Source organism: Acinetobacter sp. GXMZU3951, from assembly GCF_054457875.1.
The window spans coordinates 57,672-141,643 of record NZ_JBTLFO010000010.1 but is presented as its reverse complement, the minus strand read 5'-3'; the positions used below and the strand labels follow the sequence as shown (position 1 = coordinate 141,643).

Here is an 83,972-nt window from a genome sequence, read left to right as displayed (position 1 = left end):
TGAAACCTCTTAGCGCTGATGGTAGTGTGGGGTTACCCATGTGAGAGTAAGTCATCGCCAGCTCATTAATTCTAAACACCCCCTGTCAAAACAGGGGGTGTTTTTTTATATCTGGAAAATATGGAAATTAAGCAATATAAGAAGAATTAAAATAAGATAAGCAATACAATGGCTGTAAAGGTATCAATTAATCTTAGTAATGGTTTTATTTCTTGTTGTGTTTGGTCTGATTTTGGTCTTGACGCAAATATTGTGGTTTCATATGATGGTTGAAATATAATCAAAATAAGGTGCGAAATCAAAGTGGTCATAATGCATTATTATTTTGTTTATATGGCAGTGATGCCCTAGAACTGCTGTTGTGCCTATCACCACATTGAACTCCCCTAAAATGACAATAATAAGGAGCAATATGATGGGAAAACAATTCCTTTGGTTTATCGTATTTGTATGTCTGCAAGCCGGACATGCCTATGCCAGAGATTTCGATAATGAACGTCTAGAACGTCGTGCCTATGAATCAGCACTTTGGGGACAGGCGATAGTGGCGGGTAATGAGATGATCGAGGGAGGGTTGGCTGCAGGTCAGAAGCTCAATCAAGTTGCCTTTTTCTCACGTCCACCCAACTGGAAATTTCAGCAGCCAACACCGAACAATTCTACCTTATACGTGCAATTAATTTATGATGTTAAGGCAGGGCCTGTGGTGGTTGAGATTCCAGCAACCAAAGGATCTTACAGTGTTTTCGGAACATTTCTTGATGTTTGGCAACGTCCTGTCGTGGATGTTGGGGCAGGTGGTGATGATAAGGGGCAGGGCGGTAAGTATTTTCTCTACAATAGCCGCGACCCTAAGATTATGGTGCCTGACGGTTTTTTTCCGGTGCCACTTCAAACCTATCGAGGCTATGGAACATTCCGGGTTATTACGCCTGATCTTAAAGACAAGACCTTGGATGGTGCTGTTGATTACATTAAGAAAGGCTTTCAGCAGTATGCTTACGGCAGCAAGCAGCGACTTCCGCACAAGGACATCTACAACAAGGAATATTCATCCTTATTTCCATGGGATCACACGTATTTTAAACGGCTTCAAAAAGTTATTAATTACGAAGAAGTACGTGAAGAAGATAAGTATGCGATGGGTATGCTGAGTTCCATTGGAATTGAGCGTGGTGGTCGCTTCGAGCCAGACAAGAAGACTCAGGTCGAACTTGACGGTGTTATGAAGCAGGTTCACGAGGAATTGCAGCATCTTCTTCGGACGATTCCACCTCGTCGTTGGGGAGATAAGACTCAGTGGACACAGCCAGTCGCGGATTCGATGATCTCGACGATGATGACCTATAAGGATGAGAATAAGGTCTACATAGACGATCGAGCTTTCACTTACTATACCTATATTTCTCCTCCGGTTAAGCTCGGATCATCTACAGCCTATCTCATGCTGACCAAAGATGAGGATGGAGCGCCGCTTAAGGGCGGAATGAATTATACGCTGACTGTCCCAGCAAATGTCCCAGCCAAGCAGTTCTGGTCAGTATTGGTTTATGATGTGGCGACTGCTTCCTATATTCGGAAAGCTGATCCGATTGGACTCGCCTCAACAGAGGAACCAAAGATGAATAAGGATGGCACCTACACGATTTATTTTGGTCCACAGTCATTAAATAATGGGGTGAACTATTTGCCGACGGGCAATGCGGACAACTACTTTCTACTGTTCCGATTCTATGGTCCAGAAGAAGCTTATAACAATGGTAGTTGGATGTTGAATGATATGGTCAAGAAGAAGCCTTGACCACAAGGGTAGAACAAGCGATTACAGCCGACCATTGATGCGTCGGCTGTATTTTTATCAAATATAATATATAGGCACAGAGTTTAGATCTTAATGCAGATAAGGTTTTTACAAGGTGTTGATTGTTTTTAATAAAACTTAATATTTTTCTATCAGGTAGTTGAAAGATAAAGCATTTATAAATTGGCTAAACATGAAAGAAAGATAACTTATGATTTTGCAAAGCTTTTAATGTTATAAGCAGAGGGCTGGCATTAATATTTAGCTTGTCACTGATGTAATTCATTTTTAAAGCTTATGACTGATGAAACCCTTTAGCATGCAAGGTGCTTTAAAAAATATGAAGAATTTTAAAGTTATCTCAGAATATCCTTTAGAGCATTTAAAAAATGCTCTAGGGTGTTTATCAGAAATTAGAGATTCTGCTACTGGCGATTTTGAGTGAATAAAGCAATTGACCGAGCAAAACATCCTTTTCTGTTAGAGTTACAATAATGAGGGGATGTTTACTCGAAGGAATAGAGGTGAGGATAGCTTTACCATTATCGGCATCTAGAGTAATGGACTGACAACCCTCTAAATGGATTTCATTCATAAATGCGGCAACCATGGCTAAAATGGAGCTGCTGACTGCTGCGAGTTTTGTGCTGTTATAACCATCTTTTTTATGCACGTGCCCCAATTCAAAGCCATCTGTACTACAAAGCATAACGTAATTGACGCCACGAACATTCATGAGTAGATCTTGCATTTCCGCTTTGGCAAATTGAATTAACTCTTTGGGTGCAGTACGGCTTTGCTCTAAAGTAAACATATAAAACCTCTATGATGGTTAATTGGCAATATTGGAGTTAACTTCAATTGAAGTGATAAGGGCTTCTAGCAACAGTAAAACATCATCTTTTTTTCGAGCATCAATAAAAAACAATGGAGAAAACAGTTCGTTCTGTAATAACCAATCTTTATAAATACCCGTTGATGGAGATGTTTCGGAAACAAGGTCGGTATGTGTAATCCCAATGGCTATATTATCGGTGAAATTCTGAAAAGTATCCAAATAACTTTCTAATTCTTGGATTGGATTATCTGAATGGTGATCAATCAGAATGATTGCACCAATTGCCCCTTTGGTAATCGCTGACCAAATAAAATCAAAACGGCTTTGACCTGGTGTGCCATATAGCCCAATTTTTAGATTTTCATCTAGTGTGATCTCACCATAATCAATGCCTACCGTGGTTTCCATTTTAGTGTGGCGCTGTGAATCGGTATTAAATGCTTCCGTATGCAGGACTGGGATTTCTGATAGTGATTTAATTGCTTCAGTTTTACCTGCCCCCATGCCACCCGCAAATACAATCTTAAACCGTTGTAAAATCATAAAATATTCCTATATCCCTAATTTTTTTCTTAGCTTTCCAAAAAAGCTTTTAATCAAGCCCGTTTCTTCTGTTGTTTGAGCGGGTTCTGGTGGATTGTAATGTTTATCCCAGATATTGATTTTGGATAGATTATTCGTTGCAATATTGGCAGCGATAAATCGCTGCACGGTTTCTTGAGGTATATTCAGTTGAGTTGCGATTTTTGAAATTTTACCACCTTGAATAAAACAACTGGAAAGCTGAAAAATTACTTTGCGATCTTCCAGATGGTTGGGTTTGGGCCAACTATGGATCTTAAAGTGTCCATCTTCAGGGCAAAACTCATTTAAGAATAATGGTGAGTCCCAAAAAAATTGCCATAACCAGTCACTCATGATGTAGGCTTGTTTTCGTGAGACTTTCATAAAATTACTGGTAGTTGCCATGTCATAATCAAAGCCAGAATCCGTAAAGGCTTGTTCTCTTTCTGGATTCAACCAGACGATATTCTTCTGTACATCAATAATTGCGATGGTTCCTAAGCTATCAAAGAGATGTAGCTTAGAATTGCGCTCTTTATCGAGCATTTTACTGAAAAATTCTAATTTATAAGCCGTTTTTTTTGCGGGAGTTTCTGGTACTGGCTCACAATCTGAATCTTCAGTTGGTGTGTTCAGCAGATGATTGAGAATCCATTCAGACAGGCTTTCGTGATTTACTATGGGTAGAGATAAGGTGTTTTCTTGAATTAAATGATGATCAGGAACATGCTTAGATATTTTCAACCACGGAAATTTTCGGCTTTGCAGGATTTTTTGAATGCCGTCCGTTTCATAAAAATTTTCATGAATAAATAAGCAGTCAATTGTTGGGTCTGCTGCAGTACTCCATTTAATTTTATACTCTTGTGGAATGAGATTACGTAGCTGGGTTTTAAGTTCTTCAGAATGATGAAGACTTAAGCCAGTTATCGCAATATTAAGATATTGCTCAGTCATGCTATCTCTATCTATCTAACAAGTTAATAATCACAATGGTTCAAAATGCCCCCTTTCCAGCATTAATCAGAAAAGGGGGCGGAGATATTAAGCAAAGTCGAGTTCTTTTTCATAGCTCTTGAGTTCATGGCGTGCCATTGCAAGATTTGCTTTAGAGCGTTCGAGAACAAGATAGAGGAATAGTTTGTCATTGCCTTCTAGAGGTCGGATGAGGTGATATTGTTTCCCTAGGGTAATTAAAATATCTTCAATGGTGTCGTTTAATTTAAGCGCTTGGGCAACACGACGCTTTGAACGAACCACTTCGGTATTGCCTGCCGCTGCAAGTTCGAGGTCTAGATCCCCACCGCCTTGGGTTGCCAATGCTAAACCGCTTTCTCCATCCACTAATGCCGCTGCATGGAAACCATCAATATTTGATAATGCCTCTAATGATACTCTAGCCATATTGATTCTCTTATGTTTTTTTGGTTATTGGATTAGTTTGACTTGCTTTTAAAGTCAATTTGATTATATGGATAGCCTAAAAAAAATCGCAACTTAAATTATTTTTGGTGCTAGAGCAGTGTGATAATTTTGGAATATATCTGATTGTTACACTCAACTTTAGTGTGATCAGTATCTCAATATATACATGGAAATATGAATAAGCATATAGATGTGAGTGTCATATTATGACGTTGTTAAAAATGTAACATTATGTAAAATTTAACGATGGTTCAAAATTAATAGAGGGTGAAAAATAGAGTTTTGAGGACAGGAGTATAGTTTTAACTTATTGTTTTTATTTTATAAAAGTGAAGATGATCGTGATTTAATCATCTTCACCGATTAATCTTAGCTAAACATTTGAGTGGCTGCAGAATAGAGCACCCAAAGAATAGCTAAAGCAACGACTGGTTCTACAATTTTAGCCCAAGTCGGGGTCGTGGCCTGCTCTGATTGTGTTTCTACATGTTCATGATGATCGGCTGTATTTTGATGAACCATTTGATTAAACTCCTTCATAGTCTCTTCTAATGATATCTCTTCTTCAGGCATCGGTTTAGAGCCTTTAAGCTCTGTTAGTTCGTTTATTGACCAGACCCAATCTGCGGCCTGACCTGATAAATGTTCGACTTGACCGGTAATCAGTTCACTTAATCCTTTTACCCCATAGTTGCCTGTATCATCAAGCTGTTTTAATTCTGCAAGTTGTAATGAGATTACTTCAGTAATGGCCTGTTCAAATTCAGATCTGCTAAGGGTTGAATGGTTTTGTTCGGAAGTGGTCAGGTGTCGGGCAATATCGATCACATATAGTTGATCTTGAGATTGGATCTCTTGATAGAGTTTGTTTTCATCTTTGCGCCATAAGGTAATGAGTTTACCTAAACTGAGCGTATTAATTTCTAATAGATGTGATTTACGTTCAATGGGATCATATTGTTTCAGAAGCTCAGGCTTTTGAATGTAAATTTGCTCTGCAAAATATTGGACTAAGTCAAAAGCCATTATTACTTCCTCTTGTTTTAATCTAATAACCTCAAGCTTGGCTTTTTCTTGGGTTGTTCATTGTTTTGTTCAGGTTCTGATTTTAAATCATCTTGCTGGATTTGAACATTTTCATATTCATTTGGATCAAAAAATAAACCTTGACCATTCTCACGCGCATAAATGCCTAAGACTGCATATAGTGGCACATAAATATCGCGAGATACACCACCAAAACGTGCAGAAAAGGTAATTGCATCATTGCTCATATGCAGTTGGTGTACGGCATGCGGCACAATATTAAGTACGATTTGCCCATCCTGAATAAACTGTTCAGGCACCCGAGTATTGGGTTGTGTGGCATCAACTAACAGATAAGGGGTAAGATTGTTGTCGCAAATCCATTCATAGATGGCACGAGCTAAATACGGGCGAGTGGGAGAAAGGGTGATTTCCTGTTCAGACATTATCCATTACTCAGTTAAATAGAAAGAAGCTTGCTATAGCGGTTTTTCTCCTGCATGGTCAATGATTTGACGAAGGCAGGTCGCTGAAAAATACGTTGACGATACAGGAGTATCGGACGACATAATTTGTGGGGTAACTCAATCCCCATGACATCTAACCGTAAAAAAATTGGGGCTAACATGCAATCTAAAATTGTAAAGTTATCCGACATAAAATAGGGGTAGTGCTGAAATAGTGGGGTGAGCGAAATCAGGGTATCGCGTAGTTTTTTTTGGGCTTTATGCTGTTCAGCCTTATTTAAGGTGTCGGGATGCCGCAACATAACATCAGCCAATTTTAGCCAGTCTTGTTCAAAACGCCAAATATATTGGCGTTGCTCTGCACGTGGGGCTGGTGCATCGGCATAGAGTTTATTCTGCCGATAGCGGTCATCAAGATATTCGGAAATAATATTGGTATTGAATAGCTTGAGATCATTTTCAATCAGCATTGGCAGTTGATGATAAGGGTTGAGACTGGCCAAATCTTCATCATCATAATCCAGCAGAATTAAGTTAAATTTAATTTGCTTCTCGGCAAGGACGTAACGAATCCAATGGGAGCGAAAATCATCTGCATGACTATAAAGTGTAATTCCTTGGAGTGGCGTATTTTCGACAGACATAAATCCCACAAAACCGAGTGAATAATTGGAAAAGGTTTGGCATAAGCACAAGTCTTATGGCTTGGCTAAGATGATACCATTTTTGTGCTACTGCGGGGATTGAAAGTGTGTTGCAGTAATGCGATTGAATTTTTTGCAATAAAAAAGCCTTGGATAAACCAAGGCTTTTTGTCCGATTCGGTAAACGAATTAACGTTTAGAGAATTGAGGACGTTTACGAGCTTTACGTAAACCAAGTTTCTTACGTTCAACTTCACGAGCATCACGAGTAACGAAACCAGCTTGACGAAGAGCAGGTTTTAAAGTTTCGTCAGCAGCGATCAATGCACGAGTAATACCGTGACGGATAGCGCCAGCTTGACCACCGATACCACCACCAGCAACAGTGATGTAAAGGTCATATTTTTCAGTAGCTTCAAGAAGCTCTAAAGGTTGACGAACAACCATACGAGCAGTTTCACGACCGAAATATTGCTCAAGAGTACGGTTGTTGATTACGAGTTTGCCAGTACCAGCAGATAGGAAAACACGTGCAGTTGCGGTCTTACGGCGACCTGTACCATAATTAGTAGCCATGTGCTGTATCCCTTAGATGTCCAAAACTTGTGGCTGTTGAGCAGCGTGTGGATGCTCAGTACCTGCATACACTTTCATTTTCTTGATCATTGCATAACCAAGAGGACCTTTTGGTAACATACCTTTAACAGCTTTTTCTAAAACTGCTTCAGGTTTGTGAGCGATTAACTTTTCAAAGTTAGTCTCACGGATACCACCAGGGAAGCCAGTGTGGCGATAGTATTTTTTATCAAGCGCTTTTTTACCAGTCACTTGAATTTCTTCAGCATTGATAACAACGATGTAATCGCCAGTGTCAACGTGAGGAGTATAAGAAGTCTTGTGCTTACCGCGTAGACGACGAGCGATTTCAGTCGCAAGGCGACCTAAAGTTTTGCCAGAAGCATCAACAACGTACCAGTCGTGTTGAACTTCAGCAGGCTTAGCGCTGAGAGTTTTCATTTAAACCACTACCTATTATAGTTGGTTTGGACTATGGAATCTGTCCAAACAAAAGGATACGCGATTCTAAACGAATCTGTTCAGAATCACAAATGAAAATATAAATTTCAAGCGCTGTATTATAAGGAAGGCCTTTATCTTTGACCAGTGTTTTTTTAAGCAATTTGCGGGTTTCCTGATTTTGACCAAAATATTTAGCCTCGGGAAATCAACTTTATTTAAAATTAAATAAAAACAATAATATAGGTTGATTACTATTTTAAAATTGAATTTGATCATTTCAGTTGTAGGCTGTGCTGGGGCTCATTTGAGATGCCTCCCAACTTGTCTCCATGCATTTATTCTATCTGATTTAAAGATTTAGACGGCGCTCAGCATCATTTTTTGCATTTAAAAAAATTTATAACGGCTATCTCACCGACTTGAAACGGTACTTTTCCGAATAAATAGAATCAGCAATTCCGAATAAATAGAATCAGCAACGGTATTTGCTGCATAAATTCAGTAAAATGATGTTATTCAAAAAGTGGTGCTATAGGTGAATCATGCTTCCGTTATATGTCACAAGTGGTGAACCCGCTGGGATTGGTCCAGATATTTGTTTAAGTCTGGCACACCGCGTGGATGAACGTCCCATTGTCGTCTTGGCGGATCTGAATTTACTCCAGCAACGTGCGGCTATGCTCAATCTCGACGTGGAATTGATGGCTTATACGGGGCAACAGCAATCCTCAGAGTCTGGGCAGCTTTATGTAGAACATGTTCCTGTGCATGAGCCTGTGCGGCAGGGGGAGTTGAATCCAAAAAATTCTGCCTATGTGCTGGAACAACTCAGACGTTCAGCTGACTATGCGATGTCTGGTCGTAGCGTGGGTGTAGCCACTGCGCCAGTACAAAAATCAGTGATTAATGATGCAGGCATTCATTTTAGTGGTCATACCGAGTATTACCAAGAGTTTGCGGGCGTAGAGCGTGTGGTGATGATGCTGGCGACCAAAACCTTACGTGTGGCACTGGTCACTACGCATTTACCGCTTAGACAAGTTGCCGATGCAATTACTGCACAGCGTCTTCATCAGGTGATTGATATTTTGCTGCATGATTTGCAAAGCAAATTTAAGATTGCCGATCCCAATATCTTGGTGTGCGGCTTAAATCCGCATGCTGGGGAAGGGGGCTATTTGGGTATGGAAGAAATTGAGACGATTAATCCCGTTCTGGAGAGTTATCGTGCTCAGGGTATTCGCATGAGTTTAAGTCTTCCTGCCGACACGCTATTTACCCCTGAAAACCTGCAAGATGCCGATGCGGTTTTAGCAATGTATCACGATCAAGGTTTACCTGTGTTAAAATCGCAGGGCTTTGGTGAAGCTATCAACATTACTTTGGGCTTACCTTTTATTCGTACTTCAGTCGATCATGGCACCGCACTCTCCCTCGCAGGCACAGGACAAGCGAAAAGTTCAAGCTTGCATGTGGCTGTGGATTTGGCCTTAGATTTGGCTCGCCACTGATTTACTTCATTCAATCTCACGTTGGAAATGTTTTATGTATCAAATTAATGCGCTTAACCCGAAAGAAGAAGGGCATCAGGCTCGTAAACGGTTTGGTCAAAACTTTTTGCATGATCAACGTGTCATTGCGAAAATTGTACGTTCGGTGAATCCTCGTACCGGTGATAATATTGTTGAAATTGGTCCGGGTTTGGCCGCACTGACTTCGCCTTTAATTGGTGAGTGTGATGCCCTGACCGTCGTCGAATTAGACCGAGATTTAGCCGCGGGATTGCCTGGGCGTGTACCTCATCCAGAGCGTTTGACTATTGTAGAAACCGATGCGCTGAAATACGACTTTACCGAGCTGTTTGAAGAAGATCGTCCGCTGCGAGTGGTGGGGAACTTACCTTATAATATTTCGACGCCTTTATTGTTCCATCTCTTGGAATTTGGCGGAAAAATTAAAGACATGCACTTTATGTTGCAAAAGGAAGTCGTCGATCGTATTACGGCTTCGCCAAATAGCAAAGAATATGGCCGTTTATCTGTCATGATTCAATATTACTGTAAGCCAACCTTCTTATTTGAAGTCCCACCTGGATCGTTTAATCCACCCCCTAAAGTAACTTCTGCAGTGTTCCGTTTGGAACCTTATGCAACGAAGCCGATTATTGCCAAAGATGAAAAAGCTTTAGCTCGCTTGGTGGCGCACGTATTTACCCAGCGTCGTAAAACCTTGCGTAATAGCCTTAAAGGCATGTTGCGTGAAGATGGCTTTGAGCTGGCGGGGGTTGACCCGATGGCACGTCCGGAAACCTTGAGTTTGGAAAAGTTTGTCGCATTGGCAGATCAAATGGTGTAATCAATGGCACGCTACAATTATGTGATTGGTGATCTTCAAGGTTGTTTTGAGGCCTTGAAAGCTTTACTTAAAGCCATTCAATTTGATCCGGATCAGGATTTTATCTGGTTTGCGGGTGATCTGGTGGCTCGTGGTGAAAACTCGATTGGCGCATTACGTTTTGTCAAAAAACTGGTGGAACGCGGTTCAGCGGCAACAGTATTGGGCAATCATGATTTAACTCTTTTGGCTGGCGCACGGGGGTTAAAGCAAATTAAAGATAAAGATCGTACTCGGGATGTGATTGATGCGATTGATAGCGATGATTTGATTGAGTGGTTACGTAAACAGCCATTGTGCTTATTTCCGAATGAGCACACCATTTTGACGCATGCGGGCATTCCATGTATTTGGTCTGCTGAACAAACAGCGCGCTTAGCCAAAGAAGTTGAAGCCGTGATTGGGCATGAAGATTATGCCGTGATGGATGCTTTTTTAGCGGAGATGTATGGTACGCAACCTGATTTGTGGGCGGATGATTTAACGGGTCATGCACGCTTACGCTGTATTACCAATTATTTAACCCGAATGCGCTTAACCGATGCTGAAGGGCGCTTAGAGTTTAGTTTTAAAGATGCTTTGGAAGACCCAATGCCAGCAGGTTTTCAACCTTGGTTTGAATTTGACTCTCTGGCAGCCCAAACACATCAGATTATTTTTGGTCACTGGGCTGCATTACAAGGTAAAACCGTACAGCCGAATATGCAGAATGTTGATGGTGGATGTGTCTGGGGCAATCAATTGATGGCTTACCGCTTAGAAGATCAGCAACTTTTTGCTGTCGATAATCCAGTAATGAACTGATCAAAAAGCCACGTTTTCGTGGCTTTTTTTATGCTTAAAACTCGCTAGGTTGGGTTGCCTCCAAAAGTAGAGGCTCCATTTAAGCATGCTGTTAATCCGTAGACTCTAGAGCATTCAGCAGCCCAGAGCTTCGAGCTTAGGGTCAGTATCTATAGGCGGTTTTGCCTGATATCTTGGATAAAAAACTCAATGGGGCACAATTATTGAAGCTATGGCGTATTGCCCAGATGCGATATTTTTGATGGATCAGAAATCATGGAGATGCTTCGGTTGCTATAGGAATACGTGAATAAGCTCTTTTCAATGCGGTAATGGAAAAGATGGTTGAGATCTAATTTTTTGATTTGATTGTTTTAGATATTTGGGGTGTTTCGACTTACTTGATCTTGGTTGTTGTGGATTGAGCTCGGTTCGCTCAATCCAGATACGCACGCAATTATTCGATTCTTAACCATGTCTGGTTACGCCCTAGAGCAGAAACGCCCATATAGGCACGCAAAGACAGGCGTTTTCCAGTCGCATTGAGCTTCATTTTGGCATCATAGAATTTACCCGATAGCGGATCAATCACGCGGCCTTTTTCATAGCTGCTGGTTCCTTCCACTTGTTTTAAACCTTTCAGGATTTCCATGCCGAGAATGGGCTGATTGGTATACGGAGCTGGGCAATTGTTACAGCGTTCACGCGGGGTATAACCTGGACGCGGAGTGATTTTGACAATCTTGCCAGTATAGGTACTGTTGGATTCTTTACGAATTTCAATAACGGCCTTGGGTGAACCTGTTTTGTCGTCAATTTGCTGCCAAGTGCCTGAAATATCTTGGGCTAAAGCTGCTGAACTGGCGAAGACTAAACCTGTGAAAAAGCTAAAAGAGATGATTGTTTTCATGTATTCCCTGTAAATGTGAAACCTTATACATTTTTATATCGCTGGGATATGCGTGGAAACTTTAGCGTGTATAACTACGAAAATGTTCAAATTTGGTAAACTACAGAGTCAGCTTGCTTGAATCTTGCAGATGAAAAATTGAATCATAAAAAAACCGCCTGAGAGAGGCGGTTTGATCTTTTTGGATGGTTTATTCTTGACGAATCCAAGTTTGGCTACGGCCAAGAGCCGATACGCCCACATAACCGCGAAGGGTTAAACGTTTGCCATTGGCACTCATTTTGGCTTTGGTGCTATAAATTTTGCCTGAAAGTGGGTCAATGATTTTACCACCAGTATAGTTTTGACCTTCTTCATGTTTTAAACCTTTAAGCACATCCATGCCCAAAATAGGTTTGTTGGTATAAGGTGCAGGACAGTTCATACAAGTATCTTTGGGTGTATAACCAGGTCGTGGCGTAATTTTCACGACTTTAGCGGTGTACGTTCCATTTGTTTCTTGACGGATTTCTAAAACCGCTTTTGATGAGCCTGTTTTATCATCAATATTTTTCCAGACTCCAGAAATATCATCCGCAAAAGTCATACTACTCAAGGCAGAGATAACAAGTGCACTGATAAATTTAGCTTTCCCCATCATAAATTCCCTTTTTTGCTGATTCATAGTCTAAACCAAAACTATCTTAGGACCGTTTTCTATGCAACACAATCCTTTAAAGTGATTTGTTAGTCACATTTTTTGCAAGTAAAGTATGAAGGTTGGCAGCCAAATTGCGGTGAAAACTGCATTAACGGCCATGCCAAAAGCAGCATAACGCCCCGCGACACTGCCACGTTGCCAAGCCTGAGCAGTACCAATCGCATGTGCTGCCAAGCCTAGCGCCAGTCCTGAAGCGCGTTCATCGTTAATATGTCTTAAAATAATAGGGGAGAAGGCCGCGCCAATGACTCCAGACAGAATCACAATCAGAATGACTAAGGTGACTGGTGCGTGCAATAAAGTGGCAATATTAATGGCGATAGGGGTGGTGACTGCCCGAGTGGCAAAAGCCATAATGGTTGAATCTGCCATATGCAGCAAATAGGCTAAGCCCATAGGCAATGCAACCGCACTGATGCTGGCAAAAACGAGAATGCTGACAATGGCTTTGGGGGGTAGGTCGTCATAACGCATGGCGGCCAGAGGAATTGCCAGTGCGACGGTGACATAACCAAGTAAATGACTGAACAGGGCATTGGTTTGGCTCATATAGGCTTCATACGGAATCCCCAATACCAACAATAAGCCAATAATAAAGAACATCCCGATGACAATCACAGGGACTTGAGGAATGCGTTTATTAATCGGCTTGGCACATAAATACGCCACAAGGGTAATCAGAAATCCCGATAAAATTGCGATCATGTGCTTTTCCTATAACCAGTGCTTTGCCATTTTGGCGTAGATCCATAATGGAATTAGAGTGCTGACAACAAGCACCACCAGAAAGAGCGGAATTTCACTTCCCATATGTACCAGCATCAGTAATGAGCCTGCACTAATCGGTAAAAAAGCGAAGGCACTTTCTTTCATGATTTTATTGTTGGTATCTACCAGACGGGGTGGAACTTTACGAAATTTCCGCCAGATGAGGAGCAGGACGAGTAAGCTAATCAGCCCCACCAAATTACCCAGCTCAGGATGGTTGAATTGTGCCATGAGCCATACTGCACATTCACGGAATCCTACAATTAGAGTAAGCGTTCCCAACCATGCTGGCCAGTCGAAGGTTTTTATCCAATCCATGATTTATCATTACAGTTAAAATTTTACTTATCACGTTTTAACCGATTTAGGGTTTGATTTCAAACTCCTCCAGAGTTCTCTGAAATATAGCGGCTTGCTCCCCAAGCACTTCGTTTAGCGGTAAATGCGCTTGTCGAATCAGTTGTTCTAATTTGGACGGAGCAATTTTAACGGTTAAATGAAGATTGCCCGCATCATCATAATGCTCCGTTTGAATCACATTGAGGGTATAAAGTTGGGTGCGGAATTTGCCGTAGTGTGGCTTCAGCACTAAGTTAAAAGTCTGAATTTGTCCCATGAGACATTCATGCACCGCTTGTTGCAGCAACTCAATCCCTTGTCCCGTATGTGCTGAAACATAAACGCGTTCAGGTAGGTTGGGTTGGGAGTACATGATTTTGGCGTCTTCACCACTTTGATCGATTTTGTTATAGACCCTGAGTACTGGAACATCGGCGCCAATTTCTTTCAGGACTTTTTCAACGGCTTCAATCTGTTCTAGCATTTCGGGGCTACTGGAGTCAATCACATGTAACAGCAAGGTTGCTTCCAGCGTTTCTTCTAGCGTGGCTTTGAAAGATTCGACTAAAGAGTGAGAAAGATTGCGGACAAAGCCAACCGTATCGGCTAACACAACCGTACCAATTCCTTCCCATGACAAGCGACGTAGGGTAGGGTCGAGTGTGGCAAAGAGCTGATCCGCAGCATAGACATCACTTTTGGCCAGTACGTTGAAGAGGGTGGACTTACCTGCGTTGGTATACCCAACCAGTGAAACGGTAGGTACTGCGGCTTTTTGACGGGCAACACGACCTTGTAATCGTGTTTGACGGACTTTGTCCAGTTTGGCTTTTAACTGTCCCATGCGAATTTTTAACAGTCGGCGGTCAGTTTCAAGGAGGGTTTCACCTGGACCTCGTAAACCGATGCCACCTTTTTGACTGTCTAAGGTACCGCGACTACGGATTAAACGAGAGGATAAATGTTGGAGCTGGGCTAACTCGACCTGTAACTTACCTTCAAAGGTTCGCGCACGCTGGGCAAAAATATCCAGAATCAGTTCATTTCGATCCACTACACGGCATTTTAAAATTTGTTCCAGATTACGAGCTTGGGCAGGGGTCAGGGCATGATCGAAGATGACCAAATCCGCTTCATGTTCGCTGACCAGTTCGGCAATTTCTTCCGCTTTGCCTGAACCAATAAACAGCTTGGCATCCGGTTTAATTCGTTGTGCATGGACATGAGCCAATATCTCTGCACCTGCAGATTGTGCCAACAAATTGAATTCTTCGGCATCAAGATCTTCCAGCATTTGCACAGAAACACTGACCAAGATAATTCTTTCACCACCTTGATGTCGTTTTAAATTTGCCACTCAGCCGCTTCTCCGCTTTAAAACTTTATTCTAGTGGAAAAAGGGCTGAGATGCTTGAGATTAGTCGATTTATAATGTTGCTGCGAATAATTTAGCAAACAGAATGATGACGGCGAAATATAAAATACTGAAGCCAATGATCATTTGCAGTACATGTATCCAGTGATGATGATGTGACTTAGATTTACGAGGTGGGGGATGAGTATGCATATGGCTCACCTATGGATCCTACTGTTCATAAATTCATCATAATCAAGTTGTCATACGAATGAAAATTGGATTTTGTAATGCTTAGATTCGGTTTTTATAATCAGTGCAAGCATGGATTGAACAGTATAGAATGGTCAAAGTGAACTCAAAATATTGACACTGTTTTGCTGGTTAGTAATAAATTTATGAAAGAAAATTCACCTGCTCCAACCTCTTCATTAAATCCAATTTCTAAGTTTTTTTTGTACGGGCGTAAGCTTGGTGCTGGCTTGGGCGTTGTTTCTGAAGGTTTTTATTTGGTTGCTCGTCATGGTTTATATAAAGACCCGAACAATGCCAATAATACGCGTTATGTACAATATTTTTGTCGCCAACTCTGCAAGGTTTTTAATATCGAGGTTGAGGTACATGGTCAGATTCCGCATGAACCAGCCTTATGGGTCAGCAATCATATTTCGTGGTTAGATATTGCAGTGTTGGGTTCAGGAGCGCGGGTCTTTTTTTTAGCCAAAGCCGAAATTGAAAAATGGCCGGTGTTTGGTAAATTAGCGAAAGCCGGTGGAACTTTATTTATTAAACGTGGCTCGGGTGACTCAATCAAAATTCGTGAACAGATTGCGACCTTTCTGAAGCAAGACATTCCCGTGCTATTTTTTCCTGAAGCCACAACTTCGGATGGCACCCGCATTAAAAAAATTCATGGACGAATTTTAGGTGCTGCGATTGAAGCACAACGCCCCGTGCAAATCTGTGTGATTTGCTATGTGAATCAGCAGGGTGAATTAGATCTGGTGGCGCCGTTTGTTGGTGAGGTGACTTTCATTGATCATGTGAAAAATGTGCTGGAAATGCCGAAAGTCACAGCACATTTATTGATCTTACCTTCGATTGCGACGCAAGGTCATAGCCTTGAAAGTTTAACTGCGATGGTGCAACGGGACATGATCAAGGGTTTAGCCCAATTACATCAACGGGTTTTGCATTCCACTGAAGCTTTATCTAACAGCGCTTTAGTTTAAGCGCTGCCGAATATTGGTATTACATAAAGCCTTCTACAGGCAGCCATGAAATAAATTTTACCCCGGCTTTGTGCCACCATTTCATTTTGGGTTCTTGGGTGTAAATTTTGACTTCGCCGTTGCGATGCGTGAGCTGCCAATTGATGTTATTATTGGCATCTAACACCAGTTTATAGGCATATTTGGACAGGTTTTGATCCATTGTTTCGTGCACAGCTTTGGCTAAAGGCGGACTATTGAGAATCACACCGATTTCAGTATTGAGATAAGCCGAACGCGGGTCAAAATTAAAAGAACCGATAAAGACTTGGCTTTCATCAATGGCCAGCATTTTGGCATGTAGACTGGAACGACTTAAACCTCTTAAGCTGATTTTGGCTTTTTTCGACAGCTCTTCTGTATTGTGATACAGGTTTTCCTGTTCCGGAGCCGCTAGAAATTCATAGACTTGTACACCATTTTCCAGCAGGCCTTGTCGATATTTACCATAAAAGGCATGGACTAAAGCAACGTCATTGGCGATAAATGAATTGGTCAGGATACGAACCTGAACCCCTTTTTGCGAAATTTTCTCTAGAACATCGGCCCCTTTGGTTTCTGGTACAAAGTAGGCCGAAACAATATCCAGACTTTCATTTGGGGCTTCTAGGTGTGAAATGAGTTGGTGATTTAAATAGTCTTCGGGTGCAGCTTTATCGCGTGTTTTGTTCGGAGAGTCTTTTACCACTTCTGCTTTGACCCAGTCGAACTGAATACTGTGATTGAGCCATTCTTCAAAAGCATGCGAGCGATTGGCCAAATCGAGATAATTTTGTACAGTGACATCTGCATAGTGATCATTCACTTGCTGCTTAAGTCCCTCATAACGCAGGGTGTATTTTTTCGGATCGACAATTTGATTGACTGGGTAAGCATAGGCATCATTCCAGTATTCATTAAATGAAGATGCAATGTCATCCGCAGCAGTTCCCACTAACATGACATCAACATCAGAGAACTGGTAATGATCACTGACATTGTAGTATTGATTGCTCATGTTGCGTCCGCCAATCAGTGCAATCTGATTGTCGGCAATAAAGCTCTTGTTGTGCATGCGGCGATTCACACGCTTGAGGTCGAGCAGAATGTCCATGGCACGGAAGTCACGGAAGCCATAGGGATTGTATAGTTTGACATCAATATTACGATGCTGCGCCAGTGCCAGATAGACGCCTTCCATTTTGCCGGCGTTATTGTCATCAATCAGCATGCGCACTTTAACACCGCGGTCTGCCGCTTGAATAATGGCATGTAGGGCAATTGCACCAATCTTGTCGTTGTCCCAAATATAATATTGTAAATCGAGGGTTTTTTCGGCACGTTCAATTAAATGAATACGCGCAGCCATCGCTTCCAAAGGATCGTTCAGGACATGAAAACCCGTAAGGTTGGGGTTTTGTTCACGTAAGGGGGTGATAATTTTGGCTAAAGATGTATGAGATGTGTCAATATCAAATGAATTGACCACGGGTTGTGGCGTATATTGAGGAAGAGTCGAGCAGGCCGGTAAGCCCAATAATAGGCTGCTACAAAGCAATAGTCCTGCTTTCGAGTAGGTTTTCTTCTTGATGACAGACTGACGTTGCACAACGTGATTGCTCGGACCCATTATACTCTTGCACTATAATAGCTAGATTAAGTTTGAGTATAATAGTCAGCTATGAAAAGATAAATATAAATAGATAATTAGTAACTGGTACAGTGAGTAATGATATTGACAACTGACTCCATGATTTTCATTTTTTATGGAAGTTTCGTGCTCATCACCCTCTGGGCGATTGCACAGGCATGGCATAGCCAGTCGCATACTGAAACTATCCATCCGTTTAAAGCTTTTGTGCATTTACTCGCCTTTTATTTGTCTTATTTATTGTGGCCGTTGGTTATATTTAGCCTCTATGCAGGTTGGAGTGGTTATTACTCGTTGCATGAAGCTGGTTTTGTATTCTTGCTCAGTCTGGTGTTGATTTATGCCAGATTTATCGAGCCGCATTGTGTGCAAGTTAAAACCACTCAATATCAACTGGATGCAGGGACTCGCATTCAGAAACCCGTGAAAATCGCCCTAATTGCAGATTTACATATTGGTCTATTTTCTGGACATGAGCGACAACTTAAAATTATTGTGGAAAAAGTGAACCAGCAACAACCTGATTTGGTGGTGGTGGCAGGCGATTGGACTTATGAACCTGAAGATACGCTGGCGGATGAACTGGCGCCGTTGAAAAATATTCAGGCGCCTGTGTATTCTGTCTATGGCAACCACGATGAACAGTATCCAGGCCCACCGATTCAAGCCTTGCTCAGTCATGCCTTAAGTGTGAATGAAGTTATTGATATTGAAGGGCAGATTGTCGAGTTTGAAGAATTTCGTTTAATTGGGGTGGGTGACTTATGGGCCGGCAAGGCAGACATGCGTTATATGCCCGACTTACCTCAAGATAAGCCATGGGTGATTCTTTCACATAACCCTGATACCGTTGATATGGTACCTAAACTTCCGAATCGTCCATTAATGCTTTCGGGACATACCCATGGTGGGCAAGTAGAATTACCTTGGTTAACTGATTATGTCATGAAGAAAGTGTCCATCTTAGGGCATAAGAAAGGACTCTATAACCATGAACATGCCGATGTCTTTGTGACAGTAGGTACAGGCATGGTCGGTGTCCCTTTTCGGTTTCGTGTCCCGCCGACCATTGATATTATTGAATTGGTTTAAGCTTCAATAACGTAAAGTCTTTGCTTTACCGGCATCAAAAAGCCCCTCAAACAGCGTGAAGCTTGAGGGACTTTTTGTCGTTGCAGTTTTTTCTTATCGGGTGTGACAGGAATTACACTTGATTGTTTACATCGTCATTTTTAGTTTCACGAATGGCGAGGAAAGCCAAAAGGGACAAGATTGAGGCTGCTGTTAAGTAATAACCTACCGCATATAAGCCGTAAGTGGTGGCTAATTTGGTGGCAATCAGTGGTGCAAAAGAAGCGCCAAAAATACCAGCCAAGTTAAAGGTTAAGGCCGAACCCGTATAGCGAACTGAGGTTGGGAAAATTTCAGATAATACCGTTCCAATTGGGCCATAGGTCAGTCCCATAATGGCCAGACCGGTACACAGGAATAAGAACACCACGAAGGTGTTACCTGATTCCAACATACTAGAGAAGACCAAGCCAAATAATGCAGAAAGTACGCAGACCGCAATTGAGGTGGCTTTACGTCCGAACTTTTCAGCCAATACTGCAGAAAGTGGAATAAAGGCCGCAAAACACAGGGTGGCGACCAGTTGTAATTCTAAAAATTCTGCACGGGAATAACCGAGTTTGGTGGTTCCCCAGTTGAGTGCAAACACGGTAGTCAGATAGAACACTACAAAGGTACAAATCGCGGCAATGGTGCCTAAAACCAGCATAGGCAGATGCTTGGTCATGACCTCTTTGAATGGCACATTGACTTCTTTTTGTTTATCCAGCACCTTTTGGAATGCTGGTGTTTCGTGCAGTTTAAGACGAATCCAAAGACCCACAATCACGAGAATGGCACTGGCAATAAACGGAATGCGCCAACCCCATTGCATAAAGTCTTGTTCAGACATGAACGCACCGAGCGTTAGGAACGAGCCCGTCGCTAGAATAAACCCGATTGGCGCGCCAAGTTGTGGAAACATGCCATACCAAGCGCGTTTGCCTTCAGGTGCATTTTCGGTGGCCAATAATACGGCACCAGACCATTCACCACCTAAACCCAGTCCTTGCCCTAAACGGCACAACGCTAATAATAACGGTGCGACAATCCCGATTTGGGCATAGGTAGGTAATAAACCGATACAGACGGTCGAAATCCCCATCGTCAATAAAGCCGCGACTAAAGTGGCTTTGCGTCCAATACGGTCGCCCAGATGTCCAAACAATGCCGCACCAATTGGGCGGGCAATGAAGGCAATCGCAAAAGTAGCGAGGGATTGAATCGTTGCCGTCATCGGATCTGTGCTTGCAGGGAAGAACAGATGTGGAAAAATAATGACAGCAGCAGTGGCATAAATATAAAAATCGAAGAATTCGATCGTCGTACCAACCAGACTTGCGGTAAGTACACGGAATTTTGAATTCGTTGCTACTTCTAATGTAGCTGTAGTTGATGACGCCATAGAGAACCTTACACTTACTAAAATTAAAAAAAACTTAGTTTTAAAAGCGTAATCTTTTTAAAAAAGGCGTAATTTCTTAAAAAAACGACGGAAAATCTGACTTACATCTACTCGTTTAGGGTCACTAAAACTCGAGAGAAGCAGATTAAATCACGTACAGATAGATCGCAAGGAAGTGTGATCCAGCGCCTATCAGTACAAATACATGCCAGATCGCATGGGTATATCTTACCCGTTTTAACGCATAAAACAATGCACCAACGGTATAAGCTAGCCCGCCCAAGACTAACCAAAATTGAGCTTCAGCAGATAAATAACGTTGCATATCATCAATTAACAGTACTGCCAGCCAGCCCATGACTAAGTAGGCGATGAGGGAAATTTTCTGAAAGCGATGTATGAAAATTAATTTGAATAGTGTTCCAATTAGTGCGATCACCCACAGTGCGATTAAGAGCTTATGGGCTTTATCGGTCGGGATGGCAATGGAAAGAAAAGGGGTATAGGTGCCGGCAATCAGATAATAAATGGCGGTATGGTCCAGTTTTTTAAGCCAAAACCGTTTTTCATAGCTTTGAGCCATATGATATAAACTGGAACCCGTAAAGAGCAGAATCATACTCAAACCATACACCCAAAGACCAATCCATTGACCTGTGCTTAAGTAATGGCCTTTAATGACCAGCAGGATGGTTGCGATACAGGCGAGCACAGCCCCTAGCGCATGGCTCCAGACATTAAACTGCTCTTCAGTCGGATGATAATCTTGCACAGGTGGCGTGTTCATAATGGCTGTTTTTATTAAAAATACAAATGTATAGTAATTCAATTTTGCTTTTCGTGTAAGACGCTTTAAAATTTAGTCGCAAATTTGATTAGGTTTATACTATGTCTGACTCGACTTCTCCTTCTGCTCAGGAACAACAGTTTCTCGATGCTGTGCAGCAAGCACTTGAAACACAAAGTTTTGATCGCTTAATTCTGAGCCAATATAAGGGAGAAATGCAGCAGTTAGAAAAAATGACTTTTCGGGTCATCGAGTTGCAACAGCAGCCCGTTTTAAATGTGCTTTATCGTTACAAAACCCAAGATGTCACTAAAAACTATCCTTTAACGGATGCTGTCCGGATCATTGCTCGTTATTTGAGTTGTTGTAAACAAGCAAATTTATTTACTGCGACTCAAGATGCGCAACTTAAACGCAATAAGAAAAAAGATTTATTGATACTGAGTCCCAAAACGGGAGCCAGCACAGATACACAACGTCCAGTGCAGTCGCATGACCGTAGCAAGCACCGTTTTGTGGAGCAAGACAGTGTGTTCTTACAGCATTTAGGCATTACCGATGCGCAAGCGCAGATCATTCCGAGCATGGCGCGTAAATGGAAGCAGATTAATAAGTTTGTGGAAATTTTTTCAGGGGCACTGACGCAATTGTCAACGCAGGATCAAGCCTTGCGTGTGGTTGACTTTGGTTCGGGTAAAGGCTATTTGACCTTTGCTTTATATGACTATTTAGCCAAAAATCAGCAAGTGCCCTTTGTCACGGGCGTGGAGTTGAACGAAAAGATGGTGCAGTTTTGCCAGCAGGTGGCACAGGCATCGGATTTTCAACAACTCGACTTTTTCCAAGGCGATGTTCGTACCTATCAACCCGAACGCCTCGATGTCATGATTGCCTTACATGCCTGTGATGTCGCCACGGATTTTGCCATTCATACTGGCATTCGCTTAAATGCCCAGATGATCATGTGCGCACCGTGCTGTCATAAGGAACTGCGTCCACAACTGAAAAGTCCCGAAGTGATTCAGCCGATGTTACAGTTTGGTATTCATGCCGGACAGCAGGCAGAAATGTTGACCGATACCATTCGCGCCTTGCTGCTCAAAGCTTATGGCTATGAAACCAAGGTTTTTGAATTTGTATCGTTGGAACATACCAGTAAAAATAAAATGATTTTAGCCACCAAACGTGCAGACTTTGTTGCCCCTGATGCTGCGGTACTGGCTCAAATTGCAGCTTTAAAAAATATGTATGGCATTCAAAAGCACTCCTTAGAATTACTGTTAAATAATCAATGGGATCAGCGTGATATTGGTGCTAAGTGTTAAGTGGATTCAATCAAATGCCTGAGGATAGAAAGATGACCTTACAGATTCGCATGGGCACTTGGGCTGAAATGCAGCGTGATGCCAAACCGATTCGAACGCAAGTATTTATTCAGGAACAGCAGATTGCTGAGGCGGATGAATGGGATGCACAGGATGCGGTTTCCCAGCATTTTGTGGTGTATGACAATGAACAGGCGATTGCAACCGCCCGCTTATTGCCGAATCACAGTGTTGGCCGTGTGGCTGTAGTTGCACCGCAACGTGGGCAGGGCATTGGTCAGTTGTTAATGTTGGAAATTATCCAGCAAGCACTGAAACAACAGCGTCCTTTGCTGCAATTATCTTCCCAAGTGCATGCCATCGCATTTTACCAAAATTTGGGTTTCTACGTCTGTGGGCAAGAATATTTGGATTGCGGGATTCCGCATATTGACATGCAGCTGTCCTTGGCTGAAAAAAAGGTCGATCTTTAGCGGCTAAGCATAAAAAAGCCATCTTCTTGGAGATGGCTTTTTTATTAATTAATGACCATGATGTGCGGTCGAGGCTGCGGATTCATTCATCGCAGCATGTTCTTCAGCACTCATTTGATGCTGTTCTGCACTCATGTCCATATTGTGCTCTACAGGAGCACTGCTGGCTTGAGCTTCACGTGCAAGCTTTTGTTTACCTGGCATATAGTCAGGTTCGTTCTGCATCGCTAAATAAAAAATAACCAGAAAAAGAATACTTAAAATCGTAGCAATAATGAGGGCTTTCCAACCCCATGGAGATTTTTCAGGAGAAGTATCTTCTGACATAACAATTAACCCAATGGATAAAAAAGAAACTGTTAAAAATTATGTAACTTTATAACATAAAATGTGATGAATGCAGACCAAATTTTATAAAAAGCTTAATTGTTCTGGTTTTAATGCTGCGAAACTGGCTAGATTTGGAGGCGTCGTTCCCCTCCAAATCAAATCTAATTTTTTAGCACTTATTGAATAATTTCGTTTCGTTGGGCTTTATCTTTCAATATTTGAGGTGGATTAAAGCGTTCGCCGTATTGCGCTGCCAGTTGCTCAGCACGCTGTAAGGATTGCTGCACACCATTTTGATTTAAGAATTGAATTGCACCACCTGTCCAAGGAGCATAACCAATCCCGAAAATAGAACCGACATTGGCATCAATCACAGACTCTAAAACCCCTTCTTCGTAGCAGCGTAAAGTATCAAGCGCTTGTACAAACAAGAAACGGTCAATCATCTCTTTTTCTGAAATGGTATGCTCTTTGGACCAGCGACTGAGTCCATCCCATAAATATTTTTTGCCATTTTCAGGATATTCATAGAAGCCTGCACCAGCGGCTTTACCTTTACGATTCAGTTCATGAATCATGGTCTGTACCACGTCATCGGCAGGAGTCTTAGGTAAGTCTTTACCTTCGGCTTGCAGTGCTTTGCGTGATTCATTGGCAACGTGCTCAGAAAGCGTTAGCGAAACCTCATCTTGAATGGCCAATGGACCAATAGGCATACCCGCTTTGAGTGCCGCCATTTCAATTTTTGCTGGATGCACACCTTCTGCCAGTAAGCGCATGCCTTCTTGAATAAAGGTTCCGAAGACACGGCTGGTAAAGAAACCACGGCTATCATTCACCACAATTGGTGTTTTGGAAATTTGTTGAACAAAGTCATAAGCTTTTGCCAACGTTTCAGCAGAGGTCTTTTGACCTTTGATGATTTCCACCAACTGCATTTTATCGACGGGACTAAAGAAATGTAGACCAATAAAGTTTTTGGCGTCTTTACTTGCTGTTGCTAAACCTGTAATGGGTAAGGTTGAGGTGTTGGAGGCAAAAATACCACCTTCTGCTAAATAGGGTTCTGCTTCTTGTGTCACTTTGGCTTTCAGTTCTTGGTTCTCAAACACCGCTTCGATGATCAAGTCACAGCCTTGCAGGTCTGTAGCATCCGCCGTTGCAGTAATGAGTGATAGAATCTGATCGCGTTTTTCTGTAGACAAACGTCCTTGAGCAACACGTTTATCTAGCAATTTTTGAGAGTAGGCTTTCCCTTTTTCTGCATTTTCGATAGAGACATCCTTAAGCACCACAGGAATACCTTTAATGGCAGTTGAGTAGGCAATGCCTGCCCCCATCATTCCTGCACCTAATATCCCCACTTTCTTGGCTTGCCATTTTGCCACATCCGCTGGGCGGCTAGCACCCGACTTAATGGCGTTTAGACCATGCCAGAATGTGCCGATCATATTCTTGGAAATCTGACCGATGGTCAGCTCAGTAAAATAGCGGGATTCAATGCGTAACGCGGTATCCACATCGACCTGAGCTCCTTCTACCGCTGCCGCCATAATGGCTTCAGGGGCAGGGTAGCAGCCTTTGGTTTTGTCACGCAGTATCGCTGGGGCGATGGCGAGCATTTGCGCCACCGCAGGGGTTTTCGGATCACCCCCCGGAATTTTGTAACCTTTCACATCAAAAGGTTGTGCTGATTGAGGATGCGCTTTGATCCATGCAATCGCTTTGTCCATGAGCTCTTGTTCATTCGCAGCTGTTTCATGCACCAAACCTAAAGATTTAGCTTTTTCGACACCAAACGGTTTGCCTTCCATTAGAAATGGAAAAGCATTTTGTAAACCAAGTAGGCGCACCATCCGCACAATTCCGCCACCACCCGGCAACAAACCTAAGGTCACTTCAGGCAAACCGAATTGAGTTTTTGGATCATTGATCGCAATACGGTAATGGCAGCCTAAGGCAAGCTCCCAACCGCCACCCAGTGCCGTGCCATTAAGAGCCGCAACGACAGGGACCCCTAAAGTTTCAATGCGACGCAGGTTAGCTTTTAATTTTTCCACCATGTTGAAAAAATCGGTGGCATGTTCAGGTTGCACTTGAATTAATTCATCCAAGTCACCGCCTGCAAAAAAAGTTTTTTTGGCTGAACGGAAAATAACGCCAGTTAATTCAGTTTCAGCTGTAAGTTTTTGGCTGACTTCATCCAGTGAATCGCGAAACTCAGCATTCATGGTATTGGCAGATTGCCCTGACGAATTTAGCGTAAGAATGACAATATTGTCGGCATTTTTTTCGTATTGAATTGCGCTCATGTGCTTCTCCTTACACTAACTCAATGATTGTGGCGATACCCATACCACCACCGACACACAAGGTTGCGAGCCCGCGTTTTTTCCCTTGACGCTCTAGCTCATCCAGTAAAGTTCCTAAAATCATGGCCCCTGTTGCACCTAAGGGATGTCCCATGGCAATGGCACCACCATTGACATTGACTTTTTCGGCAGGCACCTTGAGTTCATTGATGAAGCGCATGACTACAGCAGCGAAGGCTTCATTGACTTCAAATAGATCGATATCCTCGATACTTAAGCCTGCTTTAGCTAAGGCTTTACGTGCTGCTGGGGCTGGACCCGTCAACATGATGGTTGGGTCAGTACCCACCAATGCGGTTGCCAGCACTTTGGCACGTGGCTTTAAGCCTTGTTCTTTGACGGCTTTTTCAGAGGCGAGTAATACCACGGCTGCACCATCCACAATGCCTGAGGAATTCCCTGCATGATGCACATGGTTAATTTTCTGTGCTTCTGGGTATTTCTGTAAAGCGACTGAATTGAAGCCCATTTGTCCCATTGTCTCAAAGCTCGCATTCAACTTAGCTAAGCTTTCTACCGAGGTATTGGCTTTAATGAATTCGTCTTTGTCTAAAATGGTAACGCCAGCAAAATCTTTGATAGGTACGATGGATTTATTAAAATAACCTTTGGCTTGTGCAGCAGCAGCTTTTTGCTGTGAATGTACCGCAAATTGATCAACATCTTCACGGCTATATCCATCGAGGGTTGCAATCAGGTCAGCACCAACGCCTTGAGGAACAAACGCAGATTTGATATTGGTTTCAGGATCAAGTGCCCAAGGACCGCCATCTGAACCCATTGGGACACGGGACATCGACTCAACGCCACCAGCTACAACAATATCCTCCCAACCTGAGCGCACTTTTTGTGCGGCGATGTTTACGGCTTCTAAACCTGATGCACAGAAACGGTTGATTTGTACGCCAGCAACATCATCGTTCCAACCTGCTGCAATCGCGGCTGTTTTGGCAATATCACCACCTTGGTCGGCAATTGGTGTTACACAGCCAAGTACGATATCATCGACTTTTGCGGTGTCGAATTGATGACGCTGTTGTAATTCGTTCAGTAGTGTAGTAAGTAAAGTAATGGGTTTGACTTCATGTAATGAACCGTCTTTTTTCCCTTTTCCACGCGGTGTGCGAATGGCATCGATGATGTAGGCCTCGCTCATATTATTATCCCTTGGATGTTGTTCATTGATTTCGTTGTTTTGAGTGTAATGATAATTTGCTGAAGCGCAATGACAAGAGTGGCATGGCGCTGATGATAGTTTTGGTCAATTGCGTGGCGATGCTCAGTCTAAAATAAGGTGTGGCATTTGGAAGTAGCAATCTCAGATCAATCTAAAATGAGTAGGTATAAAAAAGCCCAGATGCTAGCATCTGGGCTTGAACTGAAAGTTTAGAAGGGCTTATAAGTAACCATGTAGTTGGCGATATAAACCAGGGGTCACTCCCGTCCATTTCTTAAAGGCACGGTGGAACGTACTGGTTTCACTAAAGCCAACCTGTTGAGCAACGTCTTCTAAGGTCAGATTTGGATTGAGTAATAAATGAATGGCAGCATCACGACGCAAAGCATCTTTTACACCTTGGTAGCTTTTACCTTCAGCTGCTAAACGACGACGTAGCGTTTGTGGAGATAAATACAACATCGAAGCCACGTCATTCAAGGTTGGCATTTCTTCACCAATTTGACTCTTCAGTACTTCACGAATACGTGAAGTTAAAGAATTGGTGTTTTTAAATTTAACCAATAACTGTGCTGGTGCTGCTTTCAGGAACTCTTCGAGCGTTTCTTCATTTTGGCGAATAGGTAAATCGAGATAATCTGCCGCAAAGGTAATTTCGGTACGTGGCATGTCAAACTGCATCACGGGTGCGAAAAACAGCGCATCATATTCATCAGCATGTGCAGGACGTGGGTAACCAAAATGCACACGCTCTAATGGCAAGCGACGTTCAATCAGCCACGATGCCAAGCCATGCCAAATCATCAGCATACTTTCGGTAATGAAATGATTCGGATCCATTTCTGTTGGAATTAAAGGCACTAAACGCGCTTCATGTTTATCGCGTTCGAGCGCAACACACCATTCATCTCCAAAGAGTTTGTAGAATTGTGTCGATAATTCCAGAGCATCACCCAAGGTTTTGGCATGAATGATCAGTTGGCACATAATCGCAAAGGTACCCAAGCGACGAGGCTGGGTATCAAAGCCGATGTGTTCATCCTGAGTCACCATCCACAACATTTTCACGAAACGTGTATATTGTTCTGGTGAAATTCGAGCTTTAGGTTGGCGCAGCAGTTCTGCTTCGATGCCGACATGCGATAGCAATGTTTCGACATCCATGCCGAGGCGTTTTACGCCAGTCAAAGCCGCATTGACAAAATGGATACTGATCGTATCGCGGCTCATATTAAATCCTTCCGTCTCTTTTATATTCACTTGCGTATGACCTAAATGACGCTAAAAAAAGTTTTATAGGCAATTTACAATAGGTAAATTAGCCTTTTTACATGTTAATTTGCCGAAATGATCAAGGTAAATGGCTGAACATGACATTGTTTTGTTGATTTTATATTTCTAAGATAGATAAAAATACAACAGTTCAAGAGTAAAAAGAATATGCAACATGCTTTAAAAGGATTGAAAGTACTCGATTTTTCAACGTTATTACCTGGTCCATTTGCGACCTTATATTTGGCAGATCTAGGTGCAGAAGTGATTCATGTAGAATCACCGACTCGACCCGACCTGATCCGAATCTTTCCGCCCTATGCACATGGGCAGGCAACTGCACATTTATATCTCAATCGCAACAAGCAGTCCGTAGCCTTAGATTTAAAGGATGCACAAAACATTGCTCAGATTCATGAGCGGATTCAGGACTACGACATTGTGGTTGAGCAATTTCGTCCAGGGGTCATGCAGCGTCTAGGTTTAGACTATGCCACCTTATCAAAAATTAATCCGCGTTTGATTTATTGTTCGATTACTGGTTATGGTCAAACGGGTGACTATAAAGATAAAGCAGGGCACGATATTAACTATTTAGCGCTGTCTGGCATTGCGGGGCAAAGTGGGCGTGTACAAGGCGGACCACCACCACTGGGAATTCAAGTTGCTGATATTGCAGGTGGGTCTTTGCATGCGGTTATTGCGATTTTAAGCGCAGTGATTGAGCGTGCGCAAAGTGGGCAAGGGCAATATATTGACATTTCCATGACGGATTGTGTGGTGGCACTGAACAGTATGGCCGCCGCCGCCGCATTGGCAGGAAATACCACGCAAGCTCCAGAGTCGGGCATTTTAAATGGAGCGAGCTTTTACGATTACTATGAAACGCAAGATGGTCGCTATCTGTCTATCGGTAGTTTAGAGCCACAATTCATGTCAGGCTTAGCGCAATTGTTACAGCTTCCAATTTTGCAGGACAAAGGGGCTTCTGTCTCGAGTGAAGATCGCAAGATGGTGAAGCAGGCTTTGCAGGAAAAAATCAAAACCCAGACTTTAGCGCAATGGCAGCAGTTATTTGCAGCACAAGATGTCTGTGTAGAACCTGTTTTACAGCTGGATGAAGCCTTGCATTCTGATTTGGCACAGCAGCGTCATTGGGTGGTTCAAGTGCCATTATCTGCAGATTCAAGCGAAACCCAAGCGCAGCTTGCTTGCCCCATCAAGTTCTCTCGCTCCAGTATGCGCTATGATTTTATTGGGCAAGCTTTGGGTGTAGGCCAATGGTAGTCTGCACAAGCTAGTAATCGTTCATAAGATCAAACGCTTAACAAAAAACGACAAAAAGATAATATTTGATCATGAAAAAACTGGCGTAACCTGAATAGCAATCACAGAATTATAAATGGTTGCAGCTATGCACAAATTCCGTCGGACATGGAAATGGCTGGCGCTGTGTGTCATGGGGTGGAGCACCACTTCATCAGTACAGGCGCAATCTGCTTTTACAGCGGAAAGTCCGTGGATGTTCGGGGACTGGAATGGTTCCCGAACTGAATTGCAAGCTAAGGGTTATCGCTTTGATTTCGGCTATACAGGCGAGTTGGCGAGCCTTTTAGATGCAAAAAATCACCCTGCTGATGGGACGGAATATGCTGATCAGTTTGTCATTGGAAGTCATTTTGATTTAGAAAAAATATGGGGCTGGCAAGACACCGAAGCGCAAATTATTGTGACGGAGCGAAATGGTCATTCGCTTTCGCAAACCGCTGAGGCTCTGGCAGGGCATTTAAGTTCAACTCAAGAAGTCTGGGGACGTGGGCAAACTTGGCGACTGACGAATTTCTGGATCAAAAAGCAATTTTTAAATCAGCAACTTGATATCAAAATCGGGCGTTTTGGTGAAGGGGAGGATTTTAATAGTTTCGACTGTCGCTTTCAGAATTTGGCTTTATGTGGTTCCCAAGTGGGCAACTGGGTGGGCGACCAATGGTTTAACTGGCCAGTGAGTCAATGGGCGGCACGGCTGAAATATCAATTTTCGCCTGAGTTGTTTAGCCAGATTGGAGCCTATGAATATAATCCCGACAATTTAAAACGCAGCCAAGGCTTTAATTTGAGTATGTCGGGTGCGGATGGCGTGATTTTCCCCGTGGAATTGGTTTGGCAACCGCAGATCGGTACGCAGGCAAAAGCAGGTGAATACCGATGGGGTTATTATTACAGTACCGCAGACGCTACCGAAATTCAGAATCCGACTGAAACATCGCATAAACAAGGGCTTTGGTTGGTCGCCAAACAGCAATTACTGCAACATGATCAAGAGCCGCATCGTGGCTTGACGGGCTTTTTGAACCTCACTTTGCATGATGATAAGACCAATCGCGTAGACAATATGCAAAATATTGGTTTGATTTATACTGGGCTATTTCAACAACGTCCGCAAGATGAAATGGCATTGGGCTTTGCCCGCATTCATATGAATAATGACTTCAACACTGGACAAGACGAAGAATACAACACGGAATTTTACTATGGCTTACAAGCGACTCATTGGCTCATGATCCGTCCAAATCTTCAATATATAAGGCATGTAGGTGCCTATAAGAATGGCGAAAATGTCTGGGTTGGAGGCGTTAAGTTTCAAACAGCATTCTAGATGTCTGATCCATGTCGAATATCTAGATCGGACGAACATGGATTTGAACCGTATAAGAAACCAAAACACTAGGCACGCTATGATGTAACACATTATAGAAGAAGCCATGAATAATAAAAACATGAGGTGAAGAGAATGAGTAACCCATCCAGTACTATGCGAACGTTGACCGTAATTGTGATGTTCTTGATTGCGCTCTATCTCTTGATTGGCGGAATTTGGCTCATTTTATTAGGGGGTTCTATTTATTATGTGATTGCTGCCTGCTTGTTGTTGGCATCGGCACTTCTACTCAAGCGAAATCAAGCATCATCATTATGGCTCTACAGTTTTCTGATGCTGGCGACCATCTTGTGGAGTCTGTGGGAGGCTGGAACCGATTTTTGGGCACTGGCACCGCGTCTGGATATTTTGGGGATACTTGGCTTATGGCTGCTTATTCCTGCAGTGACTCGAAACATGAATTCGGTACAGGGCAGTAAAGTTGCCCTTTCAGGAACATTACTGATTGCAATAGTGGTTATGGTCTATGCGATTTTTAATGACCCGCAAGAAGTGAATGGGGTGATTCAGCAGCCACAGCCAAAAACGGCACAAGCTGTGGATGGGATCGCAGAGCAAGATTGGCCTGCCTATGGGCGGACTCAAGCAGGGGTACGTTATTCTCCGTTGACTCAGATTAATGATCAAAATGTCAAAGATCTTAAAGTGGCTTGGACATTTCGTACCGGAGATGTCAAAACAGATCAAGATTCAGGAGAAACCACCAATCAGGTAACCCCGATTAAAGTCGGGAATAATCTCTTTTTGTGTACCACGCACCAATGGTTAATTGCCTTAGATCCTGTCACTGGGACAGAAAAATGGCGCTTTGATCCCAAGTTAAAAGCGGATCATACTTTTCAGCATCTAACCTGTCGTGGAGTCATGTATTACGATGCCAGTAACACGGCTGAGTTTGCGACCAGCTTACAGCAACGCAGCAGCGTATCGGCTGAATGTCCTCGAAAAGTGATTGTCCCTGTCAATGATGGACGCTTAGTGGCAGTGAATGCGGATACAGGTAAAGCCTGTTCAGATTTCGGGGTCAAGGGTGAGGTCGATCTACAAAAATTTATGCCTTATGCCTATCCAGGTGGCTATAACCCAACATCTCCAGGCATTATTTCAGGAACTACTGTAGTGATTGCGGGTTCCGTGACCGATAACTATTCCTCTAAAGAGCCTTCTGGGGTGATTCGTGGCTATGATGTGAATACGGGGGAATTGCTCTGGGTCTTTGATACCGGCGCTCAAAATCCGAATGCCATGCCCAATGAAAATACTACGTTTGTGCATAACTCGCCCAATGCATGGGCCCCTTTAGCGTATGATGCCAAACTCGATATTGTCTATGTACCAACAGGAGTGGGAACACCTGATATCTGGGGTGGAGACCGCACTGAGCTCAAAGAGCGTTATGCCAATTCCATGTTGGCGATAAATGCGAGTACAGGCAAATTGGTTTGGCATTTCCAGACCACGCATCATGATCTGTGGGATATGGATGTTCCAGCGCAACCTTCCTTGGCCGATATTCAGGATGCGACAGGTCAAACCGTTCCAGCGATTTATGTATTAACCAAAACCGGTAATGTATTTGTGCTGGATCGACGCACCGGCAAAGCGATCGTGCCAATCAACGAGCGGGCAGTGCCACAAAGGGTGAAACGTGGACCGCAAACGCAAGGTGAGCATTATTCAGCAACGCAGCCTTTTTCCGATCTAAATCTGGCACCGCAAGAAAAATTAAAAGATAAAGACATGTGGGGCGCGACCATGTTTGATCAACTGATCTGCCGTGTTGCATTTCACCGTCTGAATTATGATGGCATTTATACCCCGCCGTCTGAAAATGGCACTTTAGTCTTTCCTGGCAATTTAGGCGTTTTTGAATGGGGCGGCATGTCGGTCAATACCGATCGTCAGGTGGCAGTCATGAATCCGATTGGCTTGCCATTTGTGAGTCGCTTAATTCCAGCCGACCCGAACCGTCAGGAAACCGCCAAAGGTGCAGGCACTGAACAGGGCATTCAACCGATGTATGGTGTGCCATATGGTGTTGAAATCAGCGCGTTCTTATCGCCACTGGGTTTACCGTGTAAGCAGCCTGCATGGGGCTATGTGGCAGGGGTAGATTTAAAAACCCATCAAGTGGTCTGGAAAAAACGCATTGGCACCATCCGCGACAGTCTGCCGCAATTGTTTCAGTTACCACCGTTAAAAATTGGTGTACCCGGACTCGGCGGTCCTATTTCTACTGCGGGCAATGTCATGTTTGTTGCGGCTACACAAGACAATTATCTGCGTGCTTTTAATGTCAGCAATGGTGAGCAGTTGTGGGAAGGACGGTTACCTGCAGGTGGACAAGCTACCCCCATGACCTATGAGGCGAATGGTAAACAGTATGTCGTCATTATGGCGGGTGGTCATGGCTCTTTTGGTACCAAAATGGGCGATTCTGTCGTGGCTTATGCATTACCGTAAAAGATCTCTGTTTAAACACAAAAGCCTGATGCGTCAGGCTTTTGCTGTTAAAAAGCAATTGAAAAGGATTGCCTCATGCCGTCGAGTACCTTTTAACGATTGTAGTCGTATGACGATAAAATCAATACATGCATTTTGAATGTGATAAATCATTGATCCTGCAGTTCGGTTTGAGATTGTCTTGTCGCCTGTACATAGGTTGAGCCTTGATCACCAGCAAAAATAGGATTTCTATTTCACCTTAAGGATGTTTTTGAGGTAAAACTCCGTAAACAGTCAGGCCAGCACTGAGGGGAATTTGATTGATTGGACTATGGGCATAAATTTTAAAAGTGATCAACGAAGATGGGTGTGATTCCGTGATTGCCAAATCTCATTTTAGCGGAAAGAGGAGCTGCAACAGCAATAAAATATGAGCTTGGAGAGAGTGGCGGTGAGTTAGATTAATATTGCATAAGCATCTAATCAAAAAGAATAAAAGCTAAAAAAAGTTCAAGGATTTGGCGAAAATGTCACGAATATTTATCTTTATCAATAAAACCGCTATGAAATATGTAAAAAACGCATTTTGTTGATAGTTTAAATGTCGTTATGCTGTCAGTCGTTATAATTAAACTACTAGCTGTACGCCATGTATTTATATACTGATTTTGATCAGCAACTGATCAATGAACGTGTTGCACAGTTCCGTGATCAAACGGAACGTTATTTAGCAGGTAAACTCACTGAAGATGAATACCGCCCGCTACGTCTTCAAAATGGTTTATACGTACAACGCTATGCGCCAATGTTACGTATTGCCGTTCCTTATGGTTTGATGAGTTCAACCCAGTTACGCAAGGTTGCGGAATTGGCGAAAGAATATGACCGTGGCTATGCCCATGTGTCAACACGTCAAAACATTCAGTTTAACTGGCCAGCGCTTGAAAACGTGCCTGATATGCTTGCCGAATTGGCAACAGTACAGATGCACGCGATTCAAACATCAGGTAACTGTATCCGTAACACCACCACCGACCAATATGCAGGCGTAGTTGCGGGTGAAATTGCTGACCCGCGTCCAACGTGTGAATTGATCCGTCAGTGGTCAACCTTCCATCCTGAATTCGCTTTCTTGCCACGTAAATTCAAAATTGCCGTGTCAGCTTTAGAAGAAGTAGATCGTGCTGCAACCTCTTTCCACGATATCGGTGTGTATATCGTGAAAAATGCAGCAGGTGAAATCGGCTATAAAATCAAAGTGGGTGGTGGTTTAGGTCGTACCCCAATTATTGGTTCAATCATCAAAGAATGGTTACCCCGTGAAGATTTGATTGCTTATCTTGAAGCGGTACTTCGTGTCTATAACCTACATGGTCGCCGTGACAATAAATATAAAGCACGTATCAAAATTTTAGTGAAAGCACTCACACCAGCCGTGTTTGCAGAAAAAGTGGAAGCAGAATTTGCTCACACGATTAAAACACTGAAAGTGGATGCTGAAACTTTAGCGAAACTCGATGAAGAATTTACGCCATTTGCTTACCAACAATTGGCAGATGAGGACTTCTCGGCATTATTTGCAGAATATCCTAAGTTCAAACAATGGTTTAACATCAATACCAATGCACATAAAGTGGCGGGTTACCGTGTTGTAACCATTTCATTGAAACGCGCAGGTATTGCACCGGGTGATGTGACCACTGCGGAAATGAATTTGATTGCAGATCTTGCAGACAAATATACTTTCGGTGAATTACGCACCACCCATGAACAAAACATTTCTTTGGTGGATGTCCCACAGAAAGACCTGTTCGAATTATGGCAAACCCTTGAACAGCATGACTTGGCGCGTGCGCACATTGGCTTTATTACCGATATTATCTGCTGCCCAGGCGGTGATTTCTGTTCATTGGCCAATGCGAAATCAATTCCAATTTCGGAAGCGATTTCACGTCGTTTTGATGATCTAGATACGGTTTACAATCTTGGTCATATTGATTTGAACATTTCAGGCTGTATGAATGCTTGTGGTCATCACCATGTCGGCAATATCGGTATTTTAGGTGTGGATAAAAAAGGTGCAGAATTCTACCAAATTACTTTGGGCGGGAATGCAGACCATGATGCTTCCATTGGTGACATCTTAGGGCCATCATTTGCGGCTGAAGCTGTGCCGGACATCATTGAAGAAATTCTGAATACTTATCTTGATTTGCGTCAAGAGGGTGAAGAGTTCATTGAAACTTATCGCCGTGTTGGCATTCAACCATTTAAGGAGCGTGCTTATGCTTAATACCGCACTACAAGTGCTCTCTAAAGATGGCACAATTGCAGACAATAGCTACCAGTTGATTGGTGAAGATGCTGTATTACCACAAGGTGATGTGGTGCTGACTGTTGATCAATTGGATCAACTGGCTAACATTACAGGTAAAAAAGCCTTACTCATTACGGTAGATGCTTCTCCTGAAGTCAATGAATTTCCGCTAGATCAGTTAGATGCGATCTTTATCGATTTCGCAGGTTTTAACGATGGTCGTGGCTATTCATTTGCAGCATTGTTACGTCGTCAGGGTTTCCAAGGTGAATTGCGAGCGACAGGTGATGTGTTTAAGGATGTCTTAAACTATATGAAGCGTTCTGGTTTCGATACTTTTGTAATTAAAGAAGGTAAAGATGTTCAGGAAGCGGCAGCTGGTTTAGCTGACTTTACCAATCCTTATCAAGCCTCGACTGCAGTTGCTCAAGCAAGTTATCAAACTGGAGCTTAATCAGCTTTTCAGTGGGAAAAGCCAGATTTAATCTGGCTTTTTTTATTAGTAAATTCATCAACTTATGAGGGTGTATAGCGCTATATCTCTACAAGTTGACAGTTCACCATCCATTTCACGCCAAATTGATCGGTAAAAGCACCATACAAGGCGCCCCAAAAGGTTTTCTCTAAAGGCATTTCAATCTGACCATTGACTGAGAGTGCGTCAAATAAGCGTTGAGCTTCTTCTTGTTCATTTTGTTCAAGATTAATCGAAATATAGTGATTAGTTCCTTGAATAAATACCGCATTCGGCGCACAAAGCCGCTCTGACGTATCGGATGCCATGAGCACGGTAAAATCATTGATCGGTAATGAAACATGCAGGATCAAGTTTTTATCTGCTTCTGATAAGGTCACGCCTTCACTGGGTGGCATATCTCCATAACGACTCAGCATGGAAAACTCACCACCAAAGACAGATTTGTAAAAATTAAAAGCGGCTTCGGCTTGACCTTGGAAATTGAGATAATGATTTAGATGCATTTTATTGTTCCATTTTTATTTTTGAGTATTTTAATTTAGCAGGCTATTCAACCAATAATGAAAAAAAATGTAAGCATAAAAAAATCTCCCGTTTGGGAGATTTTTTTAACACCATCTTTTATAACTTAGAGCAGTTCGATTGCAACAGCAGTTGCTTCACCGCCACCGATACAGAGTGCGGCAATACCTTTTTTGCCACCAGTACGTTTTAAGGCATGAATCAGGGTCAGGATAATACGAGAACCTGTTGAACCTACAGGGTGTCCAAGTGCACATGCGCCACCATTGATGTTCACTTTAGCCGGATCAAGTTTAAAGTCATCCATTGGGCACATGGTGACCATAGCAAAGGCTTCATTGATTTCCCAAAGGTCAACTTCTTGTGCATCCCAACCGGTCTTTTTCAAAACTTTCTCAATCGCACCAACTGGCGCAATGGTGAACTCAGAAGGGTGTTGCGAGTTAGATGCATATGCCATGATTTTAGCCAATGGCTGTAAACCTTTAGCGGCTGCATTATCGGCAGAAGTTAATACTAAAGCTGAGGCACCATCAGAAATGGAGCTGGCATTGGCTGCGGTAATCGTGCCATCTTTGGCAAATGCAGGGCGTAAAGTCGGAATTTTATCGATATTGGCATTGAACGGCTGTTCGTCTTTATCAATAACGACATCGCCCTTACGTGTAGAGACCGTCACAGGAACGATTTCATCAGCAAAATAGCCTTCTTGAACTGCCGTTTGTGCACGTTGTAAAGAACGAATTGCGAATTCATCCATTTGATCACGAGTATAGCCGCGCGTGTTGGCCATATCTTGCGCAAAAGAACCCATTAAGCGGCCTGTTTCAGCATCTTCTAAACCATCAAGGAACATATGATCTTTTACATCGCCATGCCCCATACGGTAACCCGCACGTGCTTTGGTGAGAATGTATGGTGCATTGGTCATAGATTCCATACCGCCTGCAACTACAATTTCAGCCGAACCTGCTTTAATCATGTCGGCAGCTTGCATCACGGCTTTCATGCCTGAACCACATAATTTGTTGATGGTAACTGCACCTGTTGAATCAGGTAGTCCTGCTTTACGCATGGCTTGACGTGCTGGACCTTGTTTTAAACCCGCAGGTAAAACACAGCCCATAATGACTTCTTCTACATCGCTTGGTTGTAGACCTGCACGTGCGATGGCCTCTTTAATTGAAGCTGCACCGAGTTCAGGGGCGGTTAATCCTGAAAGACTGCCTTGAAATCCGCCCATAGCGGTGCGTGCACCATTTACAATCACGATATCCGTCATTGATATAACTCCGAATGAATATAATCAGTTTTTGTTCAATCTATAGCAGTATATTGAAAACAATAAATCAGATGTTGTATTTGCTGTAGACTGGGCGGTTCTCAACAATTTGCAAGATTTTCACTGCGGACATGTCCCATTTTATTAAGAATAATTTTCATATGATCATGGGTTTGAGATGAACAATAATAAAAACTACCATTCGATCCGATAGGAAGTCCGTGCTCGGAGAGAAAATTCAAGCTAGAAAAATTTAAGGTGCCACGCCAATTTAAACTGCCGTAATGTAAATGGGTATTTTCACTGTTAATCAGCATCTCTTGGCTGTCTATTTGTCGGTTTTTATTGGAATCTAGAAATACGATAAAACCATGTTGCCACATTGAGTTTTTACAGGTTCTATTGTCTTCTGTGGAACATATCACGACATTTGTGTGATGGATGAGCGCATGCTGTTTAGCAATTTGGACATTGTTGATAATTTGTCGATAGATTGCACGACGTTCTTGTTGTGCTCTTATCTCATGGTAATAAGGCACAGCTAACGTAAAGAGTATTGACAATACTAATAATGTAATGGCAAGTTCTACTAACGTAAAAGCCAAATTTTTATAGAGGTGCATATAAAACAACCTAAGTATCTGTATTTTTTAGTTTAATAATGAATATTAATGCATTGTTTTTTATTCATTTTATAATGAAAAAAGTGTTTCTCTAACAACATGAAAATGCTATAGTGAAGCGCAAGTGACAATAAGCTATTCTTAAAAAGAAAGAGATTATAAATTTACTGAACTACAACTGAAATTGTAAGTAATTTTGTCAATAATTTACTTGATTAAAATTATCAAACACTTGGACAAACGAACTCAGTGTTTGTATTATTCAAGGTGAGTAGCTTAAAAATAAAACTGGGGTATTTAAAAAAGCCTATCTCAGGATAGCAAAAATTTTAGGCTTAGCTTGAACAACAATTGTTTATCTCTGGAGGATAAATCCATGAAAATGAGTCGTATTGCTTTAGCGATGCTCGTTGCTGCACCATTAGCTGCTGCTAATGCAGGTGTAACCATTACTCCTTTAATGCTTGGTTATACTTGGCAGGATTCTGAGCATAATAATGACAAACTAACTAGCCATGCTGAATTACAAGACGATATGTTCGTTGGTGCAGCACTTGGTGTTGAATTGACTCCATGGTTAGGTTTTGAAGCTGAATATAACCAAGTAAAAGGTGACCTTGATGGTACTCCTGTAGCTGGTGCTGAATACAAGCAACGTACAGTTGCTGGTAATTTCTATGCAACTTCTGATTTGTTCACTAAAAACTACGACAGCAAAATCAAGCCGTACGTACTTTTAGGTGCTGGTCAAACTAAAACTGATTTCGATGGTATCTACGAAGATAAAGAAGATACGATTGGTAATGCTGGTTTAGGTGCTTTCTGGCGCTTAAATGATGCTTTATCTCTTCGTACTGAAGCTCGTGGTACTTATGATTTTGATGAAAAGTTCTGGAACTACACAGCTTTAGCTGGTCTTAACGTTGTTCTTGGTGGTCACTTAAAACCTGCTGCGCCTGTAGTAGAAGTTGAGCCAGTTGCTCCAGTTGAGCCAGTTCCTGAGCAATTGACTGAAGATCTTAACATGGAACTTCGTGTGTTCTTTGATACGAACAAGTCAAACATCAAAGATCAATACAAGCCAGAAATTGCTAAAGTTGCTGAGAAGTTAGTTGAATATCCAAACGCTACTGCTCGCATCGAAGGTCACACAGATAACACTGGTCCACGTGCATTGAACGAACGTTTATCTTTAGCTCGTGCTAACTCTGTTAAGACTGCACTTGTAAATGAATACAACGTTGACGCATCTCGTTTGTCAACTCAAGGTTTCGCTTGGGATCAACCGATTGCTGACAACAAAACTAAAGAAGGTCGTGCTATGAACCGTCGTGTATTCGCGACAATCACTGGTAGCCGTACTGTTACAGTACAACCTGGTCAAGCTCAATAATTCATTATTGAATTTGATTTAAAAAAGCAGCCTTAAGGCTGCTTTTTTTATGAGGTATTTTCTTTAGTATCAATTGTTTTTATGTAGATTGATAAAAAAAAGCGAGCTAAATGCTCGCTTTTTTTATCTTGATTTGCTCAGCATGCTTATTGACCATCAAAAGTGATATGCGAGCTGGCATTCATTAAACGATCTGCACCTTCTTCAGAAAGTTTGATTTGTAGACGCAAGTCGTTTGGTGAATCGGCATGTTTTAATGCATCTTTATAGGTAATTTGCTTAGCTTTGTATAAATCATATAGCGCTTGGTCAAAGGTTTGCATGCCAAGCTCACGGGAACGTTTCATTAGATCCTTAATTTCATGGATATCACCCTTACGAATGAGATCAGAAATTAAAGGGGAGTTAATGAGAATTTCAATTGCGGCACGACGTGAATTTCCATCAATGGTTGGAATCAGTTGCTGCGCCACCATGGCTTTTAGGTTTAAAGATAGGTCCATAAATAACTGGCCGTGACGATCAGCTTCGAAGAAGTGAATAATCCGGTCAATCGCTTGGTTTGCGTTGTTGGCATGGAGCGTTGCAAAAACTAAATGACCTGTTTCTGCAAAGGCTATCGCGTAATCCATGGTTTCACGCGAACGAATCTCACCAATTAAAATGACATCGGGGGCTTGACGTAAAGTATTCTTTAAAGCAACTTCAAAAGAATCGGTATCGATACCCACTTCGCGTTGGGTAATAATACAACCAGCATGTTCATGAATAAATTCAATTGGGTCTTCAATGGTAATGATATGACCTTGAGAGTTCTGGTTGCGATAGCCAATAATAGATGCCAGAGAAGTCGATTTACCAGTACCTGTTGCACCAACGAAGATAATAATTCCACGCTTGGTCATGGCTAAATCTTTTAGTACAGCAGGAAGTTTGAGCTCATCCATGGTTGGGATTTTGGTTTCAATACGACGTAGCACCATGCCAGGCTGATCACGTTGTTGAAATGCACTGACACGGAATCGTGCTGTTTTTTCTCGGTTCATGATTGCAAAGTTGCATTCGCGGGTGTCTGCGAACTCTTTTCTTTGCTTTTCGCTCATGATCGAGTTGAGAAGTTGCCCAACAATTTCACCTGTTAACTTGGTTTTTGCTACAGGCACAATTTGTCCATTGATCTTCATCGATGGTTCAACTTCAGCCGTGACAAAAAGATCTGAGGCTTTCTGTTGAATCATTAAATTTAATAAGTCATTAAAATCCATAACCGTTTTCCTAATTCCGTTTCAGTATTCTTATAAGAATGATTCTGGTTGTTTTGCGACAGTACGAGCTGTTTGCGGACTAATTACACCTTTCGAAACAAGGGTCTTTAAGCTTTGATCAAGTGTGGTCATACCATAGTTTGCACCTGTTTGGATGGCAGAGTACATTTGAGCAACTTTGTTTTCACGAATTAAGTTACGAATAGCAGGAATACCAATCATGATTTCATGTGCGGCAACACGACCGCCACCGTTTTTCTTTAATAAAGTTTGTGAAATCACCGCTTGTAGCGATTCGGATAACATGGCACGAACCATGTCTTTTTCTTCGGCAGGAAAGACGTCAATTACACGGTCAATGGTTTTTGCAGCAGATGTGGTATGTAATGTACCGAAAACCAAGTGACCTGTTTCTGCAGCAGTTAAAGCCAAGCGGATGGTTTCAAGGTCACGCATCTCACCGACCAAGATAATATCAGGGTCTTCACGTAAGGCCGAGCGTAATGCTTCATTAAAGCCATGCGTATCACGATGTACTTCTCGCTGGTTGATGAGGCATTTTTTGGATTGGTGTACAAATTCGATTGGGTCTTCGACTGTTAAAATATGATCGTAGCGACGATCGTTAATATAGTCGAGCATGGCTGCGAGTGTGGTTGATTTACCTGAACCTGTAGGACCTGTTACCAAAACAATGCCACGAGGGTAGTCACAAATTTCTTTAAAGATATTGCCAAGACCCAAGTCATCCATGGTTAATACTTTGGATGGAATGGTACGGAATACGGCACCTGCACCGCGGTTCTGGTTAAAGGCATTGACACGGAAACGCGCCACACCTGGGACTTCAAAGGAAAAGTCAGTTTCAAGCTGTTCTTCATAATCACGACGTTGTTTGTCATTCATGATGTCGTACACCAATTTGTGTACTTCTTTGTGTTCCAGTGCTGGTAAATTAATACGACGAACTTCACCGTCGACGCGAATCATTGGTGGCATGCCCGCAGATAAGTGTAAGTCTGAAGCCCCGTTTTTTGCAGAAAATGCCAATAATTCTGTAATGTCCATAAGTTCCCCGAGATCATATAAATCTTAATTATTTTGATAGAATAATAAGGCTTTCCTGCCGCGTAACCAACAGTTAGAGTGGCTTGAACGTAAAAAAAGATGAATGAAATGAGAATATCGTCAATGAATAGTTTGAAAGAGTCGCGAAATCAAGTTTTAGAGAACATTAAGGCAGCCTGTGAAAGTGCGAAACGAGATGCTGCAACAGTAGAGTTACTTGCGGTTTCTAAAACTCATCCAAGCGAAGCATTGCGCGAAATGTATGCCGCGGGGCAGCATGCATTTGGTGAAAACTATTTGCAAGAAGCCTTGGATAAGATGGAGGCTTTAAAAGATTTAGAGATTGAGTGGCATTTTATCGGGCATGTGCAACGGAATAAGACCAAACATTTGGCAGAAAAATTTGCTTGGGTGCATGGGGTTGATCGCTTGATTATTGCTGAGCGTTTATCCAGTCAACGTTCAGCGACACAGCGGGCTTTAAATATTTGCCTACAGGTAAATATTGATGCTCAAGATACAAAAGATGGGTGTCAGCCAGATCAGGTTGCTGAGTTGGTTCGTGAAATCAGCCAACTTCCACATTTAAAACTTCGTGGAATTATGGTGATTCCTGCACTGAATAATAACGACGCGTTCATGGCGGCAAGAAAGCTGTTTAATCAAGTCAAAGAATGCCATGCTCATCCAGAAGATTGGGATACCTTAAGCATGGGTATGTCAGGGGATCTTAATGCTGCAATTGCCGCAGGCTCAACCATAGTACGGATAGGTACAGCACTCTTTGGAGCACGAGATTATGCTCAAACTAAATCCTAGATGTAATTTGTAGCTTTTGGCTGACACGATTTAGGTCTTTTTACCTCTAGGTTGGAGAGGTGAATATGCATATGATGAACTCATCAGGAACAGGATGTTTCATTAGAATAACAATAACAGTGAAGAATGGATGCAAACGGTACGACAGGAGTTATACCTTCGCAAGATCTAAAAAAGCCTCGACAGGATGTCGGGGCTTTTTAGTGATTTGATCGGCCATTTTAATACGCTTGGCTAAATACAGGAGTACTAAACGAGCCATAACAGGTTGTCGGTTGGGAATTTATTTTTTAGCTTAACTTTAAATTCACCCATAAAAAACAGCCCGAAGGCTGTTTTTTAATAGGGAAATTATTCGCGGTCTAGATTCATTGGGTTAACATCCATGTCTTGGTAGGAAATCAACTTGGTTTTGTATTTCCATTTATAACCAAGCCAAATCACCAAGAATAAGAAAATACCGATATACGTTGATAGAACGGATAACCACTCACCCGCAAGTACCGCTTGGTAATTCTGACCGAGGACAACAATTGAGCACAGGATAAAGGCGAACCATGGTGCAAAGGGGAAGAATTTTGCACGATAAGCTAAATCTTCAATTTTATGTCCTTGAGCAATATATCCTTTACGGAAGCGATAGTGTGAAACAGCAATTCCCAGCCAAACGATAAAACCACACATCCCTGACATGTTGAGTAACCAGTTGAATACTTGTTCTTCACCAATAAAAGTGGTTAAGAAGCACAGTGCAGCAATTACTGTTGTTGCATAAAGTGCATTCATTGGTACGCCACGCGGATCAAGTTTACCAAACAGCTTAGGCGCGCTACCGTTCTGTGCCATGTTAAACAGCATACGGGTTGAGGTATACATACCTGAGTTGCCTGCTGAAAGAATTGCAGTCAAAATCACGGCATTCATTGCACTCGCAGCGAAGGCAAAACCCGCTTTTTCGTAGAGTAAGGTGAAAGGGGATAAAGCAATATTTTCAGACGAAGCCGCTTGTAAAAGCATTGGGTCATCGTATGAAATTAGAGTGCCGATGATGAAAATACACACGATATAAAATAACAAGATACGCCAGAAAATTTGTTTAATGGCAATCGGAATGGTTTTTTGAGGATCTTTAGATTCTCCTGCGGCAACCCCGACCATTTCTGTGCCTTGAAATGAGAAGCCCGCAATCATGGCTACACCAATGAGTGCGGATAGGCCACCAACAAAAGGCGCTTCACCCTTGGTCCAGTTTGCAAATGTTGAGGCACCTGAAGTCATCATGATTTTGGCAATTGTGAAGATACCAATAATGATGAACACAATAATCGCAAGGACTTTGACCAATGAGAAGAAGAACTCGCTTTCACCAAAGCCTTTCACTGTCAGCGCATTGATCCCAAAGACAACAGCTAGGAACAGTGCACTCCAGTAAAAGCCGGGGATATCTGGAAACCAGAATTTCATGATGAATTGGACGGCAACCAATTCAAATGCAACCGTAATTGCCCAGTTGTACCAATAGTTCCAACCAAGGGCAAAACCAAAACCGCCTTCAACATATTTAGTGCCATAAGTAAAAAAAGCACCTGAAGTTGGGTTATGGGTTGCAAGTTCGCCTAGGCTGGTCATAAGAAAGTAGATCATCACGCCAATTAAGCAATAGGCGAGCAATGCACCGCCAGGACCTGCATTTGCAATGGTCGCACCTGAGGCAAGGAATAAACCTGTACCAATAGAACCACCAATGGCGATCATATTCAGATGACGAGCTCCAAGCTTACGCTTGAGTTGAGCTGGTTGAGTCGTTTCGCTCATCGTTATTCCTTAAGATTTCTTTTGCGTGCTTGCAAACAGCACTTTAAAGCCTTGTTGATCGGCTTTGGTTGTACATTGACCAAAACTTTGCTCAATAAGTAATGGATAATTTAAAAAGCGATTGGCAACAATCCACAATTCGCCATCTGATTTCAGATGACGGCGAGAGGTTTTGCATAAATTTTCGCTGGCATTGTAATCTGTATGAATGCCTTGATGGAATGGGGGATTGCTGACGATTGCGTGTAAAAACAGTGGTGCATCTTCAATGCCGCGTACTGCTTTAATCTCAAGTTGTTCTGGTAAAAGATTATTTTTTTCAAAAGTCATTTTTGTAGACGCAAGTGCAAAGGCATCAACATCTAAAGCAAAAATGCGATTTTTCGGATTTAACTTGGCTAAATAGGCACTGATAACGCCTGCACCACAACCAAAGTCTGCAATTTTTCCCGACGTGACTTCCGATAGATATGGGAGTAAAACGGCTGTACCGACATCTAAGCGGTTCTGGCTAAACACACCTGGTAACGCGCTAATTTGTAACTCACCTTTCGGAGTTTGCACGGTGTAGTGTTGTGCCCAGTCAGCTAAAGGTTTTGCGGTTACGGTCTTTTCGGTGACCAGTTGCCACATTTGACAATGTCGGGCGCTATCTAATTTGAGGCTTTTACCAAAAGGTTGTAGCTGCTTGGCAGCACGTTCCACGCCCCCTTTTTTTTCACCAACTAAAAAGATAGAAGAACCCACCGCCATACGACTGACCAGTTGGTGTAGCACATAGTTAAGTAGTTCTTTTGATTTTGGAACAAAAACAATGGCTTGTTCAAAGCTGACCTCTGGCAAATCTGTGCCAAAATGTACAGAGCTTTGTTGAGCCTCAAAATATTGTAATTCGTTAAAATTCCATGTCCAAAAATGGGGATTAACCGTCCCTACGAGTTCTGAACTTAATGCATCACAAGGCGCATTGACCAACAGAATTGAGCCGGAAAGAAACGCGTGCTGACGAAGAACAACTTCACTTCGTGGATCCATCTTATTTACTCCATAGTAAAAACGATGCCCAGACAATGCTGGGCAAGGTGCATACAGAAATGAAAATTTATTTCTTCGTTTCAGGAAGCACAATATTTAAAATCAGTGCGGCAATACCACCGGTCGCAACACCCGAACTAAAAATGTTACGGAACAATTCTGGTAGATGTTCCAAAATTTGCGGTACTTGTGCAACACCCAGTCCGAGTGCCAGTGAAATGGCAATAATGAGTAGGGCACGACGGTCAAGGTGAACCCCAGACAGAATATTAATGCCAGATGCCGCAACCGCACCGAACATCACCATTACAGCACCACCTAATACCGCTTGCGGAACCGCTTGAATTACACCTGCAACAGCGGGTAATAAACCTAAAATCACTAACATTGCAGCAATCCAGATTCCGACATAACGGCTTGCAACACCAGTCAGCTGAATTACCCCATTGTTTTGTGCAAACACCGAGCTAGGGAAGGTATTGAAAATACCAGCAAGAAATGAGTTTGCCCCATTCACCAAGACCCCGCCTTTAATACGTTCCATCCAAGTGGCACCATCCACAGGCTGGTTGGAAAGTTTTGAAGTCGCGGTAATATCACCAATAGCTTCCAAAGACGTCACTAAATAGATGAAGGCCATTGGAATAAACAGGCTCCAAGAGAAGCTCAGGCCAAAGTGCATCGGTGTTGGAACTTGCACTAATGGCGCATCTTTTAAACCGGAAAAATCCAGATGTCCCATAAAGCCAGCAAGAATATAGCCCACGACCAAGGCAATTAAGATCGCTGAGCTTTTTACCCAAGTAATACGAATACGGTTGAGCAAGATAATTAAACCCAATACCGTACATGACATAATTAAGTTGTCTGTGTTGGCAAAGGTATTGTTTGACATGGCTTGATAGCCACCACCCATGCTAATTAAGCCTTCTTTAATCAAAGTTAGACCAATCAACAGCACCACAATGCCTGTTACCAATGGGGTAATTAACATTTTGATCCAAGGTAAAATCCTTGAAACGCCCATTTCAATAAATGAACCTGCAATCACCACGCCAAAAATGGCCGCCATAACAGACTCTACAGGAGTACCCGCAGCCACCATGGCAGAGCCAATCCCGATGATAGGTCCAATAAAGTTAAAACTGGTGCCTTGCACAATGAGTAAGCCTGCACCAAAAGGTCCAACTTTTTTACATTGTAAGAAGGTCGCAATCCCTGAAATCACCAAAGACATGGATAAAATCATGTTGGTGTCTTGTTTGGACACCCCTAAAGCTAAACAGATCAGTAAGCCGGGTGTAACAATTGGGACAATGATTGCGAGTAGGTGTTGAAAGGCAGCAAGGAAAGCAATAAAGGGTTGCGGGCGGTCATTCAAACCATAAACCAAATCAAGCTGATCTGGTTGATTGGGAGAGAGATTTTGATCAGACATATGTCAAAAGGCGTTAGCAAGATGGCGCTATTCTAATCGAGATACACAGCTTTACAAAACAAAATGCCGACTGCTTGTGAAAAAAAATGAGCTTGTCAATAAACTGTCACTACTAAAATCTATAATTTTTCTGTATAATTTGCCCTCAAGTTTTAGGCTTATCGAATTCTATGTCAGATATCAAAAATCTCCGCAATATTGCAATTATTGCCCACGTCGACCACGGTAAAACCACACTTGTCGATAAATTACTTCAACAATCAGGTGCTCTTGGTGATCGCGCAGGTGAGATTGAGCGTGTCATGGATTCGGGAGCTATTGAAAGTGAACGTGGTATTACCATTCTTGCAAAAAACACTGCAATCAAATGGTTAGATGAACGTACCAATACAGAATACCGTATTAACATCGTCGACACCCCGGGACACGCCGACTTCGGTGGTGAAGTTGAACGTGTAATGTCGATGGTTGACTGTGTATTGCTTCTTGTAGACTCTCAAGAAGGTCCAATGCCACAAACTCGTTTCGTAACGCAAAAAGCGTTCGCGCGTGGTTTGAAACCAATCGTGATTATCAACAAAGTAGACAAGCCAAGCGCGCGTCCAGACTGGGTTATTGACCAAGTATTTGACTTGTTTGACAACTTAGGTGGTACTGACGAACAGCTAGACTTCCCAGTTGTTTATGCATCTGGTCTACGTGGTGTTGCTGGTCCTTCTCCAGAAGAATTGGCTGAAGACATGACGCCATTGTTCCAAACAATCGTTGATATTGTTGAACCACCAGCAGTTGATGTTGATGGTCCATTCCAAATGCAGATCTCTTCACTTGACTATAACAGCTTCGTTGGTGTTATCGGTGTTGGTCGTATTCAACGTGGTTCAGTAAAATTAAATACACCTGTAACTGTGATTGATAAAGACGGTAAGACACGTAACGGCCGTATCTTAAAAATCATGGGTTACCATGGTCTAGAGCGTATTGATGTTGAATCTGCTCAAGCAGGCGATATCGTATGTATTACAGGTATTGATGAACTTCATATTTCTGACACGATTTGTGATCCGAAAAATGTTGAAGCTTTACCGCCATTGTCTGTAGATGAACCTACCGTGACAATGACTTTCCAAGTAAACAACTCACCGTTTGCAGGTAAAGAAGGTAAATTCGTTACTTCACGTAACATCCGTGAGCGTTTAGACCGTGAATTAATTCACAACGTAGCATTACGTGTAGAAGACACTGACAGTCCAGACCGTTTTAAAGTATCTGGTCGTGGTGAACTTCACCTTTCAGTTTTAATTGAAAACATGCGTCGTGAAGGTTTCGAAATGGGCGTATCTCGTCCACAAGTAATCTTGAAAGAAGTTGACGGTGAAAAGCAAGAACCATACGAAAACGTAACATTTGACGTTGAAGAACAGCACCAAGGCGCTGTAATGGAACAAATGGGTAGCCGTAAAGGTGAAATGACCAATATGGAAGTTGACGGTAAAGGCCGTATCCGTATTGAAGCAACTGTACCTTCACGTGGCTTAATTGGTTTCCGTTCTGAATTCTTGACCATGACTTCTGGTACAGGGATCATGACTTCAAGCTTCTCTCACTACGGTCCAATGAAACAAGGTACTGTTGCGAAGCGTCAAAACGGTGTATTGATTTCTATGGTTCAAGGTACTTGCCTTGGCTATGCACTGTTCAGCTTACAAGACCGTGGTCGTCTATTCGCTAAACCACAGTTAGAAGTTTACGAAGGTATGATCGTAGGGATTAACTCTCGTTCAGACGATATGGTGGTTAACCCAACTAAAGCGAAACAGTTAACAAACGTACGTGCTTCTGGTACTGATGATGCGTTGACTCTTGTTCCTGCGGTTGAATACACGCTTGAACAAGCGCTTGAATTCATTGAAGATGATGAATTAGTTGAAGTAACACCTAAATCAATCCGTATCCGTAAGCGCTGGTTGACTGAAAACGAACGTAAGCGTAACAAGTAAGTTATTCTTATCTTTGGATGATAAAAGTCGCTAAATTTATTTAGCGGCTTTTTTTTGTATAAGTTATTCTAAAAAACATTCGAAAAAGCAAAAAAACCAAGTAAATTAGAAGGAAATACATATACATAATGTATACTTCGTCACATAAATGCAAGTCAAAGAAGAACTGGAGATTTAAATGAGTATTGTACAAGAGTTTCGCGAATTTGCAGTTAAAGGCAACATGATTGACCTCGCTGTGGGGGTCATTATTGGTGGGGCATTCGGTAAAATTGTCGATTCATTGGTCAAAGATATTATTATGCCTTTAATCACGGTCATTACAGGTGGCGGGGTCGATTTCACGCAGAAATTCATTGTCTTAGGGGATAATCCGAACAATTTACAATCTTTGGATGAATTGACCAAAGCTGGTGTGAATGTACTGACTTATGGTAATTTTTTAACGGTTGCGATTAATTTCATTATTCTGGCGTGGGTGGTGTTTTTAATGGTGAAAATGTTGAATCGTATGCGCCGTAAACAAGAAGCGGCTGCGGCTGAACCAGCCCCAACGCCTGAAGATATTCAATTGTTACGTGAAATTCGTGATCAGTTGAAAAATAAATCTTAATTTAAAAAAAAGATAAAACGGCATGTCAGTTGCCGTTTTTTTATGCCCGAGAATTGATTGAAAGGGCTTTTTTTTGTGCAATTTTCCCATTAAGATGCGCGCAGTTTCAGTTGAGCGATGAATGTTAGATGAATCGATTATTTGTCTATGGGACTTTACGCCCGAATCATGAAAATGCCCATATCCTAGAGCGAATTGGTGAAGGAACATGGCAAAAAGGCTATGTGAATGGCGTGGTACATATTTTGGATTGGGGACCCGATCAAGGTTTGCCTGCGATTGTTCTTGATCAAAATGCACCTAAAGTGGAAGGTTATTTCTTTAGTACTGAGAAGCTGACTGAACACTGGGCAGATTTGGATGATTTTGAAGGCATGCAATACCAGCGTGTCCCTGTACAGGTTGAACTTGAGTCGGGTGAGCAGACTGCGGCCTGGATTTACCAGATGAAAGCGGCATAATCGATGCTTTGAGAAGTGCCTAATCATCAATCAGGCACTTCTGGTTAGCATCTTAAAATGCCATACGGAATTTAATCTCTACCAAATGAAAACCGAACTGACTTTTAATTGGGCCATGCAATACATGTTCAGCAGCACTAAATACCAATTTATCAATCACAGGCACTAACTGTCCTTTTTTGACTTCGCCCAATTCTCCACCGCGTTTAGCCGAGTTACAGGTTGAATATTGTTTTGCAATTTTGGCAAAATCTGCACCATCTAAAATTTTCTTTTTTAACTGGTCGGCTAAGTCTTTATCTTTGACCAGAATATGTCGAACAATGGCTGTTTTCATTTGATCTTACCTCGCTTGATCGCTGTAGTTATCGGTTTCAAGGGTTGGCATTGAGGGCAGAAGACACTGGCACGTTGTCCCAGTTTCAAATTTTCCAATGTGGTTTCACAGTTCACACACATTTCGCCTGCGCGTCCATAGGCCAGCAAGGTCTGCTGGAAATAACCATTTTCCCCCATGGCATTACTATAATCCCGTAGGGTTGAACCCCCCAGTTGAATGGCTTGTTGTAAAATCCGCTTAATTTCAACCACCAATTGCTGAATTTGCCTTGTGGTTAAGCTAGAGGCCTGTTGTGCAGGATGGATCCCTAAATTGAACAGGCTCTCGGTCGCATAAATATTGCCCACACCAACCACAACATGATTATCCATTACTGCAACTTTTATGCCGACCTGTTTGTTTTTCAGTTTTTGCATTAAATATTCAGCATTAAACGCATCACTTAAGGGTTCAGGTCCTAAAGGGGCAAGCAGTTTTGCTTCAGTTTCAGTATCCCACCACAAGATGCAGCCGAAGCGACGCGGGTCATGATAGCGTAATTGCATATCATCAAATTGAATAATCAAATGATCATGCTTGCGTTGATCTTCTGTTGCTTCACAGAGCCGGAAACTTCCCGACATGCCTAAATGCCACAACATTCGATCTTGTTCAAATTCTGCCAGAATATATTTTGAGCGTCGGGTTAATTTCAGCAGCTTTTGCCCTTGCAGGCGTTGAATGTCGGCAGGAATAGGCCAACGTAAGCGAGACTCATGCACGGTAACGGCTTGGACAGTTTGCCCAATTAAAGGCTGTAGGCTGGTTTTGGTGGTTTCGACTTCAGGTAATTCGGGCATGGGCTTTAAAACAACAGATCAAAGACAACTAGGCTAATATCGGGCTGATTAGCAAGGATTGCAAGTGTTTTAAAGCCAACTGTGCTGTCGAATGACAGCAGTTCGCCAAGAATATATAAAAAGAATATTTGCAGCTGGGCTTTAATCTGTATAACGTGAGAAGTCACGGAAATTTTATGGATGAAGCAGCAGATGTCCCGTTTATTTCAGCCGATTGAGTTTGGTTCTTTAGCCCTAAAAAATCGCATTGTGATTGCCCCGATGTGCCAATATTCGGCTAACGAGCAGGGTGAATTAAGTTATTGGCACGAACAGCAATGGGCAAACTATGCCTTGTCGGGTGCTGGGCTGTGTATTGTCGAGGCCACTGCGGTGCAGGCAGAAGGGCGCATTAGCTTTGCGGATTTGGGTCTCTGGAACGATCAGCAACGCGATCACATGCAGCAACTGTTGCAGAAAGTGCGTAGTCTGTCGCCTATGCCTTTTGCTATTCAGTTGGCTCATGCGGGGCGTAAAGCATCGACGGACAAGCCTTGGTTAGGTCGTGGTCAAATTCCGCCAGCACACGTGCATGGCTGGCAAACTGTTTCGGCCAGTGACGTTGCATTTAATCCGCAAGATATTGCTCCACATGCCTTATCCATTTCAGAGTTAAAACAGGTTCAACAGGACTTTGCGAATGCCGCCAAACGAGCGGTTGCAGCAGGATTTGATTTAATTGAGTTGCATGCAGCACATGGATATTTGTTGCATCAATTCCTGTCGCCATTGGCGAATCAGCGTCAGGACGAATATGGCGGAGAATTTGAAAATCGTATCCGTATGACGCTAGAAACCTTACAAGCCATGCTGGATAGCGTTCCACAGGGTTATCCAATTGGTGTGCGACTTTCTGCTCAAGACTGGTTTGATGGCGGTTGGACGCTGGCAGAAACGGTTGAACTGTCTAAACGCCTAGAACAATTAGGAGCCGTGTATATTCACGTTTCCAGTGGTGGACTGCACGTCGAGCAAGCCATACAAATTGGTGCAAATTATCAAGTTCCTTTTGCCCAAGCCGTTAAGCAGGCGGTAGATATTCCCGTGATTGCAGTCGGTTTGATTACCGAGGCACAGCAGGCTGAGCAGGTCTTGCAACATGAACAGGCCGATGCGATTGGATTGGCACGAGCCATGCTGTATGACCCGCGTTGGCCTTGGCATGCTGCGGCAGAACTGGGTGAAACATTGGAAATTGCACCGCAATATTTGCGTTGTCAGCCTCATCAACTGAAGCAATTGTTTAAACCTTTTGCGAATTAAGCGGGCTTAGCATAAAACCGACCAATCGCATGTAGATCCATATAGAAAGGAATGAGGACGTGATTTTTAGGCAGCAACCATGCGGAGCAAATGTATGGTTTTGAGTATTATTTTACCTATTCTCTTGCTGGTGTTGTTCGGGTTTGCCTGTGTTAAGGGGGGATTGATTCTGCCCGACCAGATCAAAGCCCTAAGTGCCTTTGTGATTAAAGTGTCCTTACCTGCATTTTTATTACATGCGTTGGCGAGTCGCAATCTGCAGGAAATTTGGCATCCCAGTTATTTTATTGCTTATGGTGGTGGTTCTTTACTGCTATTCATTGTTGCTTTTGCCGTGTATCGCCATTATTTTCAGCATCGCTTAACGGCTTCTGCAGTCATGGCGATGGGGGCGTCCATGTCGAATACTGGCTTTATTGGGACTGCAATTTTAACCATGTTGATTGGGCAACACGCGGCCATTTATATTTCTCTGACTTTGATTATCGAAAATCTGGTGATTGTTGCCTTGGTGCTGCTGATTGCAGAGGCTGGCTTGCAGCAGGGAAGTGTAAAGCAGGTGGCTGGCTCTACACTGATCAATTTACTGAAAAATCCTGTTATTTTAGCGATCATTTTGGGCATGGGCTGCGTGCTGCTTGAACTCCGCTTGCCGAATGCCCTCAATCAGATTTTAGAGATGTTGGGGAAAACGGCCTCTCCGATTGCCCTGTTTGTGATTGGTGGTAGTCTGGTCGGAATAGGCTTAAAAGCCGTCGATCTTCAAAGCCTTCTTTTAGTGTTGTTCAAAATTGTTTTGATGCCGCTGACCATATTTGGATTGTTGTCGGTGTTGCCGAATGTAAGTCGGGAAATGCTATATGCGGGCACGTTACTGGCAGCATTACCAATGCCGATCGCCTTTGGGATTTTTGGACAAACCTATGGGTTGAATGAAAAAGCACTGACACCGTTAATGCTGAGCACCCTGTGTGGCTTTGCGGTGATTAGTGCGCTGATTGCATTTTGGTGGTATTAAAATAGCATCCTTAAATGCTAAAAAATCACACTCAGCAAGTTTAGGCTGAATGTGATGTATAGGGGGAATGCGACTGGCACAGCTTTAGCTTTTTTTTGCTGTTTTACTCGGGGCTTTTGCCTGTTCAGCCATCATTTTTTCCACAACAGCCAGTGATTCTTGGGCTTGAGGTACATTTTCTTGCGCTAAAGCAGAAAAGATTTTTTTCGCTTCAGGCAAGTTTTGCGGCACGATGTTGCCATTGGTAAACATATTGCCCACAGCCATTAACGCAGGAATATAGCCTTTTTTTGCTAAATCTTGGATGCTGGCAAGTCCTTGCTTAATCGGGGCTTCATCTTTGTTTTTAAAACCGGTACTGATGTCATACAGGGCTTTGGCATGCATGGCTTGGAAGTTGCCTTTTTTAATTAAAGGATCCAGCTTTTGTAGGGCTAATTTATCTGAGGCTGCCGTGTTTTCAGAAAACAGTAAAACAGCTAAATCTACGGTTGCATCGCTAAAGCCTTGTGCTGAGGCTTTTTCAAGATATTGTTTGGCTTTGGCGATGTCTTGTTTTAAGCCGAGGGAACCCGCCAAATAATTTTTACCCAAGACATAGTTGGCTACGGGATAGCCTTTATTGGCAGATTGCTGATACAACTGAAGCGCTTTCTTTTCATCTTTGGTGCTGCCTTGACCTGTTTGAGTTAAATAGGCCAAATTGTAGAGCGCTTGTGCATTGCCTGCTTTCCCCAGTTTTTCTAAGGCTTGATAGGCGCCAGTCATATTGTTGGCTTTCACCATCTCTTCAACTTGAACAAAGGCAGGATCAATTTTGGATTGAGTTTCGGCTAGTGCAAATTGTGAAGATAGCGCGATTAGACCAGCAAGAATTATTTTTTTCATGATTAAAACCTTATACAAACATGCACACAATTCCGTCTGTGTGTCGGGACAGAAACATTTCCATAATAGGTTGAATTGTTCGAATGTAAATATGGGATTTGTGTATTGTGAATAAATAAATCACTCTCGTAATCGATTTACATAGATAGATTCGATCAAGCGCATTGGAGGGGAGTTGGGTGAGCAAAGCATCTCCATATACGGGATATGGAGAGGGAGCAGCAGAAAAATATCGTCTTTCAGAGCATATGCATGAGGCTTTAAAGTTTACGCCAAGTCACATCTTCATCATTTAGGTCAACAGTAAAACTGAATTTATGATCATCCCGAACCAGTAATGAGGTCGGTGTTTTCATCAGCACTTTCAGGACTGTGCCTTCATCAAAAACCTTCGGCACATGATCATCTTTTTCTAAAGTCACAGGTTGAATCAATTCGATGACAAAAGACTCCATATTTTTCTCCTTATATATTGAGTTTATATTGTGGCAATAGTGTAGCATTCATTGTGCTGTGCATTTATCGCTCTTTATCTGAATTGTGAATTGAATCATAAAATCTTTCGGTCAGAGAGCGAATCTGGATTTATCGTATAAAAAACAAAAATTTTATGCCAAACGTTCAAATCTTTTCAGAAAAAGCGTATTAAAGTCGAAATATAGAGCGAGATAAAAAGCAGGAATATAATAATTGTGTAACTTTAGCGGGCTGTTTTTCGCATTTTAGACCGACCGTCAGGGTTAAGCTGAAAATGGCTAAAATTAGCGGATTGATCCACTAAATTATACAAGTAAATGAGAATTGTTTGCGTAAGCAGGTGATTCAAATAAAGAAAAGTACAAATATATGCAAAAGTTCGTACCCGAAATTACACATTTAAGATTAGTATTCCAAAGATATTCATTCCAATAATTCAAGGATTTTCGGGTTCGATGTTTAAATCATTTTTTCCAAATCCCAAATGGTTTTTCCTTTCTGTACTGATCTGGTCAGTGGTTAATGTAATCCTGTGGTATACGGGAGGGAGTACTTGGGGAAGTGCCATTGGATGGCCACAGGGATATGCAACTGCGGAATTACCGATTGGTGTGAGTCGGTTCTGGTCACCCTCATTCTTATGGTTTTACCTCTGGTTTTTTGTGTCCACCACGCTTTTTGCCATGTTCTGGAAGTTTTTCTCCGACAACAAATGGCAACGCTGGTCGATTTGGGGCTCAGCCTTTATTCTGTTTAATATCTGGTTCGGCGTTCAAGTCAGTGTTGCCATTAATGCCTGGTATGGTCCGTTTTGGGACTTAATTCAAAAAATGCTGGGCAGTGGTGGGGATATTAAAGACCTGTACCTAGGCACGTTGACCTTTTTGTATATTGCCATGGTGGCAGTCACCTTTGCGGTGGTTAATTCATTTTTTACCAGCCATTATGTATTCCGTTGGCGTACTGCCATGAACGAATATTATACCGAGCATTGGGAGCGGTTACGCCGGATTGAAGGGGCTTCGCAGCGTGTACAGGAAGACACCATGCGCTTTGCCACTATTATGGAAGACTTAGGGGTAGAGCTGATCAAGGCCGTGATGGTGTTGGTGGCATTCTTACCGATTCTGTTTGAACTCTCCAAACATGTGCCAGTATTGCCTTTAGTCGGTGAATTGAAGCATTCATTGGTCTGGGCTTCGATTATCTGGGCCATTTTCGGGACGGTGTTATTGATGCTGGTGGGCAGTAAACTCCCTGGTTTGGAATTTAATAATCAAAAGGTAGAAGCGGCTTATCGTAAAGAGTTGGTGTATGGCGAAGACCATGCCGATCGTGCGCAACCTGCAACCCTGACGGAATTGTTTAGCCGAGTTCGTCAAAACTATTTCCGCCTTTACTTTCATTATGCCTATTTTAATTTAGTGGCCACGTGGTATCGACAACTCGATATTTTATATAGCTTGGTGGTGCTGTTCCCATCCATTGCCGCAGGCACCATGACCTTAGGTCTCGTGAACCAGATTGGAAATGTGTTTGATAAAGTTCGTGAATCATTTCAATATTTGATTATGTCGTGGAAAACCATTATTGAATTGCTGTCGATTTATAAGCGTCTTAAAGCGTTTGAGTCTATTTTACACGACTAACACTTCTCGCACTGTCATGTTAAAACCTGCTGCGGCAGGTTTTTTCTTGTGTAGCGGCTACAAGGCGCGCTTTAAAAAACGCTAAACTCGCTTTACCTGAGGACAATAACTAAAAGTGAAGGCATCATGAAATTTATTCCAACGCTAATATCCAGCAGCCTGTTGAGTGTGATGAGCGCCTCTGTGATCGCGCAAGATCTCAAAGGTATGTCTTTTTATCATCAAGACTGGGAGATGTATTGCAGTAATACTGGAACCTGTCGTGCCGCAGGTTATCAAGCTGATTCAGGCAGTGAGCTTGATCCTGCATCATTATTATTGACGCGTCAGGCCGGAGCCAAACAAGCGCTTAAAGCCGAGTTTGCCTTGGGGAGTTTTGAGCATGACCGTCTGCCAGAGCAACAACTGCAAAATATTCATTTTTATGTGAATGGTCGTGACTTGGGGGCAGTTCAGATTGAAGGGCGTGAAGTACCGTTAATGGGAACATTATCTGCCGCGCAAGTTCAGGCGCTACTTCAAGTGGCTGGCAAAAATGCCAAGATTGAGTTTAAGAATCAGCATTACCATTGGCAAATTTCCGATGCAGGCATGACCGCCACACTCTTAAAAATGGATGACTTTCAAAGACGTGTCGGCACAGTTGGCGCTTTAATTAAAACTGGGCAGAACAGTGAGGCAAAAGTCTTGTCCGCAGTCCCCCCTTTACAGGTGAAAGCGGTCAAAACAGCCAATACTCCGTACTTAACCTTGACCCCCAAACAGGCAAAGTATTCCAGCCTGTATCAGACCTTAATTACAGCACAACCCAAAGGCGATGAAGTCTCTGAAGGATTCTGTGAGGGCATTTATCAGGACGGTGAGGTCGAATCTCAAGCCATTGAAGTGTATAAGCTGAGTGGGCAGAAAGTGCTGGTCAGTACATTGTGTTGGCGTGCCGCCTATAACGAAGGTTATGGCATGTGGGTCATGGATGCGAGTTTAAAAGGTCCAGCTACCTTTGTGACGGAAACGGCTTCTGACTTTAGTGAAGGTCGTATCCACAGTGCACAAAAAGGACGAGGTATTGGTGACTGCTGGAGTATTGCGGAATGGGTCTGGAATGGGCAACGGTTTGTTCAGACCCAGGACCGCTGGACAGGCATGTGTAAAGGTCTGGCGGCTGGCGGTGTATGGAATCTGGATAAAATTGAGGCCGTGGTTCAGTAATTGCTTACTGAGGATTCTTGTTCAACACAGTGTGATGCCCGATTGCTCATTGCACTGTGTGAGCAACTGGATTCTGCTGATTGAAATTTAACTGCTACTACAACAGTCTTTTGGATTTGTTAATTAAATCAAATAACTAGGATAAAATTGGGTTTAATTTGCATAAACCCGAATATATTTGATTTCAATTGGGTAAATTTTTAAAAATGAATAATAAAATCAGTAGTCTATGTTTGTTATTTTATTTTTTTTGCGATATTTTTAAACAATAAAAAAATTATTGAGAAAAAAGACGTGAATTTACAAGCATTGATCTTGATTGGGGTGGCAGGAATCGTGGTGCAAGGCTGTAGTCATTTGGGGGGAATGAGCGCAGATTCAATCGGTAAATATGCGACACCACAGGCATTGATTGATCAGAAACAGTTGAATGCAGCGGATGGTTCTGGCAAAGAATATGTCTATGACTGGGGAAATGAGCAAAACTCGAGTGAACCACAGGCGCTTTATCCACGTAAATATTTAGGCAATTACTGTCATGCCAAAGGTGGCAAATTTGCCTTGCTGTATAAAAGTAACATGAGTTTGGTTAAAGAGCAGGCGCAAAAAAAACGCCTAAATGCACACAGTAATGTCAAACAAGGCATCGGGACTTATCAATGTGTCTTGCCAGATGCGCGCTGGATTGTTTCCATTGAGCCTACCGCTGAGAGTAAATTGGACTCGAATGCAAAAGCACGGGTGGTGCGCTTGCAGACCCGAATTTTAAGCCTAGAAGAAGCGAAGCAGTTGTATCGAAATGCGGGTTCAAATGTTTCGGAAAAAAAGTCCAATAAAACCACCACAGCTAAAGCCAATAAGCTTGAAGTGAAGGAAACCGAGAATAAAAAAGACAGTGAAAAAAAGAAAGACAGCAAAGCCGAACCAGTCGCGGCTTCTGTAGTAGAAACTCCGCAGCAACAACAGTTAAAAGCCTATGTCGCAGCACGCCGTGATTTAAGTAAAGGCAAAAATCAGCTGAATGCCTGTAATAATGCGCAACGTGCCTATAACTATGGCAAATTGACTGGCACCAATGCCAATGTCTATACCGATTCAGGCATGCTCGTTGCACGCTGTTTAACCAGTGTGCCTGCATACCGCAGCCGGTTTTCTAATCCAAAAGGACAAGCCAATAAAATTCTGCAAAATCTTGCCAACAACTACAATCATGCAGGGGCAAAACGCATGTTGGCTCAGGGCAAATGAGTTTATCGTCGTAAAGAGTGAATCCCGACTGCGTATGCTCAGCTAGCACCCTAGATGGGTAAATAGGAAGAATGAGATGAGCAGTACTACACAGAACGCCGTTTATTTTGCAGGGCCCTTATTAGAGCAGGAAGTCGGGGAGTCTGTGCTTGATATCCGACAAACCCCATACTTTTATAATGATGCAGGCCGACCCAGCTATCTCGCTTGCTTACCTGATCAAGTTGAAGTGCTTCGTTTGGCCGCAGAAAGTGCTAGCCATAAAGGGCAAGCTTATCGGGTACCCCGCAGCCTAGGCAGCAAGGATAATGCCCCCTATGGCCTAGAAACTCAATTGGAGTTTGAAGGAACACAGTTTGAATTTGAAGCCTTATGGGCAACCCGTGAAAATGCCGTAGCGTTTGGTTTTACCTTGGTGGAAGCTGGACAAGCGATAGAGATTCAAAGCCCAGTGACCACACTGTCGCAAATTGAATATGCCTATGGCATGTGGGCAAGTTACTGGTGTCCTTATTTGGATTTGGGTAAAGCTGTGGATGGCGGAAAAACCTTATTTCCTTTTATTTGCACGGATTTGGAACATCATGATTTTCCGCATGTTTTCGCATCTACCGATGAAAGTTTACCGCTTGTGATTAGCGTGGCGCGTTATTGGCCTAAGCGCAAGAAAATCTATCTGGCTGATTTATGGATACCTGTCGGTTCGGCACTGTATTTGCCGCCACAGCCTGCGTATCCAGCACGTGAATATATCAACTTGCACAATAACCGAAATTCGGCACATGCCTGTTGGGGCAATCAACAGCAAACCCAATTAAAAACCCATACTTTATTACAAAATCAGGGCGGCTATTTTTATTGGTACTGGAACCAATCCCCGACCATCCATCATCAGTTATCTTGAATCAAATCGATCAATACAGGGTTGCGTTCCATCGATTCGGTTTGGAACGCAACCGTATTTGTTTCAACCTAATGATTTTAAATCTGAATGGTTGCACCGAGTGCTTTCACAAACTGCGCCAACCACGCAGGATGTGCCGGCCATGCAGGGGCGGTAACCAAGTGCCCATCCGTCACAGCTTCAGTGACTGCAATATCGGCATATTCACCCCCAGCCAGTTTAACTTCTGCCGCACAGGCAGGGTAAGCCGAACAGGTACGTCCTTTGAGCACATCAGCCGCAGCTAACAGTTGCGCGCCATGACACACGGCAGCAATCGGTTTTTTTACGGCATCAAACTCACGGACTATCTCCACCACTCGGGCATTCATACGTAAATATTCTGGTGCTCGCCCACCAGGAATAAGCAAACCGACATAATCTGCGGTGTTCACGGCATCAAAATCATAGTTAATGGCAAAATTATGTCCACGTTTTTCACTATAAGTTTGTTCACCTTCAAAATCGTGAATGGCGGTGGCAATGCTGTCACCCGCTTTTTTATCGGGGCAGACCGCATGTACGTTATAGCCCAGTCCCGTCAGAAATTGAAAAGGCACCATGGTTTCATAATCTTCGGCGTAGTCACCGACCAGCATGAGTATTTGTTTGGACATGATTTTCCCTCGGTGTTGTTATGTATGGATGATTTTTATATCAACTTAGCATAGACCGATCTCAGGGTTAAGAGCAGCTTTGTTGTCTTTAGTCATAACTAAAAATAGTGAATTCAGATTTTAAAAAATTCAAAGAGATTCAATGTTGGAGAGAGGATTGGTTGCTTTCTAGACACGCTGATTTAAAATGCAGTTCACTTAACAATCATAACAATGGATAAAATTGAATATGAAACATTGGCTGCATTATGGTTTTCTGTTATTCACCATGGGGTTTTCTTCTTTCGCCATCGCTGAAGAGATGAAAACCTACCGAGGCATGGGCGCTGCCAAACATGAATTTCCAAGCTTTAAAGCATTAAAAGCAGGTGGTTTTATTGCCAAAAAACCTGAAATTTTCCGCTCTGACTACATTGATGTTTATACAGTCAAAAAGCCAATCAAGTTTATGGGGCAGACTGTAGTGGCTGTATCAGATGAATATATGTCTGAGTATATAGGCTGTTGTGTCAGTGAAGGGTGGGGAGCTGTATTGAGCAAAAAATCGGATTTGGCTGCTTTGCAGCAATTTACCAAACAGCATCAGTGCTCTTTAAAACCGAGAAATGAAGAAGCATCGGATTATTATGCTCACAGCCTAAAAAGTTATCCGCGTGCAGAATATTATGAGCTGTCTTGCCGAGAGCGAGATTTAGCGCAATATTAATCCAGTGGTGCAGGGTAGCCGATGTCAATCTAGGGGTTGGATCAACTTAGTATTGATGAGTAAAAATGATCAAACCCACACAATGCGGGTTGATGGATCTTTAGGGTATTTTTATAGAAAACATGCTCCTGCGGTTGCACCAAACAACATCACCCACAGTGGATGGACTTTTTTAAACAGACTCATCACCGTTGCAATCACAATGATGGCGACCAATAAGGTATTTTGCGCCGAAGCATCGGCAATAATCCATGCACTGACCAGCACCAGTCCGACCGTAATCGGCTTTAAGGCTTTTTCAAAGCGTTCACGTAGTGGATGATCCTTAAACTGATTCCAGAATTTCAGCGCAAAGACGGTAAGCACCGATGAGGGACCAAATTTGGCCAAAGAGGTCACCAATAGCCCTGCGGGACCTGCCACATGCCAACCGACCAAAGGCACAATCATCATATTCGGGCCGGGTGCTGCCTGAGCCATGGCAAACATGGTGCTAAACTCGGCTGCGGTTAACCAGTGATGGACTTCAACCACCTGATGTTGCATTTCCGGCAAAATTGCAGGGCCACCGCCAAAAGCCAGTAAAGATAGTTGGGTAAAAACGATGGCTAAGACAATCAGAATCATGCGCTTTTTGCTCCTTTATTTAGGCTTAACAGGCTGAGATTGATGGCGATTAAAATGATTAAAGTCAGCAGTAAAGGCACTTTTATCAGCAGCATAAATACAAAGGTCAAGGCGATGGTGAACCATGTCATTGCACGATTTAAGATCGGGCGTAGCATTTTCAAGCCCATGGCAAACAGCAGACCCGCGGCAGCCGCAGCCAAGCCTTCCAGCATATGCTTTACCATAGCAATGGATTGAAATCGGGCATACAGTTCATACAGTAAAATCACAATTAAAGTGGGTGCCGAGATTAAGCCCACCACAGCACTAACGGCTCCTTTCACGCCTTGAAATTGATAGCCGATCGCCACGGACATATTGATAATATTGCCACCGGGCAGCAATTGGCACACGCCAAGTAAATGGGTAAATTCCTCAATCGTCAGCCATTTTCGATCATCCACAATCATGCGGTGAGCCAGTGGCAGCACGCCACCAAAACCCATCAGACCGAGCTTCATAAACCCCATAAATAATTCCTGCGCATTGGGATGAATCTCTTGCTCCAAGGGAATGACTTCTGTTTTCATGGCTTCGCTCTCAATCTTGCATGTCAAAAGTATGCGCCTGTTGCGTTATAATGAAAAATGCTAATTATGATGTTATCCATACCTAAAAAGTATGTTTATAAACGGGATGATGATGGATATTCACAAGCTCAAAGCCTTTGTTGCCGTGGTGGAAGAGAGCAATATTTCGCGTGCTGCTGTGCGTTTAAATATGCAACAACCGCCTTTAACCCGCATTATTAAAGGTCTGGAAGATGAACTGAACGCCCAGTTGCTGAAGCGCTTGCCACGAGGGGTCGAGGTCACGGAAGCGGGTAAAGTCCTGTATCAGGAAGCCTTAACCATCTTGGCACATACACAAGCCATTTCGCAGCGGGTGCAGAACATCACGCAGGGGTTGGAAGGGCAGTTGAATATCGGCATTACCAACTCAGTGGGTTTGCATCCCTTTTTACCCGCTTTGCTGCGTAATTTTCGTGAAGCCTTTCCTGCGGTGTCTATTTATCTGGAAGAAGATGGCAGCAATGCACTGGTGGACTCCATCCGTAATGATAAAAATGACCTCGTATTTTTACGTAAACCTGCTCCGATTGGTCTGGGGTTAAATAGCTTGCATGTGCTGGATGAGCCATTAATTGTGGCAATGCCGAATAACCATCCGCTGGTGGCACAGTCTGGTGTCATTCTATTATTGGCTTTAGAACCTTATGATTTTGTGCTGTATCGCCGTTTGGCAGGGCAGGATTTGTTCGACAATATTATGGCGAGTTGTTATCAGGCAGGTTTTAGTCCCAAGATTGTCCAAGAAGCCCCGCGATTAACGTCTAGCTTAAACTTGATTGCCGCAGGTATTGGGTTGTCGATTGTGCCCGAAGCAATTCGGGATTTTTGGAACAAGCAAATTGTGTATAAACCTTTAAAAGCGGATGTACCGTGTATCGCCCCGATTTATGCGGTGTATAAAGACAATCCCGACAATGTGCGTTTACAGCATGTGTTGCAACTTTTAGGCAAGCAGTCCAGCGAGATACAGAGTCATAACAACCAACGCTAAAGTCCTGTGCTACAAAGAAGCCAATCATTTAATGGAATTCAGTATATGTCTGCTCAGGTTGCCCATGCTCAAGGGAAATGGTCTTATTTAACGCGTGCAGTGTTATTGGCTACTGCTGTTTTGGGTACGGCACAAATGTCGCAAGCCAGTACCACAGTCGATCAACTGAGTGATTGTTTGGTAAAGTCGACTACCGCCACGGATAAAACCGCCGTGTTGCAATGGACCTTTGTAGCGCTATCCACTCACCCTGAATTAAAGCAGTTTAGTCAGGTTACGGAAGATCAGAAAACCGCACTGGATAAAAACGTGGCGCAGGTGTTACAGCGTATTTTGGTCGAGCAATGTTCGGCACAGACCAAAGCGGTGATTCAGGCAGATGGTATTCAAGCCGTAGATGAAAGTTTTCAGCAGTTGGGGCGCATTACGGGCGAAGAAATTGTAAAGAATACGGAAGTGAAGCAGCAGTTGAATGGTTTGTTGCGTTATGTGGATTTAAACAAGATGTTGACGACGTTTTTGACGCCTGATATTTGGAATAAGTTGGGTGTGGTACGCTAAAATGAATTTAGTAATATTTTTTAAAATGATGCCCTTATTTTAAGTTAAAGGGCATCTAAATTATCAGTTACAGCTGCCTACTATCTCTTTTTGAGCAGCCTCAATACTCGCAACCACATCATTAAAGCTAACCTTTGGGTCACTATATTCAGGGTTGGCATCAGCAAAAGCCTTTAAGTTAAATGCCATTATTGGTAACTCCAAACACATAATTCTATATTGCGTTTCTGAATTCTGTTCGTAAATGTTACTCATATTTCTTTCTACAAGGGAAAGAGTATGATGCATCTCTTTATTGTATTCTTCCTGAGAATTTACTTTAAACGGTATTTCTTCATTTTTATTGTTTGATGAAGCAATTACTGATGAATTATCTTGTATTCCTTGGTCGGGGTTTTGGGTTGCTAAATCTGCCTCTATAGCAGCAGCTTGAGCTTCTTGTGAGGTTGATTTTTCATCTAATTTAACAGAGGATTCTGTAGATGCATTGTTTACGTTGTTGCACATACTAACGATAAAAGCTAATCCTAAAATAGTAATTAATGCTGTAATTGGTTTTGCAGGACTCATTTCAAAGCTCTTCTTTAAAATTAAGTAATCTAAGATATTTTTTTTGAATTTTACAAATATTTAATATCAAATGATTTTTTAATAAGCTTTTTAAGTTCTTGTGGTTAAAAAAAGAACTAATATTTATTTTTTAGGATTTTTCCTGATGATATATAATTTTAATAGGTAATGTATTTGACATAATGTTAAATTAAATTTTATAGCTAATTTCAAGGTATTTAAAAAATATTTTTGTTCTTATAGTAATTCCTTTATTTATTAATATGGTAAATGATAGTGCGGAAACTTTTGATTTTTGGCAATGGTTTAGGAATGGCAATTGATCATAGCCATTATTCACTGACAAATGCTTTGAATACTATTTGGGGAGATGACACATTATGGAGTGATACGGTACATCGTGATTTAATCCAAAACTGTATTCCTTCAGGACAATGTCCAGTATCAGAGGAAGAATTAGATAAATTATACTTAGTTTCGACTTCTTGTGATTATCTTAATGATTTCCCGAATACAACTAATGGGCAGCATTGGTTGTCAAATTATGGTCATGATTTTACAACAGCAGCTCAAGAGTATATTCATACAGTTGCAGCACATTTATTCGACTCTACAAATACGTTACCGTTGGAATTTAAAACAGCATTAATAGATTTTATAAAAAATACAAAGTCCCATGTTGGAACTTTAAATTATGATCGATTGTTGTATAAAGCATTTGTTGATGAAGGAATTTGTAATGGGTTTGATTATTTAGTTGATGGCTTTTGGAATTCAGGCTTTGATAGTTCTAATTTAGTTCGCCTTTATGATAAAGACTTTGGGTACTACATGCATTTACATGGATGCCCATTGTTTGAAGATAAGGATGGGGCAACTTATAAAGAGAAATTATATAATTTTCAAATTGCAAAAAAAAATCCAAGTAAGCATATTGTCTTAACACATATTAAACATAAGCCTAGTGTAATAACTGCCTCTGAAGTACTATCAACCTATTGGAACTATTTGATTTTATCTTTAAGCGAAGTAAATGAAATAATTTTATTTGGTTACTCAGGATGTGATACGCATTTAAATCAACTTTTAAAAGTACATGCGAATAGTAAATTCAAAAAAATTGTTGAGTGGGATGGCGATGGTCAAACAGTTAAACAACGTCAACAGTTTTGGGATGGTGAGCTAGGTGCTAATGTAACCTTACAAAGAATGCCTGATATAACCCAATTTACATCATGGTAAATAAAACCCGCTCTAAAGCGGGTTTTATTTTTTAAATCAGAACAGATCAACCAATCAATTTCTTCATTAATTCATTCACTTGTGCAGGGTTAGCTTTGCCTTTTGCAGCTTTCATCACTTGACCGACAAGACCGTTAAAGGCTTTCTCTTTACCAGACTTGTATTCCTCAACCATCTTCTCGTTGGCTGCAAGCACATCTTTAATAATCGCTTCAATCGCACCAGTGTCAGTTTCTTGCTTCAAGCCTTTTTCAGCAATAATGGCATCGGCAGTTTTGCCTTCTTCCCACATAAAGCCAAACACTTGCTTCGCAATCTTACCGTTAATGGTGTTATCGACAATACGTGCAATCATGCCGCCCAATTGTTCAGCCGAAACAGGGGAATCTGCCAACTCTAAGCCTGCTTTGTTTAAAGCACCCGAGAATTCGCCCATCACCCAGTTTGCAGACACTTTACCTTGTGCAGCACCGCCAGCAGCTTGAACCACAGCTTCATAAAACTCAGACATTTCGCGGGTCAGTGTTAACACGTGTGCATCGTACTCAGTTACGCCAAAGTCCGCCACAAAACGCGCACGACGTGCCGCAGGTAACTCTGGCAATGCCGCACGTGCTGCTTCAATTTGCGCATCTGGAATAATCACAGGCAACAAGTCTGGGTCTGGGAAGTAGCGGTAATCGTTCGCTTCTTCTTTCGAACGCATTGAACGCGTTTCCATTTTCACAGGGTCGAATAAACGAGTTTCTTGATCAACTGTGCCATCCCATTCCAAAATTTCCATTTGGCGTTCAATTTCAACATTGATCGCTTGCTCAATGAAACGGAATGAGTTGAGGTTTTTCAATTCACAACGCGTACCAAACGGCTGACCCGGACGACGTAAAGACACGTTACAGTCGGCACGGAAAGAACCTTCTGCCATGTTCCCGTCAGAAATACCGAGCCAACGCACCAAGGTATGAATCGCTTTAATGTAGGCAACCGCTTCTTCTACCGAACGCATATCTGGCTCAGACACGATTTCAAGTAAAGGTGTACCTGCACGGTTCAAGTCGATGCCTGACATACCTTCAAATTGGTCGTGAATGGATTTACCAGCATCTTCTTCAAGATGGGCACGGGTAATACCAATACGTTTCACCGTACCGTCATCCAATTGAATGTCGATATGACCCAAGCCCACAATCGGGTTGTCCATCTGGCTAATTTGGTAGCCTTTCGGTGAGTCAGGGTAGAAGTAATTTTTACGCGCAAACACCGAGGCTTGGTCGATGTAGGCATCAATCCCTAAACCGAAACGAATCGCTAAATCTACAACTTGCTTGTTTAACACAGGCAGCACACCCGGCATGGCTAAATCAACCAAGCTGGCTTGGGTATTTGGGTCTTGACCAAATTCAGTCGAAGAACCTGAGAAAATTTTAGAGTTGGTGGCAAGTTGAGTGTGAATCTCAATCCCGATCACGACTTCCCAGCCATCAATCAAGTTTGATTTTGCTGATTTTGGGGATTGTTTTTGAGCTTGTGCCATTATGCATTCTCCTCAGCAATCGCCGCACGTTGCGTGTGGAAGTCAGTGTGTTGTTGGTATTGATGCACAATCGACAACAATTGTGATTCAGACCAGTAGTTCCCAATCAACTGTAAACCGACTGGCAAGTTGTCTTGGTCAAAACCAACAGGAGCGTTAATTGCAGGTAAACCAGCCAAGTTCACTGCGATGGTATAAATGTCGCCCAAGTACATTTCCACTGGGTCTAACGATGCGCCAATACGGTACGCTGTCGTTGGCGCAGAAGGCGCAGCAATCACATCGACATTTTCAAAAGCTTTTAAGAAGTCTTGCTGAATTAAGCGACGGACTTTCTGTGCTTTCACATAGTACGCATCGTAATAACCCGCAGATAACGCATAGGTACCAATCAAGATACGACGTTGTACTTCTGCACCAAAGCCTTCAGAACGTGAACGCTTATACAGGTCCAAGATGTCGGTTGGGTTTTCACAGCGGTAGCCATAACGCACGCCATCAAAACGTGACAAGTTAGAAGATGCTTCCGCAGGAGCAATCAGATAATAGGTCGGCACATAAGCTTCGGTCATATTGAGATCAATCTCAACCAAGATCGCGCCCATCTCTTCCAATTTCTTTAAAGATTCTTCAACGCGTGCTTTTACCGCAGCATCCAAACCTGCCACATTAAAGTATTGCTTTGGAATACCAATGCGTAAGCCTTTCACCGCTGTGCCGTTTAGGTTCGCCACATAATCATCAACGTCTTTCTCTACAGAAGTAGAGTCTTTAGCATCGTGACCTGCCATCACATTCATCAGGTAAGCACAGTCTTCTGCCGAACGTGCCATTGGACCGCCTTGATCGAGTGATGAGGCATAAGCAATCATCCCGAAACGCGATACGCGACCATAAGTCGGTTTTAAACCGGTTAAACCACAGAACGATGCAGGCTGACGGATTGAACCGCCGGTATCTGTACCTGTTGCAAACGGAGCAAGATCCGCTGCAATCACCGCTGCAGAACCACCCGATGAACCGCCTGGAACGTGATCCAGCGCCCACGGGTTTTTGGTTGCACCATAGTAAGACGACTCAGACGTTGAACCCATGGCAAATTCGTCCATGTTGACTTTACCCAAAGTCACCAAACCTGCGGCTTTGCCTTTGGCAACTACAGTCGCATCATATGGTGAGATAAAGTTGTCCAACATTTTTGAACCCGCAGAGGTACGAATACCTTGGGTACAAAAAATATCTTTATGCGCAATCGGCACACCAGTAAGGGCAGTGGCTTGACCTGCTTGACGTAAAGCATCGGCTGCATCGGCTTGTGCCAATGCTTGTTCAGCGGTCACGGTCACATAGGACTGGACTTGAGCATCAATTTTTTCAATACGTTTTAAATAATGTGCAGTCAGTTCGCGAGAGGAGAATTGCGCATTGGCTAAGCCCTCTGTCAGTTCGCGAATCGATAAGCGATGTAAATCGGTCATGAGAAATAATTCTTTACGTTAAATTTAAAAAAAATGGTTCAACTGAATGCAAATTATTCAATCACGCGTGGTACAAGGTACAAACCTGCTTCGGTTGCAGGTGCAATAGCTTGATATTCTTCACGATGATTCTGTTCAGTAACCACGTCTTCACGTAATGGCTGAGGATTATCGAAAGGGCTTTTTAGCGGTTCAACACCATCGGTGTCGATGCCTTTTAGGGTTTCCATCATGCCTAAAATTTTATTTAGACTTTGAGCATATTCAGCAGATTGCGTATCATCTAGCGACAATCGAGCAAGATTGGCGATTGCTGAAACTGTTTGTGCATTTAAATCTGCTGAATGCTGTGCATCCGGTGTAGACATAACATCACCTAATTCAGTATCAAAAAATTTCAAAATATCGTGCGTTATAATAAGCGATTGACTTGTTCAAATCATCACATTTAGTTAAAGTTGCCACCTTGCGTCCACATATAGTTAAACTGAGAACGACCCCGTGATTCTAAAACGACTAATTGGCTTGTTTTCGCCAGATCTCGCCATTGATTTAGGTACAGCAAATACACTTATCTATGCACCAGGACGTGGCATTATATTAAATGAACCAACGGTTGTGGCGATTCGTCACAGTGGTTCACAAAAAATTGTTGCCGCTGTTGGTCTTGATGCGAAGCAAATGCTTGGTCGTACTCCTGCGAACATCTCTGCAATTCGCCCGATGAAAGATGGTGTAATTGCTGATTTTGAAGTGACTGAAACCATGCTCAACCAATTTATTGGTAAAGTGCATGAAAAGCGTTTATTCCCACCTGCACCTCGTGTTGTGGTATGTGTACCTTGTAAATCGACTTTGGTCGAGCGTCGTGCAATTCGTGAGGCTGTATTTAATGCAGGTGCGCGTGATGTACGTTTAATTGAAGAACCAATGGCTGCGGCTATTGGTGCAGGCTTACCTGTAGAACAAGCATGCGGTTCGATGGTCGTGGATGTCGGTGGTGGTACCACTGAAATTGCAATCATTTCATTACAAGGTTGTGTCTACGCAGACTCTTTACGTGTCGGTGGTGATGTCTTTGATGAACAAATCATTAACTATGTTCGTAAAGCACACGGTTGCGTGATTGGTGAAACCACAGCAGAAAACATCAAGAAAGAAGTGGGCATGGCTTTACCAGACGAAAATGGTAAAACGTTAGAGATTGAAGTTCGCGGTCGTAACTTGGCTGAAGGTGTGCCTCGTGCCATTACTGTAACTTCAGACGAAATTACCCAAGCAATTTCTGATCCATTGCAAAGCATTGTTTCAGCAGTGAAATCTGCATTGGAACAAACACCACCAGAACTATCTTCTGATATTGCCGAGCGTGGTATTGTCTTGACTGGTGGTGGTGCTTTACTTCGTAATCTGGATAAATTGCTGGCTCAAGAGACTGGTTTACCAGTGGTTGTTGCTGAAGATCCTTTAACTTGCGTAACCCGTGGTGGTGGTAAAGTTTTAGAATTCTTTGATAATCCAAATCACGACATGTTATTTGTTGGTTAATTAAGGATTTGGCTGTGCAAACAAATTTGTTTTCTAGGCAGCCCCCATCATTTCGCTCATTTATCATTGCGGTTGTAACATGTTTGGTGGTGCTATTTTTTAACTGGCGCTTACCACATGTGATACAGCCTGCAAGAGATGTCTTGTACGCGGCATACAATCCTATCTATGCCTTGGCGAGTTATCCTGTGCTGTCCAGTGAATGGCTGACTCAGCAGACCAAGTCAGAAGCACAGTTGCGCCGTGAAAATACCGCGATGCAAGCTGAACTGCTACAAGCGCAAGTCCGTTTACAAAAGTTGTCAGAGCTTTCGGCTGAAAATACGCGTTTGCGTGGTTTACTGGATACACCATTAATCATTGATGGTCGTATGGAAATTGCCGAAGTGATCGGCACAGATGCTGACCCGTTACGCCATATTATTGTCATTAACCGGGGTTCAACCAACAACTTAAAGGTTGGACAAACCGTGTTGGATGATAAGGGGATTATGGGGCAGATCATCAATGTTTATCCGCATAGTAGCCGAGTCATGTTGCTGTCCGATAAAGATCATTCCTTGTCTGTGCGTCTGGAATACACAGGCATGCGTGCCATTGTTTCGGGTACAGGTGATTTAGGTCATTTGAAAATGGAATATGTGCCAACCAGTGCCAATATTAAGGTGGGTGAAAAAGTGTATAGCTCAGGTCTAGGGGCACATTTTCCTGCTGGATATTTGGTCGGAACCGTATCTAAAGTCAGTCGACATACCACGGGTGAATTTGCCCAAATTGATGTCATTCCTGCGGCGCAATTGGCCAGTGGACATCATGTCGTGATTCTGTTTTCTGACTCATTAGCGATGGAGCAACCGCATGCCAATCGCTAAACTTCGACAAGAAAAACGTAAAGACCCGTTATTTCCCATCATTTTTTCGGTCATTATCGCTTCGGTGCTGATGGTTTATCCATTGGCTTATACGGTTTCTGGCTGGCGTCCGTTGTTTATGATGATGGTGGTGCTGTTCTGGGTGCTGTGTCAGCCGACTTGGTGCGGTGTGTGGTTTGCATTTGGTACCGGGATCTTCGTTGATTTGCTCATGGATGCTCCGCTTGGACTGAACGCCTTATGCTTTGTCGTGATTAGCTTTGTTGCGCGTTTCCTGATTCGTGAGCGTCGTGTGCTGACTTTTGCCAATCTATGGATTATTGCAGCCTTGGCTATTTTGGCTTATCTGTTCATGATGTGGGTTGCGCAAATTATGGGAGGAATTCAGTTCCCCTTCGCACGACACTGGCAGCCCTTAGTTACCAGTATTCTGATGTGGCCACTGGTCTATTTTGTGCTGAAAAGATGGCGCGTTTAGTTTTAGCCTCTAGTTCTCCTCGAAGACGCGAGCTGCTCCAGCAGCTCGGTCTCGATTTCTCTATTTTTAGTCCTGATATTGATGAGTCGGTACTGCAAGGCGAAAGCGTTGCAGCCTATGTACAGCGTTTAGCCTGCGAAAAAGCAGCGGTCGTCCAGCAGCTTTATCCCGAGGCCGTAATTATTGCCGCAGACACCAGCTTAAGTGTCGATGGTGAGATTTTAGGCAAGCCAGAATCCAAAGCCCACGCCTTTGAAATGTGGAAAAAAATTTCGGGTCGCAAACATGATGTGTTTTCCGGTGTTTGTGTTCGCACTTCAGCGCAAATTTCAAGTATAGTGGTTCGTACCCAAGTCGAATTTCAACAGCTCAGCCTGAAAGATATGGAAGACTATTGGGCAACAGGGGAACCTGAAGGGAAGGCGGGTGCGTATGCCATACAAGGGCTTGCGGCACGTTTTATCCCTCGTATTGAAGGCAGTTACACCAATGTGGTGGGCTTGCCTTTACATGAGACCGTCGAATTATTCAAAGCCATTAAGGTCCTAAATTAATGGTGAAACAAAAATTTTTATAATGTTTTGAGTCTTATTATGTCTGACGAGTTACTGATTAATGTCACACCTATGGAGTGTCGTGTGGCGTTAATCCAAAATGGTACAGTCAACGAACTATATGTTGAGCGTACGGTAAAACGCGGTTTGGTCGGCAATATTTATAAAGGCAAAGTCGTTCGAGTTTTGCCAGGTATGCAGGCCGCTTTTGTGGATATTGGGCTGTCTCGGACGGCTTTTTTACATATCAATGATATGGTTTGGCCACGCAATCAACCCATTCCGAATGTATTTGAACTGCTTCAGCCTGGACAGATTCTGACGGTTCAAGTCATGAAAGATATGCTGGGCACCAAAGGCGCTCGTCTTAGTACTGATCTTTCTATTCCTTCTCGCTATTTGGTACTGATGCCATTTGGTAACCATATTGGTGTTTCGCAACGCATTGAATCGGAAGAAGAACGTGATCGCTTACGTTCGATTATTGAAAAAATTCAGGCTGAACATGAACTGCCAGGTTCTGTGATTGTACGAACCGCTGCCGAAGGCATCGATGAAGCATGCATCGCGCAGGATATGGCGTATTTGGCAAAATTATGGGAATACATTCAACGCAAGCAAAAAAGCATTGCGGTGCCTTCACTGATTTTTGAAGAGCTGCCTTTACCACAGCGGATTATTCGTGATCTGGCGAATGAAAATACCTCAAAAATTTATGTCGATTCCCGTGAGATTCACGCCAAATTACAAGAATTTGTGGGGGAATTTGTCCCGAATATTCAAAATCGACTGATTCATTATCCAGGCGAACGCCCGATTTTTGATCTCTATAATGTTGAAGAAGACATTCAAAAAGCCTTGCAAACCCGTGTGGCTTTAAAGTCTGGCGGCTATTTAATGATTGACCAGACCGAAGCCATGACCACAATTGATGTGAATACAGGGTCTTATGTCGGCGGGAGAACACTGGAAGATACCGTGTTCAAAACCAATATGGAGGCGACACAGGTCATTGCACGGCAGTTACGTTTACGTAATTTGGGTGGCATCATTATTATTGATTTCATTGACATGCAAGAAGCTCAGCATCGTGAAGAGGTGATGAGCCAGTTTGAACGCATGCTAGAGCGTGATCATGCCAAAACCAAGATTACTCAGGTGTCTGAGCTAGGTTTGGTAGAAATGACGCGCAAACGAACGCGTGAATCGTTAGAGCACTTGTTATGTGAATCGTGTCCAACCTGTCAGGGGCGTGGATATGTGAAAACAGCAGAGACGGTATGTTACGAAATCTTTCGAGAAATCTTACGCTATACCCGTGCTTTTGAGTCACAGAGTGGCTTTACTGTCGTTGCACATCCTTCGGTAATTGACCGGCTGTTAACCGCCGAAGCCCCAGCCGTCGCGGATTTAGAGCATTTTATTAATCGCGTCATTAAATTTCAGGTGGAAAATTTATATACGCAAGAGCAATACGATATCATTCTGAGCTGAAATTGTAACAGGATGTCGTTAAACACTTGTTACAACTGAAATTTTACTTTCGAGCTAGTTTTTTCAATACTACTCATACCAAGTAGCCAAACTAAATTTTCATTTTTTGAACATTTGGTCTTAGCAAGAAGAGGTGTGATATGGGCATGAGTGAAAAAATTATCAAACAAGGTATCAAGCACGTGCTAGATAACAAGAATGTACATACAGGTTACATCGTGGACGAACAGGGTAAAGAAACCCAAATTACAACAGCCATGATTCGTTCGGTGTGCCACCAGTTACTGAAACAGTGTCGTAGTATTAAAGCTTAAGGGGCTCATGTGAAGCCCCTTAATTTATTCTAGTCAATTTTTTTTTCAGTTTCAGCGGTTAACTTACCGCTTTCAACTTTGGGTTTTTTACCCCAACAATACTTTCAAAACGTTGAATTTCTTCTTCTAGATGTGTCAGTAGGTTTTGCATTTTTGGCAAAGCATTGCGGCACGCAGTTAAACCTACTTCAAGTTTATCTAAATAACTGGTCATGGTAATGTTGAGTGCCTGACCATCAAGAACAATCGAGGCCGGATATAAAGCGTCTAACTTCGCACCATTCCAATACAGTGGTTCGCGCGGTCCAGGGACGTTAGAAATGACTAAATTGAACGCTTGGCGTTTCGGCATCAGTCCAGAGGCAATGTTTAATCCCGCTGCGGTATAAACAAAGGCACTGTAATTCATGATTTGGCTTGAATTCATGCGCTTAAAGCGCTCTTTCGCATTCAATACACTGCGGCGGACAATCTGCAAGCGTTCCAACGGATCTTCTTTATGTGTGCCTAAGTTCGCTAAAATCATGGTAATGCGATTGGAGACTTCTGAATCATCATCACGAATTGAAGCGGGCACCATGGCAATCAATGGCTTTTTCGGTAAGGCATTCTGACTGAGTAAATATTCACGTAATGCACCTGAGCAAATTGCCAAGACCACATCGTTAATGGTGACGCTTAATGATGATGCAATGTGGCGTAAACGATCAAATTCGAAAGATTGTGCAGCAAAGCGACGAGAAGAACTCACGCGTTGATTTAAAATACTGCTAGGGGCTTGAAAGCTTGAAACATAATCGGGGTTACGTCCCATATCCTGCATAACAGTTTTAGATAATTCGCGTGCAACAATCGGTGTTGCTTCCATTTGTTGTTTAAGACCGCCCAGAATCCTTTTGAAACGACTGGCTTTAGGCTCTTTTAAACGTTTAGCACGTGGACCCTCGACACACCACGGTGGCACAATGCTTTTGGCATTTGGGTCGTGAGATAATGATTTTTCAACCAGACGCATGCCAGCAATACCATCTACCATGGCATGGTGGATTTTAAAGTACATGGCAAAACGATTGCCTTCAATGCCTTCAATAATATGACAAGTCCAGAGAGGCTTGGCACGATCAATCAAGGCGCTGTGTTCTTGAGAAATATAAGTGAGTAATTCGCGAATACGTCCAGGATGCGGCAGTGCAATGTGGCGGAAATGGTGGTCGAGATCAAACTCTTCATCTTCATCCCACAAAAGACCATTTAATTTGTTATTGAAGGGTGGAATCGGCTTACATTTAGAATTACGGATATCAGTGACAAGGTCTTGAATGAAGGTCTCTGGAGCATTATCGGGAATTTGAAAGAGGAATAGTCCCCCAACATGCATCGGTTGTTGCCGTTTTTCTAAGGACAGAAAAATAAAATCTATCGGATGTAATGGGCGCATAGTGTTGATTGCCTCACTGCAATTTCTGTGGGTAACTCCTGTCTGAGTCACCTTGTTAGAATTATAAGAGTTGATTTGAGTATAGCGTTTTTTTTTGGCAAAAGTTATTGCTTTCTGCGCTGAATTTACTGAAAAAAAAGTCACTGTCAATTCAGTGACTTTATTTAGTCAAACGATTATTTTAAATTTCCTGCGTGTAAACCACATTCTTTATGTGTGGCTTCCTCCCACCACCAACGGCCTTCGCGCTCATGCTGATTCGGTAGAACCGGGCGTGTGCAAGGCTCACAACCAATCGAAATGAAACCACGTTCATGCAATGGATTATATGGAATTTCCATCATACGAATATAATTCCAAACATCTGCACTGGACCAATTGGCTAAAGGATTATATTTAATCAATTGCTTATTCGGTCCTGAAAAGCCTGGGTCAGCTTGAACCACAGGAATTTCTGTGCGTGTACCAGGACTTTGATCTTTACGTTGTCCAGTAATCCAGCCATCCAAAGAGGCTAGTTTTTTACGCAGCGGTTGAACTTTACGAATGCCACAGCATTCTTTGTGGTCATCTTGATAAAAGCTGAATAAGCCCTTTTCATTCACTAAAGCTTGAACTGCTTCAGATTCTGGGAAGCAAATTTCAATCTTGATGTTGTAATGCTTGCGTACCGTTTCAATAAATTGATAGGTTTCTGGGTGTAAACGCCCTGTGTCTAAGCTAAAAACACGAAACGGTTTGCCTAAATTGGCCGCCATATCAATGAGTACCACATCTTCAGCACCTGAAAATGAAATTGCAATTTCACCTTCTTGATTGAGTGCAAGTTCCAAGATTTCACTTGGAGATTTATCAGCATATTCAGATGCCAGCGCATCAATATGATCAACAGTAGGGATAGCAGTCATGAGAGTTCCTGGCTATAGGCTTGGATACTTCAAAACCTATATTAAAAGATTTTCAAAATATTCTAATGGAATTGAATATTTATACTTAGCATTAAAAAATAAATGCTTATGAAAAAAATAGATTTAAAAAACGTCAACTACAGAATCAAAAGTTGATGCTATTATAATCCAAATTTTTTTCATAGACAGTTGAGGGTAAGCATGGAAGTCGTATGTCTTGATTTGGAAGGTGTGTTAGTTCCAGAAATTTGGATTAACTTTGCGAAAAAAACTGGAATTAAAGAGTTGGAAGCAACTACACGCGATATTCCGGACTACGATGTGTTGATGACACAACGTCTGAATCTGTTAAAACAACATAATTTGGGTCTGGATGATATCCAGGAAGTGATTGCAGAAATGGGACCGTTCCCAGGGGCGAAAGAATTTGTGGAATGGGTAAGCACACATTTCCAATTAATTATTTTGTCTGATACTTTTTATGAGTTTGCGCATCCTTTGATGAAGCAACTGGGCTGGCCAACGATTTTCTGTCATAAGTTAGAAACCGATGAGCAGGGCATGATTTCTGCGTATAAATTACGTCAACCGGATCAAAAACGTCAGGCAGTGAAAGCCTTGCATGGTTTGAACTTCCGTGTGATTGCGGCAGGTGATTCATATAATGACACCACAATGTTGGGTGAAGCGGATCATGGTTTCTTATTTGATGCACCAGATAATGTGATTGCTGAATTTCCGCAATTCCCACCAATCAATGGTTATGCAGCATTAAAAGAAGCGATCCGTAACGCTTCGGTACGTGATATTCCTGCTTAATTCTTAAAATTAATGCAATAAAAAGACGGACATATCAGTCCGTCTTTTTTCTAATTTCTAAAGATTAGAATTTATAACCGACATTTAAGCCATAGGCGATAGCGTTATTGTCGGTAAATGTGCCTGCTGCAGAATGAGCACCCGTAACGGCATCAGCATCACCTAACCAGAAATATTTCACACCGGCACCAATAAAGTAGTTTTCAGCAGGGGAGAAACGGACACCAGTGCCTACACTCCAGAAGCCTTCAGTTGGACCGAGTGTCGTTACAGGATTGCCTGCTCCAGAGTCCCAACCTACAGAGATATTAGAACTCCAACGATCGCTAAATTTACGTCCTAAACCTACAGTTGCAGAAATTTGGTCGTCTTTATAGTCAATTAGGTTAAAGCCATTTGGTTTGTTAGGAACAAGATTATTTTGCCCTAAATACTGAGATAATTTACCAAATTGATAAGGTTGAACTTTGAATTTTGACCAATCGACCCAGCGTACATTTGCGAAAGCAACAGTATTAGCCATGATCCCTGTTTGGAAATCGATATTTACAGATTGCGGGGTTGTAAGAGTAGTTTCCGAATTAGAACTACTAATCGCTGAAATTACAGGAGTTAGCGGATTGTTCGGAATAGCTGTAGAGCCAAAATTCTCATAAGCATTCATTTTATGTTCAATTTCAGCACGATATGTTACTGATGCTTTTAAAGCAATTTCAGGAATCTGGTAGGCAACCCCAGCTAACCAGCCTACAGATTCATCTTCGCCCGTTCTAAAATCATAACCATTGAAAACGCTATAAGTTTTACCACGAAGTAAGACGGTTCCATCTACCGTTTGATATACAGCACCCGCATATAAATTCCAGTTCTCATTTGGTTGATAACCCACTAATAAATTTAGGTTTTGAGTATCTACAACAACAGATGTTCCACCTTCAAAAGGAGCAGCTCCATTTTGAACAAAATTATTATTACCAGAGTATTCTGCATCTGCACCATAAGGTTGATCGTAAATTAGGCCGATAGAGACGTGGTCGGTAGCTTGAATTTTCAAAGCGGCATGAGGGAAGTAATAGTCACTTGCCATGTCACCAGTATTCTGATTGTCTTTATCTTTGCCTGAAACATCAGGATCTAGAATAGAAATACCCGCTTCAAAGTAGTTTCCCGGCTGTAGAAAAGCCGCAATCGATTGACCAGAACGATCAAGACCTGCTGCAAATGTAGATGTGGTTGGAATCAGACTGAGTAAAATTGCTTTTTTAAGCACGCTAAGCTTCATGGATATTTTCCCTGATATCGCTTTGTAACTAAAAGTGAAGGGAAAGTAACATAAATTAAAAAAGAGTAAATGCACTAGGGCGTTTACTTAATGAACTGATTAATCTATAAAAAGGACTTGAATAGAGTAAAAGTACTAATGGTACGCATGTATATTAATGATTTTTATATAAAAAAATAGAGTAATTAATTTATTTCTGGAATAAGAATGTAAATTTGACCATTTGTTTAAATTAACAACATTTGGATGAATATGGAGAAATTAAAAAAATGAAAGTGGTATTTTTTGCCAAAAAAAGACCATCTGATGAGATGGTCTTTTTAAATATGCTTTTAACTTAGAAGCGATAGCCAAGTTTTAAACCGTATGCAAGCGCATCGTTGTCATTGAATTCAGCTACATAATTTGATGTACCAAACTGCGCACCAGTTTGTGCTTTGGCATCACCTAACCAGAAGTATTTTACACCACCCGCAATAAAGGTGGCTGGTGTAGGGCTATATTGAACACCTAAGCCCATATTCCAGTAACCTTCGGTAGGGCCAAGGGTTGTTACAGGATTACCTGCTCCTGAATCCCAACCTACAGACACGTTTCCAGCCCATTGTTCATTTAATTTACGACCTAAACCAACATTTGCTGACCACTGGTCATCAGAATATGCGACAAGGTCAAACTCAGACTGTCCTGTTTGTGCTTGTACTAGAGCATTTTTACTAGCAAGCCCAAATTTGTAAGGCTGAATTGAAAAATCTTTCCAATTAACCCAACGCAAGTTAGCAAAGGCCACGGTATTTGCCATAATACCAGTTTGGAAATCGAGGTTAACTGATTGAGGTGTTGTTACATCTGTTTCTTGAGATGGAATTCCATTCAATGCTGCAAACAAGCCAGCCGAATTAAAGTTTTCTTCAATATTAACAGAGTGTTCAATTTCTGAACGATAAGTGATAGATGCTTTTAAAGCAATTTCTGGAATTTGATAGGCAGCCCCAGCTAACCATCCGAATTCACTATTTTCTTTAATATTTGCATCATAGCCACCAAAAGTAGTATCACCACCGTATGCTAAACCACGAAGTTGAACATCACCTTTAATGGTCTGGTAAACTGGTCCTGCATAAAAGTTAAAATTTTCAGTTGGTTGGAAGCCAAGTAACACTGAAATACTTTGGGATTTTACTTCAACATTGGTTGACTCTTCACCATTATGAAATAAGCCAACGCCGCCTAATGCAGCTGAACCAGTATCTGATACAGAATAGGTTGCATCAGCACCAAATGGTTGATCATAAATCAAGCCAAAAGAGAAATGATCTGTGAGCTGTAGTTTTAATGCTGCACTTGGGAAGTAATAATCATCGCCCATGTCACTAAGATTTGAATTTTCTAATCCAACAGCATTTGCGGGAACAGCTGGACTAGGTGTATATCCAGAGCGAACATTACCCGAAACGCTTGGATCAAGTACAGAAATCCCTGCTTCAAAATAGTTGCCAGGTTGTAAGAATGCCGAAATTGATTGTCCTGAACGGTCAAGAGCCGCTGCAAATGCTCCAGCTGTTGGTAATGCTGCGAGAATCATTGCGGTGGTTAGCGCTTTTAATTTCATTCTTTCATCTTCCCTTGAGGTACACGATTTTTTAAGTATGTTTATGTAAAATCTGGAATTTTTTTGGTAGGTCCGACCAAAATTATCTTGTTACTCCATGTGACAAAAATATCACAATTAAAATAAGAGTAAATGCTCTAGGAGAACTGACTAGTTCAAAAAAGAAGCAAAATAGAGTAAAAAGCCTAGTTTTTATTGAATGATTGGTTATAAGGTGTTGAATTATATAGCTTTAAACTTATAAATGCAGATTTTTAGGTTAAAATGCGATTGTTTGAAAAATAACCAAAACTGGGTATTTATTTTTTATTTTAAGGTGGAGTCGATCTCAAAATGAAGAGATATTTCTGGAATAGTTTTGACTAAGTGATTATTTTTGATATTGAATTCAGGATTTATGCATAGATCGTATACTTTTGATATACGATCTATAGCTAAATGTTTGAAATATTAATGACTTGGTCTTGCAACATCACCGTTTAAAGCTTCAGGTAAAGCGTGAATTTGTAATCCCATCTCCACAATTGCTGTTGGTTTGGCTACCACTAAGGCTTTATAACCCGAATCGAGAGCAATACTATTCACCACTTCTATATCATTATTCAGTTGAGACGCAGGTGCTGGAGCATCCCCTTGACCTTGTACACAATGCAGCCAATGTTTAGGTTTTGCTTTAAACCATAGGCGTGCCACAATTTCCTGTCCCAAATAACAACCTTTGTCGTAGTGTACGCCTTCACGCTGATGTAAACGGAGCTCTTGTGGCTGAAATTCATGTTCGGTACTTTGACATATCCAAGCTTGTCCTGTTTCAATGGCGTGTAATTGCCAAGCTTGAATATCGGTTTCTATAGTAGAGAATTCGGTATGTATGTCGACAATTGTTGGAAATACTGTGCCGATCGATTCTAATTTCATCTTAGAAAATGCACCGAATTTTTTAATGTGTTTAGCAAACTCTTCACTTTGGTCAGCAGTAGTCACAATTTCGAAGCTTTCATCGTTGATTTTTTTTAACCAGAGTCCGAAATGAATACGACCTTTTAAGTCGCAAATTGCAGTATAGCGAGTTTGGTTTGCAATTAGACGTTCGACATGAACGGTGACTTGACCTTGTAGAAATTTTTGCGCGTCTACACCTTGAAGGGTGAAAGCCGTAAATGCAAGAGTACTCATGAGATGCTCGCTTCAACAATGTATATAAGAATTAATTCGCTTAATTTTCCACTATTTTGCTTGAAATTGCACATCGGCTTTACGGGAATATTTATAAAGCAAAGTAATGCCAATAATTGATGCAAAGATTTGCTCACAGGGTCAATTTTGCCACTTCTATTTGAAATGCCCAAACAAAGGTTTGGAAAGATTGCTGGTCATCCATCTCTGTGCCTCAAGCCATTAAATTTGAGCGAAGGCTCGTAAAGTTTAATTGAAGCGAGTAAATTATCGACTCATTTAGTTTTGAAGTTGAGCTTATGTCATTGGCGTGGGTGTTGTTTACCATGATGGCTGCATTTATGCAGGCGTGGCGTAATGCTTTTCAAAAGCAACTCAGTAGCAGTGTCGATGTGTATGGCACGACCCTTGCACGATTTCTATTTTCTCCAATTTTTGCACTCAGTTATCTGGCATTTTTATATACTCAGCAGCCTGTAACGCAAGCAGTCAGTTTTTCCACCCAATTTTGGTTATATGTGGTATTGGCTGCACTGAGTCAGATTTATGCCACGGTTTTAATGGTAAAGCTGTTTCAGCAAAAGAATTTTGCCATTGGTATTGGGTTGGCCAAAAGTGAAGCTATTTTAGCTGCATTAATCGGGGTCATCTGTTTGCAAGAACACTTGACTGTATGGGGATGGCTAGGTGTCCTGATCGGTGCGATTGCGGTATTTTTATTAAGTAAGGGTAGCCAAAATAATCAACTTTCCTTGAAAACCTTGGGGATTGGTTTAGGGAGTGGCTTATGTTTTGCGATTACTTCCTTATTGGTGCGTGAAGCCAGCCTAGAGTTGAATATGCTGCCTTTCTTGCATCGAGCAGCATGGGTCCTGTGCATATTAATCAGCTTTCAATGCCTTATTATGCTGCTTTATTTAAGTCTATTTAGCCGAAAGACTCTTCTTCACATGTGGCAACGCTTAGGGCTGACATTCAAAGTGAGTGTCTGTAGTTTCTTGGCTTCTTTGGGGTGGTTTAGTGCCATGAGTATGCAAACTGTGGCGTTGGTTAAAACCTTAGGACAAATCGAAATTTTATTTAGCTTATTGATTTCTGCATTTTTCTTTAAAGAAAAATTGGCACGTTCAGATCATTTCGGTCTGTTTTTGGTTATTCTGGCGGCCATTATGGTGATTTGGGCATAGAGCATTCGTTCTGCTGTGTTTTTGGTTTGGTAAAAAAACGCAAATAATTCCTAAAAGTGAAATTAATATCTGATTAAATTTTACTAAATGGAAATTAATTCTTATAATTTTTTATATTGTGGGAAAAATACTTGAAAATGGTGGAAAATTTTAATTTTTAGGAAAACAATCCCAGTCGAAACTACCTACACTATATCTCAAGGGTGTGATAGGGATCGGAAAGAGTAGATTGCTACCAGTTGCGTACAACGTGAGTGTAGTACTTACCCAAAAGGTCTCGATTCGGCTTAGGACGCTATAAACCAAAAGTTTATAGGCACAAGGTTATGACTTACAAAGTCATGGTTGTTGAAGTAAACCACTGATGTTTTCCCTTGACACCCTAAAAAATTTTTTAGAATAAAATCCAAGAAAAACATAAAAATAAAAAACTTAGCTTTATAAAACGACTCCATATTTTTTTAACTCACAATACAATTAGCTCCCTGCAAAACTGCTGCGTTCATGCGGCTAAATTACAAATTTAGACGGAGCACAGACATCACTTTAATTAATATAAAACGATAATAATGCTGATTGTGAAAATAAGAAGAATGTCGATGCCTGATTTTAAGCAAGTTACTTTAAGTGATCATGAATTATTGGCGTGTTTAAAGCAGCGCTTTGAGCAGCATCGTGCATGGCATGCAGATATGACATGGGAAACTATTTTCATGAAACTTCAGGCAGACCCCAGCAAACTGCAAAGCTTGCATTGGATGGAGCAAACTGGCGGTGAACCTGATGTGATTGCGTATGATCAGGAAAAAGATGCCTATCTATTTATCGATTGTGCGGCAGAAAGCCCGAAGGGGCGACGCAGTTTATGCTACGACGCAGAGGCTCTGGCAAGCCGCAAGCAACATGCACCGCAAGATAGTGCAGTCAATTTGGCTGAGAAAATGGGCACGAGGCTTTTG

At 42.3% G+C, this 83,972-nt stretch carries 83 protein-coding genes (1 of these 83 only partly in view); 37 read left to right on the top strand and 46 right to left on the bottom strand.

What is annotated here, in order from left to right; genetic code table 11:
• Positions 1-412: 412 nt before the first annotated feature.
• Positions 413-1,801 carry a DUF1214 domain-containing protein gene (locus ACX17N_RS14675; protein ID WP_458893306.1) on the top strand — a complete coding sequence of 463 codons (1,389 nt, stop codon included), beginning with the start codon at positions 413-415 and terminating at the stop codon, positions 1,799-1,801.
• Positions 1,802-2,207: 406 nt separating this feature from the next.
• Here the strand turns inward: ACX17N_RS14675 and ACX17N_RS14670 are convergent, their stop codons facing one another.
• The 9 genes from ACX17N_RS14670 to rplM form a co-directional block, all read right to left on the bottom strand.
• The gene (locus ACX17N_RS14670) at positions 2,208-2,615 is read right to left on the bottom strand and encodes a roadblock/LC7 domain-containing protein (protein WP_458893305.1); all 408 of its coding nucleotides are present in this window, start codon (positions 2,613-2,615) and stop codon (positions 2,208-2,210) included.
• An 18-nt stretch (positions 2,616-2,633) separates the two neighbouring features.
• Positions 2,634-3,182, bottom strand: a complete 549-nt coding sequence (locus ACX17N_RS14665) for a GTP-binding protein (RefSeq protein ID WP_458893304.1) — start codon at positions 3,180-3,182, stop codon at positions 2,634-2,636.
• A 9-nt stretch (positions 3,183-3,191) separates the two neighbouring features.
• Positions 3,192-4,160, bottom strand: a complete 969-nt coding sequence (locus ACX17N_RS14660) for a hypothetical protein (RefSeq protein ID WP_458893303.1) — start codon at positions 4,158-4,160, stop codon at positions 3,192-3,194.
• Positions 4,161-4,247: 87 nt separating this feature from the next.
• Complete coding sequence (locus tag ACX17N_RS14655; protein WP_458893302.1) at positions 4,248-4,607, bottom strand: roadblock/LC7 domain-containing protein; 360 nt, start codon at positions 4,605-4,607, stop codon at positions 4,248-4,250.
• A gap of 390 nt (positions 4,608-4,997) precedes the next feature.
• Positions 4,998-5,654, bottom strand: coding sequence for a hypothetical protein (locus ACX17N_RS14650; protein WP_458893301.1), 657 nt, complete (start codon positions 5,652-5,654; stop codon positions 4,998-5,000).
• 17 nt (positions 5,655-5,671) lie between these two features.
• Positions 5,672-6,100, bottom strand: coding sequence for a ClpXP protease specificity-enhancing factor (locus ACX17N_RS14645; protein ID WP_458893300.1), 429 nt, complete (start codon positions 6,098-6,100; stop codon positions 5,672-5,674).
• A gap of 14 nt (positions 6,101-6,114) precedes the next feature.
• Positions 6,115-6,765 carry a glutathione S-transferase N-terminal domain-containing protein gene (locus ACX17N_RS14640; protein WP_458893299.1) on the bottom strand — a complete coding sequence of 217 codons (651 nt, stop codon included), beginning with the start codon at positions 6,763-6,765 and terminating at the stop codon, positions 6,115-6,117.
• A 189-nt stretch (positions 6,766-6,954) separates the two neighbouring features.
• Positions 6,955-7,341 carry a 30S ribosomal protein S9 gene (gene rpsI, locus ACX17N_RS14635; RefSeq protein ID WP_068974925.1) on the bottom strand — a complete coding sequence of 129 codons (387 nt, stop codon included), beginning with the start codon at positions 7,339-7,341 and terminating at the stop codon, positions 6,955-6,957.
• Positions 7,342-7,353: 12 nt separating this feature from the next.
• The gene (gene rplM, locus ACX17N_RS14630; RefSeq protein WP_004695096.1) at positions 7,354-7,782 is read right to left on the bottom strand and encodes a 50S ribosomal protein L13; all 429 of its coding nucleotides are present in this window, start codon (positions 7,780-7,782) and stop codon (positions 7,354-7,356) included.
• A gap of 545 nt (positions 7,783-8,327) precedes the next feature.
• On the opposite strand from rplM, the gene pdxA reads away from it, so the two are divergent.
• The 3 genes from pdxA to ACX17N_RS14615 are packed head-to-tail and all read left to right on the top strand — an operon-like array spanning position 8,328 to position 10,983.
• A complete protein-coding gene (gene pdxA / locus ACX17N_RS14625) occupies positions 8,328-9,296 on the top strand; it encodes a 4-hydroxythreonine-4-phosphate dehydrogenase PdxA (protein ID WP_458893298.1) in 969 nt (322 codons plus the stop codon).
• A 34-nt stretch (positions 9,297-9,330) separates the two neighbouring features.
• A complete protein-coding gene (gene rsmA, locus ACX17N_RS14620; RefSeq protein ID WP_458893297.1) occupies positions 9,331-10,140 on the top strand; it encodes a 16S rRNA (adenine(1518)-N(6)/adenine(1519)-N(6))-dimethyltransferase RsmA in 810 nt (269 codons plus the stop codon).
• Between the two features lie 3 nt (positions 10,141-10,143).
• Positions 10,144-10,983 carry a symmetrical bis(5'-nucleosyl)-tetraphosphatase gene (locus tag ACX17N_RS14615; RefSeq protein WP_458893296.1) on the top strand — a complete coding sequence of 280 codons (840 nt, stop codon included), beginning with the start codon at positions 10,144-10,146 and terminating at the stop codon, positions 10,981-10,983.
• A gap of 436 nt (positions 10,984-11,419) precedes the next feature.
• Here the strand turns inward: ACX17N_RS14615 and ACX17N_RS14610 are convergent, their stop codons facing one another.
• The 6 genes from ACX17N_RS14610 to ACX17N_RS14585 form a co-directional block, all read right to left on the bottom strand.
• Positions 11,420-11,872: a DUF2147 domain-containing protein gene (locus tag ACX17N_RS14610; protein WP_458893295.1), complete on the bottom strand. Its 453-nt coding sequence runs from the start codon at positions 11,870-11,872 to the stop codon at positions 11,420-11,422.
• Between the two features lie 190 nt (positions 11,873-12,062).
• Positions 12,063-12,509 (bottom strand): DUF2147 domain-containing protein, encoded by a 447-nt coding sequence (locus tag ACX17N_RS14605; RefSeq protein WP_458893312.1) that lies wholly within the window; start codon positions 12,507-12,509, stop codon positions 12,063-12,065.
• A gap of 93 nt (positions 12,510-12,602) precedes the next feature.
• Positions 12,603-13,277, bottom strand: coding sequence for an LrgB family protein (locus tag ACX17N_RS14600; protein WP_458893294.1), 675 nt, complete (start codon positions 13,275-13,277; stop codon positions 12,603-12,605).
• 9 nt (positions 13,278-13,286) lie between these two features.
• Positions 13,287-13,658 (bottom strand): hypothetical protein, encoded by a 372-nt coding sequence (locus tag ACX17N_RS14595; RefSeq protein ID WP_458893293.1) that lies wholly within the window; start codon positions 13,656-13,658, stop codon positions 13,287-13,289.
• 46 nt (positions 13,659-13,704) lie between these two features.
• Positions 13,705-15,036, bottom strand: a complete 1,332-nt coding sequence (hflX, locus tag ACX17N_RS14590; RefSeq protein WP_458893292.1) for a ribosome rescue GTPase HflX — start codon at positions 15,034-15,036, stop codon at positions 13,705-13,707.
• Between the two features lie 69 nt (positions 15,037-15,105).
• Positions 15,106-15,246, bottom strand: a complete 141-nt coding sequence (locus ACX17N_RS14585) for a hypothetical protein (RefSeq protein WP_458893291.1) — start codon at positions 15,244-15,246, stop codon at positions 15,106-15,108.
• 185 nt (positions 15,247-15,431) lie between these two features.
• On the opposite strand from ACX17N_RS14585, the gene ACX17N_RS14580 reads away from it, so the two are divergent.
• Positions 15,432-16,265, top strand: a complete 834-nt coding sequence (locus ACX17N_RS14580) for a lysophospholipid acyltransferase family protein (RefSeq protein WP_458893290.1) — start codon at positions 15,432-15,434, stop codon at positions 16,263-16,265.
• 19 nt (positions 16,266-16,284) lie between these two features.
• On the opposite strand, the gene ACX17N_RS14575 is transcribed toward ACX17N_RS14580, so the two are convergent.
• On the bottom strand, positions 16,285-17,913 hold the full coding sequence (locus ACX17N_RS14575) for a phospholipase D-like domain-containing protein (protein WP_458893289.1): 1,629 nt from the start codon (positions 17,911-17,913) through the stop codon (positions 16,285-16,287).
• Positions 17,914-18,012: 99 nt separating this feature from the next.
• On the opposite strand from ACX17N_RS14575, the gene ACX17N_RS14570 reads away from it, so the two are divergent.
• On the top strand, positions 18,013-19,026 hold the full coding sequence (locus ACX17N_RS14570; RefSeq protein ID WP_458893288.1) for a metallophosphoesterase: 1,014 nt from the start codon (positions 18,013-18,015) through the stop codon (positions 19,024-19,026).
• A gap of 112 nt (positions 19,027-19,138) precedes the next feature.
• On the opposite strand, the gene ACX17N_RS14565 is transcribed toward ACX17N_RS14570, so the two are convergent.
• Entirely contained in the window at positions 19,139-20,449 is a 1,311-nt protein-coding gene (locus tag ACX17N_RS14565; protein ID WP_458893287.1) for an MFS transporter, read from the bottom strand.
• Between the two features lie 145 nt (positions 20,450-20,594).
• The gene (gene trhA, locus ACX17N_RS14560) at positions 20,595-21,236 is read right to left on the bottom strand and encodes a PAQR family membrane homeostasis protein TrhA (protein WP_458893286.1); all 642 of its coding nucleotides are present in this window, start codon (positions 21,234-21,236) and stop codon (positions 20,595-20,597) included.
• Positions 21,237-21,337: 101 nt separating this feature from the next.
• Between trhA and ACX17N_RS14555 the strand changes: the two genes are divergently transcribed.
• Both ACX17N_RS14555 and ACX17N_RS14550 read left to right on the top strand, forming a co-directional pair.
• Positions 21,338-22,561 (top strand): class I SAM-dependent methyltransferase, encoded by a 1,224-nt coding sequence (locus ACX17N_RS14555; protein ID WP_458893285.1) that lies wholly within the window; start codon positions 21,338-21,340, stop codon positions 22,559-22,561.
• 32 nt (positions 22,562-22,593) lie between these two features.
• Positions 22,594-23,034, top strand: a complete 441-nt coding sequence (locus ACX17N_RS14550) for a GNAT family N-acetyltransferase (RefSeq protein WP_458893284.1) — start codon at positions 22,594-22,596, stop codon at positions 23,032-23,034.
• 48 nt (positions 23,035-23,082) lie between these two features.
• Here ACX17N_RS14550 and ACX17N_RS14545 read toward each other — a convergent pair whose 3' ends face one another.
• The 4 genes from ACX17N_RS14545 to ACX17N_RS14530 all read right to left on the bottom strand — a co-directional run bounded on the left by ACX17N_RS14545 (position 23,083) and on the right by ACX17N_RS14530 (position 28,143).
• Entirely contained in the window at positions 23,083-23,361 is a 279-nt protein-coding gene (locus tag ACX17N_RS14545; RefSeq protein WP_458893283.1) for a hypothetical protein, read from the bottom strand.
• 179 nt (positions 23,362-23,540) lie between these two features.
• Positions 23,541-25,676 carry a 3-hydroxyacyl-CoA dehydrogenase NAD-binding domain-containing protein gene (locus ACX17N_RS14540; RefSeq protein WP_458893282.1) on the bottom strand — a complete coding sequence of 712 codons (2,136 nt, stop codon included), beginning with the start codon at positions 25,674-25,676 and terminating at the stop codon, positions 23,541-23,543.
• 10 nt (positions 25,677-25,686) lie between these two features.
• Positions 25,687-26,892, bottom strand: a complete 1,206-nt coding sequence (locus tag ACX17N_RS14535; RefSeq protein ID WP_458893281.1) for an acetyl-CoA C-acetyltransferase — start codon at positions 26,890-26,892, stop codon at positions 25,687-25,689.
• 240 nt (positions 26,893-27,132) lie between these two features.
• On the bottom strand, positions 27,133-28,143 hold the full coding sequence (locus ACX17N_RS14530) for an AraC family transcriptional regulator (protein WP_241626900.1): 1,011 nt from the start codon (positions 28,141-28,143) through the stop codon (positions 27,133-27,135).
• Between the two features lie 210 nt (positions 28,144-28,353).
• Here ACX17N_RS14530 and ACX17N_RS14525 point away from each other — a divergent pair, with 210 nt between their 5' ends.
• The 5 genes from ACX17N_RS14525 to ACX17N_RS14505 all read left to right on the top strand — a co-directional run bounded on the left by ACX17N_RS14525 (position 28,354) and on the right by ACX17N_RS14505 (position 36,120).
• The gene (locus ACX17N_RS14525) at positions 28,354-29,472 is read left to right on the top strand and encodes a CaiB/BaiF CoA transferase family protein (RefSeq protein WP_458893280.1); all 1,119 of its coding nucleotides are present in this window, start codon (positions 28,354-28,356) and stop codon (positions 29,470-29,472) included.
• A 172-nt stretch (positions 29,473-29,644) separates the two neighbouring features.
• Positions 29,645-30,841 carry a carbohydrate porin gene (locus ACX17N_RS14520; protein WP_458893311.1) on the top strand — a complete coding sequence of 399 codons (1,197 nt, stop codon included), beginning with the start codon at positions 29,645-29,647 and terminating at the stop codon, positions 30,839-30,841.
• Between the two features lie 135 nt (positions 30,842-30,976).
• Positions 30,977-33,367, top strand: a complete 2,391-nt coding sequence (locus ACX17N_RS14515; protein ID WP_458893279.1) for a glucose/quinate/shikimate family membrane-bound PQQ-dependent dehydrogenase — start codon at positions 30,977-30,979, stop codon at positions 33,365-33,367.
• A gap of 631 nt (positions 33,368-33,998) precedes the next feature.
• The gene (locus ACX17N_RS14510) at positions 33,999-35,642 is read left to right on the top strand and encodes a nitrite/sulfite reductase (protein ID WP_458893278.1); all 1,644 of its coding nucleotides are present in this window, start codon (positions 33,999-34,001) and stop codon (positions 35,640-35,642) included.
• Complete coding sequence (locus ACX17N_RS14505; RefSeq protein WP_458893277.1) at positions 35,635-36,120, top strand: DUF934 domain-containing protein; 486 nt, start codon at positions 35,635-35,637, stop codon at positions 36,118-36,120. Before ACX17N_RS14510 ends, ACX17N_RS14505 begins: the two co-directional genes overlap by 8 nt.
• Positions 36,121-36,200: 80 nt before the next feature.
• Here the strand turns inward: ACX17N_RS14505 and ACX17N_RS14500 are convergent, their stop codons facing one another.
• The 3 genes from ACX17N_RS14500 to ACX17N_RS14490 all read right to left on the bottom strand — a co-directional run bounded on the left by ACX17N_RS14500 (position 36,201) and on the right by ACX17N_RS14490 (position 38,571).
• Positions 36,201-36,647 carry a VOC family protein gene (locus ACX17N_RS14500; RefSeq protein ID WP_458893276.1) on the bottom strand — a complete coding sequence of 149 codons (447 nt, stop codon included), beginning with the start codon at positions 36,645-36,647 and terminating at the stop codon, positions 36,201-36,203.
• Positions 36,648-36,772: 125 nt separating this feature from the next.
• Positions 36,773-37,948: a thiolase family protein gene (locus tag ACX17N_RS14495; RefSeq protein ID WP_458893275.1), complete on the bottom strand. Its 1,176-nt coding sequence runs from the start codon at positions 37,946-37,948 to the stop codon at positions 36,773-36,775.
• Positions 37,949-38,049: 101 nt separating this feature from the next.
• Positions 38,050-38,571: a GspH/FimT family pseudopilin gene (locus ACX17N_RS14490; protein ID WP_458893274.1), complete on the bottom strand. Its 522-nt coding sequence runs from the start codon at positions 38,569-38,571 to the stop codon at positions 38,050-38,052.
• 376 nt (positions 38,572-38,947) lie between these two features.
• On the opposite strand from ACX17N_RS14490, the gene omp38 reads away from it, so the two are divergent.
• Positions 38,948-39,964: an outer membrane protein Omp38 gene (gene omp38, locus ACX17N_RS14485; protein WP_458893273.1), complete on the top strand. Its 1,017-nt coding sequence runs from the start codon at positions 38,948-38,950 to the stop codon at positions 39,962-39,964.
• Between the two features lie 146 nt (positions 39,965-40,110).
• Here omp38 and ACX17N_RS14480 read toward each other — a convergent pair whose 3' ends face one another.
• Both ACX17N_RS14480 and ACX17N_RS14475 read right to left on the bottom strand, forming a co-directional pair.
• On the bottom strand, positions 40,111-41,229 hold the full coding sequence (locus ACX17N_RS14480; protein WP_458893272.1) for a PilT/PilU family type 4a pilus ATPase: 1,119 nt from the start codon (positions 41,227-41,229) through the stop codon (positions 40,111-40,113).
• 30 nt (positions 41,230-41,259) lie between these two features.
• Positions 41,260-42,297, bottom strand: a complete 1,038-nt coding sequence (locus tag ACX17N_RS14475) for a type IV pilus twitching motility protein PilT (protein WP_100242154.1) — start codon at positions 42,295-42,297, stop codon at positions 41,260-41,262.
• A 123-nt stretch (positions 42,298-42,420) separates the two neighbouring features.
• Between ACX17N_RS14475 and ACX17N_RS14470 the strand changes: the two genes are divergently transcribed.
• Positions 42,421-43,116, top strand: a complete 696-nt coding sequence (locus ACX17N_RS14470) for a YggS family pyridoxal phosphate-dependent enzyme (RefSeq protein ID WP_458893271.1) — start codon at positions 42,421-42,423, stop codon at positions 43,114-43,116.
• A gap of 351 nt (positions 43,117-43,467) precedes the next feature.
• Here ACX17N_RS14470 and ACX17N_RS14465 read toward each other — a convergent pair whose 3' ends face one another.
• From ACX17N_RS14465 to ACX17N_RS14455, 3 genes are all read right to left on the bottom strand, one after another.
• The gene (locus ACX17N_RS14465; RefSeq protein WP_458893270.1) at positions 43,468-44,931 is read right to left on the bottom strand and encodes an amino acid permease; all 1,464 of its coding nucleotides are present in this window, start codon (positions 44,929-44,931) and stop codon (positions 43,468-43,470) included.
• Between the two features lie 9 nt (positions 44,932-44,940).
• Complete coding sequence (locus tag ACX17N_RS14460; RefSeq protein WP_458893269.1) at positions 44,941-45,966, bottom strand: methyltransferase; 1,026 nt, start codon at positions 45,964-45,966, stop codon at positions 44,941-44,943.
• A 67-nt stretch (positions 45,967-46,033) separates the two neighbouring features.
• The gene (locus ACX17N_RS14455; RefSeq protein WP_458893268.1) at positions 46,034-47,404 is read right to left on the bottom strand and encodes a uracil-xanthine permease family protein; all 1,371 of its coding nucleotides are present in this window, start codon (positions 47,402-47,404) and stop codon (positions 46,034-46,036) included.
• Positions 47,405-47,574: 170 nt separating this feature from the next.
• Here ACX17N_RS14455 and typA point away from each other — a divergent pair, with 170 nt between their 5' ends.
• From typA to ACX17N_RS14440, 3 genes are all read left to right on the top strand, one after another.
• Positions 47,575-49,404 carry a translational GTPase TypA gene (gene typA, locus ACX17N_RS14450; protein ID WP_458893267.1) on the top strand — a complete coding sequence of 610 codons (1,830 nt, stop codon included), beginning with the start codon at positions 47,575-47,577 and terminating at the stop codon, positions 49,402-49,404.
• A gap of 178 nt (positions 49,405-49,582) precedes the next feature.
• A complete protein-coding gene (gene mscL, locus ACX17N_RS14445; RefSeq protein WP_458893266.1) occupies positions 49,583-50,017 on the top strand; it encodes a large conductance mechanosensitive channel protein MscL in 435 nt (144 codons plus the stop codon).
• Positions 50,018-50,145: 128 nt separating this feature from the next.
• Positions 50,146-50,478 (top strand): gamma-glutamylcyclotransferase family protein, encoded by a 333-nt coding sequence (locus ACX17N_RS14440; protein WP_458893265.1) that lies wholly within the window; start codon positions 50,146-50,148, stop codon positions 50,476-50,478.
• A gap of 52 nt (positions 50,479-50,530) precedes the next feature.
• Here ACX17N_RS14440 and ACX17N_RS14435 read toward each other — a convergent pair whose 3' ends face one another.
• Both ACX17N_RS14435 and mutM read right to left on the bottom strand, forming a co-directional pair.
• The gene (locus ACX17N_RS14435; RefSeq protein WP_458893264.1) at positions 50,531-50,815 is read right to left on the bottom strand and encodes a peptidylprolyl isomerase; all 285 of its coding nucleotides are present in this window, start codon (positions 50,813-50,815) and stop codon (positions 50,531-50,533) included.
• The gene (mutM, locus tag ACX17N_RS14430; protein WP_458893263.1) at positions 50,812-51,657 is read right to left on the bottom strand and encodes a bifunctional DNA-formamidopyrimidine glycosylase/DNA-(apurinic or apyrimidinic site) lyase; all 846 of its coding nucleotides are present in this window, start codon (positions 51,655-51,657) and stop codon (positions 50,812-50,814) included. The genes ACX17N_RS14435 and mutM overlap by 4 nt, the downstream gene beginning before the upstream one ends.
• A gap of 192 nt (positions 51,658-51,849) precedes the next feature.
• Between mutM and ACX17N_RS14425 the strand changes: the two genes are divergently transcribed.
• Together ACX17N_RS14425 and ACX17N_RS14420 are read left to right on the top strand one after the other, a co-directional pair.
• Positions 51,850-52,959: an NADH:flavin oxidoreductase/NADH oxidase gene (locus tag ACX17N_RS14425; protein ID WP_458893262.1), complete on the top strand. Its 1,110-nt coding sequence runs from the start codon at positions 51,850-51,852 to the stop codon at positions 52,957-52,959.
• Between the two features lie 94 nt (positions 52,960-53,053).
• Positions 53,054-53,977: an AEC family transporter gene (locus ACX17N_RS14420; RefSeq protein WP_458893261.1), complete on the top strand. Its 924-nt coding sequence runs from the start codon at positions 53,054-53,056 to the stop codon at positions 53,975-53,977.
• 84 nt (positions 53,978-54,061) lie between these two features.
• Here the strand turns inward: ACX17N_RS14420 and ACX17N_RS14415 are convergent, their stop codons facing one another.
• Positions 54,062-54,865, bottom strand: coding sequence for a tetratricopeptide repeat protein (locus ACX17N_RS14415; RefSeq protein WP_458893260.1), 804 nt, complete (start codon positions 54,863-54,865; stop codon positions 54,062-54,064).
• A 260-nt stretch (positions 54,866-55,125) separates the two neighbouring features.
• Positions 55,126-55,320: a hypothetical protein gene (locus ACX17N_RS14410; RefSeq protein ID WP_458893259.1), complete on the bottom strand. Its 195-nt coding sequence runs from the start codon at positions 55,318-55,320 to the stop codon at positions 55,126-55,128.
• A 477-nt stretch (positions 55,321-55,797) separates the two neighbouring features.
• Between ACX17N_RS14410 and sbmA the strand changes: the two genes are divergently transcribed.
• The 4 genes from sbmA to ACX17N_RS14390 all read left to right on the top strand — a co-directional run bounded on the left by sbmA (position 55,798) and on the right by ACX17N_RS14390 (position 60,352).
• Entirely contained in the window at positions 55,798-56,991 is a 1,194-nt protein-coding gene (gene sbmA / locus ACX17N_RS14405; RefSeq protein ID WP_458893258.1) for a peptide antibiotic transporter SbmA, read from the top strand.
• Positions 56,992-57,117: 126 nt separating this feature from the next.
• Positions 57,118-58,200, top strand: a complete 1,083-nt coding sequence (locus tag ACX17N_RS14400; protein ID WP_458893257.1) for a DUF1176 domain-containing protein — start codon at positions 57,118-57,120, stop codon at positions 58,198-58,200.
• A gap of 294 nt (positions 58,201-58,494) precedes the next feature.
• Positions 58,495-59,448 (top strand): hypothetical protein, encoded by a 954-nt coding sequence (locus tag ACX17N_RS14395; RefSeq protein ID WP_458893256.1) that lies wholly within the window; start codon positions 58,495-58,497, stop codon positions 59,446-59,448.
• A gap of 76 nt (positions 59,449-59,524) precedes the next feature.
• Complete coding sequence (locus ACX17N_RS14390; RefSeq protein ID WP_458893255.1) at positions 59,525-60,352, top strand: hypothetical protein; 828 nt, start codon at positions 59,525-59,527, stop codon at positions 60,350-60,352.
• Between the two features lie 77 nt (positions 60,353-60,429).
• On the opposite strand, the gene ACX17N_RS14385 is transcribed toward ACX17N_RS14390, so the two are convergent.
• Positions 60,430-61,008 (bottom strand): DJ-1/PfpI family protein, encoded by a 579-nt coding sequence (locus ACX17N_RS14385; protein WP_458893254.1) that lies wholly within the window; start codon positions 61,006-61,008, stop codon positions 60,430-60,432.
• 229 nt (positions 61,009-61,237) lie between these two features.
• Between ACX17N_RS14385 and ACX17N_RS14380 the strand changes: the two genes are divergently transcribed.
• Positions 61,238-61,714 (top strand): hypothetical protein, encoded by a 477-nt coding sequence (locus ACX17N_RS14380; protein WP_458893253.1) that lies wholly within the window; start codon positions 61,238-61,240, stop codon positions 61,712-61,714.
• Between the two features lie 111 nt (positions 61,715-61,825).
• Here ACX17N_RS14380 and ACX17N_RS14375 read toward each other — a convergent pair whose 3' ends face one another.
• Together ACX17N_RS14375 and ACX17N_RS14370 are read right to left on the bottom strand one after the other, a co-directional pair.
• Positions 61,826-62,341, bottom strand: coding sequence for a chromate transporter (locus ACX17N_RS14375; RefSeq protein WP_458893252.1), 516 nt, complete (start codon positions 62,339-62,341; stop codon positions 61,826-61,828).
• On the bottom strand, positions 62,338-62,913 hold the full coding sequence (locus tag ACX17N_RS14370; RefSeq protein ID WP_458893251.1) for a chromate transporter: 576 nt from the start codon (positions 62,911-62,913) through the stop codon (positions 62,338-62,340). Before ACX17N_RS14370 ends, ACX17N_RS14375 begins: the two co-directional genes overlap by 4 nt.
• A 109-nt stretch (positions 62,914-63,022) precedes the next feature.
• On the opposite strand from ACX17N_RS14370, the gene ACX17N_RS14365 reads away from it, so the two are divergent.
• Positions 63,023-63,946 (top strand): LysR family transcriptional regulator, encoded by a 924-nt coding sequence (locus ACX17N_RS14365; RefSeq protein WP_458893310.1) that lies wholly within the window; start codon positions 63,023-63,025, stop codon positions 63,944-63,946.
• Positions 63,947-63,991: 45 nt separating this feature from the next.
• A complete protein-coding gene (locus ACX17N_RS14360; protein ID WP_458893250.1) occupies positions 63,992-64,507 on the top strand; it encodes a hypothetical protein in 516 nt (171 codons plus the stop codon).
• Positions 64,508-64,570: 63 nt separating this feature from the next.
• On the opposite strand, the gene ACX17N_RS14355 is transcribed toward ACX17N_RS14360, so the two are convergent.
• Positions 64,571-65,077 carry a hypothetical protein gene (locus tag ACX17N_RS14355; protein WP_458893249.1) on the bottom strand — a complete coding sequence of 169 codons (507 nt, stop codon included), beginning with the start codon at positions 65,075-65,077 and terminating at the stop codon, positions 64,571-64,573.
• Between the two features lie 312 nt (positions 65,078-65,389).
• Between ACX17N_RS14355 and ACX17N_RS14350 the strand changes: the two genes are divergently transcribed.
• On the top strand, positions 65,390-66,319 hold the full coding sequence (locus ACX17N_RS14350) for an SIR2 family protein (RefSeq protein WP_458893248.1): 930 nt from the start codon (positions 65,390-65,392) through the stop codon (positions 66,317-66,319).
• Positions 66,320-66,365: 46 nt separating this feature from the next.
• Here ACX17N_RS14350 and gatB read toward each other — a convergent pair whose 3' ends face one another.
• From gatB to gatC, 3 genes are read right to left on the bottom strand one after another with little or no spacing between them, the layout of a single operon-like run.
• Positions 66,366-67,853, bottom strand: a complete 1,488-nt coding sequence (gene gatB / locus ACX17N_RS14345) for an Asp-tRNA(Asn)/Glu-tRNA(Gln) amidotransferase subunit GatB (protein ID WP_458893247.1) — start codon at positions 67,851-67,853, stop codon at positions 66,366-66,368.
• On the bottom strand, positions 67,853-69,331 hold the full coding sequence (gene gatA / locus ACX17N_RS14340; RefSeq protein WP_458893246.1) for an Asp-tRNA(Asn)/Glu-tRNA(Gln) amidotransferase subunit GatA: 1,479 nt from the start codon (positions 69,329-69,331) through the stop codon (positions 67,853-67,855). Before gatA ends, gatB begins: the two co-directional genes overlap by 1 nt.
• Positions 69,332-69,384: 53 nt before the next feature.
• Positions 69,385-69,699, bottom strand: a complete 315-nt coding sequence (gatC, locus tag ACX17N_RS14335) for an Asp-tRNA(Asn)/Glu-tRNA(Gln) amidotransferase subunit GatC (RefSeq protein ID WP_458893245.1) — start codon at positions 69,697-69,699, stop codon at positions 69,385-69,387.
• Between the two features lie 133 nt (positions 69,700-69,832).
• On the opposite strand from gatC, the gene ACX17N_RS14330 reads away from it, so the two are divergent.
• The 6 genes from ACX17N_RS14330 (at position 69,833) to ACX17N_RS14305 (ending at position 74,591) form a co-directional block, all read left to right on the top strand.
• Positions 69,833-70,879 (top strand): rod shape-determining protein, encoded by a 1,047-nt coding sequence (locus tag ACX17N_RS14330; RefSeq protein ID WP_016165348.1) that lies wholly within the window; start codon positions 69,833-69,835, stop codon positions 70,877-70,879.
• Positions 70,880-70,893: 14 nt separating this feature from the next.
• On the top strand, positions 70,894-71,751 hold the full coding sequence (mreC, locus tag ACX17N_RS14325) for a rod shape-determining protein MreC (protein WP_458893244.1): 858 nt from the start codon (positions 70,894-70,896) through the stop codon (positions 71,749-71,751).
• Positions 71,738-72,229 (top strand): rod shape-determining protein MreD, encoded by a 492-nt coding sequence (mreD, locus tag ACX17N_RS14320; RefSeq protein ID WP_458893243.1) that lies wholly within the window; start codon positions 71,738-71,740, stop codon positions 72,227-72,229. The genes mreC and mreD overlap by 14 nt, the downstream gene beginning before the upstream one ends.
• Complete coding sequence (locus ACX17N_RS14315; protein ID WP_458893242.1) at positions 72,217-72,783, top strand: Maf family nucleotide pyrophosphatase; 567 nt, start codon at positions 72,217-72,219, stop codon at positions 72,781-72,783. Before mreD ends, ACX17N_RS14315 begins: the two co-directional genes overlap by 13 nt.
• A gap of 39 nt (positions 72,784-72,822) precedes the next feature.
• Positions 72,823-74,277 (top strand): ribonuclease G, encoded by a 1,455-nt coding sequence (gene rng, locus ACX17N_RS14310; protein ID WP_458893241.1) that lies wholly within the window; start codon positions 72,823-72,825, stop codon positions 74,275-74,277.
• A 140-nt stretch (positions 74,278-74,417) separates the two neighbouring features.
• On the top strand, positions 74,418-74,591 hold the full coding sequence (locus tag ACX17N_RS14305; protein ID WP_458893240.1) for a PA1571 family protein: 174 nt from the start codon (positions 74,418-74,420) through the stop codon (positions 74,589-74,591).
• Between the two features lie 58 nt (positions 74,592-74,649).
• Here ACX17N_RS14305 and ACX17N_RS14300 read toward each other — a convergent pair whose 3' ends face one another.
• Complete coding sequence (locus ACX17N_RS14300; RefSeq protein ID WP_458893239.1) at positions 74,650-76,029, bottom strand: WS/DGAT/MGAT family O-acyltransferase; 1,380 nt, start codon at positions 76,027-76,029, stop codon at positions 74,650-74,652.
• Between the two features lie 176 nt (positions 76,030-76,205).
• A complete protein-coding gene (locus tag ACX17N_RS14295; RefSeq protein WP_458893238.1) occupies positions 76,206-76,937 on the bottom strand; it encodes a phosphoadenylyl-sulfate reductase in 732 nt (243 codons plus the stop codon).
• Between the two features lie 201 nt (positions 76,938-77,138).
• Here ACX17N_RS14295 and thrH point away from each other — a divergent pair, with 201 nt between their 5' ends.
• Complete coding sequence (gene thrH / locus ACX17N_RS14290) at positions 77,139-77,756, top strand: bifunctional phosphoserine phosphatase/homoserine phosphotransferase ThrH (protein ID WP_458893237.1); 618 nt, start codon at positions 77,139-77,141, stop codon at positions 77,754-77,756.
• 64 nt (positions 77,757-77,820) lie between these two features.
• Here thrH and ACX17N_RS14285 read toward each other — a convergent pair whose 3' ends face one another.
• The 3 genes from ACX17N_RS14285 to ygfZ all read right to left on the bottom strand — a co-directional run bounded on the left by ACX17N_RS14285 (position 77,821) and on the right by ygfZ (position 81,826).
• Positions 77,821-79,038, bottom strand: coding sequence for an OmpP1/FadL family transporter (locus ACX17N_RS14285; RefSeq protein WP_458893236.1), 1,218 nt, complete (start codon positions 79,036-79,038; stop codon positions 77,821-77,823).
• 337 nt (positions 79,039-79,375) lie between these two features.
• Positions 79,376-80,650 carry an OmpP1/FadL family transporter gene (locus ACX17N_RS14280; protein WP_458893235.1) on the bottom strand — a complete coding sequence of 425 codons (1,275 nt, stop codon included), beginning with the start codon at positions 80,648-80,650 and terminating at the stop codon, positions 79,376-79,378.
• A gap of 450 nt (positions 80,651-81,100) precedes the next feature.
• Positions 81,101-81,826 (bottom strand): CAF17-like 4Fe-4S cluster assembly/insertion protein YgfZ, encoded by a 726-nt coding sequence (gene ygfZ, locus ACX17N_RS14275; RefSeq protein WP_458893234.1) that lies wholly within the window; start codon positions 81,824-81,826, stop codon positions 81,101-81,103.
• A gap of 299 nt (positions 81,827-82,125) precedes the next feature.
• Here ygfZ and ACX17N_RS14270 point away from each other — a divergent pair, with 299 nt between their 5' ends.
• Both ACX17N_RS14270 and ACX17N_RS14265 read left to right on the top strand, forming a co-directional pair.
• Positions 82,126-83,013, top strand: coding sequence for a DMT family transporter (locus ACX17N_RS14270; protein ID WP_458893233.1), 888 nt, complete (start codon positions 82,126-82,128; stop codon positions 83,011-83,013).
• Positions 83,014-83,612: 599 nt separating this feature from the next.
• Positions 83,613-83,972 carry the 5' portion of a DUF4256 domain-containing protein gene (locus ACX17N_RS14265; protein WP_458893232.1) on the top strand. It continues 201 nt past the right edge of the window, so 360 of the gene's 561 nt are visible here — the first part of the coding sequence; it begins with the start codon at positions 83,613-83,615; its stop codon lies beyond the right edge, outside the window.

Bases quoted from the DNA above. Each gene is read 5' to 3' on its own strand.
- ACX17N_RS14675 (WP_458893306.1), top strand. From the start codon at position 413: ATGATGGGAAAACAATTCCTTTGGTTTATCGTATTTGTATGTCTGCAA.
- ACX17N_RS14670 (WP_458893305.1), bottom strand. From the start codon at position 2,615: ATGTTTACTTTAGAGCAAAGCCGTACTGCACCCAAAGAGTTAATTCAA.
- ACX17N_RS14665 (WP_458893304.1), bottom strand. From the start codon at position 3,182: ATGATTTTACAACGGTTTAAGATTGTATTTGCGGGTGGCATGGGGGCA.
- ACX17N_RS14660 (WP_458893303.1), bottom strand. From the start codon at position 4,160: ATGACTGAGCAATATCTTAATATTGCGATAACTGGCTTAAGTCTTCAT.
- ACX17N_RS14655 (WP_458893302.1), bottom strand. From the start codon at position 4,607: ATGGCTAGAGTATCATTAGAGGCATTATCAAATATTGATGGTTTCCAT.
- ACX17N_RS14650 (WP_458893301.1), bottom strand. From the start codon at position 5,654: ATGGCTTTTGACTTAGTCCAATATTTTGCAGAGCAAATTTACATTCAA.
- ACX17N_RS14645 (WP_458893300.1), bottom strand. From the start codon at position 6,100: ATGTCTGAACAGGAAATCACCCTTTCTCCCACTCGCCCGTATTTAGCT.
- ACX17N_RS14640 (WP_458893299.1), bottom strand. From the start codon at position 6,765: ATGTCTGTCGAAAATACGCCACTCCAAGGAATTACACTTTATAGTCAT.
- rpsI (WP_068974925.1), bottom strand. From the start codon at position 7,341: ATGGCTACTAATTATGGTACAGGTCGCCGTAAGACCGCAACTGCACGT.
- rplM (WP_004695096.1), bottom strand. From the start codon at position 7,782: ATGAAAACTCTCAGCGCTAAGCCTGCTGAAGTTCAACACGACTGGTAC.
- pdxA (WP_458893298.1), top strand. From the start codon at position 8,328: ATGCTTCCGTTATATGTCACAAGTGGTGAACCCGCTGGGATTGGTCCA.
- rsmA (WP_458893297.1), top strand. From the start codon at position 9,331: ATGTATCAAATTAATGCGCTTAACCCGAAAGAAGAAGGGCATCAGGCT.
- ACX17N_RS14615 (WP_458893296.1), top strand. From the start codon at position 10,144: ATGGCACGCTACAATTATGTGATTGGTGATCTTCAAGGTTGTTTTGAG.
- ACX17N_RS14610 (WP_458893295.1), bottom strand. From the start codon at position 11,872: ATGAAAACAATCATCTCTTTTAGCTTTTTCACAGGTTTAGTCTTCGCC.
- ACX17N_RS14605 (WP_458893312.1), bottom strand. From the start codon at position 12,509: ATGGGGAAAGCTAAATTTATCAGTGCACTTGTTATCTCTGCCTTGAGT.
- ACX17N_RS14600 (WP_458893294.1), bottom strand. From the start codon at position 13,277: ATGATCGCAATTTTATCGGGATTTCTGATTACCCTTGTGGCGTATTTA.
- ACX17N_RS14595 (WP_458893293.1), bottom strand. From the start codon at position 13,658: ATGGATTGGATAAAAACCTTCGACTGGCCAGCATGGTTGGGAACGCTT.
- ACX17N_RS14585 (WP_458893291.1), bottom strand. From the start codon at position 15,246: ATGCATACTCATCCCCCACCTCGTAAATCTAAGTCACATCATCATCAC.
- ACX17N_RS14580 (WP_458893290.1), top strand. From the start codon at position 15,432: ATGAAAGAAAATTCACCTGCTCCAACCTCTTCATTAAATCCAATTTCT.
- ACX17N_RS14575 (WP_458893289.1), bottom strand. From the start codon at position 17,913: ATGGGTCCGAGCAATCACGTTGTGCAACGTCAGTCTGTCATCAAGAAG.
- ACX17N_RS14570 (WP_458893288.1), top strand. From the start codon at position 18,013: ATGATATTGACAACTGACTCCATGATTTTCATTTTTTATGGAAGTTTC.
- ACX17N_RS14565 (WP_458893287.1), bottom strand. From the start codon at position 20,449: ATGGCGTCATCAACTACAGCTACATTAGAAGTAGCAACGAATTCAAAA.
- trhA (WP_458893286.1), bottom strand. From the start codon at position 21,236: ATGAACACGCCACCTGTGCAAGATTATCATCCGACTGAAGAGCAGTTT.
- ACX17N_RS14555 (WP_458893285.1), top strand. From the start codon at position 21,338: ATGTCTGACTCGACTTCTCCTTCTGCTCAGGAACAACAGTTTCTCGAT.
- ACX17N_RS14550 (WP_458893284.1), top strand. From the start codon at position 22,594: ATGACCTTACAGATTCGCATGGGCACTTGGGCTGAAATGCAGCGTGAT.
- ACX17N_RS14545 (WP_458893283.1), bottom strand. From the start codon at position 23,361: ATGTCAGAAGATACTTCTCCTGAAAAATCTCCATGGGGTTGGAAAGCC.
- ACX17N_RS14540 (WP_458893282.1), bottom strand. From the start codon at position 25,676: ATGAGCGCAATTCAATACGAAAAAAATGCCGACAATATTGTCATTCTT.
- ACX17N_RS14535 (WP_458893281.1), bottom strand. From the start codon at position 26,892: ATGAGCGAGGCCTACATCATCGATGCCATTCGCACACCGCGTGGAAAA.
- ACX17N_RS14530 (WP_241626900.1), bottom strand. From the start codon at position 28,143: ATGAGCCGCGATACGATCAGTATCCATTTTGTCAATGCGGCTTTGACT.
- ACX17N_RS14525 (WP_458893280.1), top strand. From the start codon at position 28,354: ATGCAACATGCTTTAAAAGGATTGAAAGTACTCGATTTTTCAACGTTA.
- ACX17N_RS14520 (WP_458893311.1), top strand. From the start codon at position 29,645: ATGGGGTGGAGCACCACTTCATCAGTACAGGCGCAATCTGCTTTTACA.
- ACX17N_RS14515 (WP_458893279.1), top strand. From the start codon at position 30,977: ATGAGTAACCCATCCAGTACTATGCGAACGTTGACCGTAATTGTGATG.
- ACX17N_RS14510 (WP_458893278.1), top strand. From the start codon at position 33,999: ATGTATTTATATACTGATTTTGATCAGCAACTGATCAATGAACGTGTT.
- ACX17N_RS14505 (WP_458893277.1), top strand. From the start codon at position 35,635: ATGCTTAATACCGCACTACAAGTGCTCTCTAAAGATGGCACAATTGCA.
- ACX17N_RS14500 (WP_458893276.1), bottom strand. From the start codon at position 36,647: ATGCATCTAAATCATTATCTCAATTTCCAAGGTCAAGCCGAAGCCGCT.
- ACX17N_RS14495 (WP_458893275.1), bottom strand. From the start codon at position 37,948: ATGACGGATATCGTGATTGTAAATGGTGCACGCACCGCTATGGGCGGA.
- ACX17N_RS14490 (WP_458893274.1), bottom strand. From the start codon at position 38,571: ATGCACCTCTATAAAAATTTGGCTTTTACGTTAGTAGAACTTGCCATT.
- omp38 (WP_458893273.1), top strand. From the start codon at position 38,948: ATGAAAATGAGTCGTATTGCTTTAGCGATGCTCGTTGCTGCACCATTA.
- ACX17N_RS14480 (WP_458893272.1), bottom strand. From the start codon at position 41,229: ATGGATTTTAATGACTTATTAAATTTAATGATTCAACAGAAAGCCTCA.
- ACX17N_RS14475 (WP_100242154.1), bottom strand. From the start codon at position 42,297: ATGGACATTACAGAATTATTGGCATTTTCTGCAAAAAACGGGGCTTCA.
- ACX17N_RS14470 (WP_458893271.1), top strand. From the start codon at position 42,421: ATGAATAGTTTGAAAGAGTCGCGAAATCAAGTTTTAGAGAACATTAAG.
- ACX17N_RS14465 (WP_458893270.1), bottom strand. From the start codon at position 44,931: ATGAGCGAAACGACTCAACCAGCTCAACTCAAGCGTAAGCTTGGAGCT.
- ACX17N_RS14460 (WP_458893269.1), bottom strand. From the start codon at position 45,966: ATGGATCCACGAAGTGAAGTTGTTCTTCGTCAGCACGCGTTTCTTTCC.
- ACX17N_RS14455 (WP_458893268.1), bottom strand. From the start codon at position 47,404: ATGTCTGATCAAAATCTCTCTCCCAATCAACCAGATCAGCTTGATTTG.
- typA (WP_458893267.1), top strand. From the start codon at position 47,575: ATGTCAGATATCAAAAATCTCCGCAATATTGCAATTATTGCCCACGTC.
- mscL (WP_458893266.1), top strand. From the start codon at position 49,583: ATGAGTATTGTACAAGAGTTTCGCGAATTTGCAGTTAAAGGCAACATG.
- ACX17N_RS14440 (WP_458893265.1), top strand. From the start codon at position 50,146: ATGAATCGATTATTTGTCTATGGGACTTTACGCCCGAATCATGAAAAT.
- ACX17N_RS14435 (WP_458893264.1), bottom strand. From the start codon at position 50,815: ATGAAAACAGCCATTGTTCGACATATTCTGGTCAAAGATAAAGACTTA.
- mutM (WP_458893263.1), bottom strand. From the start codon at position 51,657: ATGCCCGAATTACCTGAAGTCGAAACCACCAAAACCAGCCTACAGCCT.
- ACX17N_RS14425 (WP_458893262.1), top strand. From the start codon at position 51,850: ATGTCCCGTTTATTTCAGCCGATTGAGTTTGGTTCTTTAGCCCTAAAA.
- ACX17N_RS14420 (WP_458893261.1), top strand. From the start codon at position 53,054: ATGGTTTTGAGTATTATTTTACCTATTCTCTTGCTGGTGTTGTTCGGG.
- ACX17N_RS14415 (WP_458893260.1), bottom strand. From the start codon at position 54,865: ATGAAAAAAATAATTCTTGCTGGTCTAATCGCGCTATCTTCACAATTT.
- ACX17N_RS14410 (WP_458893259.1), bottom strand. From the start codon at position 55,320: ATGGAGTCTTTTGTCATCGAATTGATTCAACCTGTGACTTTAGAAAAA.
- sbmA (WP_458893258.1), top strand. From the start codon at position 55,798: ATGTTTAAATCATTTTTTCCAAATCCCAAATGGTTTTTCCTTTCTGTA.
- ACX17N_RS14400 (WP_458893257.1), top strand. From the start codon at position 57,118: ATGAAATTTATTCCAACGCTAATATCCAGCAGCCTGTTGAGTGTGATG.
- ACX17N_RS14390 (WP_458893255.1), top strand. From the start codon at position 59,525: ATGAGCAGTACTACACAGAACGCCGTTTATTTTGCAGGGCCCTTATTA.
- ACX17N_RS14385 (WP_458893254.1), bottom strand. From the start codon at position 61,008: ATGTCCAAACAAATACTCATGCTGGTCGGTGACTACGCCGAAGATTAT.
- ACX17N_RS14380 (WP_458893253.1), top strand. From the start codon at position 61,238: ATGAAACATTGGCTGCATTATGGTTTTCTGTTATTCACCATGGGGTTT.
- ACX17N_RS14375 (WP_458893252.1), bottom strand. From the start codon at position 62,341: ATGATTCTGATTGTCTTAGCCATCGTTTTTACCCAACTATCTTTACTG.
- ACX17N_RS14370 (WP_458893251.1), bottom strand. From the start codon at position 62,913: ATGAAAACAGAAGTCATTCCCTTGGAGCAAGAGATTCATCCCAATGCG.
- ACX17N_RS14365 (WP_458893310.1), top strand. From the start codon at position 63,023: ATGATGGATATTCACAAGCTCAAAGCCTTTGTTGCCGTGGTGGAAGAG.
- ACX17N_RS14360 (WP_458893250.1), top strand. From the start codon at position 63,992: ATGTCTGCTCAGGTTGCCCATGCTCAAGGGAAATGGTCTTATTTAACG.
- ACX17N_RS14355 (WP_458893249.1), bottom strand. From the start codon at position 65,077: ATGAGTCCTGCAAAACCAATTACAGCATTAATTACTATTTTAGGATTA.
- ACX17N_RS14350 (WP_458893248.1), top strand. From the start codon at position 65,390: ATGGCAATTGATCATAGCCATTATTCACTGACAAATGCTTTGAATACT.
- gatB (WP_458893247.1), bottom strand. From the start codon at position 67,853: ATGGCACAAGCTCAAAAACAATCCCCAAAATCAGCAAAATCAAACTTG.
- gatA (WP_458893246.1), bottom strand. From the start codon at position 69,331: ATGACCGATTTACATCGCTTATCGATTCGCGAACTGACAGAGGGCTTA.
- gatC (WP_458893245.1), bottom strand. From the start codon at position 69,699: ATGTCTACACCGGATGCACAGCATTCAGCAGATTTAAATGCACAAACA.
- mreD (WP_458893243.1), top strand. From the start codon at position 71,738: ATGCCAATCGCTAAACTTCGACAAGAAAAACGTAAAGACCCGTTATTT.
- ACX17N_RS14315 (WP_458893242.1), top strand. From the start codon at position 72,217: ATGGCGCGTTTAGTTTTAGCCTCTAGTTCTCCTCGAAGACGCGAGCTG.
- rng (WP_458893241.1), top strand. From the start codon at position 72,823: ATGTCTGACGAGTTACTGATTAATGTCACACCTATGGAGTGTCGTGTG.
- ACX17N_RS14305 (WP_458893240.1), top strand. From the start codon at position 74,418: ATGGGCATGAGTGAAAAAATTATCAAACAAGGTATCAAGCACGTGCTA.
- ACX17N_RS14300 (WP_458893239.1), bottom strand. From the start codon at position 76,029: ATGCGCCCATTACATCCGATAGATTTTATTTTTCTGTCCTTAGAAAAA.
- ACX17N_RS14295 (WP_458893238.1), bottom strand. From the start codon at position 76,937: ATGACTGCTATCCCTACTGTTGATCATATTGATGCGCTGGCATCTGAA.
- thrH (WP_458893237.1), top strand. From the start codon at position 77,139: ATGGAAGTCGTATGTCTTGATTTGGAAGGTGTGTTAGTTCCAGAAATT.
- ACX17N_RS14285 (WP_458893236.1), bottom strand. From the start codon at position 79,038: ATGAAGCTTAGCGTGCTTAAAAAAGCAATTTTACTCAGTCTGATTCCA.
- ACX17N_RS14280 (WP_458893235.1), bottom strand. From the start codon at position 80,650: ATGAAATTAAAAGCGCTAACCACCGCAATGATTCTCGCAGCATTACCA.
- ygfZ (WP_458893234.1), bottom strand. From the start codon at position 81,826: ATGAGTACTCTTGCATTTACGGCTTTCACCCTTCAAGGTGTAGACGCG.
- ACX17N_RS14270 (WP_458893233.1), top strand. From the start codon at position 82,126: ATGTCATTGGCGTGGGTGTTGTTTACCATGATGGCTGCATTTATGCAG.